Origin of the sequence: Streptomyces sp. NPDC101160, assembly GCF_044768205.1 — a bacterium.
In the GTDB taxonomy this organism is placed as follows: Bacteria; Actinomycetota; Actinomycetes; order Streptomycetales; family Streptomycetaceae; genus Streptomyces.
This window is the reverse complement of record NZ_JBIWPJ010000009.1, coordinates 283,555-396,739: the sequence shown is the minus strand read 5'-3', so window position 1 is coordinate 396,739 and position 113,185 is coordinate 283,555. Positions and strand designations below refer to the sequence as shown.

The window sequence follows — 113,185 nt, the reverse complement described above, 5'->3', positions numbered from 1 at the left end:
ATGCCGCTGCTGCCGGTCTACATGGCGAAGGCCGGAGGCTTCTTCTTCCTGGTCTTCGGTGTGATCGCGGTCGTCGCGGCCATCGCCTCGATCAACCCGATCTGGGCCATCGGCCCGTACCGCCCGGACCAGGTGTCCACCGGCGCCCAGCCCGACTGGTACATGGGCTTCGCCGAGGGTCTGATCCGTGTCATGCCGGGCTGGGAGATCAACCTGTGGGGCCACACGCTGGTCCTCGGCGTGATGATCCCGCTGGCGATCTTCCCGCTGGTCCTCGCGGCCATCGCGGTGTACCCGTTCATCGAGTCCTGGATCACCGGCGACAAGCGCGAGCACCACATCGCGCAGCGCCCGCGCAACGCTCCGACGCGCACCGCCTTCGGTGTCGCCTGGATCACCGCGTACATGATCATGCTGGTGGGTGGTGGAAACGACCTCTGGGCGACCCACTTCCACCTGTCGCTGAACTCGATCACCTGGTTCGTGCGGATCTTCTTCTTCGCCGGCCCGGTCATCGCGTTCATCGTCACCAAGCGGATCTGCCTCGGCCTGCAGCGCCGCGACAAGGACAAGGTGCTGCACGGCCGCGAGTCCGGCATCATCAAGCGCCTGCCGCACGGTGAGTTCGTCGAGGTCCACCAGCCGCTCAGCCAGGGCCAGCGCTACAAGCTCACGGCGCACGAGCAGTACGCGCCGGCCGAGCTGCCCCCGGCCGTGGACGAGAACGGTGTCGAGCGCAAGATCGGCCGCATGGAGAAGCTCCGGGTCAAGCTGAACCGGGGTTACTACGGCGGCGACAGCCAGGTCGCCAAGCCCACCGTCGAGGAGTACCGGGAGATCGAGAGCGGCCACGGCCACCACTGATCACCCCTGACCTCCTGACCCAGGTCGCCACGGCGAGAGCCCCGTCCATTCGATGGACGGGGCTCTTTGCCGTTGCCGGAGATCGATAGGGTGGGGTCATCACGCCATCGCGTGCCATACGTCGTAGACCAGGAGCTGTCATGAGCGCTGTGAACCCCGCTGGAGGCGACACCGCGGCGGGCCGCTCCTGGCCCGCCCTGCTGAACGGACTGCTCGAAGGCCGCGACCTGTCCGCCGACGACACCGCCTGGGCGATGGACCTGATCATGCGCGGCGAGGCGACCGACGTGCAGATCGCCGGCTTCATGGTGGCGCTGCGGGCCAAGGGCGAGACGGTCGAGGAGATCACCGGCCTCGTCCGGACCATGTACGAGCACGCCAACGTCATCGAGGTGCCCGGCCCGGCCGTGGACATCGTCGGCACCGGCGGCGACGGCGCCAAGACGGTGAACATCTCCACCATGGCCTCCATCGTGGTGGCCGGCACCGGCGTGAAGGTCGTCAAGCACGGCAACCGCGCCGCGTCCTCCGCCTCCGGCTCCTCCGACGTCCTGGAGAAGCTCGGCATCAACCTCGACATCCCCCCGCGCCGGGTCGCCGAGGTCGCCGAGGAGGCCGGCATCACCATCTGCTTCGCGGTGAGGTTCCACCCCTCGCTGCGGTACGTGGCCACGGCCCGCGGCCAGCTCGGCATCCGGACCACCTTCAACGTGCTCGGTCCGCTGACCAACCCGGCCAAGGTGCGGGCCCAGGCCGTCGGCGTCGCCGACCCGCGGATGGCGCCGATCGTGGCCGGAGTTCTCGCCGAGCGCGGCAACTCCGCCCTGGTGTTCCGCGGCGACGACGGCCTCGACGAGCTCACCACCACCGGCACCTCACGGGTGTGGGTGGTCAGGGACGGCGCCGTGCGCGAGGAGCGCTTCGACCCGCGCGACGTCGGCATCCAGCCGGTGACCCTGGACGCGCTGCGCGGCGGCGACCCGTCGTACAACGCCGACGTCGCCCGGCGGCTGCTCGCCGGCGAGACCGGGCCGGTGCGCGACGCGGTGCTGCTCAACGCGGCGGCGGCGCTCACCGCCCTGGAGCCGGGCGAGGGCACCCTGGCGGAGCAACTGGCCGCGGGCATCGCGAAGGCCGCCGAGTCCGTCGACTCCGGCGCCGCCCGGCGGGCCCTGGAACGGTGGATCGCCGCCAGCAACGCCTGACGCCTCTGGCGGAGGCATATGAACGGACTGTTGCGACCCCGTCCCGGATGCCGGGACGGGGTTGCGGCGTCGTGATCGTCTGGCATAGGTTTTTCGACAGGTCATGAGTGACAGCCACAAAGCCCCGGCTGGCTGTCCGGCAACCCTCCGTCCGTGGCGGGGTGCCCCGGGTGAAGACCAGGCCGCACGAGCAGAAGCCTGCGGCAAGCGCGGACCCCTGCGCACCACCCTGGGGTCCTTGGTCCTCTAGGGAGCGGTGTCTCGTGAGCAAGCGAATGCGTTAGGGCCCTCGGCCCCTCACCGAAATCAACACCCGTCCGCGGCAATCCCTTTTCGCGCCCTCCGCGCGCTGCCGCCTCACGGGCACTCGTACGCCTTTTCGCGCCCCTTTCATGCCGGGAGACACCGTTATGTCCGCACGCCCGAACGCCGTCGCCACCGCCGATTCCGCCGCCACCGAGTCCGACCCCTGCTGCGACGCCCCGCTGCCGGTCCTCGGCCGCGACGTCACCGTTCCGCTCGTGACCGGCGGTGAGGTCACCTACGCGGCGCTCGACTACGCCGCCAGCGCCCCGGCCCTCCAGCGCGTGTGGGACGACGTCGCCGCCTACGCCCCGTACTACGGCAGCGTCCACCGCGGCGCCGGCTACCTCTCCCAGCTCTCCACCGACCTTTTCGAGAACAGCCGCGCCACCGTCGCCGAGTTCCTCGACTGCCGCGAGGGCGACCAGGTCGTCTTCACCCGCTCCACCACCGACTCGCTCAACCTGCTCGCCCAGGTCGTCCCCGCCGACTGCCAGGTCTTCGTCTTCGAGACCGAGCACCACGCCTCGCTCCTCCCGTGGCGCGATGCTCAGGTGACCTACCTCAACGCGCCGCGCACCCCGCGGGAGGCCGTCGAGACCCTGGAGCGCGCGCTCGCCGACCGTGAGCCCCACGGCCCCGCGCTGGTCTGCGTGACCGGCGCCTCCAACGTCACCGGCGAGCTGTGGCCGGTGCGCGAACTCGCCGCCGCCGCGCACGCGCACGGCGCGCGGATCGTCCTCGACGCCGCCCAGCTGGCGCCCCACCACCCCGTCTCCGTACGGGAGTTGGACGTCGACTGGGTCGCGTTCTCCGGGCACAAGCTGTACGCCCCGTTCGGCTCCGGCGTGCTCGCCGGCCGCGCCGACTGGCTGCAGGACGCCGAGCCCTACCTCGCGGGCGGCGGCGCCTCCCGCAAGGTGGCCCGCCGGGCCGACGGTGGTGTGGACGTGGAGTGGCACACCACCGCGGCCCGGCACGAGGCCGGTTCGCCCAACGTCATCGGCGTCTACTCCATCGCCTCCGCCTGCAAGGCGCTCACCGAGGCCGGCTTCGACCGGCTCGTCGCCCGCGAGCGGCACCTCATCGCCAAGGTCAGGGAGGGCCTCGCCGACGTCCCCGAGGTGCGGGTGCTCTCCCTCTTCGGCGACGACGCCGACCGCGTCGGTGTCATCTCCTTCGTCGTCCAGGGCTGGAACAGCTCCCACTTCGCCGCCGCGCTCTCCGCCGAGTACGGCATCGGCGTCCGCGACGGCCTGTTCTGCGCCCACCCGCTGGTGCGCACCCTGCTCGGCAGCGACCCGCAGGACCCGGGCGAGTGCGGCGCCCCGGAGGCGGCGCCGGGGGAGAGGTCGCTCAACGCGATCCGGGTGAGCTTCGGCGCGGGCACGCCCGACGAGCACGTGGAGCGGTTCGTCGGCGCGGTGAAGGAGCTGGTCCGCGACGGCGCCCAGTGGAAGTACCGCACCGAGGACGGCCGCTGCGTCCCGGACCGCGGCTGATCAGTCGCTCGAACGGGTGAAGCCGGCCTCCCGCGGGGGAGAGGCCGGCTTCACCGCTGTGCGGACGTCCGTGCGGACGTCTCTACGACTCGTCTCTACGACTCCAGGCCGATGGCGAAGGCCGCGTCCAGGTCGTGCTGCGAGTAGGCGCGGAAGGCGACGTGCGTGTCGGTGCCCTCGACGCCCGGGATCTTGGAGATCTGGCCGGGGATGACATCGGCCAGGTCGTCGTGGCGGCCCACCCGGACCATGGCGATCAGGTCGTACGTTCCGGTCACCGAGAAGACCTCGCTGACGCAGTCGATCGCGGCGATCTCCTCGGCGATCTCGGGGATGCGGTCCACGCTGGTCTTGATGAGCACGATCGCGGTGATCACGGCTGGCTTTCTCCCTCGGTGGCCGCGGCTGGTGGCTTCACTCTAGCCCGCCCGTCACCCACCACCACCCTTCCAGCGAATCGCTTCGCGAGCCCCTCCCTTTCGCCGATATCGCGCCCACGCGTAGAGGAAGCCGAGCGCGAAGCCGATCACATGCGCCAGATACGCCACCCCCGGCCCCGCCCCCGCCGAGCGCGCCGCCAGCCACTGGAGCACGAACCAGAAGATCAGCACGATCCAGGCCGGGAAGCGCAGCGGCAGGAAGAAGAGGAACGGGAACAGGCTGGTCACCCGGGACCGCGGGAAGAGATAGAGGAACGCCCCGAGCACCCCTGAGATCGCCCCCGACGCCCCGACCAGCGTCTGCTCGCTGTCCGCGTGCGCGACCGCGTACCCGAGCAGCGCCAGATATCCGCAGCCCAGATAGAACAGGCCGTACTCGGCCGCGCCCATCCGCTCCTCGGCCATCGCCCCGAACACGTACAGGAACAGCATGTTCCCGAGCAGATGCAGCCAGCTGCCGTGCACGAAGAGCGCGGTCAGCGGGGTGAGCAGGGCGCTCGGCCGGCCGGCGGTGAGCTCGGCCGGGACCACTCCCCAGCGCTGGAAGTACGCGCCCTGCGCCGCGAGCAGGGTGTCGCCCGTGCCGTAGGCGGGGCTCAGGCCCGCCACCGGGCTCACCGCGAAGAGCAGCACGCAGGCGGCGATGATTCCGTACGTCACGGTCGGCCCGCTGCGGGCACCCCGCCACGCACCGAGGGCCGCGCCCCGCCAGTCGATCATGGACAGATCATGGCGTACCGGTGCCCACCTGGACAGAGTGCCTCGCCGTGACACGGGGTACCCGGGAGGCCGTAGGGTTACGGGCAGTACCCCCGCAGTCCGACGGCGCACCGCGGGCCCGTAATGCCTCGTATAAAGCCTCACACTGAGCCTCGTACGGAAAGAGGACGGCAACGATGACGACGGTTCCCCTGCCGACCGCCGAGACCCGCTGGCGCTGCACCCTGTGCGGCAATCTGACCCGCTTCGACGTGACGCGCTCGTCCAAGGTCGTCGAATACGTCCATCTGGACCTCGCCGGAGAGCCGACGGTCGAGGAGCGCGAGGTGGTCAGTGAGACCATCGAGTCGGTCCGCTGCCGGTGGTGCAACGCGGTGGACCAGATCGAACTGGTGGACAGGCCGGGCGCCGCTTCCTGAGAAGCGGCCCGGCGAGGGCTTCGGAGCCCCGGCGAGGGCGACGGACAGGGAGAGGGTGACGGATCGTGGAGCAGCCCGCGCGCGGTGATGAACCGGCGGGCGGCGGCCCGGCAGGCGAGGCTGCCGCCGAGGCGCTCGACCGACCGCTGCCCGAGGCCGTACGGCGCAAGGTCGTCGCGCTCGTCGCCGACGCCTTCGGCGGCCTGACCGTCGCCGAGCTGCCCGCCCCGCTGCGCCAGTACGCCCGCTTCACCGCCTCCCGGCGGGCCAAGTTCGCCGGGAACGCGATGGCCGCCGCCCTGGAGAGCGATCCGCTGTTCCGGCAGCGGATCGGCGAGCGCTTCAAGGAGGCCCACCCCGAACTCGCCGGCGCCGTCGAGTCCGGCGCCCCGCCCGCCGCCGCCGACCCGGTCGACGTGGCCGCGGCCGCCTATGTGCTGCGCCCGGCCGGCTGGGGCAAGCTCGTCGCCGCCGCCGGCGAGGAGGCCGAGCGCGCCGACGCCGAGCGCGCCGACGAACTGAGCCGGCGCGAGCTGGAGCGACTGCGCGAGGAGGTCGTGGCCGCCAAGGAGCGGGCCAGGTCCGAGACCGAGCAGCTGCGGCACGACCTGGAGGCCGCCCGGAAGGAAGCGGAATCGCTTCACCGCAAGCTGCGCAGCGCCCAGAGCGACGTCAAGCGCGGCGAGGCGGCGCTGCGCCGGGTGCAGGCCGAGATCGACGCCGCCCGCACCGAGGCCGCCGCCCGGGTGTCCGCCGCCGAGAGCGAGACCCGGCGGCTCAAGGCCCGGCTCGGCGAGGTCGAGGCCGCCCTGGAGGCGAGCCGGCGGGCCGCCCGCGAGGGGCGCTCGGTGGAGGACATGCGGCTGCGGCTGCTTCTGGACACGGTGCTGGACGCCGCCCAGGGTCTGCGCCGCGAACTCGCCCTGCCTCCGGTGTCGATGCATCCGGCGGACACCGTGGACGCGGTGGAGCCCGGCCGGATGTCGCCGAAGGACATCGCGGCCCGCGCGCTGTCCGAGACCGATCCGGCGCTCCTGGACCAGCTGCTCGAACTGCCGCAGGCGCACCTGGTGGTGGACGGCTACAACGTCACCAAGACCGGCTATCCGACGATGCCGCTGGAGAAGCAGCGGCTGCGGCTGCTCGGCGGTCTGTCCGCGCTCGCGGCCCGCTCGGGCGCCGAGATCACCTGTGTCTTCGACGGTGCGGAGCTGGCCGCGCCGGTGCTGCTCGCGCCGCCGCGCGGGGTGCGGGTGCTGTTCTCCAAGCCCGGCGTGACGGCGGACGAGTTGATCCGCCAGCTGGTCAGGGCGGAGCCGCCGGGCCGTCCGGTGGTCGTGGTGTCCACCGACCGCGAGGTGGCCGACGGGGTCGCCAAGTCCGGTGCGCGGCCGGTCGCGTCCGCCTTGTTGCTGAAGCGGCTTTCGCGTCTCTCGTAACGCCTTGCCCGGTCTGCCTGTTGCGTCCGTTTTCTGGTCCGCGCAGGGTCAACTGACCATTACTGCCCGTGCGGTGTCGGTAAATAAGTTGTGGCGTGAGGCAGTTTTTGACCCTTGGGATTTGAACTGATCACAAGATGGTCACTAGGGTCGGGGCTCGAACCTACGCGCGGTCGATCATCCATCGGGGATGTCAGCGTCGGTACCGCCTGCCTTGACCGGTCGGGCGGCTCGAGGAAGAAGGAGCTCGCCCGAGTGGCGTCCCACCGTCGTCCCAAGCAGCCGAGCCGCACCCGCGTGACCGTGCTCACCGCGACCGCCGCCGCGGCCGTCGCGCTCTCCGCCCAGTCCGGCGCCCAGGCGGCCCCGAAGCCGAAGATCGACGAGGTCAAGGCCAAGGTCCACACCCTCAACGAAGAGGCCGAGGTCGCCACCGAGCAGTACAACCAGGCCAACGAGCGCCGGGAGACGCTGCAGAAGGAGATCAGCGCCCTCCAGGACAAGGTGGCCCGCGGCCAGCAGGAGCTCAACACCCTGCGCGGTCAGATCGGTTCGGTCGCCACGGCGCAGTACCGCTCCGGCGGCATCGACCCGGCGCTCCAGCTCTTCCTCTCCGCCGACCCGGACACCTACCTCGACAAGGCGTCCGCGATCGACCAGATCGGCGCCAAGCAGGCCGACGTGCTGGCCACCATCCAGGCCAAGCAGCGCACCCTCGCCCAGGAGCGGGCCGAGGCGGCAGGCAAGCTCGCCGACCTCGAGGACGTCCGCAAGACCCTCGGCGAGAAGAAGCAGAAGTTCCAGGGCAAGCTCGCCGAGGCGCGCAAGCTCCTCAACACCCTGACCGCCGCCGAGCGCGCCAAGATGCAGGAGGACGAGCAGCGCGCCAGCCGCTCCGCCGGCGACCGCGTCAACCTGGGCAACGAGGTGCCGGCCTCGCAGCGCGGCGCCGCCGCCCTCAACGCCGCCGCCACGCAGCTCGGCAAGCCGTACGTCTCCGGCGCCGAGGGCCCCAACTCGTACGACTGCTCCGGCCTCACCATGTGGTCCTACCGCCAGGCCGGCGTCGGCATCAGCCGCACCACCTACACCCAGCAGAACGACGGCGTGAAGATCGGCCGCAGCCAGCTCCGGCCGGGCGACCTGGTCTTCTTCAACAACCTGGCGCACGTGGGCCTCTACGCCGGCAACAACACCGTCCTGCACGCCCCGCACTCCGGCGCGGTGGTCCGCTACGAGTCGATGGACACCATCGGCAGCTTCATGTTCGGCGTGCGCATCTGACGCACCGCCCCGGGCGGACTCCGCCCCGGTGACACACCCCTCCGAACGGGTGGTTTGCCGAAACCCTGACTGACGCGACGCCCCGCTGGTGACCTGTGGTCTCCGGCGGGGCGTCACTTTGCGTGCCCGACACCTTCGTTGGACGCAGGTTGATCACCGGCTACTGTCTGGCGCCTGCCAGTCCGCCGAGCAGTCCGCCGAGCCGAACGGAGCGCGATCCGTGGCGTCCCACCGACGACCCGCCAGGGTCACCGTCATCACCGCAGCCGCGGCCACCGCGGCCACGGCCCTCGGTGCCGTCCCCGCGCACGCCGACCCGGGCGGCCCGCTGCCGCAGACCACCCGCGCCACCCGGGCCACCGTCGACCGGCTCTTCGAGGAGGCCGAGCAGGCCACCGAGGGCTACAACCGGGCCGACGAGAAGGCCGACCAGCTGCGCCGCACGGTCTCCCAGGCGCAGGACCGGCTCGCCCGCGGCCAGGAGCGGATCAACCGGATGCGCGGCGCGCTCGGTTCGGTGGCCGGCGCCCAGTACCGCTCCGGCGGCATCGACCCGGCCCTCGCCCTGCTGCTCTCCGCCGACCCGGAGAACTACCTGGAGCGGGCCTCCGTGCTCGACCGGGTCACCGTTCGGCAGGGCGCCGCCCTCGACGAACTCCGCGGCGAACTGCGGAAACTGGCGCAGGAGCGCACCGAGGCCGGCCGGGCCCTCGCCGAACTGGAGCGCAGCCGCGCCGACGTGGCCCGCCACAAGCGCACCGTCGAACGCAAGCTCGCCGAGGCCCGCCGGGTGCTCGCCTCGCTCACCCCGGACGAGCGGGCCGGCTTCGACCGGGCCTCGCGCTCCGGCCGGGCCGCCCTCGACGAGGAGCTGCCGCCGCTCGCCGACCTCGGCCCCTCGCGCGCCGCCGCCGCGGTGATCGCCGCGCGCAGCGCCATCGGCAAGCCGTACGTGTGGGGCGCCGCCGGGCCGTCCGCCTTCGACTGCTCGGGCCTGATGGTCTGGTCGTACCGCCAGGCCGGCATCGCACTGCCCCGCACCTCCCAGGCGCAGCGCAACGCGGGCCGGCACATCCCGCTCTCCCAGGCCCAGCCCGGCGACCTCGTCACCTACCGCAGCGACGCCAGCCACGTGGCCATCTACGCCGGCAACGGCCAGGTCATCCACGCCCCCTACCCGGGCGCCAGGGTCCGCTACGACCCGGTGAACATGATGTCCCACGTGACGGTGACCCGGGTCTGAGCCCCGGACGGCTTGCCCTCTCCCCGTACGATCGAGGGCGTGGCAGGTCAGGGGAGGAGAGCGGCGCGCGGCGCGGGTGCATGGCTGCTCGGTGCCCTGCTCCTCGTGGCCGGGTGCACCGCCCCCGGGCCCACCGGGCCGCCCCGCGGCGAGATCCAGAAGCTGCTCGACCGGCACGCCGAGGCGCTGCTCGACCGCGACGAGTCCGGCTATCTCGCGGACCTCGACCCCGCCCTCGTGCCCGCCGCGCGCACCGAGTTCGAGCGGGTCGGGAAGATCCCGCTGGGCGGCTGGAGCTATCGCGTCACCCGCGTCGAACCGGCCGGCACCGGCAGGGCCACCGCGCGGGCCGAGCTGGGCTACCGCATCAAGGGCTACGACTCCGGGCCCGCGACCAGCGAGCGGATCGTGGACCTCACCGAGCGGCGCGGCCGCTGGTACGTCACCGGTGACCGCCCCGCCGACGGCGCCCCGCAGCAGCTCTGGCAGCAGGGCGAGGTGACGGCGGTGACCGGCCGCCGCAGCCTCGTCCTCGGGGTGGGGCAGCGCAGGGAGCGCCTGGCGGAGATCGCCGACGCGGCCGACCGGGCGGTGCCCGCCGTCGGCGACGCCTGGCCCTCGCCCTGGGCCGGCCGGATCGTGGTCCTCGTCCCCGCCTCGCTGGACGCCATGGGCCGGCTGCTCGGCGCGCCCGCGGCCTCGTACCGGGGCATCGCGGCCGTCACCACCGGCGAGATCGGCGGCGGCCCCAAGGCGCCCGCGGACCGGGTCATCGTCAACCCGGACGCGTATGCCGTCCTCGGCGGCTTCGGCAAGGGCTTCGTGCTGACCCACGAGACCACCCATGTCGCCACCCGCACCCAGACCACCGCGGCCACCCCGCTCTGGCTCTCCGAGGGCTTCGCCGACTGGGTCGCCTACCGCGGCACCGGTCGCACCGCCGTCCAGGCCGCCCCCGAACTCGCCCGCGCGGTGCGCGCCGGCACGACGCCGGCGACACTGCCGGACGACAAGGCGTTCGCCTTCGGCGGCGACGCGGAGGCGATGGCCCGCGCCTACGAGGGCGGCTGGCTGGCCTGCGCGATGATCGCCGACCGGTGGGGCGAGGCGAGGCTGACCGCGTTCTACCGGGCGGTCGGCGCGCATCCGCAGCGCGAGGGCGCGGTGGAGAAGGCGCTGGGCGACGTCCTGGACACGACGCCGGAGGAGTTCACGGCGCGGTGGCGGGCGTATCTGGCAGAGCGGCTCGGCTAACGCTCGGCGCTCTTCCGGTCCAGCTCGGCCAGGGTCTCGGCGAGCCACGCCTTCTCCTCCGTGCCCGTCGCCCGGGCGATCCGCAGCATCCCGCGCCGGAACGGGTCGGGCTCGTCCTCGGCGCGGACCGGCGCCCCGCCCTCGTAGAAGAAGCTGGCCGGGGCGTCGAGGAACGCCTGGCGGCGGCGGAGCACGGCGGCCTGCTCGGCCGGGTCGGGGAGCAGGCCCAGGAAGGCGAGCAGGGTGAAGAAGCGCTGGCCGTCGGTGATCTCGGCGTCCCTGGGTGAGCGCAGCCGGGCGAGCAGCTCGGCCCGGCCGTCCGGGGTGAGCGAGAGCGTCCGGCGCTGGGCCGCGCCGCTGCCCGGCTCCGTACGGCTGTCGACCAGGCCGTTCTTCACCAGGCGGGTGATGGCCGGATAGAGCGCGCCGTCGCTGACCGGGCGGACGTGGCCGCTCAGGCCGTGGATGCGCTCCTTGAGCTCGTAGCCGTGCAGCGGCCGCTCGTAGAGGAAGCCGAGGATCGACAGCTCCAGCACCGTGTTCTGCTCCTTCGTGCTCGACTTCGCGCTTGTCGGGGACCCGAACGGCATGCTACCTCTTTTCGCTGTACCTCGAATCGAGGTACAGCGAAAAGAGGGGGAGCGCGTTCATGAACCACCGCCGTACGCTCGTCCGGCTCGCCGGACCCGTCTACCTCGAACTCCTCGCCGGAGTCGCCGCCGGGATCATCAACATGGTCTGGGTCGCCCGGCTCGGCGGGGACGCCGTCGCCGCCGTCGCCGTGGCCACCAACGTCGAGAACCTGCTCCTCGGCGTCGTCCTCATGGCCGCCTCCGGCACCACCGTCCTCGTCGCCCGAGCCCGCGGCGCCGACGATCCGGGCGCCCTGCGCACCGCCGTACGCGGCGGCGCCGCACTCGGCGCGCTGCTCGTCCCGCCCGTCGCCGTCGGCGGCTGGCTGCTGCGCGACCCGCTCGCCGCACTGCTGCTCGGCGGCGCCGACCACCCGGCGCACGCCCTCGCCACCGCCTACTTCGCGATCTCGCTCCCCGGCATGGCGGTCTTCTTCGCCACCACCGTCCTCGACGGCGTCCTCAAGGGCACCGGCGACACCCGCACCCCGATGCGGCTCGCCTTCCTCGCCAACGGCCTGATCCTGCTCCTCGACCCGCTGCTCGTGCACGGGTACGGCGTCGAGGGCGCCGCCGTCTCCACGGTCATCGGCCGCACGGCAGCCCTGGCCGCCGGTCTCGTCGCGCTGCGCCGCAACGCCCTGCTGAAGGCCGCACGTGCGGCCCGCCCGTCCGCCGCGCCGCGCGGCACCGCGCCCCTGAAGGCGGCCCCCGAGGCCCGCCCGGCTGCCGCGCTGCGCCGTACCGCGCTCCCCAGGTCCGCGGGCTCCGCCCGCCGGGGCGGCACGCTGCGCGGCACCGCGCTCGTCAAGGCTGTCCGTGCGGCTCGCACGGCTGCTGCGCTGCGCCGTACCGCGCTCCCGAGGTCCGCGGGCTCCGCCCGCCCGGGCGGCGGTACGGTCGCCGCGCTGCGGCGTACCGCCGCCCTCGGACTGCCCATGTCCGTCGACTTCGTCGTCCGGATGGGCGGCGCGCTTGCCCTCGTGTCGGTCATCGCCCGCCTCGGCGTCACCGAGATCGCCGCCTACGGCATCGCCACCAAGGCCATGTACGTCGCCACCATGGCCTTCTACGCCGTCCGCCAGGCCGCCTCCATCCACACCGCCCATCTGCTCGGCGCCGGGCACGACGAGCGCGGGCCCGTCGGCCGGCAGGCCCTCGTGCTCGGCGGGGTGCTCGGCGCGGGCGCGGCCGGGTTGCTGCTCCTCGGTGCCGGGCCGGTGATGCGCGGCTTCGGCGCCGAGCCCGCGGTCGCCGCCGCAGGCGCCCTGTTCCTGCGCTGCCTCGGGCCGTATCTGCTGCTCATGGCCGGGTTCATCGCCCTGGCCGGGGTCTTCGAGGGCAGCGGCGACTCACCTCGGCTCGCGCGGATCACCGTCGTCGGCGTGCTGCTGCAGCTGCCGCTCGCGTACGTGCTGTCCGGGCCGCTCGGCCTCGGCCTCGCCGGGATCTGCCTGGCCATGGCGCTGGCGATGGCCGCCCAGTGCACCGCCCTCGGGCTGCTGCGCCGCCGGACGCACCGCCCGGCGGCGGCCGCCGGTCAGCGGGCGGAGGCGGAGACCCGGCTCCTGTCGGGCTCGGTCTGACGATCGCGGTCGGTGTGGCCGTTGCCGTTGCCGTCGCCGGCGCCGGCAACGGCACCGCCGGTCCGGCGGTCGCGGTCCGGCTGCGCCGGGATCCGCACCCGAGCCGCCGCCGCCAGCCGCGGCTCGGTGACCGTCTGCCGCCACAGGATCCGGCATGCCGACAGGGAAGCCGCGACGAGCAGACCGTTGCGCAGGAGCAGCAGCGCGATGCCCAGCAGGTCGCTGTGCGAGACGTGCGAGAACCACACCGGGAACTCGAACTGGGTCACCGCCGTCGCCCACAGCACCAGATGGGCGGGCCGGCGCATCCGGCTCGCCCGGTACACCAGGCACACCGCCGCGAGCCCCACCAGCCAGATCATGTACTGCGGGCTGATCACCCGGCTCGTCGTCACGAACAGCAGCACCGCCGTGAAGGCCGCGTCCGCCACCGTCGTCGACGTGCGGTGGCGGGCCCGCAGCCGCCACACGAGCAGCCAGGCGAAGGCGGCGCCGGTCAGCACCATGGCCGCCGCCGACACCACGTGCACACCCGGGCCCAGGAACTCGATCGAGCCGTAGTTCATCCGGGCCTCGCCCGGCCAGCCGAAGTTCCGGGCCACATGGAAGACCAGCGCGCCCAGCGACTCGACCTCCGTGCCCCGGTCCCGCTGGAAGCCCAGGAACGCGAGGGCGCCCGGCGCCGCGAGCACGCACAGCGTCACCACCCCGGCCGCCGCTCCGACGGCCGTCGCCCACGAACGGGCCGTGGCCCGGCCCCGCGGGCAGCCCGTGAGCAGCAGCACCGGCCACACCTTGAGCGTCGCGCCGAACCCGGCGAGCGCGCCGAGCACCGCCGGGCTGCGCACCGCCGCGAGCAGGCCCGCCACCGCGACGGCGGTCACCATCAGGTCGTAACGGGAGTACGCGGTCGGCCCGAGCAGCGGCACTGCGGCCAGCCACAGCCAGGCGCCGCGCATCGAACGGCCCGGGCGCCGGCCGGCGTACACGAGGAGACCGAAGACGAAGGCGTCGCAGAGCAGCGCGAGCACGAAGAAGGCGGCCGAGTAGCCGAGGAAGGGCAGGAGCGCGGGGGAGAGGATCGCGAGGGCGGCGGCCGGCGGGTACTGCCAGGTCACGTCGTCGAGGGGGTACGTGCCGGTCCGCAGGATCTCGTACCAGCCCTGGTAGATCTGCTCGACGTCGCTGGTGACGTCGGGGCCGGGTATGACGACGATCCGGAAGACGGTGAGGAGTATCAGAAGACGGGTGAGGCCCCAGTAGAAGAGGGGCTTGCGTATGCCGCCGGTGCTGCTGCTGCTGCCGTCGGCGCCGACGGCGCCGGCTGTGATGCCCGAGGTCGTGCCCGTGGCCGCGTCCGTAGCCGCAGCCGTGCCCGTCGCCGTACCCGCAGCCGTGCCCGTCGCCGTGACTGTGCGCGTGGCCGTACGCGCTCCGCCGCCCGTCATCCTGTCCTCGTCCTGTCCTGTCGGTCCGCCTGCTCCGGGCGGAGGGTGGTGGTGCCGGGCTCGGGGTGCGATCGCGGTACTGTCGGCCACGATGCACAAGACCCTGATCGTAACCAACGACTTTCCGCCGCGCCCCGGCGGAATCCAGGCATTCCTGCACAACATGGCGCTGCGTCTCGATCCGGAACAGATCGTGGTCTACGCCTCCACGTGGAAGCGCAGCCGCGAGGGGATCGAGGCGACCGCCGCGTTCGACGCGGACCAGCCTTTCACGGTGATCCGTGACCGCACCACCATGCTGCTGCCGACACCCCGGGTCACCGCACGGGCCACGGCGCTGCTGCGCGAGCACGGCTGCGAGTCGGTCTGGTTCGGCGCGGCCGCCCCGCTCGGCCTGATGGCGCCGGCGCTGCGGCGCGCGGGCGCGAAGCGGCTCGTCGTCACGACGCACGGGCACGAGGCGGGCTGGGCGCAGCTGCCGGCGGCCCGGCAGCTGCTGCGGCGCATCGGCGAGGGCACGGACACCCTCACGTACCTCGGCGAGTACACGCGCTCCCGGATCGGCGCCGCGCTGACACCGGCCGCGGCGGCGCGGATGACACAGCTGCCGCCGGGCGTCGACGAGAAGACCTTCCACCCCGACTCCGGCGGCGCCGAGGTGCGCGAACGGCTCGGCCTCAGCGACCGCCCGGTGGTCGTGTGCGTGTCGCGGCTCGTGCCGCGCAAGGGCCAGGACACGCTGATCCTCGCCATGCCGGAGATCCTGCGCCGGGTGCCGGACGCGGTCCTGCTGATCGTCGGCGGCGGTCCGTACGAGAAGGACCTGCGCGCCCTCGCGGCCCGCACCGGCGTCGCCGCCTCCGTCCGCTTCACCGGCGCCGTCCCGTGGTCCGAACTCCCCGCGCACTACGGCGCCGGCGACGTCTTCGCCATGCCCTGCCGCACCCGCCGCGGCGGCCTCGACGTCGAGGGCCTCGGCATCGTCTACCTCGAGGCCTCCGCCACCGGCCTCCCCGTCGTCGCCGGCGACTCCGGCGGCGCCCCCGACGCCGTCCTCGACGGCGAGACCGGCTGGGTCGTCCGCGGCGGAGTCCCCGAGGAGACCGCCGACCGCGTCGCCACCCTCCTCCTCGACCCCGAGCTGCGCGCCCGCATGGGCGAACGCGGCCGCCGCTGGGTGGAGGAGCGCTGGCGCTGGGACCTGCTGGCGGAGCGCCTGCGCGAGCTCCTGTAGGGGCGGGCACCGGACGCGCGGCGCTCTGCCGGGTCCCGAGCCGTCCGCTTCCGCGCTACGCCGGCAGGTAGTCCGTCAGCGCGCACCCCGTCACGAGCAGCTTCTCCTTGCGGTAGCCGTCCGGGACCTTGAAGTCCTTGTCGCAGGTGAAGAGCAGCAGGCCGGCCTTCACCAGGGCCTTGGCCGCTGCCGGGTCCGTCGTGGTCACGGCGAAGTCCTGGCCGAGAAGGAAGCGGGTGTCGTGGCCCGCCGCGGCGGCCTTCTTGTCGGCCTGCTGGAACTTCTCCATGTCGGACAGGGACAGCAGGGTGAGCGTGTCCTCGGCGTCGTTGCCACACACGCCGCGCTCCTTGACGGCCCAGGAGGGGTCCTTCGACTCCAGACCCATGGTGCCGCTGTCGCCGGTGCCGGTGCGCAGGTCGCTGCACATGGTGTGCGCGCTCACCAGCCTCTCGATGGCCGCCATGTCACCGGCCGCGGGCAGGCCGGCGTCCTCGCCCCAGGTGCTGCACCCGGTGAGCGTGACGAGGGCGGTGAGGGCCGTGCCCAGGACGGCGGCGGTGCGCTTGAGCCGCATGACTGCCTTTCATGTCGTGTGAGCGGAACGTCTGTACAGAACGGTCTGTACGGATCCGCCTGTACGGAACGGTCTGTACGGAACCGCCTGTACGGAACGGTCTGTGCGGAATGGTCCGTTCCGGCCGACGTGCGCGAAACGCCCCCGGCCGGCCCGTGACCCGGGCCCACCAGGGGCGTTTCGACGACCGTCAGGCCGGTCGGGACGCTCAGGCCGAGTAGATCGCCTCGATCTCGTCGGCGAAGTCCTTCGCCACCACATTCCGCTTCAGCTTCAGCGACGGGGTGATGTGCCCCGCCTCCTCCGTGAACTGCGCCGACAGGATACGGAACTTCCGCACCGACTCCGCCTTCGAGACCGCCGCGTTGCCGTCGTCGACCGCCCGCTGCACCTCGGCGAGCAGCTCCGGGTCCTCGCGCAGCGACGCCGCCGTCGAACCGGCCGGCTTGCCGTGCTCGGCCGCCCAGCGGCCCAGGAACTCCTCGTCCAGGGTGACGAGCGCGCCCACGAACGGACGCCCGTCGCCGACCACCATGCACTCCCCGACCAGCGCGTGCGCCCGGATCCGGTCCTCGATGACCGCCGGGGCGACGTTCTTGCCGCCCGCCGTCACCAGGATCTCCTTCTTCCGGCCGGTGATCGCGAGGTAGCCGTCCTCGTCGAGCGTGCCGATGTCACCGGTGTGGAACCAGCCGTCCGCCAGCGCCTCCGCCGTCGCGGCCTCGTTGTTCCAGTAGCCGGTGAAGACGTGCTCGCCGTGCAGCAGCACCTCGCCGTCGTCGGCGATCCGGACCACCGAACCCGGCAGCGGCTGCCCGACCGTGCCGATCTTCTGCCGGTCCCACGGGTTGAACGCGGTCGCCGCGCACGACTCCGTCAGGCCGTAGCCCTCCAGGACCGTGAAGCCGATGCCCCGGAAGAAGTGACCGAGCCGCTCGCCCAGCGGGGCGCCGCCGGAGATCGCGTACTCGCCGCGCCCGCCGAGGACCGCGCGCAGCTTGCCGTACACCAGCTTGTCGAAGATCTTGTGCTTCAGCCGCAGGCCGAAGGACGGGCCCTGCGGGGTGCTCAGCGCGCGGCTGTACGCGATCGCCGTGTGGGCGGCCTTGTCGAAGATCTTGCCCTTGCCGTCGGCCTGCGCCTTCGCCCGCGCCGAGTTGTAGACCTTCTCGAAGACGCGCGGCACGCCGAGGATCAGCGTGGGCTTGAACGACGCCAGCTCGTCCGTGAGGGTCTTGATGTCCGGCAGACAGCCCAGCTTGATCGGCGCCATCACACAGCCGACCTCGATCAGCCGGCCGAAGACGTGCGCGGCCGGCAGGAACAGCAGCGCCGAGGACTCGCCCGTCCGGAACAGCGGCTTCAGCCGCTCCACCACGTTGCCGCACTCGGCGAAGAAGGCACGGTGGGTCAGCACACAGCCCTTGGGGCGGCCGGTGGTGCCCGAGGTGTAGACGATCGTCGCCGGGTCGTCCGCATGCGCCGTGGACATCCGCTGGTCGAGCAGCTCGTCGGAGACGTCCGCGCCGGTGGCCGTGAGCTGCGCGACCGCGTCGCCCTCGATCTGCCAGATGCCCTTGAGGTCCGGCAGGTTCGCCCGCACGGACTCCACGGCGGCCTGGTGCGCCGGAGTCTCGACGAGCACCAGCGTCGCGCCCGAGTCACCGAGGATCCACTGGATCTGCTCCGGCGAGCTGGTCTCGTACACCGGCACGGTCACCGCGCCCGCGCTCCAGATCGCGAAGTCGAGCAGCACCCACTCGTAGCGGGTACGGGAGAGCAGCGCCACCCGGTCGCCCGGCTCGATCCCGGCCGCGATCAGCCCCTTCGCCGCGCCCCTGACCTCGGCGAGGAACTGCTTCGCGGTGACGTCGACCCAGGCGCCCGCGACCTTCTTCGCCATCACGGCGACATCTGGATGCTGGGAGGCGTTGCGGCGGATGAGATCCGTCAGGTTGCCGTCCGTGGGGACCTCGTACAGGGCCGGAAGGCTGAACTCGCGCAAGACTGCTGCTCCTCATCGGGCGCCGGGGCCACGGCTCTGTGTGATGCACCGGTGCGGTCCAAGATCGGGCAGGGTGCTCTGGGTGGGGGTGAGCACGACTGGACTGCCCGGACGTTACCCATCAGTACGTGGTTCCCGATAGGGGGCATGGCCAGATGTTCCATGCGTCACACATCTATGGCGTTCCTGGCCGCACAGTAGTCGACCGCTTTCCCGACTCCCAAGTAACCGCAGGTCGCAACCCCTAGGCTGACGTCATGAGGATCAACGTGGTGAGCGACGTGCACGGCAACACGGGAGCCCTCGCCCGGGCGGGGGACGGCGCCGACGCGCTCATATGCCTCGGCGACCTGGTGCTCTTCCTCGACTACGCCGACCACAGCCGCGGCATCTTCCCCGACCTCTTCGGCGTCGAGAACGCCGACCTCATCGTCGAGCTGCGCACCGCCCGCCGCTTCGACGAGGCCCGCGACCTCGGGCGCCGGCTCTGGGGTGAGCTCGGCGTCGACCGCGCCGCCGCCATCGAGTCCGCCGTACGCCGCCAGTACGCCGAGATGTTCGCCGCCTTCCCCACCCCGACGTACGCCACCTACGGCAACGTGGACATGCCCGGCCTCTGGCCCGAGTTCGCGGGCCCCGGCACCACCGTCCTCGACGGCCAGCGCGTCGAACTCGGCGGCCTCGTCTTCGGCTTCGTCGGCGGCGGCCTGCGCACGCCCATGCGCACCCCGTACGAGATCCCCGACGAGGAGTACGCCGAGAAGGTCGAGGCGCTCGGCGACGTCGACGTGCTCTGCTCCCACATCCCGCCGGACGTCCCCGAGCTCACCTACGACACCGTCGCCCGCCGCTTCGAACGCGGCAGCCGCGCCCTCCTCGACGCCATCCACCGCGTCCGCCCCCGCTACGCCCTCTTCGGCCACGTCCACCAGCCGCTCGTCCGCCGGATGCGGATCGGCGCGACCGAGTGCGTCAACGTCGGGCACTTCGCGGCGACGGGGCGGCCGTGGACGCTGGAGTGGTGACAGCGGAGTGGTGACGGGGGCCGGAGAGCGGCGCGATAGCCTGCACGCTGAAGACTGAAGACGAGTCGCGTCCATACGAGGAGCCCCCGCGATGGCGGAACACACCAGCTCGAGCATCACCATCGAGGCGGCCCCGGCCGAGGTCATGGGCGTCATCGCCGACTTCGCCCGCTACCCCGAGTGGACGGGCGAGGTGAAGGAGGCCGAGGTCCTGGAGACCGACCCGGCCGGCCGCGCACAGAAGGTCCGGCTCCTCCTCGACGCCGGCGCCATCAAGGACGACCACACCCTCGCCTACACCTGGACCGGCGACAACGAGGTCTCCTGGACCCTCGTCAAGTCCCAGATGCTCCGCGCCCTCGACGGCTCCTACCGCCTCGCCCCGGCGTCCGGCGGCACGGCCACCGAGGTCACGTACCAGCTGACGGTCGACGTCAAGATCCCGATGCTCGGCATGATCAAGCGCAAGGCGGAGAAGGTCATCATCGACCGCGCGCTGGCGGGCCTGAAGCAGCGCGTCGAGTCGGGGAAGTAACCCTCACCGGCGGGGGTCCGCGCACGGCGCCGGTACCGTCGGCGCATGCGGATCATTCTTGTCACCGGTACGGGCGGCGCCGGCCGGACCACCGTCGCGTCGGGCACCGCCCTCGCCGAGGCCCGGGCCGGCCGCCGGGTGCTCCTCGTCTCCGGCGAGGCGGACGGCACGTCCGGGCTCCCGGTGGGCGAGGCCCCGGCCGGGCGGCCGCGCCCGGTGCGGCTGACGGAGCCGGGCGAAACCGACGCAGGCCCCGCCGGCAGTCTCCACCTCCTCGTTCCCGACCCCGCCGGGGACTTCCGCCGTGAGTTCCTCGCCTTCCAGGCCCGCTCCACCGCCGCGCTCGATCTGCTCGGCGCCGCGCCCCTGGAAGAGGCCGAGCTGACCGAGCCGCCCGGCAGCGGGCAGGTCGCGCTGCTGCGGGCGCTCAGGGACGCGGCGGCCGGGGACTGGGACCTGGTCGTGGCCGAGCTGCCGCCGGTCCGCGAGGCGCTGACGCTGCTCGCGCTGCCCGAGCAGCTCCGCCGCTATCTGCGCCGCCTGCTCCCGCCCGAGCGGCAGGCCGCCCGCGCGCTGCGCCCGATGCTCGCCCAGCTCGCCGGCGTACCGCTGCCCGCGCAGTGGCTGTACGAGACCACCGGCCGCTGGGAGGCGGAGCTGGCCGCCGTCCAGGACGTCGTCGACTCCCCGCGCACCGCCGTCCGGCTCGTCGTCGAACCGGGCCCCGCCGCCACCGACGCCCTGCGCACCGCCCGCCTCGGGCTCGCGCTCCAGGGCCTCGCCCTCGACGGCGTCGTCGCCAACCGCGTACTGCCCGACGGCTCGGCCGACCCCTGGTTCGCCGGGCTCGCCGCCGAACAGCACCGCCACCTCGCCGCGCTGCGCGAGGACCACCCGGAGCTGCACGAGCTGCCGCACCTCGGGCGCGGGGTCCGCGGCCCCGAGGACCTGGCCCTGCTCGCCGTGCCCGTGGGGACGGCACCGGCCGCCGCCGAGTGGACCGTCGAGGACCGGCGCGCCACGGACGGCATCCTCGTCTGGCACGTCCCGCTGCCCGGCGCCGTCAAGGACGGGCTCTCCCTCGTCCGCCGCGGGGACGAACTCCTCCTCGCCGTCGGCCCGTTCCGCCGCGCCGTCCCGCTGCCCGCCGTACTGCGCCGCTGCACCGTCACCGGCGCCGGACTCGTCGACGGCGACCTGCGGATCCGGTTCACCCCCGACCCCGGACTCTGGCCGAGGACCGCTCCCTGAGCGGCTCCCGGACGTTGTACCGTCGACCGTAGAAGCCCGAAGGAGTACGCCATGAGCGACAGCGACCAGGACGCCTGGGCCAAGGCCTGCGCCGAGGACCTGGAGGCCGAGAAGGCCCGCCGCCGCGCCCGGCAGAGCGAGGAGCCGGGCACCCCGGCCGAGGAGTTCCGCAAGCTCTTCGAGGCCGTCGCCGACAAGCTCTCCGGGACCCTGGGCGGCACGCTCGGCGGCCCCGCCGCCGGTCAGGCCGCGGCCACCGTCCAGCAGGTCGTCCAGCAGGCGAAGGCCCTCGTCGAGCCCGTCATCGAGCGCAACCCGGAGGTCTTCGACCACCTCGCGGCCGCCGGGAACGAGCTGCTCGCCGCCTACCGGTCCGCCGTCCAGGGCCACGAGTCGCGCTGGACGCGCGGCGACACCCGGGAGGCGACGGGAGCCGGCGCCGACACCGGCACCGGTGCCCCGAAGGACCAGGGCAAGGACGACCGCAAGGACGAGGGCCCCGGCACCGGCCAGCACATCGACCTGGACTGATCCCGGACTGATCCCGGACTGATCCTGCACTGATCCAGGACTGATCCAGGACTGATCAGGAGGCGGGTCCTCCTCGGGTACGGTGGGCCTTAGCGGGGCTCGACCGAAACTGAGGGACACATGGGACTCACCATCGGCGTCGACATCGGCGGCACGAAGATCGCGGCCGGCGTGGTCGACGAGGAGGGCAACATCCTCGACACGCACACCGTGCCCACGCCGCCGACCCCCGAGGGCATCGTCGACGCCATCTGCGCCGCGGTCTCCGAGGCCGGCAAGGGGTACCAGATCGAGGCCGTCGGCATCGGCGCCGCGGGTTACGTCGACGACAAGCGCGCCACCGTCCTCTTCGCGCCGAACATCCACTGGCGGCACGAGCCGCTGAAGGACAAGGTCGAACAGCGCGTCGGCCTCCCCGTCGTCGTCGAGAACGACGCCAACGCCGCCGCCTGGGGCGAGTACCGCTTCGGCGCCGGCCAGGGCCACGAGGACGTCATCTGCATCACGCTGGGCACCGGCCTCGGCGGCGGCATCATCATCGGCAACAAGCTGCGCCGCGGCCGCTTCGGCGTGGCCGCCGAGTTCGGCCACATCCGGGTCGTCCCGGACGGCCTGCTGTGCGGCTGCGGCAGCCAGGGCTGCTGGGAGCAGTACGCCTCCGGCCGCGCCCTGGTCCGCTACGCGAAGCAGCGCGCCGCCGCCACCCCCGAGAACGCCACGGTGCTCCTCGGTCTCGGCGACGGCACCCCCGAGGGCATCGAGGGCAGGCACGTCAGCGAGGCCGCCCGCGCGGGCGACAAGGTCGCCATCGACTCCTTCCGCGAGCTCGCCCGCTGGGCCGGCGCCGGCCTCGCGGACCTGGCGTCGCTCTTCGACCCGTCGGCGTTCATCGTCGGCGGCGGCGTCTCCGACGAGGGCGAGCTGGTCCTCGACCCGATCCGCAAGTCCTTCCGGCGCTGGCTGATCGGCGGCCGGTACCGGCCGCACGCCCAGGTCCTCGCCGCGAAGCTCGGCAACAAGGCCGGACTCGTCGGCGCGGCCGACCTGGCCCGCCAGGGCTGAGCAGGCGCTTCACGCCGGTGCCCGCCGCGCCCTCTGGGGCTCGGCGGGCACCGGCGTCTATGTTGACCGCATGGCGATCAGCGAGCTGCCCAACTCCCGTACCGAACCCGACGGTTCGGCCGTCGTCCGGGTCCTCTCGTACAACGTGCGCTCGATGCGCGACGACGAGGACGCGCTCGCCCGGGTGATCCGGGCCTGCGCCCCCGACCTGGTCTTCGTCCAGGAGGCCCCGCGCTTCTTCCGCTGGCGCAAGCACGCGGCCCGGCTCGCCGCCGCGTGCGACCTCGTCATCCTGAGCGGCGGCGCGACCGCCGCCGGGCCGATGCTGCTGTGCTCGCTGCGGGCCACCGTCGAGCGCACCGAGGACGTGCTCCTGCCCCTCACCCCCGGCCGGCACCGGCGCGGCCTCGCCACCGCCGTGGTCCGCCTCGGCGGCGCGCGCGTCGGGCTCGTCAGCTGCCATCTGAGCCTGTACGCGGACGAGCGCCACGCCCAGGCCGGCCTGCTCCTGGACCGGGTGGCCGCGCTCGGGACGCCGTACGCGATCGTCGCCGGCGACCTCAACGAGCGCCCCGGCGGCCGCGCCTGGACCCGCCTGACCAAGGAACTCCAGGACGGCCGCGCGGCCGCTCCCTGGGGCGCCGAACCCACCTGGCCCGCCCGGGCCCCCGACCGCCGCATCGACGCGATCCTCGCCACCCCGGGCGTCGAGTTCCTCGCCTGCGGCGTCCCGACCGACCTCGACCCGGGAGACCTGGAAACGGCGACGGACCACCTCCCTGTCCTGGCGGTGGTCCGCATCCCGGCGAGCCCGCCCGGCCCGTCGGCCTGAGGGGGCGGGCCTCCGGTACGGCGAAGGCCGCCGTCCCCGCGGGTACGGCGGCCTTCGGACGACTACGCGCTCGGCGTCAGCCCGCGCCGCCGGCGGCGTGGAGGCGGCCGCGGCCCTGCGAAGCCCGAGCCCGTGCGGCGCTCCGGCGCCGAGCGGTGCGAACGGGGCCGCCAGAGAGGCCCGGGTGGTTACACCACCGCGCCCCGGCCCGGGTCGTCGAAGCCGTCGTCGTCCTCGTCGTCGCTCTTCATCCGGGCCACCAGGGTCACGAAGCCGCCCAGGAAGCCGCCCACGCACAGCGTGGTCAGCCACCAGGTCATGTCCCACTGGAGCAGCACGGCGAGCAGCATCAGGACCGGGCCGCCGACCACCGCCAGCCAGGCGAACTTGGTCGTGGTGTCGGCCTCCGGCAGCGGCGGGGGCTCCGGCGGGACGAAGTGGCCCTCGTCGGCCGCGCCGCCGCCGGCCTCGTCCGGGTCGGCCGGCGTGTAGTCGCGCGGGCCGCCCAGGCCCACGCCCGGCGCGAAGACGATCGACGAGCCGAGCGCCGGCCCGTCCGGCTCGGCGGGCGGCTCCGGCTTGCGGAACTTGTCCGGCTTCTCCGGCGACTCGGAGGCGGTGCCGCGCCCCGGCGCCACCGTCCCGCCGTCGTCCGGGGCGTCCGGCAGGTCCGGCAGCGCCAGGTCCTGCACCGGACGGTCCGGACGGAAGGGGCGCGCGCCCGGGGGGTCCGCGGGCTCCTCGCCGTACCCCGCGACGATCGCGGCCCAGGCCGCCTCCTCGTCGATGGGCTGCGGCTCGCGCTCCCCGTCCTGCTGATCAGCCACCGCTCGCGCTTCCCTTCTCGACGTCCTCGACCATGCCGATCTGCTCGGCCTTTCGGAGCTACTTGGCCTGCTCGGCCTTCGCACCGGAGAGCTCCGGAGCGAGCCGGGTCACGAACGCCCAGCTCTCCTCGAAGATCCGCTCCGCGTCATGGTCCAACGTCGCCACGTGGTAGCTCTGTTCCAGCAGGATCTCCTTGACGTCCGTCGACGACACCCGGCTGAGGATGCGCGCCGAGTCGGCCGGCGGCACCACATGGTCCTGCGGGCTGTGCAGCAGCACCATCGGCTGCGTGACCTGCGGCAGCTCGCCGTCGACGACTTGGAAGAAGCGCCGCAGCGAGTGCGCCGCGTGCAGCGGCACCCGCTCGTAGCCGATCTCGGCCGAGCCGGGCTTCGCGATGTCGCTGGCGATGCCCTTCGTGGACGGGACGAAGTGGCGGACGACCGGCAGCGCGCGCGCCGCGACCCCGTGCACCTTGTTGCCCGGGTTCACGAGCACGATGCCGCTGATCGCGTCGCCGTGCCGCGCGGCGAGCCGCAGCGTCAGGGCACCGCCCATCGACAGGCCCATCACGAAGACCCGCGCGCAGCGCGCGGTGAGCTCGCGCAGCTCGCGGTCCACCTCCGCGTACCAGTCGTGCCAGGTGGTGAGCTGCATGTCCTGCCAGCGGGTGCCGTGCCCGGGCAGCAGCGGCAGCGAGACCGTCAGCCCGCGCCCGGCCAGATACTCGGCCCACGGGCGCAGCGACTGCGGGGAACCGGTGAATCCGTGACAGAGGAGGACGCCGACCTCTCCGCCCTCGTGGCGGTACGGCTCGGCTCCAGGAAGGACCGACACGGGGTCTCCTGTTCGGGGTTCGACTACGGAAGGGGAAGGCTTTCACCGTACGCGACCGGACCGACACCGACCAGGTCCGTTCGCATCCGTTCGCATCCGTTCGCACGAAGCCGCGGCGCCCGTGGCGGTCCCGTCCCGCCCTCAAGGGATAAGGTCGTCGTGACGGCACACGGAAGGCATGACGAGTTGATCTACGGCGCTATGAAGTTCTCCCTCGGAGGGTCCCTGAAGATCGCCTTCAGGCCCTGGGTGGAGGGCCTCGAGAACATTCCCGCCGAGGGGCCGGCGATCCTCGCGAGCAACCACCTGTCCTTCTCGGACTCCTTCTTCCTGCCCGCCGTCCTCGACCGCAAGGTCACCTTCATCGCCAAGGCCGAGTACTTCACCAGCCCCGGCGTCAAGGGCAAGCTGACGGCCGCCTTCTTCAAGGGCGTCGGCCAGCTCCCGGTCGACCGTTCCGGTGCGCGCGGCGCGGGCGAGGCGGCGATCAGGGCCGGCATCGAGGTCATCGAGTCGGGCGGCCTGTTCGGTATCTACCCGGAGGGCACCCGCTCGCCCGACGGGCGGCTCTACCGCGGCAAGCCCGGCGGTCTCGCGCGCGTGGCGCTCGCCACCGGCGCGCCGGTGATCCCGGTCGCCATGATCGACACCGAGAAGATCCAGCCGCCCGGCAAGATCGTGCCCAAGCTGATGCGCCCGGGCATCCGGATCGGCAAGCCGCTCGACTTCAGCCGCTACCAGGGCATGGAGGGCGACCGCTTCATCCTGCGCTCGGTGACCGACCAGGTCATGTACGAGATCATGAAGCTGTCCGGCCAGGAGTACGTGGACATCTACGCGACCGCCGCCAAGCGGCAGATCGCGGAAGCGGAGAAGGCCGCCAAGGCGGCCGTCAAGGCCGAGATCGCGGCACGGGAAGAGTCCGGCGCCTGACCCTCCCGACGAGGAGGCGCCCGGGGGTGGTGGGGGAGATGGCCAGGCGCGAGCGTGTCGTGCGCATGTCGGTCGAGCAGCCGCTGTGGCGTGCCCTCACCGCGTACCGCGTCCTCACCATGGGGTACGCCGTGCTGCTGTGCGTCTTCGGCTGGCGGCACTACGAGCGGCACTGGGTCGCGGTCGCGTACCTCGCCGTGATGTGCGTGTGGACCCTCGCCACGCTTCCCCAGGTGGCGAACGCGGTCAGCTGCACCCGGCGCTTCCTGGCCGCCGACCTCACCATCGCCCTCACCGGCATCCTGCTCACCCCGCTCGCGGACGAGCAGGTGCGGTCGATGGACGGCTCCACCCTGCCGTCGATATGGACCGCCGGCGCCGTGCTCGCCTACGCCATCAAGGGCGGCTGGCGCTGGGCCGGCCTGGCGTCCTCGCTGGTCGCCGTCGCCAACGTCGTCGAGCGCGGCCACCCCACCCGCGACACCCTGCACAACGTGCTGCTCGTCTGGGTCGCCTCGATCGCCATCGGCTACGTGGTCGAGGTCGCCCGCGCCTCCGAGCGCACCCTCGCCCGCGCCCTGGAGATCGAGGCCGCGACCCGCGAACGGGAGCGGCTCGCCCGGGACATCCACGACAGCGTGCTCCAGGTCCTCGCCATGGTGCAGCGGCGCGGCACCGCCCTCGGCGGCGAGGCCGCCGAGCTGGGCCGGATGGCCGGCGAGCAGGAGGTCGCGCTGCGCACCCTGGTGGCCGGCGGGCTCATCCGTACCTCGTACGTCTCCGAGGACGAGTCCGAGGGCGCGGTGGTACGGCTGGTGGAGGAACCGGAGCAGCCGGAGTCCGCGTCGGACGACATCGACCTGCGCACCCTGCTCGCCCCGCGCGCCGGCGCCAGGGTCACCCTCGCCGACCCCGGCGCCCCGGTCCCGCTGCCCGCCCCGGCCGCCCGGGAACTGGCCGCGGCCGTCGGCGCCGCCCTGGACAACGTGCGGGTGCACGCGGGCGCGGCGGCCCGGGCCTGGATCCTGGTCGAGGACTGGGGCGACGAGGTGATCGTGACCGTACGGGACGACGGCCCCGGCATCCCCGAGGGCCGGCTCGCCCAGGCCGAGGGCGAGGGGCGGATGGGCGTGGCCCTGTCCATCCGGGGGCGGCTGCGCGACCTCGGCGGCACCGCCGAGCTGATCTCGGTCCCCGGGCAGGGCACCGAAGTGGAACTGAAGGTCCCGCGCGCGCCGCGTGCGCCGGGGGAACAGCGGGGGAAGGCAGGAGCGAAGTGAGCGAGCAGCAGGCAGTGGAACAGCAGCGGCCGATCCGGGTCATGGTGGTCGACGACCACCCCATGTGGCGGGACGCGGTCGCCCGCGACCTCGGCGAGGCCGGCCTCGACGTCGTCGCCACCGCGGGCGACGGCGAGCAGGCCGTCCGCCGCGCCGCCGCGGCCGGCCCCGACGTCCTCGTCCTCGACCTGAACCTGCCGCTCAAGCCGGGCGTCCAGGTCTGCAAGGAGCTCGTCGGCGCCAATCCGCGGCTGCGGGTCCTCGTGCTCTCGGCGAGCGGCGAGCACGCCGACGTCCTGGAGGCCGTGAAGTCCGGTGCCACCGGCTATCTGCTGAAGTCCGCCAGCACGGAGGAGCTGCTCGACGCGGTCCGCCGCACCGCCGTGGGTGACCCGGTCTTCACGCCGGGCCTGGCCGGCCTCGTCCTCGGCGAGTACCGCCGGCTCGCCTCCGAGCCCGCCCCGGCCACCGGCGCCGACGAGCCCAAGGCCCCGCGGCTCACCGAGCGCGAGACCGAGGTGCTGCGCCTGGTCGCCAAGGGCCTGAGCTACAAGCAGATCGCCGAACGGCTCGTCATCTCCCACCGCACCGTGCAGAACCACGTGCAGAACACCCTCGGCAAGCTCCAGCTGCACAACCGCGTGGAGCTCGTCCGGTACGCCATCGAGGTCGGCCTCGACGACGCCTGACCGGCGCCGGGATTCACTCAATTCGCCGTCTCGGGGCGGCCCGCGCCACCACTAGCGTGGGCCGCATCCCCTCAGGAGCCCCACGTACGGCGAAGGAGCGTGTCCATGCGCGTCGGTGTGCTGACCGGCGGAGGCGACTGCCCCGGACTCAACGCGGTGATCCGCGCCGTCGTCCGCAAGGGCGTCCAGGAACACGGCTGGAGCCTCACCGGCTTCCGCGACGGCTGGCGCGGGGTGGTCGAGGGCGACACCGTCCCGCTCGACGTCCGCGCCGTCCGCGGCCTCCTGCCGCGCGGCGGCACCGTGCTCGGTTCCTCCCGCACCGACCCCTTCGCCCTCCCCGACGGCGTCGGGCGGATCCGTGAGCAGCTGGCCAAGCACCGCACCGACGCCCTGGTCGTGGTCGGCGGCCGCGGCACCCTCGGCACCGCCGCCCGGCTGCACGCCGAGCACGGGCTGCCCTGCGTCGGCGTTCCCAAGACCATCGACAACGACCTGTCGGCCACCGACTGGACCTTCGGCTTCGACACCGCCGTCGGCATCGCCACCGAGGCCATCGACCGGCTCCACACCACCGCCGACTCGCACCGCCGCGTCCTCGTCGTCGAGGTGATGGGCCGCCACACCGGCTGGATCGCGCTGCACGCCGGGCTCGCCGGCGGCGCCAACGTCATCCTCGTGCCCGAGCAGCGCTTCGACCTCGACCAGGTGCTCGCCTGGGTCGCCTCCCGCTTCTCCGCCACCTACGCCCCGATCCTCGTCGTCGCCGAGGGCGCCCGGCCACGCGCCGGCGGACCCGGCGCGGGCCCGGTGGGCGCGTGGCTGGCCGCCGAGATCGAGCGGCGCACCGGCAAGGAGGCCCGCACCACGGTCCTCGGCCACGTCCAGCGCGGCGGCAGCCCGAGCGCCTTCGACCGCTGGCTGGCCACCCGGTTCGGACTGCACGCGGTGGACGCGGTGCGGGACGGGGCGTACGGGACGATGGTCGCCCTGCGCGGTACGGACGTGGTCCGGGTCCCGCTGGCGGCGGCGACCGGCCGGCTCAAGACGGTGGACCCGGGGCGGTACGCGGAGGCGGGGATCTTCTTCGGCTGAGCCGCCCGCGGATCATCGACACCACGGTCCAGGACGTCCTCGACCACCGCGCGGGGCGGCGCAGCGAGAACGTCCTGGTACCGCGGGCCTGACCGTCCCCGCCGGCGCGGGGAGCATGCGCTGCGCGGCCCTGCGTTCGCGGGAGTGCAGGGGCCGTCCCCGCTGCCGCGGGGAGCTCCGGATCAGCGACCGTCCGCGCCTTCGGCCACGGTCGCCGCGGCGCCGGCTGCCGCGAGCAGCTGCGTGACGACCGTCGATCCGTCCAGCGTGAGCACCGACTCGGGATGGAACTGCATCGACGCGAATCCGCGCCCTGCCAGCGCGTGGACCTCGCCCGTCGCCGTCTCCCGGCTCACCTCGATGCCGTGCGCGGCGAGCTCCCGCGCCTCGCCGTCGTCGCACCGCGCCGTGAAGCTGTTGTAGAAGCCGACCGTCTGCTCCTGACCGAACAGGTCGATCCGCACCTGCGCGCCCTGGAACGGCGTCCGCTTCCGCACGATCTCCAGGCCCAGCTCGGCCGCGATCAGCTCGTGGCCGAGGCACACCCCGAGCAGGCCGTGCCGGTGGTCGCGCAGCAGCTCCGCCGTGAGCCCGCGCAGGAAACGCATCTTCGGGTCGCCCGCGTCCTGCGGGTCACCCGGGCCGGGGCCGAGGACCACCGGGCCCTCGTGGGCGAGAGCCAGCTCGCGCAGGCCCGGCTCGTCGTAGCGGAGGACGGACACGTCCAGGCCGGACGAGCGCAGCAGATGCGCCAGCATCGCCGTGAAGGTGTCCTCGGCGTCGATGACCAGCGCGTGACCGGACAGCTCCGCCGAACGGACCTGCATCCGCAGCCAGAACGGCGCCAGGTCCGCCCGCCGCGCGTCGAGCGCCGCCCGCACCCGCCTGTCCTCGGCCAGCCGCGCCGGCACCGCGCCCTCCTCGCGCGGCCGCCCCTCGCGTACCCCGAGCGCGGCCAGCACGCCCGCCGCCTTCGCGTGCGTCTCGGCGACCTCGCCCGCCGGGTCCGAGTGCCGCACGAGCGTGGCGCCGACGGGGACCCGCAGCGTTCCTTCGGAGTCGATGTCGGCGGTACGGATGAGGATGGGGGAGTCCAGGGTCTGCGCCCCGTTCTCGTCGGTGCCGAGCAGCGCGAGCGCGCCCGCGTAGTAGCCGCGGCCCCCGGCCTCGTGGCGCTCGATGACCCGGCACGCGTTCTGCAGCGGTGAGCCGGTCACGGTCGCCGCGAACATCGTCTCGCGCAGCACCTCGCGCACGTCGAGCGAGGAGCGGCCGCGCAGCTCGTACTCCGTGTGGGCGAGATGCGCCATCTCCTTCAGCCGCGGTCCGATCACCACCCCGCCCCGGTCGCCGACCGTGCACATCATCTTCAGCTCCTCGTCGACCACCATCGACAGCTCCTCGGTCTCCTTGCGGTCGGCCAGGAACGCGAGCAGGTCCTCGGGCGTCGGCGCGGCGCCCGCCGGGTAGCGGTAGGTGCCGCTGATCGGGTTCATCACGACCGTGCCGCCGGACATCCGCACGTGTACCTCCGGGCTGGCCCCGACGAGCGTGCGGTCCCCGGTGTGGACGACGAAGGTCCAGTACGCGCCCCGCTCGCCCGCGAGCAGCCGCCGGAACAGCGCGAGCGCGTCGGCCCGCCCGAAGCCCGGGATCTCACCGGTGAAGGTGCGCCGGATGACGAAGTTCGCGCCCTCGCCGCGCCCGATCTCCTCGTCGATCACCCGCCGCACGATCCGCCCGTACTCCTCGTCGGACACGTCGAACCCGCCGCCCTCCACCCGTACGGCACGGTCCGGGAGCTGCGCGAGGGCGTCGGCGAGCGGCAGCTCGTACGCCTCCTCGGCGGCCAGCACGGCGAGCGGCGTGCCGTCGTCGCGCACGTCGAAGCCGCGCTCGCGGATCTGCCGGAACGGCACGAGCGCGAGCGTCGGCAGCTCACGGCGGACGGGCAGCTCGGCGAGCCGCTCGGCCTCGTGCACCGGGCCGATGAGCACCTCGACGGTGTCGTGGTCACGGCCGGGGGTGCGGCGGCGCAGCAGCGCGAACGGGGGGCAGGAGTCGTCGAGGAGACGGGAGAGATCCATGAGTGTTCCTTTCCGGTGGGGGAGAGGAACGGCCTCGCGGGTACGAGAAAGGCCGCCCCTCGGGCGGCCTTCGCGTGGTTTCGGTGTACGCGCAGTCAGTGGGCCGCCGGATGAGCGGTCCACCACCAGTTCTGGGTCGTCTGCGTGAACATGGCGCCGATCGTAGCCCACGCACCCCTGTCGGGTCCGTCTGTTTCGTCGCTTCCGTTGTATTCGTCTCATCAGGCGGTCACTGGCGTGGACGCGGGCCTCGGACCCGTACTGTGGTGACGTGACCGTGAACGCTGATACCCACGCCGTCGCCAAGGCGACCTGGCGAGACCTGCCCGCGGCGCAGCAGCCTGAGTACCCCGATGCCGAGGCTCTGCGCGACGTCGTCGCGGAGCTCGAGTCCTATCCTCCGCTCGTCTTCGCCGGCGAGTGCGACCAACTGCGCGCCCGGATGGGAGCCGTCGCCCGTGGCGAGGCGTTCCTCCTCCAGGGTGGCGACTGCGCCGAGGCCTTCGACGCCGTCTCCGCCGACCACATCCGCGCCAAGCTGAAGACGCTGCTCCAGATGAGCGCCGTCCTCACGTACGCGGCCTCCGTGCCCGTCGTGAAGGTCGGCCGCATCGCCGGGCAGTACTCCAAGCCGCGCTCGAAGGGGACCGAGACCCGCGACGGCGTGACGCTCCCGACCTACCGGGGCGACTCCGTCAACGGCTTCGACTTCACCGAGGCCGCCCGGGTCCCGGACCCGGAGCGCCTGAAGCGGATGTACCACGCGTCCTCGTCGACGCTGAACCTGGTCCGCGCCTTCACCACCGGTGGCTACGCCGACCTGCGCCAGGTGCACGCCTGGAACCAGGACTTCGTGAAGTCGTCCCCGTCGGGCCAGCGCTACGAGCAGCTGGCGCGCGAGATCGACAACGCGCTGAACTTCATGAAGGCGTGCGGCACCGACCCGGCCGAGTTCCGCGCGGTCGAGTTCTACGCCTCGCACGAGGCGCTGCTGCTCGACTACGAGGGCGCGCTGACCCGTACCGACTCGCGCACCGGCAAGCTGTACGACACCTCCGGCCACATGGTCTGGATCGGTGAGCGCACCCGTCAGCTGGACCACGCCCACGTCGAGTTCGCGGCGCAGATCGCCAACCCGATCGGCATCAAGCTGGGCCCGACGACCACCGCCGAAGAGGCGCTGACGTACATCGACCGCCTGGACCCGGACCGCGAGCCGGGCCGGCTGACCTTCATCGTCCGCATGGGCGCCGACAAGGTCCGCGACAAGCTCCCCGAGCTGGTCGAGAAGGTCACCGCCTCGGGCGCGACGGTCGCCTGGGTGACCGACCCGATGCACGGCAACACCTTCGAGGCGGCCTCCGGCCACAAGACGCGCCGCTTCGACGACGTGCTCGACGAGGTCAAGGGCTTCTTCGAGGTCCACAAGGAGCTGGGCACCCACCCGGGCGGCATCCACGTCGAGCTCACCGGTGACGACGTCACCGAGTGCGTGGGCGGCGGCGACGAGATCTTCGTCGACGACCTGCACCAGCGCTACGAGACGGCCTGCGACCCGCGGCTCAACCGCAGCCAGTCGCTGGACCTGGCCTTCCTGGTGGCGGAGATGTACCGCGACCAGTAGGCGGATGCGTACGACAGTGGGGCGCGGATCCTTGTGATCCGCGCCCCACTCTCGTGGGGAGGGCTTTTGCGCCACCCACCCGCCAGGTAAGGTTAGGTTAGCCTTATCGATCACTCGGCGGGAGGTGAACCGCGTGTACGTCTGCTCATGCTTCGCAGTCACGGAGAAGCAGGTCAAGGAGCACGCGGAGGCCGGCGCCTGCACGCCCCGCCAGATCGCCTCGGCCTGCAAGGCGGGCACGGACTGCGGCTCGTGCGTACGGCGTATTCAGGCCATTCTCGGGCGCGGCAACTGCCCGCGACGGGAACTGGTCGACCAGGGTCGCCCGGCCCTGACGGCCGAGGTCGCGGAGATCTCCGAGGTCACCGAGTTCTCCGAGGTTCCCAGGCTGTCAGAGGCCGCCTAGCCGGAGGGTCAGCTCGGCTGCTCGATGAGCGTCGAGCAGTACAGTGCCTCGCCCAGCTGCTCGATCAGCTCCAGCTGCGTGTCGAGGTAGTCGATGTGGTGCTCCTCGTCCGCCAGGATCTCCTCGAAGAGGTTCGCCGAGGTGACGTCGCCCTTGGCCCGCATGACCTCGATCCCGCGCCTGAGGCGGTCGATCGCCTCCACCTCGACCTGCCGGTCGGCCTCGAACATCTCCTTGACGGTCTGACCCACCCGGACGTGGAAGAGGCGCTGGTAGTTGGGCAGCCCGTCCAGCATGAGGATGCGCTCGGTCAGCTTGTCCGCGTGCTTCATCTCGTCGATGGACTCTTCGCGGGTGTACTTCGCGAGCCTCGTCCAGCCCTTGTTGTCCTGGATGCGGTAGTGCAGCCAGTACTGGTTGATCGCGGTCAGCTCGCCGGTCAGCTGCTCGTTGAGGAACTCGAGGACCTCGGGGTCGCCCTGCATCGCTTCGGAATCCTTCCACGCCATGTCGGTGCCGCCACTGGGCAGGATGGCCGCATCCTTGCAGTGGTCATGGATCGCGTCCAGTAAGTGCAGGCTTACCGACAGTTGTCCTAATAGTCAGAATATCCCCGGGATGTCGGTGCATGGCTGGTCATGACCACCCCTCGCGGTCTGTCACCATGGATGGCATGGGTCAGCCGGAGGGCGGAGATCGCCGGGAGGAAGCAGCGGTGGCGGCGGTGACGGATCTGCCGCCGGGGCAGCGGCTCCAGCGCGGCTGGCCGGTCACCCACTACGGCCCCGTACCCCGCTTCAAGCCGGAGCGCTGGGAGTTCCGGGTCTTCGGGGCGACCGCGGACGGCGACAAGCGCTGCTGGAACCACGAGGAGTTCTCGGCGCTGCCCTTCGCCACCGTCGTGGCGGACCTGCACTGCGTGACGAAGTTCAGCATGCTGGGGGCCGAATGGGGCGGCGTCGCCGCCCGGACGATCCTGGAGCTGGCCCCGCCCGCGCCGCACGTCACGCACGTGATGGTCTGGGCTGAGTACGGCTACAGCGCCAACATGCGCCTCTCCGACTTCGCCGACGAGCGCACGATCTTCGCCACCCACAAGGACGGCGAGCTGCTCACCGCGGAGCACGGCTTCCCGCTGCGACTCGTGGTGCCGCACCTGTACGCCTGGAAGGGCCCGAAGTGGGTGCGGGGCGTGGAGTACATGGCCGCCGACCGGCGTGGCTTCTGGGAAGAGCGCGGCTATCACAACATCGGTGATCCGTGGACGGAGCAGCGCTACTCGTACCAGGAGGAGCCGGGCGACGGCCCCGAGCTCTAGCTCGTCAGACGCGCGAGGCGCGTGAGCGTCAGTGGTACTGGTGGACGACGGCGTGGCCCTTGCCGCGGCCGATCATCCACTTGTTGACCGGGGTGGTCAGGACGAAGGCGACGAGCAGCGAGATCGCCAGGGTGATCCAGAACAGCGCGTCGGACAGGTGCGCGTCCATGGCGCCCGGCCACAGCGCGATCACGCCGTTGTCGATGATCTCCATGACGGCGATGGACAGGGTGTCGGCGGCGAGCGCGACCTTGAAGGCGGTCTTGAAGTCGACGCCGGCCTTCAGGATGCCGCGCAGGGTGAGGGTGTAGCCGAAGAAGAACGCCAGGACGATCGCGAGCACCATCGTCGGCGCGTTGCCCCAGCCGAACGCGGTGCCGACGATCATGCCGAGCACCTCGCCGATGGCGCAGCCGGTGAGGCAGTGCAGCGTCGCCTGGGCGGCCATGGACCAGCTGACCCGGCCGTCGCCGTGGTCGTGACCGTGATGGGCGTGATGCCCCTCGTGGCCTACGTGGCCTGCGTGCCCTTCGTGGCCCGCGTGGTGACCCTCGTGTCCTTCGTGGCCCTGGTGGTGGGCGTGGTGCTCGTGGTGGGCGTGCGCTTCGTGTTGCATGGGTGCCCCCAAGGTCGGGTAACCGTTCCTGCTTACTCAGGAACGGTATACCCCCCTGGGGTATTCCTCAACGAGTTTCTTTAGTAGTTCGACATCCGCCCTGTGGCCCTGCGTCCCGCCCGGCGTCTCGATGATCAACGGCACGCCGTCCGTGGCCGGGTGGCTCAGGAGGTTACGGAAGCCGTCCTCGCCGATGTGACCGACGCCGATGTTCGCGTGCCGGTCCTTGTGCGCGCCCACGACGTCCTTGGAGTCGTTGGCGTGGATCAGTTTCAGCCTTCCCTCGCCGACCACCGCCATCAGCTCGTCGAGCGTGCGCGTGGCGCCGTCCGGGCCGGTCAGGTCGTGGCCCGCGGCGAAGATGTGGCAGGTGTCGAGGCAGATGCCGAGCTTCGGGTGGCGGTCCAGCGCATCGAAGTACGGTCCGAAGTCCTCCGCCCGCGAGCAGAGCGACGAGCCCTGCCCGGCCGTCGACTCCAGGAGCAGGAACGGGTCGTCGTCGTGCGTCAGCTCGTCGAGCAGCGGCAGCACCCGCTCCCGTACCTGCGCGAGCGCCTCAGCGCGCGGCCGCCCGCCGGTCGCCGAGCCGGTGTGCACGACGACGCCCTGCGCGCCGATCTGCCGGCCGCGGCGCAGCGAGTGCCGCATCGACTCCACCGACTTCTCCACGGTGGCCTCGGTGTGCGAGCCGAAGTTGATCAGATACGGGGCGTGCACCCAGGCCGACAGGCCCTCGGCCTCGCAGCCGGCCCGGAACAGCTCGTCCTGGGCGGGGTTGCCGGGCGGGGTGGCCCAGCCGCGCGGGTTGGCGACGAAGACCTGCACGGTCTCGGCGCCCAGCTCGCGCGCGTAGCCGAGACCGGTGGTGGCGAGGCCGCCGGCCACGGGGACGTGGCCGCCGACGGGGTTGCGCATGAGTTCTTACAGTCCCTTGATCGTGATGGTGACGGTGGAGCCCTCGGCGGCGGTCGAGCCGCCCTCGACGGACTGGCCCGAGACCGTGTCCCCGAGGAACGGGAAGGTCTTCTCGACCTTGACCACGAATCCGGCGTCCTCCAGCTCCTGCTTGGCCTCCGCCGTCTTCTTGTCGACGACGTCCGGGACCTCGACCATCTTCGGGCCCTTGGAGACGGTGAGGGTGATCGCGTCGCCCTCGGCGGCCCGGCTGCCCTGGGCGAGGGACTGCGCGGCGACGGTGCCGGCGTCCTCGGGCGAGTTGACCCGCTCCGGCGCGACCGTGACCTTCAGGCCGGCGTCCTGGAGCGTGGCCGTGGCGTCCTCCACCGACTCGCCGGTGACGTCCGGGACCTCGACCGGCGCGCCCTTGCTGACGACGAGGGCGACGGCCGAGTCCGGGCCGCGCTCGGTGCCGGGCTCCGGGTCGGAGCCGATGACCGCGCCCTGGGCGACGGACTGGCTGAAGTCGTACGTGATCACGCCGGGCGCCAGGCCCTCGTCGGCGAGCCGCTTCTTCGCCTCGGCGAGCGGGACGCCCTTGAGCTTGGGGACCTTCACGACCCTCGGGCCGCGGGACAGGGTGAGCGTCACCCGGCCGTTGCCGCGGATCCGCTCGCCGGGCGCGGGGTCGACGGCCATGACCGTGCCGCGCTCGTACACGTCGCTGAAGTCGCGCTTCGTCGTGCTCACGTCCAGACCGGCGGCGGTGAGGCGCTTGGTGGCCTGGGCCTCGGTCTGGCCGAGGACGGCGGGGACGCGGGTGAACTGACCGGCGTTGATGTACCAGACGCCGCTCCCGATGCCGAGGGCGAGCAGGACGGCGGCGACGACGAGGAGCGGGCCGCGGGGACGGCGGCGGCGCGCCGCGGGTGCCGGTTCGGGCGCCGGCAGGAAACTGGTGTGCTCCACCGGCAGCGGCTGGATCCGCGGGATGACGCTGGTCCGCTCCTCGGGGCCGCTCGGTTCCTGGGCCGCCCGCTCCTGCGGCGGTACGGCGTCCAGCTGCTCCTCGGTGAGCCCGGCGCGGGCGTCGCGGACCTGCGCGAGCAGCGCGACCGCGTCGTAGGGCCGCAGCTCGGGGTCGCGGGCGGTGGCGCTCGCCACCACGGCGTCCAGCTCCCCGGCGAGGCCCGGGACGGCGGCGGACGGTGCGGGCACGTCGGTGTTCAGGTGCTGGTAGAGCACCTGCGCCGGGGTGTCGCCGGTGTGCGGCTTGGCGCCGGTCAGCATCTCGTACAGGACGACTCCGCAGGCGTACACGTCCGCGCGGGTGTCGGCGGTGCCGTGCTCGATCTGCTCCGGCGCGAGGTACGACACGGTGCCGAGGACCGCGCCGGTGGTGTCGGTGGCGGTGCCCACGGCCCGTACGAGCCCGAAGTCCGCGACCTTCACCCGGCCGTCGTCCCCTATCAGGACGTTCTCCGGCTTCATGTCCCGGTGCACGAACCCCGCCCGGTGCGCGGCGCCCAGCGCGGCGAGCACCGGCTCCAGGACGTCGAGGGCCGCGCGGGGCCGCAGCGCGCCCCGCTCCCGCAGCACGTCCCGGAGCGTGCAGCCCGCGACGTACTCCATCGCCAGGTACACGTACGCCCCGTCCGCGCCCTGGTCGAACACGCCGACCACATTCGGGTGCGCGAGCCGCGCGACGGACTTCGCCTCCCGCATGAACCGCTCCACGAAGGCGGCGTCCGTCGCCAGCTCCGGGTGCATCACCTTGAGCGCGAGCACCCGGTCGAGCCGGATGTCCACGGCCCGGTAGACCGTGGCCATCCCGCCGCCGGCGATGCGCGCCTCGACGCGGTAGCGGCCGTCGAGCAGCCGCCCGACGAGGGGGTCCTGAAGGGTCGTGTCCACGGCGTCGAGTCTACGAGGGCCGTACGACACCCCCGGCCGCGCGGCCGGGACTGCAGCGCAGCTGTGACGCGGCGCCGGCGGCGGCGGCCCCGCACCCCGCCGGGGCGGGGGCCGCGGACCGTCAGAACGCCGGGCGCTCCGGGTCCAGGCGGGCGCGGCCGTCCGTCGGGGACGACGCCTCCGCGAAGTGGCGGCGCGGGATGCGGCCCGCGCGGTGGGCCAGGCGGCCGGCCTCCACCGCGTGACGCATGGCGTCGGCCATGAGGACGGGCTCCTGGGCCCGGGTGACGGCGGAGGCGAGCATGACGGCGGCGCAGCCGAGCTCCATGGCGAGGGCCGCGTCGGACGCGGTGCCGGCCCCCGCGTCGAGGATCACCGGCACGCCCGCCCGCTCCACGATCAGCTCGAAGTTGTGCGGGTTGCGGATGCCGAGGCCGGACCCGATGGGCGAGCCGAGCGGCATGATCGCGGCGCAGCCGACGTCCTCCAGCTTGCGCGCGAGGACCGGGTCGTCGTTCGTGTAGGGGAGGACGACGAAGCCGTCGTCGACGAGGGTCTCCGCCGCGGCGAGCAGCTCCTCGCCGTCCGGCAGCAGCGTGCGCTCGTCGGCGATGACCTCCAGCTTGATCCACTCCGTGCCGAGCGCCTCCCGCGCGAGCCGCGCGGTCAGCACGGCCTCGCCGGCCGTGTAACAGCCGGCCGTGTTCGGCAGCACCTGGATGCCGAGCCGGTCGAGGACCGAGAGGACGGACCCCCGCACCGTCGGGTCGAGGCGGCGCATGGCGACGGTGGTCAGCTGCGTGCCGCTCGTCACCAGCGCGCGTTCGAGGATGTCGAGGCTGGGCGCCCCGCCCGTCCCCATGATGAGGCGGGAGGAGAACTCCGTACCGCCGAGCAGGAAGACGTCGTCGGACATCGCGCTCAACCTCCCTGTACCGCGGTGAGGACCTCGACCCGGTCGCCGTCGCCGAGCACGGTCGTGGCCCACTGGCTGCGCGGGACGACGGTCTCGTTGACGGCGGCGGCCACTCCGGCCGGAGCGGCGGTGAGCGTCGCGACGAGGGCGTCGAGGGACACGGGGCCGTCCAGGACCCGGCCCTCGCCGTTCACGGACAGGTTCATGCGTGCTCCAGGTGTGCGGGGGAGCCCAGGTGGGCGGGGGAGAAACGGCGGGCGGTGAAGGCGCGCACCTCCTCCGGCAGGGCGCCGGTCGTGAGGGCCTCCGCCATGGCGTCGCCGGTGACCGGGGTGAGCAGCACCCCGTTGCGGTAGTGGCCGGTCGCCAGGTGCAGCCCGGGCAGTGTGCTGGGGCCGAGCAGCGGCGCGTTGTCGGGGGACCCGGGGCGCAGCCCGGCCAGGGTCTCGGTGAGGGGTAGTTCGGTGATGCCGGGGACGAGCTCGTGCGCGTCGCGCAGCAGCTCGTACACCCCGCCGGCGGTGACCGTGGTGTCCCAGCCCAGCTCCTCGCTGGTGGCGCCGACCACCAGCTCGCCGTTCTCGCGCGGCACGAGGTAGACGTGGCTCCCGCGGACGACCGCGCGGACGGTCCGGGAGAGGAACGGCGCGTACGCGGGCGGCACCCGCAGCCGCAGCACCTGCCCCTTCACGGGCCGCACGGGCGGCAGCACCTCCGCCGGTACGCCGTCGAGCCGCCCGCTCAGGCTGCCCGCGGCGAGCACGACCTGGTCGGCGGTCACCTCGGCGCCCCCGGCCAGGACGGCGCCGCGGGCCCGGTCCCGTACCACCGTGAGCCGCTCGGCCACGGCGCGGTGGAAGACCACCCCGGCCCGTTCGCACGCGGCCAGCAGCGCGTGGGCGAGCCGCCGCGGGTCGACCTGGTGGTCGCCGTCGACCCGGAGTCCGCCGCGGACGCCGGGCGCCAGCATCGGCTCCAGGCGCCGGCAGTCGCGGCCGCTCAGCCACTCCGAGGCGAGCCCGCAGCGGGTCTGCAGGGCGTGCAGTTCGCGGAGGTGGGCGCGGTCGTCGGCGTCGAGGGCGACGGCGAGTGTGCCGCAGGCGCGGTAGCCGGTGTCCAGGCCGCCGGAGGCCTCGGTGAGTTCGGCGACGAAGTCGGGGTAGCGGCGGGCGGATTCGAGGTTGAGGCCGAGGAGGGTCTCCTCGCCGTAGTGGAGTTCGGTGACGGCGGCGAGCATGCCGGCCGCCACCCGGGCGGCCCCGCCGCCCGGTTCGGGGTCGGCCACGGCGGTCCGCAGTCCGCGCTGCGCGGCCCGCCAGGCCGTGACCAGGCCGATGATTCCGCCCCCGACGACAAGGACGTCGAAAGCGGTGGATGTGCCGGATGTTCCGGATGTACCGGTTCGACCGGTGGTACGCGACATGGGCGTCCAGCCCCTCCCTTCGCCGGCATGACCCGGATCAGGTTCGTACGGTCGGAGGCCGGTCAGCCTCCCTCTCAGCCCGGTGCGTCCGGGCTCCCGCGAGTGCTCTACGCCGGTCAGACTAACCGCAGGCGGCCCGGTCCCGCAGGACCCTCTCTTCTTGACGATCCGTCAGATGCGTAAGGTGGTCGGGTGAGCGAGCAGAAGCAGGTTCCCCACCGTGTAGTGATCGCCGGCGCCGGAATGGCCGGTGTGCAGACCGCCGTCGCCCTGCGCGAACAGGGCTTCACCGGCCCCGTCACCCTCATCGGCGCCGAGCCCCACCAGCCCTACGACCGGCCGCCGCTCTCCAAGGCGGTCCTCCTCGGCAAGGCCGAGGACTCCGCCTTCGACGTCGATTTCGAGTCACTCGGCGTCGAGCTCCGCCTCGGCGTCGAGGTCACCGGGCTCCGCCCCGACGCCCACGAGGTCGACACCGAGGCCGGCCCGGTCCCGTACGACACCCTCGTCGTCGCCACCGGCGCCCACCCGCTCACCCTGCCCGGCAGCGAGGGCGTCCCCGGCGTGCACCTGCTGCGCACCCTCGACGACGCCGCCCGGCTCGGCACCGTCCTGGCGCGCCGCCACGACATCGTGGTGGTCGGCGCCGGCTGGATCGGCGCCGAGTTCGCCACCGCCGCCCGCGAGGCCGGCTGCGCCGTCACCGTCGTCGAGGCCGCCGACCGGCCGCTGGCCGGCGCGCTGCCCGCCGAGGTCACCGCCCCGATGGCCGGCTGGTACGCCGACAGCGGCGCCGAACTCCGGCTCGCCGCCCGCGTGGACCGCGTCGAAGAAGGCCGGGTGGTCCTCACCGACGCGGACGGCCGGACCGTCGAACTCGCCGCCGACGCCGTCGTCGTCGGCATCGGCGCCCGCCCCGCCACCGCCTGGCTGGCCGGTTCCGGTGCCTCCCTCGACCCGAGCGGTGCGCTCAGCGCCGACGACCGGCTGCGCACCTCGCTGCCCGACGTGTACGCCGTCGGCGACTGCGCCTCCTTCCCCTCCGCGCGCTACGGCGAACGGCTCCTCGTCCACCACTGGGACAACGCCCTCCAGGGCCCGCGCACGGTCGCCGCCGCCATCGTCGCCGAGGTCGCCGGGGCGCCCGCCTCGACCGTCCCCGCCTACGACCCGGTGCCGTACTTCTGGTCCGAGCAGTTCGGCCGTTTCGTCCAGTACGCCGGCCACCACGGTGCCGCCGACACCCTGCTGTGGCGCGGCCACCCGGCCGAACCGGCGTGGACCGTCCTCTGGCTGCGCGACGACGTCCCGGTGGCCCTGCTCGCGGTCGGCCGGCCGCGCGACCTGGCCCAGGGACGGCGGCTGGTCGAGCAGCGCGCCGCCGTCGACCCGGCACGGGCCGCGGACCCGTCCGTCCCCCTGAAGGCCGCAGTCCGGTAGGGCCCGACTACCGACTGTCAGTCCGGGATGGCAGGCTTGTCCCGTGACCGAGATTGACGCAAAGACCGATGCTCTCGTCCCCGCCTGGCTCTTCCTCCCCGACATCGCGGAGATGCTGGACGTCGAGGTGACGCGCGTGCGGCAGCTGGTCAAGGAGGGCCAGCTGATCGCCGTGCGCCGCGAGGTGCGCCCCGGCGAGAAGATCCTCCAGGTGCCGGCCGCCTTCATCCAGGACGGCAAGGTCGTCAAGGGCCTCTCCGGGACCCTGACGCTCCTGCGGGACGACGGCTTCAGTGACGAAGAGATGCTGGAGTGGCTCTTCACTCCGGATCCGACCCTGCCGGGCACGCCCGCGCAGGCCCTCGGCGAGAATCGCGGCACGGAGGTGAAGCGCCGGGCCCAGGCGCTCGCCGTCTGACGCAACGCTCGCCGAGCAGTTCCACAACACCCGCGGGTGCCGGGCCGGTCGTTTCCGGCCGGCCCGGCACCGGCACCACCCACCAGGGGGGAATCACCATGTCCACGCCTCGCGCGCAGCTCGCCGACGCCCGGCTCTACCTGTGCACCGACGCCCGGAAGCGCCAGGGCGACCTGCCCGACTTCCTCGACGCCGTGCTCTCCTCCGGCGTCGACATCGTGCAGCTCCGCGACAAGGGCATGGAGGCGGGGGAGGAGCTGGAGCACCTGGCCGTCCTCGCCGACGCCTGCCGCCGCCACGGCAAGCTCCTGGCCGTCAACGACCGGGCCGACGTCGCCCACGCCATCGGCTCCGACGTGCTCCACCTCGGCCAGGGCGACCTGCCCGTGGCCGCCGCCCGCGTCATCCTCGGCGACGAGGTGCTGATCGGCCGTTCCTGCCACGCCGAGACGGAGGTGGCCGCGGCCGCCGCCGAGCCGGGCGTGGACTACTTCTGCACCGGGCCCTGCTGGCCCACCCCCACCAAGCCGGGACGGTACGCCCCGGGCCTCGACCTCGTGCGGTACGCGGCCGGGCTCGCCCAGGACCGCCCCTGGTTCGCCATCGGCGGCATCGACGAGACCAACCTGGACGAGGTCCTCGACGCCGGCGCCCGCCGGATCGTGGTCGTCCGCGCCCTCACCGAGGCCGACGACCCGGCCTCCGCCGCGGCCTCCCTCGCCAAGCGGGTCCGCGAGCGCCTCGCCTGACAGCGCCGCCGGCGGCGCCCGGAGCCCGGCACGGCGCCCCGGCACGGCGCCCGGTACGCCCCCGGTCCGGCGCCCCGTCCGGCGCGCGGCACGCCCCCAGGTCCGGCGCCTCGTCCGGCGCGCGGTCCGGCGCGCGGAATCCGGGCGTCCGGATGCTGGGACGGGTGGCCGGGATGACCGGAAAGGTGTCCAACACGCGGACTCGGCTTCACCCCGACCTTGGACCGCGTCTAACCTGCCCGTATGGCCCTTGGTACCGCTTCCGTCCGCTCGGACCGTGCACGCACGGTCCGCGAGATCCTCGCGTCCGGCGACACCACGTACTCCTTCGAGTTCTTCGCCCCCCGGACCGAGAAGAGCGAGCAGAGCCTCTGGAACGCCATGCGCCGCATCGAGGCGGTCGCGCCGAGCTTCGTCTCCGTGACCTACGGCGCCGGCGGCTCCACGCGCGGCGGCACGGTCAAGGCCACCCAGAAGATCGCCTCCGACACCACCCTCACCCCGGTCGCGCACCTCACCGCCGTCGACCACTCCGTCGCCGAGCTGCGCAACATCCTCGGCCAGTACGCCGACGCCGGCATCCGGAACATGCTCGCCGTCCGCGGCGACCCGCCGGGCGACCCGCTCGGCGAGTGGGTCGCCCACCCCGAGGGCGTCCACTACGCGGCCGACCTGGTCCGGCTGATCAAGGAGTCCGGCGACTTCTGCGTGGGCGTCGCCGCCTTCCCCGAGATGCACCCGCGGTCGCTGGACTGGGACACCGACGTCCGCCACTTCGTGGACAAGTGCCGGGCCGGCGCCGACTACGCGATCACCCAGATGTTCTTCGACCCGGAGGCGTATCTGCGACTGCGCGACAGCGTCGAGAAGGCCGGCTGCGAGACCCCGATCATCCCCGAGGTCATGCCCGTCGTCAGCCTCAAGACACTGGAACGGCTGCCCACCCTGAGCAACGCCGCCTTCCCCGCGCACGTGAAAGAGCGCATCCTCGCCGTCAAGGACGATCCGGCCGCTGTACGCTCCATGGGCATCGAGTTCGCGACGGAGTTCTGTGCGCGGCTGCTCTCCGAGGGTGTCCCCGGACTGCACTTCATCACGCTCAACAACTCCAGGGCGACGCTCGAGATCTACGAGAATCTCGGACTGCACGTGCAGTCCTGACCGGCCGTACCCGCCCCTACCCGCGGCGGAGGCCGTAGGAGAGGGGCGGGCATGGGGTGGACGGTCCTCTACATCGCGTTCGGTGTCGTGGCGCTGTGGCTTCTCGGTGAGGTGCTGCTGCAGTACAAGGCGCGGCTGCGCTGGCGGCTGCTCGCCTTCGGCGGCTTCCTCGGCGTGGTGCTCGGCGTGCTGCTGCCGTCCGTGGTCGTCATCGTCCTCGGCGCCGTCGCCTTCGCCGTCGGCCAGACCTATGTGACCCTCTCCTTCCGGCGCGGCTTCTCCACCGGCTGGGCCCTCGGCGGCCGCCCGGGCGCCAGCCGGCGCCGCCGCTCCAGGCCGTCCGCGGACCGGACCGGTCCGACGCTGGAGGTCACCGACCTCTCGTACGAGCCGGCGGACTCCGCCGACCCGGCCGACTCCGCCGCCGCTGAGGAAGGCCTGGCCGCCGCCGAGACCACGGCCGTGTACGAGCCGCAGCCGATCCCCGAGGACACCGGCCAGTACGCCGTCTACGGCACCTCGTACGAGCAGCAGCCGCAGTACGCCGACCCCTACGCCACCGGGTACGAGCAGCAGCCCGCGTACGACTACGGCGCCGAGGCCCAGCAGCAGTACGCGGCCTACTCGGACCCGTACATCGGCCAGCAGTACGCGGACGCCGGGCAGCAGTACGCGGACCCCGGCCAGCAGTACGGCGTCTACCAGCAGCCGTACGCCGACCCGTACGCCCCCTCGTACACCTACGACACCCCGCCCGGCGGCATCTGGGTGCCGCAGCAGCGCGACACCGACCAGCAGCACCCGGACCCGCACCAGCACCAGCACCAGCAGCCGTACGGATACGGCGAGGACCAGCAGTACCGCTACTGACCCCCGGCCGCGACGGGCCGGGCGGTCACTGCGAGCCGCGGAAGTCCGCGCCCTCCACGATCAGACCGGCCACCAGCGCGCCCGACATGCCGGCGTGCGCCAGCCCGCCTCCCGGGTGCGACCAGCCGCCGACGAAATAGAGCCCGGGGACCGGCGACACGTTCGCCGCCGGCAGCCAGCGGCCGCGGTCCCCGGCCAGGGCCGGCCCCGGCACCTCGGCCGCGCCCGTCTCCAGGAGCGTGTCGTCCGGGGTGCGGACCTCCCGCCACAGCAGCCGCTCGCGCAGGTCGGGCACCACCATCTCGGCCTGCACCAGCATGTGCTCCGCGAACTCGTCCCAGGACGACAGGACGCCCTCCGTCGCCGTGACCGTCACCGACTCGTGCGCGTCGTCCGGCCGCAGCGCCGGGTCGTCGGGCCGCAGCACCGTCACGGTCGGCAGGGCGCCGGTCGCGTGCACCACCGTGCGGTGGACGGCGCCGGACTCCCGGGCGCCGCGCAGCGCCAGACAGACCGTCACCCGGCCCGTCCGCACCGGCTGGAAGTGCGGCCACTCGTCCTGCCGCTCCCAGCCGACCAGCTGCTCCTGATAGAGCATCGGCACGGGCGCGCCCGCGACGACGTGATCCGCGAGCACGGTCTCGCCGCCCGCCAGCTTCAGCCCGACCGCCCGGCCGTGCTCCCGCAGCACGTCGGTGACCTCGGTGTCGAAGACGAACTCCACCCGCCGCTCCAGGCACCGCTCGTACACCGCGTCCGCGAGCGCCCGGATGCCACCGGCCACGTACCAGCTGCCGAAGGTCTGCTCCATGTACGGCAGCACGGCCGCCGAGGCGGGGGCGGTGGCCGGGTCGAAGCCGTACCCCCACGCGTACGAGTCGAGGAGCGCGGCGAGCCGCGGGTCGCGCAGCTCGCGGGCGCCGATCTGGGCGAGCGTGGTCGTCGGGCGGCGCAGCAGGCCCGCCTTGACCGCCGGATACGGCTCCCGGCCGAGCGCCGAGGTGTCCGCGGCCTGCGGCTCCTCCAGGAGCGGGCGCCGGGTGCGGTCCCACGCCTCGCGGGCCCGCACCAGGAACTCGCCCCAGCGCTCGCCCGCGCCCGCGCCGAGCGCCGCGTCCAGGGCGGCGACGGTGCCCGCCCGCGAGGCGTTCGGCAGATCGACCGTCGTGCCGTCGGCGAAGACATGACGGCTCGCCGGATCGACCTGGGTGAGCGTCACGCACTCCTCGAGCGGCCGCTTGCCGGTCTTCACGAACAGATCGCGGTACACGGCCGGCAGATGGAGCAGCCCCGGGCCGGTGTCGAAGCCGAAGCCGTCGCGCTCCAGCCGGCGCACCCCGCCGCCGTACGTCGAGTTGATCTCGTACACCGTCACCCGATGGCCCGCCACCGCGAGCCGGGCGGCGGCCGCCATGGCGCCGAGTCCCGCGCCGATCACCACAATCCGTGCCATGCAAGGGACCTTATCGGCCGCCACTGACACCTCACCCGGAAGGTGGCCGGACCGCCTGTGCCCCGAGCCGCTTCTCCGCCCGGCGCTGGGCCCGGCGGCGCCGGAAGCGGCGGATCCGGTGGACGAGGAAGCCCACCGTCGCCAGGCCGAGGACGAGCAGGGCGGCGGCGACGCTCGCCGCCGCGACCGGATGGAAGAGCGCCAGCGCGACCAGACCGGCCACGCCGAGGTCCTCCGCCGTGGACAGGACGATGTTGGAGAACGGCTCCGGCGAGGTGTTGACCGCCATCCGCGTCCCCGCCTTCACGGCGTGGCTCAGCAGCGCCGTCGAGCCGCCGACCGCGCCCGCCGCCAGCTCGGGCAGCGAACCCGACTGCCCGGCGAGCAGCGCGGCCACCACCGCCCCGCCGACCGGCCGGATCACCGTGTGGACGGAGTCCCAGACGGAGTCGACGTACGGGATCTTGTCCGCGACCGCCTCGCACAGGAACAGCAGCCCGGCGGCGATCAGCACGTCGGGCCGCTGCAGCGCCTCGGGCACCTCGTCGGTGAGCCCGGTCGCGCCGAGCACGCCGAGCAGCAGGACCACGGCGTAGGCGTTGATCCCGCTCGCCCAGCCGCTGGTGAAGACCAGGGGAAGTACGGACACGTCCGCGATCGTAGCCAGCCCTGAGTACGCGTACCTAGAGGCCGAGATGAGTAGGTGCGCGGATGGGCTGTGACCTGCGCGGAAGGGAGAGTGGACCGCACGGAAGGGGCGCGGCTCCGGCACCGCCGACACGGGGCGGCGGAACGGCGCCGCGCGCCTGCCGCTGTGAAACGACGCCGGTCCGGCGAGGCTCGGGGGGATCGAGCCTCGCCGGACCGGCGTCTCCTGCGTTCGCGGGCCGCCCGGCTCGGCGGGCCGCCGGGCTCAGCAGCCGTGCACGCGCCCGTGCAGCAGCCGCGAGAGCGCGGAGTGCACGTCGTCCAGAGAGCGTTCGCTCTGGAAGGCCTGCCAGTCGAGTGCGGCCACCAGGACCATGCCGACCAGCGCGGACGCCGTCAGCTGCACGTCGATCTCGTCGCTGAACTCACCCGCCGCCACGCCCTCGCGCAGCACGTTCTCGACGACGGCGACGGCCTCCTGACGGACCACCAGGAGGGTCGAGTTCCAGGCCCGTCCGGTGCGCCACAGCTCCGCCACGTACAGCTGGGTGAAGGCCGGGTAGCGCTGGATGAAGACCAGGCCGGCCCGGATCATCGCGTCCAGCGCCTCGATCCGGGTGCCGCCCCGCGCGGCGGTCTCCTCGGCCGCCGTCCGCAGGGAGGCGGCGAGGAGGGACACGCCGTGCCGCAGCAGCTCCTCGAAGAGCTCCGTCTTGCTCTTGAAGTTGTAGTAGACGGTGCCCTTGGCCACCCCGGCCCGCTCGGCGATCTCGTCGACCGTGGTCGCCGAGAAGCCCTGCTCCGCGATGAGGGTGACGGCCGCTTCGTAGAGCTTGGCGCGGGTGGCCTGCCGTCTGGTGCTGCTGCTGTCCATGGGCTCGATTCTCACAGAGACCGGTCTTCTCACAGAGACTGTCCTCTTACAGGGACAGTTCGGGGTGGAGCCGGTCGAAGGTCCATACCTGCTTGCGCCGGGCGGAGACCGCGGTCAGCGCGAGCGCGCCGAGCGTGAAGGCGGTGAGCACGGCGACCGCCTGCCAGACCGGGCCGAGGGGGCCGCCGGTGATGAGCCGGCGCAGCGCCTCGATCACGTACGTCATCGGCAGGTAGGGGTGGATGGCGTTGAAGAAGCCCGGGCTGGTCTGGACGGGGTAGGTGCCGCCCGCCGAGGTGAGCTGGAGCATCAGGACCGCGAGCACCAGGATGCGGCCGGCCGCGCCGAAGCGGGCGTTGAGCCACTGGATGATGGCGGCGAAGCAGCAGGTCACCAGGGCGAGGAAGCCGACGGTGCCGGCGGCCCTGGCCATCTGCAGGCCGAGGCCCCAGTGCAGCACGGACATCAGGGCGGCCACCTGGAGCACGCCGATCGCGGCGACCGGCAGCCAGCCCGCGAGCGCGATCCGCCAGGCGGAGGCGCCGGCGGCCAGAGCGCGCCTGTTGAGCGGCTGGATCAGCATGTACGCGACCATCGCGCCGACCCAGAGGGAGAGCGGGATGAAGTACGGCGCGAAGCCGGTGCCGTAGTTCGGCGCCTTGTGCATCGACTGGGCGGCCAGCTTGACCGGGTCGGCCATCACCTCGGTGCGGCGGTCGCGGTCCTGCTTGTCGTAGTCGGGGATCTTGTCGACGCCGTCCTTGAGGCCGGTGGCCAGCTGGCCCGAGCCGTCCGCCAGCTTGAACAGACCGCCGTCGAGCTGACCGGCGCCCTTCTTCAGCTTGCCGACGCCGGTGTCGAGGCCGGCCGAGCCGGAACGGGCGCTGGTGAGGCCGGTGTGCAGCCGGTCGGCGCCGTCGGCGACCTTGTGGGCGCCCGCGTTCAGCTCGTTGATCTTCTTGATGGCGCCCTCGACGTCCTGGTCCAGGTGCGGGGCGCGCCGGGCCAGCTCGTCGGCGTCCTTCTTCAGCTTGGCGAGCCGGGCGTCGAGGGTCTTCAGGTCGCCGTTGCTGTCCTTGGTCAGCTCGTTCAGGTCGTCGGCGATCTTCGAGACGTCGCCGGCGGTGACCGACGCCTTCTTGAGCAGCTCGCAGCCCTTGGCGTCGGCGAGCAGGTTGCCCACGCACTGCTTCCGGTAGTACGCGGACAGGTCCGCGTCGGCCTTGTGGGCGGCGCTGCGGGCGATCGGGGCCCGACGGACCAGGTCGTCCAGGTTGTGCCGGACGGCGGTCGCCGAGTCGGACACGAGGCGGGCGGTGTCGCGGATCGACTTGCCGTTGTTCGCGAGGTAGGGGCGGACCTTGTCGGCGGTGCCGTTCACCTTGTCGGCGAGCTGCTGGGTGCCGTTGGCGACCTGGCGGGAACCGCTCTCCAGGTCCTTGGCGCCCTTGTCGAGCTTCCGGATGCCGCCGGCCAGCTGGCCGCTGCCCTTCTTGGCGTCCTTCAGGCCGTCGGCCAGGCTCTTGGAGCCGGCCTTCGCCTTGTCGACGCCCTCCTTGAGGTCACCGGCGCCCTTGGCCGCGTCGGCGGTGGCGTCGTGCAGGTCGGAGAAGGAGATGAAGATCTTGTCGAGGAACTTGCGCGAGGAGTTGGTGGAGGCGGCGGCGCGCACCTCGGAGAAGACCGTGCGGGAGATCGAGCCGACGATGTAGTTGTTGGCGTCGTTCGTACGGACCTTCAGGGCGCCGGTCTCGGGGGAGTCGCCGGAGCTGGAGGCGATCCGCTCGCTGAAGTCGGCGGGCATCGTCAGGGACAGGTAGTACGTGCCGTCCTCGACGCCCGCGCGGGCCTCGGCGTCGCTCACCTCGTGCCACTCGAAGACGGCGCTGTCGCGCAGCTTCTTGGTGATGTCGGCGCCCGCGGTGATCTTCTGGCCGCCGGCGGTGGCGCCCCTGTCCTCGTTGACGAGGGCCACGGGGATCTTGTCGAGCCTGCTGTACGGGTCCCAGAACGACCACAGGTACAGCGCGCCGTACAGCAGCGGCAGCAGCAGGATGGCGACGAGCGCGGCCCGCGGCAGCTTCCCCCTGCCGAACCGCTTCAGCTCAAGCGCGGCGAGCTTGTGCGAGCGCACCGGACTCCCCCTTCTCGGACTTCGTGTCGTTTTCGGTGGCGGCGTCGGCCGGTTCGGTCTTCGTGGCCTCGGCCGTCGCGGGCTCGGTCTTCGTGGGCTCGGCCGTCGTGGGCTCGGTCTTCGCGGGCCCGGCCGGCTCCGCCGGCTTGGTGCGCCTCGGGGCGGGGGCCGTGGAGACCTTCAGGGCGTCCTCGGGGGCCTCGCTGCAGACGGCGAGGACGGTGGTGCCGGCCGCGGCGAGGGACCGCAGCAGGTCCCAGGCCTCGGCGCGGTCGGCGTCCGAGAGCTTGAGGTCGGCGTCGTCCAGGGCGAGCAGCCGGGGCTCGCCGATGAGGGCGAGCGCGATCGACAGACGCAGCGCCTCCAGGCGTTCCAGATCGCGTACGGAGGTGCGGTCGCCCTTCGGCAGGGTCGCGAGATCGAGTCCGGCGGCGGCCAGGGCCCCGTCGATCCGGGCCTTCGCGGCGGCGCGGCGCTCGGCCGGCGGGCGCAGCAGGGCCTTGAGGGAACCGTCGAAGCGGCGCTGGAGCAGGGCCCGCTCGCGCAGGTGCTCGGCGACGGTCAGGGCCGGGTCCAGGTCGCTGACTCCGGGGACGGGGCCGAGCGCGCTGATCCGGCGCACGGCCGCCATCTTGCGGGGCAGCGGCAGCCCGGCCACCTCGGCACGGCCCTCCTGGGCCTTCATCCGGCCGGTGAGCGCGAGCAACAGGCAGGTGCGGCCCGAGCCGGAGGGGCCCTCGATGGCGACGAGGCTGCCGGGGGCGGCCTCGAAGCCGATCCCCTGGAACGCCCAGCCGCGCGGGCCCTTCAGTCCGAATCCGTCCGCGACGACGGCGGCGCCGTGGTTCGCTTCCACCATCCCCCCTCTTTTGAACTGACCAGTCAGTTCAAAAGTTACCGCCGAGTTGGCCTCCTGGCAAAACCCCAGGTCAGCGCGATTGTCAGTGGTGCCGTGCACGATGAGCACATACGGCCACAGCGCCGTCACCCGACGACAGGAGGCTCGTCATGGCCGGCAACCCCGCCGCAGCCACGCCCCGGCGCCACACCGGAAGTCGCCCTGCCCCCGCCCAGCTCGGACCCGCGTCCGACATCCACCCCGTCCCGCGCCGCGCCTCGGCCCCGCCCGCCGCCCTCGACCTGCTCGCCAAGGCCAGGGCCGGACTCGACGAGGCCGCCGCGCTCGACGTGCCCAACGAGCGGTACGCCACCGCGCACCTCGCCGCCCTGCGCACCGCCGCCGCCGTGCTCGCCGCCCGTGGCCGGCCCGAGCGGGACCCGCGCAGGCGGGCCCGTATCCGCAGCGCCTGGGAGGTGCTCCCGGAGATAGCGCCCGAGCTCACCGAATGGAGCGCCCTCTTCGCCTCCGGCGCCGAGCGCCGGGCCCGCGCCGAGGCGGGCATCACCGGCGCCGCCAGCCGCCGCGACGCCGACGACCTGCTCCGCGACGCCGCCCTCTTCCTCCGCCTGGTGGAGCGACTGCTCGCGCTCCAGCCGGTGCTGCCGAGGCAGCCCGGCGCCGAGGAGGCCACGGGATGATCGGCGCAGCACGCCTCAGGCCATAGGGTGGGGGAGTAAGCCACCGTCACCGAGGAGTCAACAGCCGTGTCGGACCCTTCCGCTGTCTCCGGTCGAGAGGCGACCTCGCGCCCGTCGCGTGCCTCCCTGCGCACCGCCGTCGTCTGGGACGTCCTCAAAGACGCCCTCGACCGCCGGGTCAAGGCCACCGGGCAGGACGGCCTCGATGTCCTCGACACGGGCGGCGGCTCCGGCAACTTCGCGGTCCCGGTGGCCCGCCTCGGCCACCGGGTCACCGTCGTCGACCCCAGCCCCAACGCGCTCTTCGCCCTGGAGCGGCGCGCCGCCGAGGCCGGGGTCGCCGACCGGGTCACCGGCGTCCAGGGCGACATCCGCGGGCTCTTCGACGTCGTCGACCGCGAGGGCTTCGACACCGTCCTGTGCCACGGCGTCCTGGAGTACGTGGACGACCCGGCCGAGGGCGTGCGCAACGCGGCCGCCGCGCTGCGGCCCGGCGGCAGCCTCAGCCTGCTCGCCGCCGGCCTCGGCGGCGCCGTCCTGGCCCGCGCGCTCGCCGGCCACTTCACCGAGGCGCGGAACGCGCTGAGCGACCCGGACGGGCGCTGGGGCGCCGGCGACCCGGTGCCGCGGCGCTTCACCGCCGACCAGCTCACCGGCCTCGCCGCCGACGCCGGCCTCGACGTCGGCGCCGTGCACGGCGTACGGGTCTTCGCCGACCTCGTGCCCGGCGTCCTCGTCGACACCGAGCCCGGCGCCGCCGAGGCCCTGCTCCGCCTGGAGGCCGCGGCCGCCGAGCTGCCGTCCTTCCAGGCGATCGCCACCCAGCTCCACGTCCTGGGCACGAAGCACGCCTGACCCCACCGGTCACGCGCGCGACGAGCGCCACTCGCACGGCCGTGCACCGGGGCCCCGGCCCCGGTGCACCGGAGTACCCGCTGATCAGCGGCGCAGCGGCGGATGGAGTACGCCACAGCCCCGCCGAACGGGGACTTGTCCCCGTATGATCGGAAGACACCATCCGGCATGACGGACTGGGGGCCGGGGAATCAACGCCTCAGCATCCGATCCGCATGGCGGCCCGGATTGGCGATTTGGCATTGAGGGCGGGTTTCACGGGGGCGATTCCCTGCCTATCCTGAAAGGGCCGCAAACCGGTCGCCCCCGCGACCGACGACTAGGAGGACTCCGTGCCGCTCTCGGAGCACGAGCAGCGAATGCTCGAGCAGATGGAGCGAGCGCTGTACGCCGAAGATCCCAAGTTCGCGACAGCGCTCGAGGGAAGCGGACTGCGTACGTACACCCGGCGACGGGTCTACCAGGCAGTCGTCGGCTTCCTGGTGGGTATCGCGCTCCTCATGGCCGGAATGGTCGCCCAGCAGATCTGGATCAGCGTGGTGGGTTTCCTCGTCATGCTGGGCTGTGCGGTCCTGGCGGTCACCGGCTGGCGCAAGGCCCCCAAGCCGGGCGAACACCTGCGCGGAGCCGCCGCGGGCGGCCCTCGCGCCCGGCAGCGCCGCTCGATGATGACCCGTATCGAAGAACGCTGGCAGCGCCGGCGCGACGAGCAGCAGGGCGGCCATCACTGAGGCGGTCCGAGCCTCGCTGAGACGTCGACACGAGTGGGCCCGCACCAACCGGTGCGGGCCCACTCGTGTTTCCGGGGCCGGGCCCAGCCCCGCCCCCGGTGGGCGGGGGCGGCGGCTCACACAGGCCGGGCTCTTGGGCGTCGCCCGGTGACGCCCTCTACGACGGCCTCCGCACCAGCGTTCTCACGCGCAGCGACCACGCTCCTGCGACCCGCGTCCACCATTCCCGTGTCGCCCAGACCACCCGCGAGCCCGACCTCGGCAGCAGGACCGCTCGGAGGCGGGTGCGGCGGGAGGCCGCGGTGTGGAGGGCGCGGCGTACGGTGACCGCCTCGGGGGAGAGGGCGGGACCGGTCCGGGGGCGGGGGGCGTAGAGGGTTTCCTCCACCGCGCGGGCCGCGCGGTGGAGGGCGTCGGCCGCGTCGGCGGGGAGTTCGCCCAGGGTGACGATGCGCGCCGCGGTCCTGCGCGGGGTGCGGGAGTCGTCCGGGGCGATCCCGTAGTCCCAGGCGGTGTCGTTGATCTCGCGCCAGACGGCGAGGACGTCGCCCGGGGGGCCGAGCCGGCGGGCCCGGACGCGGGTGCGCCACAGGAGCGGCAGCAGCAGGAGGCCGAGGACCAGGAGCACGCCCAGGGTCACCAGGAGCAGCCGCGCCCAGGGGAAGCCGTCGTCGGCCGGGAGCGCCGCGCCCGCCGCCTTGTCCGGGCCGCACTCGCCGAGCCGCCTGGACTGCGGCGGGCAGCTCTCCTGGGCGCTGGGCGCCGCGGAGGGCTGGGCGGTCTGTCCGGCCGAGGGCTGGGCGGACGGGGTGGCCGCGCCGCCGGAGGACTGCTCACGGGTGTACTCGGGGATCGAACCGCGCGACGGCGTCGGCTCGAAGCGCGTCCAGCCGGCCCCCTCGAAGTACAGCTCGGGCCACGCGTGCGCGTCCCGGATGCCGACCGAGACCGAGCCGTCGCTCTGCGGGGTGCCCGGCATGAAGCCGACGGCGACCCGGGCCGGGATGCCCAGGGAGCGGGCCATCGCCGCCATCGAGAAGGAGAAGTGGACGCAGAATCCCTCCTTGTCCTTCAGGAAGCGGGAGATCGCCTCGACACCGGTGCCGGACTTGACGTCCACGTCGTAGCGGAAGCCGCCGTCCCGGGCGAACCAGTCCTGCAGCCGCACCGCCCGCTCGTAGTCGTTGCGCGCCCCGCGGGTGACCTTCTCGGCCGTGGCGCGGACGTCCGCCGGCAGCGAGGCCGGGACCCGGGTGTACTCACGGCGCAGCGCGTCCGGCGCGGCCGGGGCCGTCGCCAGCTGCTCGGCCGAGGGCCGCACGTCCAGGCTGGTCACGGTGTACCGGGCGCCCTTGGTGTTCTGCCCGTTGTCGCCGACGAGCATCCGGCCGGCCGGCTCGTACCGCCAGCCGCCGCTGATGGAGACCCGCGCCGCCGGATACGGCATCGGCAGCCACTTCTGCTCGTACGCCGTGGAGGCGACCAGGTTGGTGGTGACCTCCGAGACGGGGACCTGCTGGGAGAGGCCGTCGGGCCAGGGCAGGTTCTCCGGCACGTCCTGGATCGGGCGGACCGAGGACTTCCAGGCGGTGCCGTCGAACTGGTCGAGGGCGACGAGTCGCAGATAGAGGCCGCTGGTGTCGAGAGCGTTGGTGCGGTAGCGCAGGACCTCGCGGTTCTCGGGCTGGCGCAGGTTGTTCTGGAGCGAGACCAGCGGGTTCACCGCCGAGATCGTGCCCCCCTTGCCCTTGCCGGAGCCCTCGCCCTCGCCGCCGCCGAGGAAGCCGCCGCTGAGTCCGGGCAGCGCGAACGGCACCACGAGCGCGACGCCCAGGGCGACCGCGCCGATCCGCCGCCCGGTGCGGACCGGCGCGAACGCCGGCCCGCCCTTGCCGGAGCCCTCGCCCCGGCCGCCGCCGAAGACCCGGCCCCACTGGGAGAGCCGGTCCCGGCCCTCGGCCAGGAGCAGCAGCAGATAACCGGCCGCGGCGAGCAGGAAGAGCAGTCCGCCCGCGCCGCCGCCGGAGAGTCCCGCCGCCACCGAGTACAGGGCGAGCAGCGGCAGTCCCGCCGGGGCCGCGCTGCGGAAGGTCACCGCGAGCGTGTCCACGAGCAGGCCGATCACCGCGACGCCGGTGACCAGGAGCAGCCGGATGCCGGCCGTGTTCGGCGCCGGGATCGCGTACGTGCCGACGTCGTTCACGCCGGCCTGGAAGAGGCTCCCGAAGGAGGCGAGGACGTCCGGGCCCGGCACGATGCCGAGGATCGCCTGCTCGTGGGCGAAGGCCACGGTGAGCGCGAGCAGGGTGACGAGCGCCTGGGCGGCGATCGTCAGCGGTCGCGCCAGCGGCACCCGCCGGGTCAGCAGGCCGACGGCGCTCTGCAGGCCGACCACGACGACCGCCGTGAGGATCCAGTCCGCCGGCTTCACCAGCGGCAGCAGCGCGGCGGACGCGGCCAGCGTCGCGCCGAAGGCCGCAAGCGTCAGCCGCCCGCGCCCGCTCATGACCAGCCTCCGTACGTCTCGCCCGCGGGCGTCTGGGCCGAGGCCCCGCCGGCGAGCTGCCACAGTTCGGCGAGCCGGGCGCCGGGCGCCACGGCGAACGCCTGCCAGCCGGCCTCCCGCAGCCGGCGCACCCGGTCCTCGACCGCGCCGGCGACGGCGCCGCCGGTCAGCCAGGTCCCGGAGTCGAGCACGAACGCCACGGCGGTGCCGTGCCGCTGCCGCATCCGGGCGGTGAGCGCGGCCTGCTCCTCGTCGAGGTCGCCGAGGAAGGCCACGAGCAGTCCCTCGTGGCCGCCGCGCAGCACGTCGTACGCCCGGGAGAGGCCGGCGCCGTCGGAGTGGTCGACGACCGCGAGGGTGTCCAGGAGCAGCCCGCCGGCCTCGGCGCCGCCTTCGACGGAGCGCCCGCCGCCGGCGAAGCCCTCGGCCCCCTCGCCGGGCACCGTGCTGCCGGTGTCGGTGAGCAGCCGCACCGAGAAGCCGCGCTCCAGCATGTGCGTGAGCACGGAGGCGGCGCCGGAGACGGCCCATTCGAAGGCCGAGTCGGGTCCGCCGCCCTCGTAGGCCACGTCCCGGGTGTCGAGCAGCACCGTGCAGCGGGCGCGCTGCGGCTGCTCCTCGCGGCGCACCATCAGCTCGCCGTAGCGGGCGGTGGAGCGCCAGTGGACCCGGCGCAGGTCGTCGCCGTGCCGGTAGGCGCGCGGAATGATGTCGTCGTCCCCGGCGAGCGCGAGGGCCCGGTGCTGTCCGTCGCCGTATCCGGAGGACTCGCCGCCGAGCTTGACCGGCGGCAGCGGTTCGGTGCGGGGGATGACCGTGAGGTTGTCGTGGGTACTGAAGGAGCGGGTCAGCTCGCACATCCCGAAGGGGTCGCTGAGCCGCAGCTGGAGCGGGCCGAGCGGGAAGCGGCCGCGCAGGTCGGAGCGGACCCGGTAGGACACCTCGCGGCGGCCGCCCGCCTCGACCCGGTCGAGCACGAAGCGGGGCCGCGGGCCCAGCATGTAGGGCACGTGGTCCTGGAGCATGAGCAGGCCGGTGGGCACCCGGGACACGTTGTCGACGCGCAGGTGCACGCGGGCCTCGGTGCCGGTCTCGACCCGCTGCGGGGCGAGCCGGCGGCTGCCCGCCACCCGGTAGCGGGTGCGGTGCAGCACGAGGACGCAGAGCAGCGGGAGCACGGCGAGCAGCAGTCCGACGCGCAGCAGGTCGGACTGGCCGAGTACGTAGGCGCAGGCGGCGGCGGCGATCCCGGCGGCCAGGAAGGACCGGCCGCGGGTGGTGAGCCCGGCCAGGGCGGCCCGCAGGCCGCCCCGGTCGCCGTCCTCCCGCTGCCCCTCGCCGCCCTGGGGCGGATACCCCTGCGGGGCCTGCGGAGCGGCGGTGTCCATCACAGCCGCCGGGCGCCGGGCTGGTGCTGGCCGTAGAGCGGTGCGGCGTGCGGCGCGGGCGGCGCGGCGGCCGGGACGGGGGTGCGCTGGAGGATGTCGAGCACGACCTGCTCGGCGGTGCGGCGGCTGAGCTGCGCCTGCGCGGTGGGCAGCAGGCGGTGGGCGAGCACCGGGGCGGCGAGCGCCTGGAGGTCGTCGGGCAGCACGTACTCCCGGCCGCTGAGCGCGGCGGACGCCTTCGCGGCCCGCAGCAGGTGCAGCGTGGCGCGCGGGGAGGCGCCGAGCCGCAGCTCGGGGTGGGTGCGGGTGGCGGCGACCAGGTCCACCGCGTACCGCCGGACGGCGTCGGCGACGTGCACCGCGCGCACGGCCTCGACCAGCTTGAGCACGTCATGGGCGTGCGCGACCGGCTGGAGGTCGTCGAGCGGGGAGACGGCGCCGTGCACGTCGAGCATCTTCAGCTCGGCCTCGGGGCTCGGGTAGCCCATGGAGACCTTGGCCATGAATCGGTCGCGCTGGGCCTCGGGCAGCGGGTAGGTGCCCTCCATCTCCACCGGGTTCTGGGTGGCGACCACCATGAAGGGGCTGGGCAGCTCGTAGGTCTGGCCGTCGACCGTGACCTGGCGCTCCTCCATGGACTCCAGGAGCGCGGACTGGGTCTTGGGGGAGGCCCGGTTGATCTCGTCGCCGATGACGATCTGGGCGAAGATCGCGCCCGGCTTGAACTCGAACTCGTGCCGCTGCTGGTCGAAGATCGACACACCGGTGACGTCCGACGGCAGCAGGTCGGGCGTGAACTGGATGCGGCGGACCGAGCAGTCGATGGACCGGGCCAGCGTCTTGGCCAGCATGGTCTTGCCCACGCCGGGGACGTCCTCGATCAGGAGGTGTCCCTCGGCGAGCAGTACGGTCAGCGCAAGACGTACGACCTCGGGCTTGCCCTCGATCACACCCTCCACCGACCGGCGGATCCGCTCCGCTGTGGTGGTCAGATCAGCGAGGCTCGCTCGATCGTCATAGGTCGTCACCCGGCCCTCCTCGGCCCTTTCGCAGCACAGACACCTGCCCCCGGCGCGTCGGCCGGGGGGTGTCACGCGTGCATTCTTGTTGCCGCGAGCGGGTCGTGTCACTCGCCCCCGGCCCACCTGTGGATAACTGCGGGCGAATTGCCGGGGTTTGAGGGCTTGTGGCGGAGTGAATCGTCTGCTCGGCTCCGTCAGTTGCAGCCCTTGCGCTACGCCTGCTCGACCGGGTCGATCTCGCGCAGCAGACCCGACGTCACGTCGAAGACGAAACCGCGGACGTCGGAGGTGTGCGGCAGGAACGGGGAGGTGCGCACCCGCTGCATGGACTGGCGGACGTCCTGGTCGACGTCCCGGAACGCCTCCACGGCCCAGGCCGGGCGCTGACCGACCTCGTCCTCCAGCTCGTGCCGGAAGTCCTCGGTGAGCGATTCGAGGCCGCAGTTGGTGTGGTGCACCAGCATCACGCTGCGGGTGCCGAGCGCCCGCTGGCTGATGGTGAGGGAGCGGATCACGTCGTCGGTGACGACACCGCCCGCGTTGCGGATGGTGTGACAGTCGCCGAGCTCGAGGCCGAGGGCGGCGTGCAGGTCGAGACGGGCGTCCATGCAGGCGACCACGGCCACCCGGCGCACGGGCCGGGCGTCCATTCCGGGGTCGGCGAAGTCGGCGGCGTAACGCGCATTGGCCTGGACGAAGCGGTCGATGACCGAGTCCTCGGTGTGTATCGCGTCGGCAGAGGGGTGCGCAGAGGTCGACATGTCTCCGAAGGTAATGGTCATCGAGCGGTCAGGCCTGCTGTGAGGTCGGACAAAGACAGTCATAGAACCTTGTTGTGAGCGAACCCACAGGAGGCGGGAAACGGGGCCGTCCGGGTGAATCCCGCGAAACGAACCTCCCCGCGCGCCGGAGCGCGCGACGCGCCAGCCGGTTGGTTGACCGGGGGGTCCGGTGGACTAAAGTGGCGCGAAGTTCACGGAGACATCGAGCGATTTCCGCCGTTTCTCCCCGTAAGTGCGGCGGTACCTACGGCTCGGCCCCCTTCCGCTCGCCGGTGGTACCTGTCTCCGCCGGATCTGAGAGGGCGCTTTGAGCAACGACCGACATGTCCCGGTGATGCTCCAGCGGTGCCTGGACATGTTGGCCCCCGCCCTGGAACGCCCCGGCGCCGTCGTCGTCGACTGCACCCTCGGCCTCGGCGGGCACAGCGAGGCGCTGCTCCAGCGGTTCCCGGAGGCGCGGCTCGTCGCGCTCGACCGCGACAAGGAGGCGCTGCGCCTCTCCGGCGAGCGGCTCGCCCCGTACGGGGAGCGCGCCACCCTCGTGCACGCCGTCTACGACGAGCTGCCCGAGGTCCTGGCCCGGCTCGGCATCCCGCGCGTCGACGGCGTCCTCTTCGACCTGGGCGTCTCCTCCATGCAGCTGGACGAGGCCGACCGCGGCTTCGCCTACGCGCAGGACGCCCCGCTCGACATGCGCATGGACCAGACGACCGGCATGAGCGCGGCCGAGGTCCTCAACACCTACCCGGCCGGCGAGCTGGTCCGCATCCTGCGCGCCTACGGCGAGGAGAAGCAGGCCAAGCGGATCGTCTCGGCGATCGTGCGCGAGCGCGAGAAGGAGCCCTTCACCAACAGCGCCCGACTGGTCGAACTGATTCGCGACGCGCTGCCGCAGGCCGCCAAGCGCACCGGCGGCAACCCGGCCAAGCGCACCTTCCAGGCGCTGCGGATCGAGGTCAACGGTGAGCTGTCGGTCCTGGAGCGGGCGATCCCGGCGGCCGTGAAGGCGCTCGCCGTGGGCGGGCGGATCGCGGTCCTCTCGTACCACTCCCTGGAGGACCGGCTGGTCAAGCAGGTCTTCGCGGCGGGCGCCGCGACCACCGCGCCGCCCGGCCTCCCCGTCGTGCCCGAGCAGTACCAGCCCCGCCTGAAGCTCCTCACCCGCGGCGCCGAGCTCCCCACCGAGCAGGAGATCGCCGAGAACCGCCGCGCGGCCCCCGCTCGTCTCAGGGGTGCGGAGCGGATCAGGGAGGACGTGGAGCAGTGAGCCAGAAGGGGCCTTTGAAGGGGCGGGCCGCAAGGCTCGGCAGGCTCATGCCGTCCGGGCCGAGCACCGCGGCCCGCACCCCCTTCGTCCTGCTCGTCGTGCTGCTGCTCGGCGGCGGTCTGATCACGCTCCTGATGCTCAACTCCGCCCTCAACCAGGGCTCGTTCAAGCTCAGCGAGCTGAAGAAGAAGACCACCGAGCTCACCGACGAGGAACAGGCCCTGCAGCGGGACGTCGACGACAGCGCCGCCCCCGACGCCCTGGAGCGGCGCGCCCGCGAGCTCGGCATGGTGCCCGGCGGCAGCCCCGTCTTCCTGGACCCCGACGGCCGGGTACGGGGCGTGCCCACGGTGGCCGTCTCCCCGAAGCCCTCGCCGCGGCCGACCCCGCCGCCCGCCCCGCCCGCCACGCAGGCCCCGGCCACGGGGGCGACCGGCACGCCGAAGCCGTCCGCGACCGGCGCCCGGACCGGCACTCCGACCGGGACCCAGGCCACCCCCGCCGGCACCCCGACCGCCCCGACGACCTCCGGCAGGTGACCCGTGCCCTTCCAGGAGCCTCCGCGCCGCCGTGTCCCCGGCCCCGCCCGGCCCGCACAGCCGCGCCGTCCGGACCGCCGCCCCGCCCAGCGGTCCGCCCCGCCCCGCCGGCCCGCCGCCCGGCCCGCCGCGAAGGCGCGCACGATCCGGCTCGGCAGCCCCAAGCCCCGGCTGCGGCTGATCTCCCTGGGCCTGACCCTGGTCATGCTGGTCTTCGTGGTGCGGCTGCTCCAGGTGCAGGCGGTGGACGCCGCCGCCTACGCCGCCAAGGCGGAGAAGCACCGCTACCTCGAATACACCCTCACCGCCGACCGCGGTGAGATCACCGACCGGGCCGGCATCGCGCTGGCCGCCAGCGTCGACGCGTACGACATCACCGCCGACCCCAAGCTCTTCACCCCCGAGGAGTCCAGGCTCGCCGACGCCCCGGAGCAGGCGGCGGCGCTGCTCGCGCCGATCCTCGGCAAGGAGCCGGCCGAGCTCGCGAAGAAGCTGCGCACCCCCAAGTCCCGCTACACGGTGCTCGCCCGCAAGCAGACCCCGCAGGTCTGGAACCAGATCAAGGACCTGAAGAAGGTCTACGAGCAGAAGGCCGCGCCCGCCCACGGCGGCAACGGCGTCAATCTCCTCGGCGGCATCCTCAGCGAGCCGGTCACCAAGCGGGTGTACCCGAACAGGGAGCTGGCCGCCGGGATACTGGGCTACGTCAACGCCGAGGGCCGCGGCGCCGGCGGCCTCGAGTCCATGCTCGACAAGGAGCTGGCCGGCCAGGACGGCAAGATCCGCTTCGCCCAGTCCGGCGGGCGCCGGGTGCCCACGGTGGGCTCCCAGGGCACCCCGGCCGTCCCCGGCTCGACCATCGAGCTGACCATCGACCGGGACATCCAGTGGGCCGCCCAGCAGGCCATCACCGACCAGGTCCGCAAGTCGAAGGCCGACCGCGGCTACGTCATCGTCCAGGACACCCGCACCGGCGAGGTCCTGGCCATGGCCAACGCCCCCGGCTTCGACCCCAACGACCTCTCCCAGGCCAACGCCACCGCCATGGGCAACGCGGCCCTCCAGGACGCCTACGAGCCCGGCTCCACCAGCAAGGTCATGTCCATGGCCGCCGTCCTGGAGGAGGGCGTCGCCGCCCCCGACACCCACGTCACCGTGCCCAACCGGCTGCACCGCGGCGACCGCCTGTTCAGCGACGACGTCGACCACATCACCTGGTACCTGACCCTCAACGGCGTCCTGGCCAGGTCCAGCAACATCGGCACCATCCTCGCCACCGGCCAGCTCGGCAAGACGCAGGCCGAGTCGAACCAGGTGCTCTACGACTACCTGCGCAAGTTCGGCATCGGCAGCCCCACCGGGCTCGACTACCCGGGCGAGACCCCCGGCATCCTCGCCAAGCCGCAGGACTGGTCGACCTCGCAGCAGTACACGATCCCGTTCGGCCAGGGCCTGTCGATCAACGCCATGCAGGCCGCCTCCGTCTACTCGACCATCGCCAACGGAGGCGTACGGATCGAGCCGACTCTGGTCCGCGGCACCAGGGGCCCGGACGGGCGCTTCACCCCGGCGCCCGCGCCCAAGGAGAGCCGGGTCGTCAGCGAGAAGACCGCCAAGACCCTGGCGCAGATGCTGGAGTCGGTCGTCGACGACGAGGAGGGCACCGGCACCAAGGCGGCCATCCCCGGCTACCGGGTGGCCGGCAAGACCGGCACCGCCAACCGCGTCGACCCCGAACTCGGCCGCTACAAGGGCTACACCGCGTCCTTCGCCGGCTTCGCGCCGGCCGACCAGCCCCGTGTCGCCGTCTACTGCGCCATCCAGAACCCCACCAAGGGCAGCTACTTCGGCGGCCAGATCTGCGGACCCATCTACAAGAAGGTGATGGAGTTCGCCCTCAAGACCCTGCACATCCCGCCGACCGGCAGCCAGCCCGCCCGGCTCCCGGTGACGTTCCAGCCATGACGTTCCGACCGTGAAAGCCGTAACACCGCGTGAAACACCGCGTGAAACTCCGGGAGCACCAGTGAGAACGATCACCCAAGATTCCGGGAACCGGAAATCGAACTCCGGCGACGCAACGGCTCGATTTAGCCCTGCGCAGGGTGCGCCCGGTACGCTCACCGCCGTGCCACACGCTGATCAGTACCGAACCACCCCGCCCCGCCCGGAGCGGGTCCGCCCCACACCCCTGGGCGAGCTCGCCGCGCGGCTCGGCACCGAGACCTCCGGCGGCTCCGGCCGTTCCGACAGCGACGTCGAGGTCTCGGGCATCACGCACGACTCGCGGGCGGTCCGCCCCGGCGACGTCTACGCGGCCCTGCCCGGCGCCCGCGCGCACGGGGCCGACTTCGTCGCCCAGGCCGCGGGGCTCGGCGCCGCCGCCGTCCTGACCGACCCGGCCGGGGCCGAACGCGCCGCCGCGACCGGCCTGCCGGTCCTGGTCGTCGAGGACCCGCGCGGCCGGATGGGCGAGCTGGCCGCCGAGATCTACGGCCGCCCCGGCGCGGACCTGCTGCAGATCGGCATCACCGGCACCTCGGGCAAGACCACCACCGCCTACCTCGTCGAAGGCGGGCTGCGCGGCGCGGGCAAGGCCACCGGCCTGGTCGGCACCGTCGAGATGCGCATCGGCGACGAGCGCATCAAGTCCGAGCGCACCACCCCCGAAGCCACCGACCTCCAGGCCCTGTTCGCCGTCATGCGCGAACGCGGCGTCGAGGCCGTCGCCATGGAGGTCTCCAGCCACGCGCTCGTGCTCGGCCGGGTCGACGGCTGCGTCTTCGACGTCGCCGTCTTCAACAACCTGAGCCCGGAGCACATGGAGTTCCACTCCGACATGGAGGACTACTTCCAGGCCAAGGCCCGCCTGTTCACCCCCGAGCGCAGCAGGCGCGGCGTGGTGAACCTCGACGACGAGTACGGCCGCCGGCTCGCCAAGGAGGCGTCCGTCCCGGTCGTCACCTTCTCCGCCGCCGGGGACCCGAACGCCGACTGGCGCGCCGAGGACGTCGTCACCGGCGCCGCCGACTCCGCCTTCACGGTCGTCGGCCCGGACGGCGAGCGGTTCCCCGCGACCGCGCCGCTGCCCGGCCCGTTCAACGTCGCCAACACCCTCGCCGCGATCGTCACCCTCGCCGCCGCCGGGATCGACCCGCGGACCGCCGCCGACGGCGTCGCCGCCGTCCCCGGCGTGCCCGGGCGCCTGGAGAAGGTCGACGCGGGCCAGCCGTACCTCGCCGTCGTGGACTACGCGCACAAGACGGACGCCGTCGAATCGGTCCTCCGCTCGCTGCGCGAGGTCACCCGCGGCAAGCTGCACGTCGTCATCGGCTGCGGCGGCGACCGCGACACCACCAAACGCGGCCCGATGGGCGCCGCCGCGGCCCGGCTCGCCGACACCGCCGTCCTCACCTCGGACAACCCGCGCTCCGAGGACCCGCTCGCGATCCTCACCGCGATGCTCGAAGGCGCCGCCGAGGTGCCGGCGTACCAGCGCGGCGAGGTCCTGGTCGACGCCGACCGCGCGGCCGCCATCGCCGCCGCCGTGGCCCGCGCCGAGCCGGGCGACACCGTCCTGGTCGCCGGCAAGGGCCACGAACAGGGCCAGGAGACCGCAGGCGTGGTGCGCCCCTTCGACGACCGTCAGGTCCTGCGCGAGGCGATTCTCAACCGCCAGAGCCGGCAGGACGCACACCGTCACCAGAACAGTCAGGGATGAAGCAGTGATCGCCCTCTCCCTCGCCGAGATCGCCGAAATCGTCGGCGGGCAGCAGCACGACATACCGGATCCGACCCTCCAGGTCACCGGTTCCGTCGTCATCGACTCCCGTGCGGTCGAGCCCGGCAGTCTCTTCGCCGCCTTCGCCGGCGAGAACGTCGACGGCCACGACTACGCGGAGCGCGCCGTCCAGGCCGGCGCGGTCGCCGTGCTCGCCACCCGCCCCGTCGGCGTGCCCGCCATCGTCGTCGCCGACGTCCAGACGGCGCTCGGCGCCCTCGCCCGTACCGTGGTCGAACGCCTCGGCACCGATGTCGTCGCGCTCACCGGCTCGGCCGGCAAGACCTCCACCAAGGACCTGATCGCCCAGGTCCTGCAGCACCACGCGCCCACCGTGTGGACCCCCGGCTCCCTCAACAACGAGATCGGCCTGCCGCTCACCGCGCTCACCGCCGACGCCGGCACCCGCCACCTCGTCCTGGAGATGGGCGCGCGCGGAATCGGCCACATCCGCTACCTCACCGGACTCACCCCGCCGCGCATCGGCCTCGTCCTCAACGTGGGCACCGCGCACATCGGCGAGTTCGGCGGCCGCGAGCAGATCGCCCAGGCCAAGGGCGAGCTGGTCGAGGCGCTGCCGGCCGCCGAGGACGGCGGCGTCGCCGTCCTCAACGCCGACGACCCCCTCGTACGCGCCATGGCCGCACGCACCAAGGCCAAGGTGACCCTGTTCGGAGAAGCGGACGAAGCGGCCGTACGTGCCGAGAATGTCCGGCTCACAGAGAACGGACAGCCCTCTTTCAGGCTTCACACACCCACCGGGTGCAGTGACGTGACCTTGCGCCTGTACGGTGAGCACCACGTGTCGAACGCGCTCGCCGCGGCCGCCGTCGCCCATGAGCTGGGCATGGCCGCCGAGGAGATCGCCACCGCGCTCTCCGAGGCAGGCACCCTGTCGCGCTGGCGCATGGAGGTCACCGAGCGTCCGGACGGCGTGACGATCGTCAACGACGCCTACAACGCGAACCCCGAGTCCATGCGAGCCGCTCTGCGCGCGCTCGCGGCCATGGGCAGGTCTGCACAGGCCAGGGGCTCCCGTACGTGGGCGGTGCTCGGCAAGATGGCCGAGCTCGGCGACGAGTCGCTCGCCGAGCACGACGCGGTCGGACGGCTCGCCGTCCGGCTCAACGTCAGCAAGCTCGTCGCGGTCGGGGACAGGGAAGCGTCCTGGCTGCAACTGGGCGCCTATAACGAGGGTTCGTGGGGTGAGGAGTCGGTGCACGTGTCCGACGCGCAGGCGGCGGTCGACCTGCTGCGCAGTGAGCTGCGGCCGGGGGACATCGTCCTGGTGAAGGCATCCAGGTCGGTCGGTCTGGAGCGGGTCGCCCTGGCACTGCTCGAGAACACCGGCGAGGGTGAGGTCGCCGGCCGATGAGGCAGATCCTCTTCGCGGGGGCCATCGGGCTCTTCCTGACCCTCATCGGCACCCCGCTGCTCATCAAGCTGCTCGCCCGCAAGGGATACGGCCAGTTCATCCGCGACGACGGCCCGCGCGGCCACCTCGGGAAGAAGGGCACGCCCACCATGGGCGGCATCTCCTTCATCCTGGCCACCCTCATCGCGTACGCCCTGGCCAAGGTCATCACCGGCGAGGACCCGACGTACTCGGGCGTCCTGGTGCTGTTCCTGATGGCCGGCATGGGCCTGGTCGGCTTCCTCGACGACTACATCAAGATCGTCAAGCAGCGCTCGCTCGGCCTGCGGGCCAAGGCGAAGATGGCCGGCCAGCTGATTGTCGGCATCGCCTTCGCCGTGCTCTCGCTGCAGTTCGCCGACCTGCGCGGCCTGACTCCGGCCTCCACCCGGCTGTCCTTCATCGCCGACTTCGGCTGGTCCATCGGCCCGGTGCTCTTCGTGGTCTGGGCGCTCTTCATGATCCTGGCCATGTCCAACGGCGTGAACCTGACGGACGGTCTGGACGGCCTGGCCACCGGCGCGTCGGTGATGGTCTTCGGCGCCTACACGTTCATCGGTCTGTGGCAGTTCCAGGAGTCGTGCGCCAACGCCATGACCCTGACGAACCCGAACGCCTGCTTCGAGGTGCGCGACCCGCTCGACCTCGCGGTCGTCGCCTCCGCGCTGATGGGCGCCTGCTTCGGCTTCCTGTGGTGGAACACCTCACCCGCCAAGATCTTCATGGGCGACACCGGCTCGCTGGCCCTCGGCGGCGCGCTCGCCGGCCTCGCCATCTGCTCCCGTACGGAGCTGCTGCTCGCCCTCCTGGGCGGCCTGTTCGTGATGATCACGATGTCCGTGGTCATCCAGGTCGGCTCCTTCAAGATGACGGGCAAGCGCGTCTTCCGGATGGCACCCCTCCAGCACCACTTCGAACTCAAGGGGTGGTCCGAGGTCCTGGTCGTCGTCCGGTTCTGGATCATCCAGGGCATCTACGTCATCGTCGGCCTGGGCCTCTTCTACGCGGGATGGGCATCCGAAAAGTGAGCGAACAGCTGGACTGGCAGGGCAAGAAGGTCACCGTCGCCGGACTGGGCGTGAGCGGCATCCCGGCCGCCCGCGCGCTGCACGGCCTGGGCGCGGTCGTCACGGTCGTCAACGACGGCGACGACGAGCGCTCCCGGGCCCAGGCGGCCGAGCTGGAGGCGGAAGGCATCACCGTCCGCCTCGGCGACGGGGCGACCCTGCCGCCCGGCACCGAGCTCGTCGTGACCGCGCCGGGCTGGCAGCCCGACAAGCCGCTCTTCCGGGCCGCCGCCGAGGCGGGCGTGGAGATCTGGGGCGACGTCGAGCTGGCCTGGCGCCTGCGGGGCCCGGACGCGGCCCCGTGGCTCGCGGTCACCGGCACCAACGGCAAGACCACGACCGTACGGATGCTCGCCTCCATCCTGGAGGCGGCCGGCCTGAAGACGGCCGCCGTCGGCAACATCGGGGTCTCCCTGCTCGACGCCGTCCTCGGCGAGGAGCGGTACGACGTCCTCGCGGTCGAGCTGTCCAGCTACCAGCTGCACTGGGCGCCGTCCCTGCGCGCCCACTCGGCCGCCGTGCTCAACCTGGCGCCCGACCACCTCGACTGGCACGGCTCCATGGAGGCGTACGCCGCCGACAAGGGCCGCATCTACGAGGGCAACCGGGTCGCCTGCGTCTACAACGTGGCCGACCAGGTCACCGAGGACCTGGTCCGCGAGGCCGACGTCGAGGAGGGCTGCCGCGCCATCGGCTTCACCCTCGGCACCCCCGGCCCGTCGCAGCTCGGCGTGGTGGAGGGCATCCTCGTCGACCGGGCCTTCGTCGAGAACCGGCAGAAGAACGCGCAGGAGCTCGCCGAGGTCTCCGACGTCCAGCCGCCGGCCCCGCACAACATCGCCAACGCGCTCGCCGCGGCCGCCCTCGCCCGCGCCTTCGGCGTCGAGCCGAAGGCCGTACGGGACGGGCTGCGGGCCTTCCGGCCCGACCCGCACCGCATCGAACTCGTCGAGGAGATCGAGGGCGTCGCGTACGTCGACGACTCCAAGGCCACCAACACCCATGCCGCGGAAGCCTCGTTGGCGGCCTACGACCCGATCGTCTGGATCGCCGGCGGCCTCGCCAAGGGCGCGACCTTCGACGAGCTGGTGCAGAAGTCGGCGAAGCGGCTCCGTGGCGTCGTCCTGATCGGCCAGGACCGCGCGCTGATCCGCGAAGCCCTGACGCGACACGCCCCGGAAGTCCCGGTGGTGGACCTCGACCGGACCGACACTGGGGCGATGTCCGCGGCGGTGCAGGAGGCGGCTGCGCTCGCCCAGCCCGGGGACACGGTCCTGCTGGCCCCGGCCTGCGCGTCGATGGACATGTTCACCAACTACAACAAGCGGGGCGACGCCTTCGCGGACGCCGTCCGCACGCTCGCCGCCACCGGGCGCGCCTGACCTGACCAGCGGAAGGGTCCCGGCCGCGGGCCGGGCACGACTGGAGGGGACAGCGACCATGCCGAGCAGAACCGCCGGGACGCGAAAGGCCGCCGCCGCGCGCGGGGGCGGCCGGCCCGCCGCCGCCGCGCCGCGCGGCCGGCGCCCGGGCGGGCCGCGGGGGCTGTACGAACGGGCCCGCCGGGCCTGGGACCGGCCGCTCACCGCGTACTACGTGATCGTCGGCGCCGGACTGCTCATCACAGCGCTCGGCCTGGTGATGGTCTACTCCGCCTCGATGATCACGGCGCTCCGCTACGACCTGGTGCCCTCGTACTTCTTCCGCAAGCAGTTCTTCGCGGCCCTGATCGGCGGCGGGCTGCTCCTGGCGGCCTCCCGGATCCCGGTGAAGCTGCACCGGGCGCTGGCCTACCCGATCCTGGTCGGGGCGATCTTCCTGATGGTGCTGGTCCAGATCCCCGGGATAGGGGTCTCGGTCGGCGGCAACCAGAACTGGATCTCGCTGGGCGGCCCCTTCATGCTCCAGCCCAGTGAGTTCGGCAAGCTGGCGCTGATCCTGTGGGGCGCCGACCTGCTGGCCCGCAAACAGGACATGAAGCTGCTGACGCAGTGGAAGCACATGCTGGTCCCGCTGGTGCCCGGAACGTTTCTGCTGCTCGGTCTGATCATGCTGGGCGGTGACATGGGCACGGCGATCATCCTCACGGCGATCCTCTTCGGCCTGCTGTGGACCGCCGGCGCGCCCACCCGGCTCTTCGTCGGCGTGCTCGGCGTCGCCGCCGCGATCGGCGCGCTCCTGATCAAGACCAGCCCGCACCGGATGGAACGCTTCGGCTGCCTCGGCGCCAGCGACCCCGGCGGCGCGGGCGACCCGTGCTGGCAGGCCGCGCACGGAATCTATGCTCTGGCCTCGGGCGGATGGTTCGGTTCCGGTCTCGGGGCGAGTGTGGAAAAATGGGGTCAACTCCCCGAAGCGCACACCGACTTCATCTTCGCCGTCACCGGGGAGGAACTGGGTCTGGCGGGGACGCTGTCGGTGCTGGTCCTGTTCGCGGCTCTAGGCTATGCGGGTATCCGCGTGGCCGGAGGCACGGAGGACCCCTTCGTCAGGTATGCCGCGGGAGGCGTGACCACCTGGATCACGGCCCAGGCCGTGATCAACATCGGTGCGGTGCTCGGTCTGCTGCCGATCGCCGGAGTCCCGCTCCCGCTGTTCTCCTACGGGGGGTCGGCCCTGCTGCCGACCATGTTCGCCGTCGGACTCCTCATCGCCTTCGCGCGACAGGAGCCCGCCGCGAAAGCGGCCCTGGCCATGCGCCGCCCCGGCTGGGGCAAGCGGGCCGGGGGGAGATGGAAGTCGATGCGACGGCGCGTCAAGAAGCGTCCGTCCGGAGAGCGGTGAATTTCGGTGCATGTCGTACTCGCCGGCGGAGGTACCGCCGGTCACATCGAGCCCGCGCTCGCGCTCGCGGATGCCCTGCGCAGGCAGGACCCCACCGTGGGCATCACGGCGCTGGGCACGGAGAAGGGCCTGGAGACCCGGCTGGTCCCCGAGCGGGGCTACGAGCTGGCGCTCATCCCCGCCGTGCCGCTGCCCCGCAAGCCCACGCCCGAGCTGATCACCGTCCCCGGGCGGCTGCGCGGCACCATCAAGGCGGCCGAGCAGGTCCTGGAGCGCACCAAGGCGGACTGCGTGGTCGGCTTCGGCGGCTACGTGGCGCTGCCGGGCTATCTGGCCGCCAAGCGGCTCGGCGTGCCGATCGTGGTCCACGAGGCCAACGCCCGGCCCGGCCTGGCCAACAAGATCGGCTCGCGGTACGCGGCCGGGGTCGCCGTCGCCACCCCGGACTCCAAGCTCCGCAACGCCCGTTACATCGGCATCCCGCTGCGGCACTCCATCGCGACCCTCGACCGGGCCCGGGTCCGCCCGGAGGCGCGCGCCGCCTTCGGTCTCGACCCGAACCTGCCGACCCTGCTGGTCTCCGGCGGCTCCCAGGGCGCACGCCGGCTCAACGAGGTGATCCAGCAGATCGCCCCGGTGCTCCAGCGCTCCGGCATCCAGATCCTGCACGCGGTCGGCCCGAAGAACGAACTGCCGCGTGTCGACAACATGCCCGGAATGCCGCCGTACGTGCCGGTACCGTACGTGGACCGGATGGACCTCGCGTACGCTGCCGCCGACATGATGCTCTGCCGCGCGGGCGCGATGACCGTCGCCGAGCTCTCCGCCGTCGGCCTCCCCGCCGCCTACGTCCCGCTGCCCATCGGCAACGGCGAACAGCGGCTCAACGCCCAGCCGGTGGTCAAGGCCGGCGGTGGCCTCCTCGTCGACGACGCGGAGCTGTCGCCGCAGTGGGTGCAGTCCAACGTCCTGCCCGTGCTCGCCGACCCGCACCGGCTGTACGAGATGTCCCGCGCCGCCGCCGAGTTCGGCCGCCGGGACGCCGACGACCTGCTCGTCGGCATGGTGTACGAGGCGATCGCGGCGCGCGGACGCTAGCCGAGTCCTCAGCGAAGGAGACACGCGGTGGCAGCGAAGAGCGGGAGCAGCAGGTCCGAGGGCTCCTCGCGGCAGCCGTCCCGACCGGGCGCCCGGAACCTCCGGGTGCCCGGCCCGCGTGCTCTCCTGCTCGGCCTCGCCGGTCTCGCTCTGCTCGCCGGCGGCATCTGGGCGCTGTACGGCTCCACCTGGTTCCGGGTCGAGAAGGTGAGCACCTCCGGTACGGCGGTGCTCACCCCGGAACAGGTCGAGCGTGTCGCGGCCGTACCCCTCGGCGCGCCGCTCGTCTCCGTCGACACCGACGGCATCGAGGCGCGGCTGCGCCGGGAGCTGCCGCGGATCGACAGGGTGGACGTCGTACGGTCGTGGCCGCATGGAATCGGTCTGAAAGTGACGGAACGTCGGCCGGTCCTTCTCCTCGAAAACGGCGGAAAGTTCGTCGAAGTGGACTCCGGCGGTGTGCGGTTCGCCACCGTCGCCACCCCGCTCCGCGGCGTACCCCGGCTCCGCCTCGACGTGGCCGGCTCCCCGAGCCTGCGCCGCTTCGACGCGCAGCGGCTCCTCACCGTCGCGGTAGGCGTGACGGGCGAACTCCCGGAGAAAATCGCCCAAGACGTCCGTGTCGTCCGGATCATCTCGTTCGACTCCATCACTCTGGAGCTCGGCAAGGACCGCACCGTCTTCTGGGGCAGCGGCGAGGACGGGCCGGTCAAGGCCCGTGTTCTCACCGCGCTGATGAAAGCGACTCCCAAAGCGGGGCACTTCGATGTAAGTGCCCCCACCGCGCCCGCTTCGTCCCGGAGTTGACGCCCATCCGCCCAGGCCAGGGCCCTGGTTGGCCATGGCTACGGGTGATCACATAGGGTGAAAAGAAAAACGGGAGGTTCGGCGTGTTCGTTGAACGTGCGCCACTTGTCGACTTAGTGTCCTGTTCGGAAGAGTCCAAGGAACAGGGACACTGGTAACCCTAAACTTCAACGTTAGGGTTTGGGTCGGCGTTTCGGACCGTCCCCATCGGCATCCGTCGCCGCGACGCGCTACCACCGCGAAGCGGCGACACGTAACTCGAGGCGAGAGGCCTTCGACGTGGCAGCACCGCAGAACTACCTCGCAGTCATCAAGGTCATCGGTGTCGGCGGCGGTGGTGTCAATGCCATCAACCGAATGATCGAGGTCGGTCTCAAGGGCGTCGAGTTCATCGCCATCAACACCGACGCGCAGGCGCTGTTGATGAGCGACGCCGACGTCAAGCTCGACGTCGGCCGTGAACTCACCCGTGGCCTCGGGGCCGGGGCCAACCCGGCAGTCGGCCGCAAGGCGGCAGAGGACCACCGCGAGGAGATCGAGGAGGTCCTCAAGGGGGCCGACATGGTCTTCGTCACCGCCGGCGAGGGCGGCGGCACCGGCACCGGCGGCGCGCCCGTCGTCGCCAACATCGCGCGCTCGCTCGGCGCCCTGACGATCGGTGTGGTCACCCGCCCGTTCACCTTCGAGGGCCGCCGGCGCGCCAACCAGGCGGAGGACGGCATCGCCGAGCTCCGCGAAGAGGTCGACACCCTCATCGTCATCCCGAACGACCGACTGCTCTCGATCTCGGACCGTCAGGTCTCGGTGCTCGACGCCTTCAAGTCGGCCGACCAGGTGCTCCTCAGCGGTGTCCAGGGCATCACCGACCTCATCACCACCCCCGGCCTGATCAACCTCGACTTCGCCGACGTCAAGTCGGTCATGTCCGAGGCCGGTTCGGCCCTCATGGGCATCGGCTCCGCCCGCGGCGACGACCGCGCGGTGGCCGCCGCCGAGATGGCGATCTCCTCGCCGCTCCTGGAGGCGTCCATCGACGGCGCCCGCGGTGTGCTGCTCTCCATCTCCGGCGGCAGCGACCTCGGTCTCTTCGAGATCAACGAGGCCGCGCAGCTGGTGAGCGAGGCCGCCCACCCGGAGGCCAACATCATCTTCGGCGCCGTCATCGACGACGCCCTCGGCGACGAGGTGCGGGTCACCGTCATCGCGGCCGGCTTCGACGGCGGTCAGCCGCCGGCCCGCCGCGACAACATCATCGGCTCGGCCTCCGCCAAGCGCGAGGAGCCTGCCCCAGCCCCGCGCCTCGCCGACACCTCCCGCCCGCTTGGCGGCCTGGGCACGGTGACCCCGCGCGAGGAGCCGGCCGCCCCGGTCGAGCCGGCGCCGGTCAGCGAGACCCCGCTGGCGCCCGTCACCCCGCCGGTGGTCCCGCCGGCCCGCCCGTACCCGGACACCCAGGCCGAAGAGCTGGATGTCCCGGACTTCCTGAAGTGACGCCTTGATAGGGCAGCGTTACGACACGAGCGGCGCGCACTTCGCCTTCACCGACCGGTGGGGCGGAGTGAGCGCCGTTCCGTACGAGGAGCTCAACCTCGGCGGCGCCGTGGGCGACGCCCCCGAGGCCGTCCGCGCCAACCGGGCGCGGGCCGCCGCCGAACTCGGGCTCGACCCGGCGCACGTCGTCTGGATGAACCAGGTGCACGGCGCCGACGTCGCCGAGGTCGACGGACCCTGGTCCGGCACCGGCGACGCCATCCCGTCCGTGGACGCGGTCGTCACCGCCCGCCGGGGCCTCGCGCTCGCCGTGCTCACCGCGGACTGTGTGCCCGTCCTGCTCGCCGACCCCGTCGCCGGGGTCGTCGCCGCCGCCCACGCCGGGCGGCCCGGGATGGTCGCCGGGGTCGTCCCGGCGGCGGTGAAGCGGATGACCGAACTCGGCGCCGACCCCGCCCGGATCACCGCCCGCACCGGTCCCGCCGTCTGCGGGCGCTGCTACGAGGTGCCCGAGGCGATGCGCGCCGAGGTCGCCGCGGTCGAGCCGGCCGCGTACGCCGAGACGAGCTGGGGCACCCCCGCCGTCGACGTCGCCGCCGGCGTGCACGCCCAGTTGGCGCGGCTCGGGGTGACGGACGTCGCGGACGCCGGGGTCTGCACCCTGGAGTCCGGCGACCACTACTCGTACCGCCGCGACCGCACCACGGGGCGACTCGCGGGATATGTCTGGCTTGAGCTGAGCTGAGAAGAGATATGACGGACCGCAAGTCGGAACTCGCCGCGAACCTCGCCCAGGTGGAGGAGCGCATCGCCGCCGCGTGCGCCGCCGCCGGGCGGGCGCGGGAGGACGTGACCCTGATCGTGGTCACCAAGACCTACCCGGCGAGCGATGTGAGACTCCTGCACGAACTCGGTGTGCGGCACGTGGCGGAGAACCGCGACCAGGACGCCGCCCCGAAGGCCGCCGCGTGCGCGGACCTCGATCTGACCTGGCACTTCGTCGGCCAGTTGCAGACGAACAAGGTGCGTTCCGTGGTGGGTTATGCCGATGTGGTGCAGTCCGTCGACCGTTTGAAGCTCGTTTCCGCCCTCTCCGTCGCCGCGGAGAAGACGGAGCGCGAGCTCGGCTGCCTGGTCCAGGTCGCCCTCGACGCCGAGTCCGGCCACCGCGGCGACCGCGGCGGGGTGGCGCCGGACGGCATCGAGGAGTTGGCCGCGGCGATCGACGCCGCTCCCGGACTGAGGTGCGACGGGCTGATGACCGTCGCCCCGCTGGCCGGTCCGTTCGCGGGCCGGCAACAGGCCGCCTTCGAGCGGCTGATGGATTTGTCGACTCACCTGCGCACGACCCGTCCTGCTGCGAACATGGTGTCAGCAGGGATGAGTGCGGACCTCGAAGAGGCCGTGGCGGCCGGAGCGACACACGTGCGCATCGGTACGGCGGTACTCGGAGTCCGCCCGAAGCTCGGGTAACGTCGCGAAGCAGGTCGGACCACAGCAGAAAATATGGTCATTCCGCCGAGGGGCGGAGGGACCCGTGGATCGCGGGCACTTGGTGACACTGCGACATTCGGTAAGGGCGATCCACCACAGAGCGGAGGATGCGGAGATATGGCCGGCGCGATGCGCAAGATGGCGGTCTACCTCGGCCTCGTGGAGGACGATGGCTACGACGGCCGGGGGTTCGACCCCGACGACGACTTCGAACCCGAGCTGGAGCCGGAGCCCGAGCGGGACCGGCGCCACCACCAGCCGCCGCGGCAGGTGGAGCGGGAGGAGCCGGTGCGCGTGGTGACGCCGCCGGCGCCCCGTGAACCGGTGTCCCATTCTGTACCGGTACCCGCCGAGAGCGGGCGTCCGGCCCGAATTGCCCCCGTGGCATCCATCACACCCGAACGTCCGAACCTGGAGAAGAACGCACCGGTGATCATGCCCAAGGTCGTGTCCGAGCGGGAGCCCTACCGCATCACCACGCTGCACCCCCGGACCTACAACGAGGCCCGTACCATCGGGGAACACTTCCGCGAGGGCACCCCGGTGATCATGAACCTCACGGAGATGGACGACACCGACGCGAAGCGACTTGTCGACTTTGCCGCCGGACTCGTCTTCGGTCTCCATGGCAGCATTGAGCGCGTGACGCAGAAGGTGTTCCTGTTGTCGCCTGCTAACGTCGATGTCACGGCGGAGGACAAGGCCCGCATCGCTGAGGGCGGATTCTTCAACCAGAGCTGAGAGAACGAGACCGAGAAGGCCCGGCCGCAGAGGGCGGCCGGACAGCACGAGAGCCAGGGGAGAGGGAACCGCGGGATGGGCGTCGCACTGCAGGTGGTCTACATCGCGCTGATGTGCTTCCTCGTCCTCCTGATCTTCCGGCTGGTCATGGACTACGTCTTCCAGTTCGCCCGGTCATGGCAACCCGGGAAGGCGATGGTGGTCGTCCTTGAGGCCACCTACACTGTCACCGATCCACCGCTCAAGCTGCTGCGGCGGCTCATCCCGCCGCTGCGTCTCGGGGGCGTGGCACTCGACCTGTCCTTCTTCGTTCTGATGATCATCGTCTACATCCTGATCTCCGTCGTGCGCGGTTTGGCGGGGTGAGTGAGGTGAATGTGGACGATACGGTCTTGCCGACTGCCGACGACTACGTAGAGGTGAAGAAGAGATGCCGCTGACCCCCGAGGACGTGCGGAACAAGCAGTTCACGACCGTCCGCCTTCGAGAAGGCTATGACGAGGACGAGGTCGATGCCTTCCTCGACGAGGTCGAAGCCGAACTGACCCGACTGCTCCGCGAGAACGAGGACCTGCGCGCCAAGCTGGCCGCGGCGACCCGTGCCGCCGCGCAGAACCAGCAGCAGGGCATGCGCAAGCCGCCGGAGCCGCAGGACCGTCCCGTCGGACCCGGCGCTCCCGTGCCCGCCGCCATATCCGGACCGCCGGCCCAGCAGCAGCCGCAGATGGGGCCGCCGCAGCTGCCGTCCGGTGCCCCCGCGCTTCCCGCCGGCCCGATGCAGGGTGGCCCCATGCAGGGCGGCCCCATGGGCCCCGGCCCGATGCAGGGCGGCCCGATGGGTCCCGGCCCGATGCAGGGCGGCCCCATGCAGGGCGGCCCCATGGGTCACCCGCAGCAGCAGCCGATGCAGCCGCAGGCCCCACAGGGCCCCGGCGGCGACAGCGCCGCGCGCGTCCTCTCGCTCGCGCAGCAGACCGCCGACCAGGCGATCGCGGAGGCCCGTTCCGAGGCCAACAAGATCGTCGGCGAGGCGCGCTCGCGCGCCGAGGGCCTGGAGCGGGACGCCCGCGCCAAGGCCGACGCGCTGGAGCGGGACGCGCAGGAGAAGCACCGCGTCGCGATGGGCTCGCTCGAGTCCGCTCGCGCCACCCTCGAGCGCAAGGTCGAGGACCTGCGGGGCTTCGAGCGTGAGTACCGGACCCGCCTGAAGTCCTACCTGGAGTCCCAGCTGCGTCAGCTGGACTCCCAGTCGGACGACTCGCTGGCCCCGCCGCGCACCCCGGCGACCGCGTCCCTGCCGCCGTCCCCGTCGATGGCCCCGGCCGGCGCCGGCGCCCCGTCCTACGGTGGCAACGCGACGATGGGCGGCGCCCCGTCCTACGGCGGCCAGCAGCAGATGACCCCGGCCATGACCCAGCCCATGGCCCCGGTCCGTCCCCAGGCCCCGCAGCCGATGCAGCAGGCGCCGGCGCCGATGCGCGGGTTCCTGATCGACGAGGACGACAACTGAGGGGGCGGGTCTACGCGTGGTGAGCGCGTGAGCCGTCGTCGGCAGTCCTGAAGGGCCGGGCCCCGGGTTTCCCCGGGGCCCGGCCCTTCGGCGTGCGCTGGGGGCGTCGCCGCCGGGCCCGGGCGTGCTGCGCCTGCGGCGAGCTTTCTCCCCCGCCCCGCCCCTTCCCGAAACCGGGGCTCCGCCCCAGACCCCGAGGGATGGCAACGGGGGCGCCGCCCCCGAGCCCCCAAGGGCGGCAGCTTCGCGCTGCGGGCCGTGGGGCGTTGAGCTCTCGGCGGCCGGGGCTTGTCGCACTGTTGTGGGCATCTGTCCCGCTGGGGGTCCCCCCAGGGCGAAGCCCTAGGGGGAGGGACGGGTGGGCACAACCCGCGAGGAACGTGTCCGGTGCGTGGGGCGGTGCGGTGCGGGCCTCGCTCTGTGGGTACGGCGAAGGGCCCGGCCCCCTACGCGGGGGGCCGGGCCCTTCGTCGTAGCCGTTACGCCTTGCGGAGGCGGAAGGTGAGGGCCAGGCCCTCGTCCTCGAACGGAGCGCCGTACGTGTCGTCGGCCGGGCCCTGCGCGTGGTCCGTTGCCAGGACCTCGTCGGCGATGAGGGCCGCGTGGGCCGTGAGGGCCTCCACCGTCTCGTCGGACGTGGACGTCCAGCGCAGCGCGATGCGGTCCGCGACGTCGAGGCCGCTGTTCTTGCGGGCCTCCTGGATCAGACGGATCGCGTCACGGGCCAGGCCGGCCTTGCGGAGCTCCGGGGTGATCTCCAGGTCGAGGGCGACCGTGGCGCCGGAGTCGGAGGCGACCGACCAGCCCTCGCGCGGGGTCTCGGTGATGATGACCTCCTCGGGGGTGAGGACGATCGTCTCGCCGTTCACCTCCAGGGACGCCTCGCCGGAGCGCAGGGCGAGGGAGAGGGCCGCGGCGTCGGCCGCCGCCACCGCCTTCGCCACGTCCTGGACGCCCTTGCCGAAACGCTTGCCCAGGGCGCGGAAGTTCGCCTTGGCCGTCGTGTCGACGAGCGAGCCGCCGACCTCCGACAGGGACGCCAGCGAGGAGACGTTGAGCTCCTCGGTGATCTGCGCCTGGAGCTCCTCGTTCAGGTCCGCGAAGCCCGTCGCCGCCACCAGCGCGCGCGACAGCGGCTGGCGGGTCTTCACGCCGGACTCGGCGCGGGTCGCGCGGCCGAGCTCGACCAGGCGGCGGACCAGGATCATCTGCTCGGAGAGGACCGGGTCGACGAGCGCGGCGTCCGGCTCGGGCCAGGTCGCCAGGTGCACCGACTCCGGGGCGCCCGGCGTCACCGGGACCACCAGGTCCTGCCACACCCGCTCGGTGATGAACGGGGTCAGCGGGGCCATCAGCCGCGTGACGGTCTCGACGACGTCGTGCAGCGTGCGGAGCGCGGAGGCGTCGCCCTGCCAGAAGCGGCGGCGCGAGCGGCGCACGTACCAGTTGGAGAGGTCGTCGACGAACGCGGAGAGCAGCTTGCCGGCGCGCTGGGTGTCGTACGCCTCCATCGCCTCGGTGACGCCGGCGACGAGCGTGTTCAGCTCGGAGAGCAGCCACTTGTCCAGGACGCTGCGGTCGGCCGGCGCCGGGTCGGCGGCGGACGGCGCCCAGCCGGACGTACGGGCGTAGAGCGCCTGGAAGGCGACCGTGTTCCAGTACGTCAGGAGCGTCTTGCGGACGACCTCCTGGATCGTGCCGTGGCCCACCCGGCGCGCCGCCCACGGCGAGCCGCCGGCCGCCATGAACCAGCGGACCGCGTCGGCGCCGTGCTGGTCCATCAGCGGGATCGGCTGCAGGATGTTGCCGAGGTGCTTGGACATCTTGCGGCCGTCCTCGGCGAGGATGTGGCCCAGGCAGACCACGTTCTCGTACGAGGACTTGTCGAAGACCAGCGTGCCGACGGCCATCAGCGTGTAGAACCAGCCGCGGGTCTGGTCGATGGCCTCGGAGATGAACTGCGCCGGGTAGCGCTGCTCGAACAGCTCCTTGTTCTGGTACGGGTAGCCGTACTGCGCGAACGGCATCGAGCCCGAGTCGTACCAGGCGTCGATGACCTCCGGGACGCGGACGGCCTCCAGGGAGCAGCCCTCGGCGGAGCACGTGAAGGTGACGTCGTCGATGAACGGGCGGTGCGGGTCGAGGCCCGACTGGTCCGTGCCGGTCAGCTCGGTGAGTTCGGCGCGCGAGCCCACGCAGGTCAGGTGGTCGTCCGCGCAGCGCCAGATCGGCAGCGGGGTGCCCCAGTAGCGGTTGCGGGAGAGCGCCCAGTCGATGTTGTTGTTCAGCCAGTCGCCGAAGCGCCCGTGCTTGACCGAGTCCGGGAACCAGTTCGTCTTCTCGTTCTCTTCGAGGAGACGGTCCTTCACGGCGGTCGTGCGGATGTACCAGGACGGCTGCGCGTAGTAGAGCAGCGCGGTGTGGCAGCGCCAGCAGTGCGGGTAGCTGTGCTCGTACGCGATGTGCTTGAAGAGCAGGCCGCGCGCGTCCAGGTCGGCGGTGAGCGCCTCGTCGGCCTTCTTGAAGAAGACGCCGCCGACCAGCGGCACGTCCTCCTCGAAGGTGCCGTCGGGGCGCACCGGGTTCACGACCGGCAGGCCGTAGGCGCGGCAGACCTTGAGGTCGTCCTCACCGAAGGCGGGGGACTGGTGGACCAGACCCGTACCGTCCTCGGTGGTCACGTACTCGGCGTTGACGACGTAGTGGGCGGTGTCGGGGAACTCGACGAGCTCGAACGGGCGCTGGTACGTCCAGCGCTCCATGTCCTTGCCGGTGAAGGACTCGCCCGTGGTCACCCAGCCCTCGCCGAGCGCCTTGTCGAGCAGCGGCTCGGCGACGACCAGCCGCTCGTCGCCGTCCGTGGCGACGACATAGGTCACCTCGGGGTGGGCGGCGACGGCCGTGTTGGACACCAGGGTCCACGGGGTGGTCGTCCAGACCAGGAGCGCGGCCTTGCCGGCGAGCGGGCCGGAGGTCAGCGGGAAGCGGACGAAGACGGACGGGTCGACGACCGTCTCGTAGCCCTGCGCCAGCTCGTGGTCCGACAGGCCGGTGCCGCAGCGCGGGCACCAGGGGGCGACGCGGTGGTCCTGGACGAGCAGGCCCTTGTCGAAGATCTGCTTGAGCGACCACCAGACCGACTCGATGTACGAGGGGTCCATGGTGCGGTACGCGTCGTCCATGTCGACCCAGTAGCCCATGCGGGTCGTCAGCTCGGCGAAGGCGTCGGTGTGGCGGGTCACCGACTCACGGCACTTGGCGTTGAACTCGGCGATGCCGTACGCCTCGATGTCCTTCTTGCCGGAGAAGCCGAGCTCCTTCTCGACGGCGAGCTCGACCGGCAGGCCGTGGCAGTCCCAGCCGGCCTTGCGGGCCACGTGGTAGCCGCGCATGGTGCGGAACCGCGGGAAGACGTCCTTGAAGACGCGGGCCTCGATGTGGTGCGCGCCCGGCATGCCGTTGGCCGTCGGCGGGCCCTCGTAGAACACCCACTCGGGGCGTCCCTCGGACTGCTCGAGGCTCTTGGCGAAGACCTTGTTCTCGCGCCAGAAGTCGAGCACGGCGTGCTCGAGCGCGGACAGGTCTACCTGGGCGGGTACCTGGCGGTACTGCGAAGACATCGATCTTCCTCCGGCGGATGTGCCACGTTTCCGTCCGGAGGGACGAGAGCCGTGCTCCCGCGGTACCACCCTCCTTGGCCCCGGGCGCGGACGCCCTGAGCCCCCTCATTGGGGTCGCGACGCCGGGTCTAGTCGCCGCACGGTCCTCACGGTCCGGCGGCTTTCTTCCGGCAGCTCCGGGGTGATGCTTCACATCGGGCACGCCCCCGGGCTCGCACCGTCCCCGGGTCGCTCATGGCTGCGTACGACGCTACTCGTCCCCATCCAAGCCTTTCGCTCAGCCCAGTGTACGGGGCGGAGCGGACACCGGCCGACCGTATTTCGCGCGACTCCCCGTGACCCGAATGGGCAGACGGCCCGGCGCGGACTTGCGCTGCGGCCAAGTGGGGGAGCGGTGGCGCGGATAACCCGCCGTGGAGCTGGGCACAACCGAGTCAGACCCGACCGGCACGGCGCCGGGTCGGGCGGAATGGGCGGCGTGCCCCGTTGCCGCGGACCTTGGGCCGATTTATCGTCCCAGCACGATTCGCGCGCAAGATCACAAAATGTGAAGGGGCCGCGACATGGTGGCGAAGAAGACCGCCGCGAAGAAGACGGCGGCCACGAAAACGGCGGCCGAGAAGACGACGAAGACGGCGCACACGGCGAATACGGCGAAGGTGACGGAGAAGGCGGTCAAGACGGCGGTAAGGACGGCGGCGAAGAAGGCTCCGGCGGCGAAGAGGGCCCCCGCCGCGAAGAAGGCGACGGCGAAGAAGGCGACGGCGTCGAAGGCGACGGCGAAGAAAGCGGTGGCGAAGAAGGCCGCCGCGAGTCGGGCCGTCGTCGACGACACTCCGGCCGCCGCGCTCACGGCCCCCGCGAAGACCTCGGCGAAGACGACCTCCGCCAAGAAGACCCCGGCGAAGAAGGCCCCGGCCGGGAAGGCCGCGACCGAGAAGACAGGAGCCAGGACGGTGGCAGCGAAGAAGACCGCGGGTGGCGTCACGACGGCCGGCGACGACGCCGCGGTGCCCCAGGCCAGGGCCGGCGAGCTCGCCGTACGCCCCGGCGAGGAGCCGTGGACCCCCGAGGAGGTCGCCGAGGCCCGCAGCGTGCTGCAGGCCGAGGCGCTGCGGCTGCGCAACGAGCTCGTGCACTCCAAGGAGGAGCTGACCGGTCTGATGCGCGACTCCGGCGACGGGGCCGGCGACGACCAGGCCGACACCGGTACGAAGAACATCACGCGCGAGCACGAGCTGGCCCTGGCCGCGAACGCCCGCGAGATGCTGGAGCAGACCGAGCACGCCCTGGAGCGGCTCGACGCGGGCACGTACGGCCTGTGCGAGGTCTGCGGCAAGCCCATCGGCAAGGCGAGGATGCAGGCCTTCCCGCGGGCCACGCTGTGCGTGGAGGACAAGCAGAAGCAGGAGCGGCGCGGCTGACGCCGGCGGAGGTGCGTGTCGTACCCTCGTGGGCATGGCAGAGGCGGACAGCGTCATCGGGGAGAGCGTCATCGGTACTCCGGATTCGGCAGGCGCCGGCGAGACCACGGCTCCCGAGGCCGAGGAGCGGCCGAAGGGCAGGCGGAAGATCGCCGCGCTCTTCGTGGTGGCCGTCCTCGCCTATCTGCTCGACCTCGGCAGCAAGATGCTCGTGGTCGAGAGGCTGGAGGGGCACGAGCCGATCAAGGTGATCGGTGACCTGCTGCGCCTGGAGGCCATCCGCAACCCCGGTGCCGCCTTCGGCATGGGCGAGGCGTTCACGATCATCTTCACGGTGATCGCGGCCGTCGTGATCGTGGTGATCGTCCGGCTGGCGCGCAAGCTCTACAGCCTGCCCTGGGCCATCGCCCTCGGCCTGCTGCTCGGCGGCGCGCTCGGCAACCTCACCGACCGGATCTTCCGCTCGCCCGGCGTCTTCGAGGGCGCGGTCGTCGACTTCATCGCGCCCGCGCACTTCGCCGTCTTCAACCTCGCCGACTCGGCGATCGTGTGCGGCGGCATCCTGATCGTCCTGCTGTCGTTCCGCGGCCTGGACCCGGACGGCACCGTCCACAAGGACTGAGTGCCGGGCCATGTCCCGGGGCAAGGCATACTCGACAGGGTGAGCATGAGTCCCGAGATCCGCACGCTGCCCGTACCCGACGGCCTGGAGGGCGAGCGCGTCGACGCCGCCATCGCCCGTATGTTCGGGTTCTCCCGTACGAAGGCGGCGGAGCTGGCCGCCGCCGGCAAGGTCCTCGTCGACGGCAGCGTCGTCGGCAAGTCCGAGCGGGTCAGCGGCGGCGCGTGGCTCGAGGTCGAGATGCCCGGCGCGCCCGCTCCGGTGCAGATCGTCGCCGAGCCCGTCGAGGGCATGGAGATCGTCCACGACGACGACGACATCGTCGTGATCATGAAGCCGGTCGGCGTGGCCGCGCACCCCAGCCCCGGCTGGACCGGCACCACCGTGATCGGCGGCCTGGCCGCCGCCGGCTACCGGATCTCCACCTCCGGCGCCGCCGAGCGCCAGGGCATCGTGCACCGCCTCGACGTCGGCACCTCCGGTCTGATGGTGGTGGCCAAGTCGGAGTACGCGTACACCTCGCTGAAGCGCCAGTTCAAGGAGCGCGTGGTCGACAAGCGCTACCACGCCCTGGTGCAGGGCCACCCGGACCCGCTGAGCGGCACCATCGACGCGCCCATCGGCCGGCACCCGAACCACGACTACAAGTGGGCCGTGACCGCCGACGGCAAGGCGTCCGTGACGCACTACGACCTGATCGAGGCGTACCGGGCCGCCTCGCTGCTCGACATCAAGCTGGAGACGGGCCGCACCCACCAGATCCGGGTGCACATGTCCGCCCACCGCCACCCCTGCGTCGGCGACCTCACCTACGGCGCCGACCCGACCATGGCCAAGCGCCTCGGCCTGACCCGGCAGTGGCTGCACGCCGTCCGGCTCGGCTTCGAGCACCCCGGCGACGGGCAGTGGGTCGAGTTCGAGAGCACCTACCCGGCCGACCTGCAGACCGCCCTCGACCGGATCGCGTCGGAGAGCCGGTGACCGCCGAGCCGGTGACCGCCGCCGAGGTCCGGCCGGAGGAGCCCGTCGCGTACGCGGTCCGCGAGGCCGTGCGGCACGACGACCGTGACGCCTGCTTCGCCGTACGCCGCGAGGTCTTCGTCGAGGAGCAGGGCGTGCCGCAGGAGATCGAGTACGACACGTACGACGAGACCGCCGTGCACGTCCTCGCGATCCGTGCGGACGGCGTGCCGCTGGGCACCGGACGGCTGCTCTTCGGCGCGGACGCGGTCGGCAAGACCGGCGCGGACCCCTCGGTGGGCTCCCTCGGGCGGCTCGCGGTGTCGAAGGCGGCGCGCGGCCTCGGAGTCGGCGCGGCCCTGGTACGGGCCATCGAGGACGCGGCACGCGAGCGCGGGCTCGCCGCCGTCGACCTGCACGCGCAGACGCAGGCGCTGGGCTTCTACGAGCGCCTGGGCTACGCGGCGTACGGACCGGAGTTCCCGGACGCGGGTATGCCGCACCGCGCCATGCGCCGCGTGCTCTGACGCCCTGACACCCTGACGCCGTACCCGTAAAGGCGCCCCATGGGGGGCGATCGTGGGCGAAACGGACGTACGTGACAGGGTAGGGCCGTGGATCAATTGGCCCTGCTGTTCCTGCTGCTGCTCGGCGCCGTGCTGACCGTGCCCCTCGGAGACCGGCTCGGACTGCCCGCACCCGTCCTGATGACCCTCGTCGGGATCGTCCTCGCGTACCTGCCCTTCGTGCCGAACGTGGACATCCCGCCCGAGTTCATCCTGCCGCTGGTGCTGCCGCCGCTGCTCTACGCCTCCGTGCAGCGCACATCCTGGCGCCAGTTCGCGGCCAACAGACGCCCGATCTTCCTGCTCGCGGTGGCCCTGGTCTTCGTGACCACGGCCGCCGTCGGCGCGGTCGCGGACGCGCTGGTGCCCGGCATCCCGCTGGCCGCCGCACTCGCCCTCGGCGCCCTGGTGGCGCCGCCCGACCCGGTCGCGGCCACGGCCGTGGCCGGTTCGCTCGGGCTGCCCCGGCGGCTCGTGTCGATCCTGGAGGGCGAGGGGCTCTTCAACGACGTCACCGCGATCGTGCTCTACCACGTGGCGATCACCGCGGTCGTCACCGGCAGCTTCTCCTGGCCGCGGGCGCTCGCCGAACTCGTCCTGTCGGCCGTCGTCGCCGTCGTGGTCGGCATCGCGCTCGGCTGGATCACCAACAAGCTGATCGGCGTCCTCGGCGACGCCACCCTGCAGACCGGGCTCACCCTCCTCGTGCCGTTCGTGTCGTACGTGCTCGCCGAGGAGCTGCACGGCTCCGGGGTCCTCGCCGTCCTGGTCACCGCGCTCTTCCTGGCCGAGTACGCGAGCGACGCCGACGACGTGATGGGGCGGCTCGCCGGGCAGACCTTCTGGGAGGTCGTCGACACGCTCGTCACCGGCATCGCCTTCGGCCTGATCGGCCTGGAGCTGGTGCACGTCTTCGGGGTCGCCGAGGGCCGCGGCCGGCAGATGCTCGGCTGGGGCGCGGCCGTCGTCGGCACGGTGGTCGTGGTGCGGCTGCTCTGGCTGCTGCCGGCGGCCTGGGTGGCGAAGAAGCTGCACGACCGGCGGGACTACGCCGAGGACATCCCGATGAGCTGGCGGGAGAGCGTCGTCATGTGGTGGGCCGGGATGCGCGGGGTGGCCTCGGTCGCGCTCGCGCTCGCCATCCCTCTGCGGACCGACGACGGCGCGCCCTTCCCCGGCCGGGACGAGCTGATCTTCATCGCCTTCTGTGTGATCATCGCGACCCTGGTGGTGCAGGGCCTCACGCTGCCCAGGCTGGTGAAGCGGCTCGGCGTGAAGGCCGACGCGGACGCCGAGCGGGCCTTCGAGCGGGACCTGGCGATCCGGGCGGCGAAGGCGGCCAAGGCGCGGCTCAAGGAGATCGAGGAGGTCGAGGAGCTGCCCGAGGAGGTGGCGGAGCGGCTGCTCCGCGGCGCCTTCGACATCGGGGCGCGGATCAGCGTGGACATGGTGGACGAGGAGCGGCGGGCCGCGTTCGCCCAGCGCGTGGACCGGCTGAAGTCGATCCACCGGATCCAGAAGGAGATGATGTCGGCCGCCCGGCACGCGGTGCTCTCGGCCCGCAGCGAGCCGGGCGCCGACCCGGAGGTGGTGGACCGGGTGCTGCGGCAGCTGGACGTGCGCAGCCTGCGCTAGGGGGGTGTCTCGACGGTCAAGCGGGGCTCGCGACGTCCGGCTCCTGGCGTGGCGGGCGGTGCGGGGGGCGGGTGGCAGGATGGGGCGCATGGACATCATGCTCTTCCACTCCGTCCACGGACTCGACGCTGCCGTGGAGGCCGCCGCCGAACGGCTCCGGACCGCCGGACACCAGGTCTGGACGCCGGACCTCTTCGACGGGCGGACGGCCGGGACCGCCGACGAGGGCATGGCGCTGCGGGACGAGATCGGCAAGGACGAGCTGCTGAAGCGCGCGGTCCTGGCGGCGGCCCCGTACTCGGAGCGCGGCCTGGTCTACATGGGCCTGGACTTCGGCGCCTCGGTGGCGCAGACGCTCGCGCTCGGGGACGAGAGGGCGCGCGGGCTGCTGCTCCTCCACGGCACCTCGGACATCGCCGAGTCGGCCTCGGTGGACGACCTCCCGGTGCAGCTGCACGTGGCCGAGCCGGACCCGTTCGAGACGGACGACTGGCTGTCGGCCTGGTACCTGCAGATGCGCAGGGCGGGCGCGGACGTGGAGGTCTACCGCTACCGGGGCGCCGGGCACCTCTACACCGATGCGGAGTCGCAGGACTGGGACGCGGAGGCGGCCGAGCAGACCTGGAGGGTGGCGCTGTCCTTCCTGGACAGCCTGTAGGGCTTCCCGCGCGGAACGGGCGGTGGCCCCGGGGATCTCCCCGGGGCCACCGTCGTGTGGACGGACCGTCAGGCGCGGTACGCGGTCCACGAGTCGTTCATGCGGGCCACCTGGCCGGCGGTGAACTGGTACATGCAGGAGTCGTACGTGTAGTCCATGAAGTTGTGGATCGGGTCCACGCCCGGCTTCGAGGTGCAGGTGTCACGGCCGGTCGGGCACTGGTACGCGGCGCTCTTCTCGGCCGGGGTGTCCGAGACGTAGTCGCCGTTGCCCGTGCAGCCGCCCTGGAAGGTGTGGTACAGGCCCATCCAGTGGCCGACCTCGTGGGTGGCGGTGTCGCCCTCGTTGTAGTTGGCCGCCGAGCCGCCCGGGAGCGAGGCGTCGAGGATGACGACGCCGTCCATGTTCGGGGCGGACTTGTACGAGGACGGGAAGGTCGCCCAGCCGAGCAGGCCGCCGCCGAGGTTGGCGGTGTAGATGTTCAGCGCGTTGGCGCCGCCCTTGCGCAGGGCGGTCTTCATGTCCTTCTCGGCCTGGGTGCCGTCGGTGAGGTTGTACCAGGTGGCGTTGTCCGTGTAGTCGGTGCCGGCCAGCGAGAACTGGAAGCCGGAGTCGACGTTGCCGGTGCCCTGGCCCGCGTAGGCGGCGTTGAGGACGGCGATCTGGTTGCTGATGGCCGTGGCGCTGAGCTTGCCCGTCGTACCGCTGTGGATGACGTGGAAGTAGACCGGGATGGTGGTGGCCGCGGCGAGGCCGGCGGCGGAGGACACCCGGCCCTCGGCGCGGGCGGCGGAGACCTTCTTCTGCAGGTCGGCGTCCATGGCCTTGGCCTGGGCGGCGGTGAGCTCGTTGGGCTCGGCCTGGGTGGCGCTGCCCTTGGCCTTGCGGGCGCCGGACAGGGCGGCGGCACCGTCGGCGCACTTCTCGGCCGAGGCCAGGGTGGTGGTGCCGCCGGCCGGGGCGGCCGCCGGGGCGGAGAGCGGCGCCAGGGCCAGCGTTCCGGCCATGATGGCGGTGCCGAGCAGACGACGCGACATACGCGGCGATATACGGGCAAGAGCGCGCACGGGGGGACTCCTCGCGGGGGGTTGTGGAGAGGTACTTCCTCGCCACGGCGGGGAGATTACGCGGCCATGTCATATGTCGTTGAGGGTTGATCAAGCCCAATCATTCTTCGGGCAAATGAGGGCATCGGGAAGAAAAACTTGCGCCGCTTCCGGAGTTTGAGACGCGGACGTAACAGAAGAAGCGCCAAAGGCGGGCGATGTGTCCGGGTTCGAAACTCCGGACTCACCACCCGCCGTAGCCATGTGATCCCCCGTTAACAAAGCGGATCATGGCTGAAAATGATCGGTCAACGTACTGGCTGGTACACCCGCTCGACACGCTGCGTTCCGCTGAGCGTGCGGTACGAACGCGCCCACGAGGCCGTCGCGTCGGGGTCCGCCTTGTCGGACACCGTGTAGTAGTCCATCTGCGAGCGGTCGGCCGTCACGTCGAGCACGCCGTAGCCGTGGTGGTCCATGTCCACCCACTTCACATGCCGGTTGGCGGTCTTCACCGCGGCCGCCGCCACCAGCGACACCGTGCCCGGCGCCACGTGCAGGATGTCGTCCAGGTTGTCCGAGGTCACCGAGGTCACCACGAACTCCGTCGCCGCCGAAGCCGACAGCGGATACGTCGCGGCCTTCAGCGGCACGTCGTTGGCCCACGCCATGTGGATGTCGCCGGTCAGGAAGACCGTGTTGCGGATCGAGCGGTCCACCAGGTGCTGCAGCAGCTCCTTGCGGTCGTCCGTGTAGCCGTCCCACTGGTCGACGTTGACCGCGATGCCCTCCTTGGGCAGCCCGAGCAGCTCGGCGAGCGGGCCGAGCAGATCGGCCGGCAGCGCGCCGAAGGCGACCGGCGAGATCATCACCGAGGTGCCCACCAGCTGCCAGGCCGCGTCCGAGGCCACCAGGCCTGACTTCAGCCAGTCCAGCTGCGCCCGGCCGGTGATGGTGCGCTCCGGGTCGTCCACCTTGCCGCTGCCCACACTCGCCTGCTGCGAACGGAACGAGCGCAGGTCGAGCAGGTGCAGATCGGCGAGCCGGCCGAAGCGCAGCCGGCGGTAGACCGTGCCCTCGGTGGAGGTGCGCACCGGCATCCACTCGAAGTACGCCCGCTTGGCCGCCGCCACCCGGTCCGCCCAGACACCCTCGGCGCCCGGCGTGTGGTTCTCGGCCCCGCCCGACCAGGCGTCGTTGGCGAATTCGTGGTCGTCCCAGATCGCCACGATCGGGTGCGCCGCGTGCAGCGCCTGGAGGTCGGCGTCCGTCTTGTAGGTGGCGTGCCGGACGCGGTAGTCGGCGAGCGAGAGGATCTCGTGCGCCGGCCGGTGCTGCCGTACGACGTACTTCGCCTCCGGGTAGGCGCCGGTCGCGTACTCGTAGATGTAGTCGCCGAGATGGAGGACGGCGTCCAGGTCGGTCCGGGCGGCCAGGTGCCGGTACGGCGAGAAGTAGCCGGACTCCCAGTTGGCGCAGGACACCACGCCGAAGCGGATGCCGTCGGCCGCGTCGGCGGTCGGCGCGGTGCGGGTGCGGCCCGTGGGGGAGACGGTCCCGCCCGCGGTGAAGCGGTAGAAGTACGCGGTGGCCGGCCGCAGTCCGCGGACGTCGGCCTTCACCGTGTGGTCGGAGCCGGCGGACGCGACGGTGCTGCCCTCGGCCACGATCCGGGTGAAGCCGCGGTCCTCGGCCAGCTGCCAGCCGACCGGGACATCGGGGCCCTGGCCCGAGCCGGGCACGGCGTCGGGAGTGGGCGTGACGCGCGTCCAGAGCAGGACGCCGTCGGGCAGCGGGTCGCCGGAGGCGACGCCGTGCAGGAACGCGGGAGCCCCGGAGTCCGCGAGTGCGGTCGAGGCGGCGCCCACCAGGGCCGGCGCGACGGCGGCGGTGACGGCGGCGGCCTTCACCACGGTGCGGCGGCTGGGGGCGGATATGAGGTTACGACTGGTCACGGCCCGTCAGATTACCGCCGGGTAGGCGGAACGGGCAGGGGTCTGTACGAATGTTCGTCCGGCATTCGCCGGACCTTCCCCTTCCTCTTCCTCGCTCCGGCGCTTCCGGCGCTTCCGGCGAGGAAGAGGAAGAGGGAGAGGAAGGGGGACGGCGGGAAGGGCGTCAGCCCTTGAGGGCCTTCGTCAGGGCCGTGTTGAACTGGTCCACCGTCAGCGGCGGGTTCTTGCTGCCCTCGACGGTCAGGGCCTTGCCGTCCATCTTCAGCGTCGGCGTGCCGGTGACCCCGCTCTTGTCGAAGGTCTTCGACATCTTCATCGCCCAGGCGTCGAAGGTGCCTTCCTCGACGTTCCGCTGGAAGTCGGCGTTGCCCTTCAGGGCCGGCACCGAGTCCGCCACCTTCAGCAGGTAGGAGTCCTTGGCGAACTTGTCGTCGCGCTCGTCCGGGTGGAACTGGGTCGAGTAGAGCGCCGCCTTGTACTTCAGGAACGCCTCGGGGCTCACGTCGAGCGCCGCGCCCAGCGCCGACAGGGCGTTCTTGGAGCCCTGGCCCTGGTCGGAGTTGTCGATGAAGGTGGCGCCGATGTACTTGATCTTGTACTTGCCGTCGGCGACGTCCTTCTCGACGGTGGCGCCCACGCCCTGCTCGAAGGTCGCGCAGACCGGGCAGCGCGAGTCCTCGTACAGCTCCAGGGTCTTCTTCGCCTCGGGCTTGCCGATGACGACCGTGGTGCCGTCGGTGCCCTCGGTGTTCTTCGGTGCCGTGACGCTCTTCGCGTCCGCGGCCGCCTCCCACTGGGACGGCTTGTTGGCCTGGACGACGGCGAAACCGATGCCGCCGGCGACGGCGAGGACGGCGACCGCCGACCCGGCGACGATCAGCTGCCGGCGGGCCTTGTCCTTCTTGGCCTGCTTCTCGCGCTCGGCGCGCAGCCGCTCGCGGGCGGCGGCCTTGTTCTCCTGGCTGTTGCGCTTGCTCATGGTGGGGCACTCCGTGAAAGGGGGGGGGAGGAACGGGGAATCGCGTGCTGTGTCCGCGCGCCGACTCGGGGAGTCAGGCGAGGACGAGGCACGGCGGTCCCCGCCGCCCCACGGAGTGCGCCCAGAGCCGGGTGCGGGAGCGGCGCGGCCGCTCCACCGGGCGCCCGGCGCGCCGCCGGCCGGTCCCGGCCGTGCGGGCGAAGGCCACCACGAGCAGCAGCGGCCGGAAGGCGCAGGCCACGGCCGCGCGCAGCAGCCGGGCCAGGGCCCGCTCCCCGCCGCGCAGCCAGGAGGCCGCGGTCAGCCCGACCACCACATGGGCGGCGAGCAGCAGCCAGGGCACGGCCGGGTCGGGGGAGGACAGCAGGGCGGTCACGCCCTCGGAGCCGGGCGCCGCGACCCCGGGCAGCGGGGTGCCGACGGCGCCGCCGCACAGCGCGTCCACGTCGAGGCCGACCGAGCGCAGCGACCCCGCGACCGGGCCGCCGGCGGGCCCGTAACAGGCCACCTGGCCGCTGGTGAACAGGGTGTCGGCGGCCAGCTCCAGCGGGACGAGCAGCCCCGCGATCGGGCCGAAGCCGCGCTCGCGGCCGGCCAGCGCGAACGCCACGCCGAAGACCGCCACCGCGACCGGGACGACCGAGCCGAGCGGCAGCGGCACCCCCGACAACAGGACGTGCGAGGCCACGGACAGCGTCACGACCAGTGCCGTGAAGAACGCCGCCCGGAGGGCTCTCAGCTGGATTCCTGCCATGTCCATCGCGAGGGAAGTGTCCCATGCCCGGCCGTAAGAGGTCCCTAAGGCCGGGCTGTGAGCCTTCGCGCAGGGCCCGCTTACAGGCCGGGGATCCGGCCGTTGCGGAACAGGTCGACGAAGATCTGGTGGTCGGCCCGCGCCCGGGCGCCGTACGCGTGGGCGAAGTCCACCAGGAGCGCCGTGAAGCCCTCCTCGTCGGCCGCGATGGCCGCGTCGATGGCCCGCTCCGTCGAGAACGGCACCAGCGAGTGGCCGCTGGAGTCGTCCGCCGCCGCGTGCATCGCCGCGGTCGCCCGGCCGAGGTCGGCGACGGTCGCCGCGATCTCCTCCGGGTCGTCGATGTCCGACCAGTCCAGGTCGACGGCGTACGGCGACACCTCCGCGACCAGCTGCCCGGCCCCGTCCAGCTCCGTCCAGCCGAGCCACGGGTCCGCGTGCGCCTGGAGCGCCCGCTGCGAGATGACGGTGCGGTGGCCCTCGTGGTGGAAGTAGCCCCGTACCGCCGCGTCCTTCACATGCCGGGAGACCGCCGGGGTCTGCGCCTGCTTCATGTAGATGACGACGTCGTTCTCCAGGGCGTCGCTGTTGCCCTCCAGGAGGATGTTGTACGAGGGCAGGCCGGCCGAGCCGATGCCGATGCCGCGGCGGCCCACGACGTCCTTCACCCGGTACGAGTCGGGGCGGGCCAGGCTGGACTCGGGCAGCGTCTCCAGATAGCCGTCGAAGGCGGCGAGCACCTTGTACCGGGTCGCCGCGTCCAGCTCGATGGAGCCGCCGCCGGAGGTGAAGCGGCGCTCGAACTCGCGGATCTCGGTCATCGAGTCGAGCAGCCCGAAGCGGGTCAGCGCGCGGGCCTCGCGCAGCGCGTCGAGCAGCGGGCCCTCGGCCGTGTCCAGCGTGAAGGGCGGGATCTCGTCGTTCTTGGCGCCGGTCGCGAGCGCGTGGATGCGCTCCCGGTAGGCGGCCGCGTACACCGTCACCAGCTCGGTGATCTGCTCGTCGCTGAGCGCCTTCGCGTAGCCGATCAGGGCCAGCGAGGCGGCGAGCCGCTTGAGGTCCCAGGTGAAGGGGCCGACGTACGCCTCGTCGAAGTCGTTGACGTTGAAGATCAGGCGCCCGTTGGCGTCCATGTAGGTGCCGAAGTTCTCGGCGTGCAGATCGCCGTGGATCCACACCCGGCCGGTCCGCTCGTCCAGGAACGGTCCGCCGTGCGCCTCCCGCTCCAGGTCCTTGTAGAAGAGGCAGGCGGTGCCCCGGTAGAAGGCGAAGGCGGAGCCGGCCATCTTCCGGAACTTGACCTTGAAGGCGGCGGGGTCGGCGGCGAGCAGCTCGCCGAAGGCGGTGTCGAAGACGGCGAGGATCTGCTCACCGCGCTCGGCGGCGGTGGGCTGCGGGACCGACATCGAAGGTGCCTCCTGGTGGGCGATCCGGCACGAAGCGTGGCCGAAAATGGTGCGTGACAAATGGGGACAGGTGTTCCCTGTCTCCCAACGCGTGACCGTACCGCCGAGTGCCCGGCCGGTGTCAGTCGGCCGACGTAGACTTCCACGCTGTCCCCCCAGAAATTCGTATGGAGGCATCCCCACCGTGACCAGGCCGCCCTTCACGCACCTCCACGTCCACACCCAGTACTCCCTGCTGGACGGTGCCGCGCGGCTGAAGGACATGTTCAACGCGTGCAACGAGATGGGCATGACCCACATCGCCATGTCCGACCACGGCAACCTGCACGGGGCCTACGACTTCTTCCACTCGGCCAAGAAGGCCGGCGTGACCCCGATCATCGGCATCGAGGCGTACGTGGCGCCCGAGTCCCGCCGCAACAAGCGCAAGATCCAGTGGGGCCAGCCGCACCAGAAGAAGGACGACGTCTCCGGCTCGGGCGGTTACACCCACAAGACGATCTGGGCGGCCAACGCCACCGGTCTGCACAACCTCTTCAAGCTCTCCTCCGACGCCTACGCCGAGGGCTGGCTGCAGAAGTGGCCCCGGATGGACAAGGAGACCATCTCCCAGTGGTCGGAGGGCCTGATCGCCTCCACCGGCTGCCCCTCCGGCGAGCTGCAGACCCGGCTGCGCCTCGGCCAGTTCGACGAGGCCCTGAAGTCCGCCTCCGAGTACCAGGACATCTTCGGCAAGGACCGTTACTTCCTGGAGCTGATGGACCACGGCATCGAGATCGAGCGCCGGGTCCGCGACGGGCTCCTGGAGATCGGCAAGAAGCTCGGCATCCCGCCGCTGGTCACCAACGACTCGCACTACACCTACGCGCACGAGGCCAGCGCCCACGACGCCCTGCTGTGCATCCAGACCGGCAAGAACCTCTCGGACCCCGACCGCTTCAAGTTCGACGGCACCGGCTACTACCTGAAGTCCACGGACGAGATGTACGCCATCGACTCCTCGGACGCCTGGCAGCAGGGCTGCGCCAACACCCTGCTGGTCGCCGAGCAGGTCGACACCACCGGCATGTTCGAGGCCAAGAACCTCATGCCGAAGTTCGACATCCCGGAGGGCTACACCGAGGTCACCTGGTTCCGCGAGGAGACCATGCGGGGCATGCACCGCCGTTTCCCGAACGGCATCCCCGAGGACCGCATGAAGCAGGTCGAGTACGAGATGGACACCATCATCTCGATGGGCTTCCCGGGCTACTTCCTCGTCGTCGCCGACTTCATCATGTGGGCCAAGAAGCAGGGCATCGCGGTCGGCCCCGGCCGAGGCTCCGCGGCCGGTTCGATCGTCGCGTACGCCATGGGCATCACCGACCTCGACCCCATCCCGCACGGCCTGATCTTCGAGCGCTTCCTCAACCCCGAGCGCATCTCGATGCCCGATGTCGACATCGACTTCGACGAGCGCCGGCGCGTCGAGGTGATCCGGTACGTGACCGAGAAGTACGGCGCCGACAAGGTCGCCATGATCGGCACGTACGGCAAGATCAAGGCCAAGAACGCGATCAAGGACTCCGCCCGCGTCCTCGGCTACCCGTACGCGATGGGCGACCGCCTCACCAAGGCCATGCCCGCCGACGTCCTCGGCAAGGGCATCGACCTCGACGGCATCACCAACCCGAGCCACCCGCGCTACAGCGAGGCGGGCGAGATCCGGGCGATGTACGAGAACGAGCCGGACGTGAAGAAGGTCATCGACACCGCCAAGGGCGTCGAGGGCCTGGTCCGGCAGATGGGCGTGCACGCCGCCGGCGTGATCATGTCCAGCGAGCCGATCGTCGACCACGCCCCGATCTGGGTGCGGCACACCGACGGCGTCACCATCACGCAGTGGGACTACCCGCAGTGCGAGTCGCTCGGCCTGCTGAAGATGGACTTCCTCGGCCTGCGCAACCTCACCATCATGGACGACGCCGTCAAGATGGTGAAGGCGAACAAGGGCATCGACCTCGACCTGCTCGCCCTCCCGCTCGACGACCCCAAGACCTTCGAACTGCTCCAGCGCGGTGACACGCTCGGCGTCTTCCAGTTCGACGGCGGCCCCATGCGCTCCCTGCTCCGGCTGATGAAGCCGGACAACTTCGAAGACATCTCCGCCGTGTCCGCGCTCTACCGCCCGGGCCCGATGGGCATGAACTCGCACACGAACTACGCCCTGCGCAAGAACAAGCAGCAGGAGATCACTCCGATCCACCCGGAGCTGGAGGAGCCCCTCAAGGAGGTCCTCGACGTCACCTACGGCCTGATCGTGTACCAGGAGCAGGTGCAGAAGGCCGCCCAGATCATCGCCGGCTACTCGCTCGGCGAGGCCGACATCCTCCGCCGCGTCATGGGCAAGAAGAAGCCCGACGAGCTGGCGAAGAACTTCACCATCTTCCAGGCCGGCGCCAAGAAGAACGGCTACAGCGACGAGGCCATCCAGGCCCTGTGGGACGTCCTGGTCCCCTTCGCCGGCTACGCCTTCAACAAGGCGCACTCCGCCGCGTACGGCCTGGTCTCCTACTGGACCGCCTACCTCAAGGCCAACCACCCGGCCGAGTACATGGCCGGACTGCTCACCTCGGTCAAGGACGACAAGGACAAGTCCGCCGTCTACCTGAACGAGTGCCGCCGCATGGGCATCAAGGTGCTCCCGCCGAACGTCAACGAGTCCGAGGCGAACTTCGCCGCCCAGGGCGACGACGTGATCCTCTTCGGCCTCACCGCCGTCCGCAACGTCGGCTCCAACGTCGTCGAGTCGATCATCAAGACGCGCAAGAGCAAGGGGAAGTACAGCTCCTTCCCCGACTTCCTCGACAAGGTCGAGGCCGTCGTCTGCAACAAGCGCACGATCGAGTCGCTGATCAAGGCCGGCGCCTTCGACACCATGGGCCACACCCGTAAGGGCCTGGTCGCCCAGCACGAGCCGATGATCGACACCGTGGTGGCGGTCAAGCGCAAGGAGGCCGAGGGACAGTTCGACCTCTTCGGCGGCATGGGCGACGAGGACAGCAGCGAGCCGGGCTTCGGCCTCGACGTCGAGTTCTCCGACGTCGAGTGGGAGAAGTCGTACCTGCTCGCCCAGGAGCGGGAGATGCTCGGTCTGTACGTCTCCGACCACCCGCTCTTCGGTCTGGAGCACGTCCTGTCGGACAAGACCGACGCCGGCATCTCCCAGCTCACCGGAGGCGAGCACGCGGACGGCGCGGTCGTCACCATCGGCGGCATCATCTCCGGCCTCCAGCGGAAGATGACCAAGCAGGGCAACGCCTGGGCCATCGCCACCGTCGAGGACCTGGCCGGCTCCATCGAGTGCATGTTCTTCCCGGCCACCTACCAGCTGGTCTCCACCCAGCTGGTCGAGGACGCGGTCGTCTTCGTCAAGGGCCGCCTCGACAAGCGCGAGGACGTCCCGCGGCTGGTCGCGATGGAGCTGATGGTCCCCGACCTGTCGAACGCCGGCACCAACGCGCCGGTCGTCCTCACCATCCCCACGGTGAAGGTGACCCCGCCGATGATCAGCCGCCTCGGCGAGATCCTGGGGCACCACAAGGGCAACACCGAGGTCCGGATCAAGCTCCAGGGTCCCCGCAAGACCACGGTGCTGCGGCTCGACCGGCACCGGGTGCAGCCCGACCCGGCGCTCTTCGGTGACCTGAAGGTGCTGCTCGGCCCGTCCTGCCTGGCCGGCTAGCCCGGCTCCGTACGAAGCGCGACGGCCGGATCCCGCCGGACCGGCCCCGGAGACGCTCCGGTCCGCACACGCGCGAGGGGCGCGCCCGTCGTCACGGGCGCGCCCCTCGCGTGCGGCTACACGTCAGTTGTGGCCGAAACGCTTCTGCCGACCCTTGCGTGCCATGTCGCCGGGCGTGACCTGCGATGCGCGCGACTCGGACACGGACTCCATCGACGAGCGCTCGGCCTGCTGCTGGCCGCGCTCGGCCTGCGAGCCGCGCTGCGGCGACTGCTGACTGCGATCCTGCTTGCGGTTCTTGGCCATGGTGATGATGCCTCCTCAAGGGGGTGTGGGGGCCAGGGCCGCTGCCAGACTCACACATGGCGGAAAGCGTCGCATTTTGGATCATTACGGACAGTAGGCGTCGTTCCCGAGTGGATTCCGAGTGAGATCCGCCACGCCGATGATCCAGTTCCGGACGTCAACGCCACCCCGGTCGGGCAGACTCGAAGGAACCCGGAGCACTTCCGATCCCGAGGTTCCCGAGCAGGTTCGGCGAAAGAGGGTGGAACACGTGGACCGATGCGTCGTCCTGGTGGACGCCGGCTATCTGCTGGGGGCCGCCGCCAGCCTGCTCGCCGGGGAACCGGCCCGCTCACGGATCACCGTCGACCACGCCGCGCTCATCCAGCAGCTGCGCGAGCGCGCCGAGGCCGACACCCAGCAGCCCCTGCTGCGCATCTACTGGTTCGACGGAGCGCCCGACCGGGTGCCCCAGCCCGAACACCGCCGGCTGCGCGTGCTGCCCCGGGTCACCGTCCGGCTCGGCGCCCTGACCCGCAGCGACGGGCGCTGGGCCCAGAAGGGCGTCGACGCGGCCATGCACACCGAGCTCACCGAGCTCTCCCGCAACCGCGCCTGCTCCGACATCGTCCTCGTCACCGGCGACGGCGACCTGCTGCCCGGCCTGATGTCCGCCAAGGAACACGGCGTCGCCGTCCACCTGTGGGCCGTCCAGGCCGCCGACGGCGACTACAACCAGTCCGAGGACCTGGTCGCCGAGGCCGACGAACGCCGGGTCCTCGACCGGACCTGGATCACCCGCGCCATCCGCGCCAAGGACCTCAACGGAGTGTGCGCCCCGCCGCCGGTGCCCCGCCCCGAGATCGCCGCGATCCTCTCCGCGCCGCTGCCCGAGTCCGCGCTCGCCGCCTCCGCCGAACGGGCCGCCGCGGCGGCCGCGGCGGCCGCCTCGCACGACGGACCCGCCACCGGGCGCCGGGACGACACGCGGACCGACCTGGCCGCCGGCCCCGGCGACCGCGTGAACGGATCCGTGAACGGCTCCGTCAACGGCTCCGGCGTCCCCGCGCCCGCCACCGGCCGCAGCGTGCCCACCCCCAAGGACCTCGCCGGCCTGCGCGGCCCCACCCCGCCGGCCGCCCCGCACCCCGCCGGCGCCACCCTCCGCTGGTCCTCCGACAAGGGCTGGATCGACCGCCCCGCCCCCTCGCTCGGCGAACCCGCCGAGACCGCCTCCCTGCCCACCCTCGCCCAGCTCACCAGCGCCGAGCAGCGCTGGGCCGACCGCGAGGAGGACATCACCACCGTGGGCGGCGACCCCTACGAGGTCGGCCAGGTCTTCGCGCGCCGCTGGCTCGACCGGCTGCCCGAGCCCGGCCACGTACCGAAACTCGCCACCATGTACCCGCGCATCCCGCACCGCATCGACGGCGAACTGCTCCGCTACGCCGCCCGCTTCGGACTGCTCGCCCACAAGGACGACCAGATCGACGAACACGACCGCTACGCGATCCGGGCCGGATTCTGGCGCGAGATCGATATGCACGCCGCCGCCCAACACGCCCCCGCGCCCGAGGAGAGCCGCGGCACCCCTTAGGCTCATCCCTCGTGAGTACGGTGTGCGTGGTGCGGGATCTGGTCAGGACGTACCCCGCCACACGCGGCAGACGCGGCGTGCCCGCGACCCCCGAGGTGCGGGCCACCGACGGGATCAGCCTCGATGTGCGCGGCGGTGAGATCTTCGGCCTGCTCGGACCCAACGGCGCCGGCAAGTCCACCCTCGTCCGCCAGCTCACCGGCCTGATGCGCCCCGACTCCGGCACCATCCGGATCCTCGGCCACGACATCGTGCGCCACCCCGAGCGCGCCGCCCGCCTCCTCGCCTACCTCGGCCAGGAGTCCACCGCCCTCGACGAGCTGACCGTCGCCCTCGCCGCCGAGACCACCGGCCGGCTGCGCGGCCTCGGCGCCCGTGAGGCCCGTGCCGCCCGCGACGCCGTCCTCGACGAACTCGGCCTCGGCGAGATCGCCGGCCGCCCCCTCAAGAAGCTCTCCGGCGGCCAGCGCCGGCTCGCCTGCTTCGCCGCCGCCCTCGTCGGCGAGCGCCCCCTGCTCGTCCTCGACGAGCCCACCACCGGCATGGACCCGGTCGCCCGCCGCGCCGTCTGGGCCGCCGTCGACCGGCGCCGCGCCGAACACGGCGCCACCGTGCTGCTCGTCACCCACAACGTGATCGAGGCCGAGACCGTCCTCGACCGGGTCGCCGTCATAGACCGCGGCCGGGTCATCGCCTGCGACACCCCCGCCGGTCTCAAGGAACGCGTCGCGGGCGAGGTGCGGGTCGAGCTCGTCTGGCGCGAGCGCGCCCCGCTCGACGTCCCCGAGGTCGCCGCGCTGCGCGTCTCCGCGCAGGAGTCCGGCCGCCGCTGGGTGCTGCGGCTCGGCCCCGACGAGGCGCGGGCCGCGGTCGCCGCGGTGACCGGCGGAGCGGCGTTCGCGGCCCTCGACGACTTCACCCTGGCGACGCCGAGCCTGGAGGACGTGTACCTGGCGCTCGGCGGCGAGACGCGGGGGCTGGTGAAGGCGTGACGTACCACCCGTCGACCGTCAGGAGCTGGACGACTTGAGCACCCTGCCCGCCGAGGCCCTGACGGCCGCCGCCGTTCCCGTCGACGTGGTCCGCGACGCCCCCGAGGCGCCCGCCGCGCCGCTCGCCCCGCGCGCCCGGCTGCTGCCCGCGCTCGGCGCCGTCTACCGGGCACAGCTCAGCCGCGCCCGGGTCGCCCGCATCCCGCTGCTCTTCGTGGCGACCTTCCAGTCCATCGGCATCATGATCCTGATGCGCGGGGTCGTCGACGGCGGCTCGGAGGCCCGGTCCGTGGTGGCCGGCTCCGCCGTGCTCGTCGTCGCCTTCGTCGCGCTCAACCTGCTCGCCCAGTACTTCGGGCAGCTGCGGGCCGGCGGCGGCCTCGACCACTACGCCACGCTGCCCGTGCCGCCCGCGTCCGTGGTGCTCGGCGCGGCCGGTGCGTACGCCTCCTTCACCGTGCCCGGCACGGTGGTGACCGCGGTCGTCGGATCGGTGCTCTTCGGGCTCCCGCTCGGCCACCTGTGGATCCTGGCGGCGGTCGTCCCGCTGTCCGGCGCGGCCCTCGCCGGCCTCGGCGCGGCCCTCGGCCTGCTCGCCCCCCGGCAGGAGCTCGCCACCCTCCTCGGCCAGCTCGGCATGTCCGCGGCCCTGCTCCTGGGCGTGCTGCCCGCCGACCGCATGCCCGCGCCGATCGCCTGGGCCCGCGACCTGCTGCCCTCCACGTACGGTGTCGAGGCCCTCGCCCGCACCTTCGACGCGCACCCGGACTGGACGGCGGTCTGCCTGGACCTCGGGGTGTGCGCGGCGGTGGGCGTGGGCTCGCTGGCGGTGGCGACCTGGGCGTACCGCCGAGCCGCGGTGCGCTGACCCCCCTTCTGAGGCACGGTTCGCCTCCGGGGCGCTTGAGCCGGGCTCACAGTCCCGACCGTGCTCGGGACTGTTCCCCCGTCGCGCCCCTTCGGCTCACTCGCCTTGCGGTGGACGATCAGATGATCCGCTGAGGCGACTCACAGCCGTACCTGGCACGATGGCGTGGTGACCGCACCTCTGACTCCGCCGCACCAGCCGCCGCACGACTCAGCCTGGCCGCCGCCCTCACCCGTGCCGCCCACCGAGGACGGGCCCGGGACGGCGACCGAGATCCGGCAGGCCGCCGTGGTGGCGGCCGTGTCCGGGGCCCTCGGCGCGCTGCTCGGGCTGCTGTGGCTGTGGCTCGCGCCGCGGGTCTCGCTGATCTCCGACGGCAAGGCGGTCTTCCTGCGCAACAGCGAGGCGGAGTCCGCGATCGGCGCCGACGGAACGTTTGTCCTGCTCGCGCTCGGCTTCGGGGCCGTCGCCGCGGCCCTCGTCTTCCTGGTGCACCGGCGCGGCGGCGTCGCCCTGGTGCTCGGCCTCGCGCTCGGCGGCATCCTCGGCTCGCTGCTCGCGTGGGGCGTGGGCGTCTGGTTCGGCGGGGAGCGCGATGTCGTCGCCCACGCCAAGGCCGTCGGCCCCAAGGTCCCCTTCGACGCGCCGCTCGAACTCGGCATGGGCTTCGCGGCGATGCTGGCCTGGCCGATCGCCGCGATGATCATCCACCTCGCGCTCACCGCCCTCTTCGGCCCGCGCGACCCGGAGCCCGAGGAGGACGGCGCCTGGCCGCCGCTGCCGAACCCGCAGGCACCTCAGACACCCCAGGCACCGCAGGAGCCGCAGAGCTGACGGCTGCCGGGCTCGCGGCCGGGCTCAGCAGTCGCGGGCTCAGCCCCGGCCGATGGGCGCCAGGACCGCGCCGGTGAGGGCCGCCAGGTCCTGGGGAGCGAGCTCGACCTCCAGGCCGCGGCGGCCGGCCGAGATGCAGATCGTGGCGTGGTCCGACGCCGACGCGTCCAGGACCGTACGCAGCCGCTTGCGCTGGCCCAGCGGGGAGATGCCGCCGCGGACGTACCCCGTGGTGCGCTCGGCCGCCGCCGGGTCGGCCATCGCCGCGCGCTTGCCGCCGACCGCCGAGGCGAGGGCCTTCAGGTCGAGCTGGCCGGCCACCGGGACGACCGCGACGGTCAGCTCGCCGTCGACGTCCGCGACCAGCGTCTTGAACACCCGGTCCGGAGTGACGCCGAGCGCCTCCGCCGCCTCCTCGCCGTACGAGGGGGCCGCCGGGTCGTGGTCGTAGGCGTGCAGGGTGTACGCCGTGCCGGCCGCCGCGAGGGCCACCGTCGCCGGGGTGCCCCCGGCGTTCTTCTTCTGCTTCTTCGCCACGCCGGGCTCTCCTCGCAGGACTGGGGTGTCGGGCTCAGTTCGGGCTGGTCGGCGCGCGGGTCAGTTCCACGGCCGGCAGCGACGGAAGGTGGCGCAGCACCGCCGTCTCCTTGCGCAGCAGCGCCAGCTCCTCGCGCAGCCGCGTCGCCGTGTCCGGCGCCTGGAGCAGCCGCTGCTTCGCCGGGGTGTCGAGCACGGTCGCGGCGGCCACCAGATACGACACCACCGACGGGTCGTCCGGCAGCTCGCTGGTGGTCAGCGAGCGCTCCCGGGCGCCCGCCAGCCGCTTCTGGTACGCGCGGAAGGCGCGCAGCACGCCCTCCGCGAGCTCCTCGGCCTCCTCGCCCTGCTCCTCCGGGATCTCCTCGACCTCGGCGGTCAGGAACGGGCCGCTCGCGTCGACCGACAGCAGCTTCACCCGGCTGGTGCCGGTGCACATCACCTCGAAGCCGCCGTCCGCGCGCTCCCGGATCGACGCCGCGTCGGCGACGCAGCCGACCCGGTGGAACGCCTGGGCGGGATCGGGACCGAAGCCGGCCGCCGGGCCCTTCTCCGGCAGCGCCGTCTGGTCCGGCAGGCCGGGCGCGGTCGGCGCGACCTCGCGGCCGTCGCGGATGGCGACGACGGCGAAGCGCCGCGGCTCGGACTCGTCCGTCTTGAGCAGCTCGCGCATCATGGCGCGATAGCGCTCCTCGAAGACGTTCAGGGGCAGCACGAGGCCCGGGAACAGCACCGCGTTGAGCGGGAAGAGAGGCAGACGAGCGGTGGTCACAGCGGTCAAGCGTAATGGCCGCCGGACCCGCCCCGACCGGGCCGTCCCGCATCCTGTCCGTCCCACGCGGGGAACGTCCCGCTCCGCTGCCCGCCGCCGTCCCCGGCCCGGGCGCCCGCCGCCGTCCCCGGCCCTGTTTCCGCGCGCGTCCCCGTGGTCGCTCCCGCCGTCGTCCCGGGCCCCGTCCCTGGTCCCGTTTCAGCGCGCGTCCCCGCCGTCGTCCCCGCCGTCGTGCCCGGCCGTGTGCCCGCGCGCAGCGGAGTGCGCCGCGCCACCTCCCGTACGGCGCCGGTCCGGGTGTCCAGGAAGCCGCGCAGCGGGTCGTCGGCGACCAGGGTCCAGGGGAACGAGGTCGCCTGCGGCCCGATCCGCCCGAACTCGGCGAGCGCGTCGTGCCAGCGGCCCCGCTCCACCAGGACGTGCACGAGCAGGTTGCGCACCTCGGCCGGCCACAGATCGCCCGCCGGATACTCCGCCGACAGCGCGAGCGCCCGGTCGGCCGCCGCGTCGATCCGGTCGCCCGCCACCCCGTGCCCCACGTCGGACCCGGCGATCAGCTGCGCGAACGCCGCCCGCACCGGCAGCGCCTGGACGAGCGAGCCGGGCAGCGCGTCCTCCGCGGCGTCCTCGGCGAAGTCGAAGCACTCGCGGTGCGAGCCGTACCACTGTGCCGACAGGTACTTCAGCGCGGCGACATGGCTGCCGTAGTGGCGCGGGGCGCGGCGCAGCGCCTGCTCCCACAGCGCCTCGAAGGCCGCGTGCCCCGCGTGCGCGCCGCGCGCGTGGTCCAGGGCCAGCCGCCACGGCACCGGATCGCGCGGCGCCGCCTCGGCCGCCGCCTCGATCAGCGGCCCGAGCTCGCGCAGCCGCTCCGCCCGGGCGGGGGAGTCCCAGGCCCGGCGCACCGCGAGCTGCGCCTTGACGAGCAGCGCGTCCGGATCCTGCGGGGCGGCCGCCAGCCAGTGCTCCAGCCAGCCGTCCCGGCGGTAGGCGAAGGCGCTCAGCCGGGCCACGTAGCGGTCCCGGTCCTCCCACTCCTCGGCGTCCCGGGTGGTGGCGAGGAGCTTGGCCGCCGGCTCCGGGTCGGCGAGCGCGGCGGCGACCAGGGCCGGCCCGAGCCGCCCGTCCGGCGCGTCGAGCAGCACGTCGTCGTCCGGCGGGAGCCCGGCGGCGAGCCGCGGGGAGTGCCGGACCAGTCGGGAGGTGCCGATCAGGGCGCGGAGCAAGGACATCGTGCCAAACATTGAAAACCGCAGGTGAGGGCGGCGCCAGTGGCGGCCTGTGAAGCTTTGGTGGCGGCGGGAAGGTTGTGCTGACAGGAGTCAAGACAGCGTAAAGATCGGGGCGAACCGGTGCTCATGCGACCCCCTCGGTTTGCCCGCCGCGCCCCCTGGGCACCGCCCTCCACCGCCCCCTGGCACCGCCCCCTGGCACCGCCCCCCACCGCGCCCTGCCCACCGTCCCGCCGCGCCCCCTGCGTGCCGCCGCGCCGCGCCCTGGCCCCGCCCCGCCGCGCCGCTGCGTACCGCCCCGGCGTCACCCTCTCCTGAGCAGCCGCGAGGCCCCCGCCGCCACCGTCGTCGCGAGCACCCAGCCGGCCAGGACCAGCGCCGTCGACGCCCACTGCCAGAAGCCTTCGAGGCGCCAGGCGCCGACCTCGCCCAGATCGATCACCGGCAGCAGCAGATCCAGCGCGTACAGCGCCGCGCTCCAGTGCGGGGCCTCGTCCGCCTTCAGCGGCACGGGCGTGTAGTGCGCGAAGGCGAACGTGCCCGCCGCCCACAGCACCGCCATCCACAGCGCCGCCCGCCCCGGCCGGTAGCCGTAGGCCACCGCCAGGTCCTGCACATAGCCCCACAGCTTCGCCCCCACCGGCAGCGTCTCCCGGCGCCGCCGCTGCTTGGCGAGCAGCACCTCGCGCGCGTCCGCGTCCTCGCCGCTGCTGCGCAGCACGGTCGCCAGGCGCTCGTACGGCTCCGGCGCGTACTCCGGGGTGGCCGCCGCGACCCACTCCAGGCGCCGGGCCAGCGGGAAGTGCCCGTACGGCACCAGCGTCTCGTAGACGAAACCGCCCATCGCGAGCCCGCCCGGGCCCGGCCAGCTGCTGGACAGGTCGATCAGCGTCACCACCTTCGCCCCGTTGAGCACCACCCGGCCCTCCTCGGGGCGCTCTCCGTTGAACCGCAGCTCCGGTGTCACTATCCGGCGCAGCGACAGCTCCTCGCGGCGCGAGCCGTCGAGCAGGAAGCGGGCGTAGTGCAGGTCGACCGAGTCGCCGAAGCGGCCGTCGTCGAGCCGCACCCCGCCGTGGCACTCGACCGGTTTGCGCCGGGCGCCCTGGGCCGGCGTCACCCCGTACGGCGGCGTGGCCGTCGCGTTCCCCGAGCTCTCGTACACCCACGCCGCGTTCAGATAGAGCGTGCGCTCCACCGTCAGCTGCGGCGCGTTCAGCGCGCGGCGCTGCTGGGCACCGCGCAGCACGCTGCCGCGCAGGCTCAGCGACACGCCGACCCGCGCCCCGCGCAGGCTCAGCTCCCCGTACGTCTCGATCAGCTCGGCCTGGAAGTCCTGGGCGACCACCATGCCGTCCGCCGTGATGGCCCGGCCGCGCCGGTCCGGCCACACCCGGATCTGGTTGATCAGCAGGTCCGTGCCGATCTGGGCGTCGGTCAGCCGGATGCCCCGCTCCACCCGGCAGCGCGGCAGATGCAGATCGCCCGCGGTGTGCAGCCGGGCCGCCTCCAGCCGGGGTATCGCGCACTCGACCATCCGCAGCGTGCCGAACTTGGCCTCCGGCAGCACCACCTCGTGGTCGAACCGGCAGCCGTTCAGCTCCACGTACGGCCCTATCTCGCCGCCCGCCAGATTGAGCACCCCGGTGATCCGCACCCCGCGCAGCTTCAGCGCGGCGACCCGCCCGGCCCGCGCCGGCGGGCCGTCGAGCAGCAGCAGCGCCACCACGTCCGCCCGCACGCTGCGCTCCTCGCCCCACACCTCCCGCACCGCGAACGGATCGTCCCGCTCCGCGACCCCCTCCCGCAGATCGCACGTCCTGCCCACCCGGAACGCGCTCCACATCACCCGCTCGGGCCCGGTCAGGCCCTCCGGCATCCCGTCGTCCTCGCGCGGCTCGGTCACTGCCGCCCCCTCGCTTTCCACGATTCCGCTTTCCCGGATTCGTACAGCCGTTCTTCCCGCTGTGTGACGGACTGAACGCTAACGGTCAGGTGTGGCGACAAGACGCCAGTGGTGCGTATCAGACGGCAGAGCGGTCCGTATCAGCCAGTGATACGGGAGTCCGGCCCTGAGGGGCGTCTGAGAGAATTGACCCGTGATCTCTCGAATCGATCTGCGTGGCGAGGCCCTCCCCGAGGGTTCCGCCCTGCGCGACCTGCTGCCCCGTGCCGAGTTCGACGTGGAAGCCGCCCTGGAGAAGGTGCGGCCCATCTGCGAGGACGTACGGCATCATGGCGCGGCCGCGGTGATCGACTACGGGGAGAAATTCGACGGCGTCCGCGTCGAGAGCCTGCGCGTTCCGGCCGAGGCCATCGCCCGCGCCCTCGACGAGCTCGACCCGGCCGTCCGAGCCGCCCTCGAGGAGTCCATCCGGCGCGCCCGCATGGTCCACCGCGACCAGCGCCGCACCACCCACACCACCCAGGTCGTGCCCGGCGGCACGGTCACCGAGAAGTGGATCCCGGTCGAGCGCGTCGGCCTGTACGTGCCGGGCGGCCGCTCCGTCTACCCGTCCTCCGTCGTCATGAACGTCGTCCCGGCCCAGGAGGCCGGCGTCGAGGGCATCGCCGTCTCTTCGCCGCCGCAGCGTGAGTTCGGCGGCCTGCCCCACCCGACGATCCTCGCCGCCTGCGCCCTCCTCGGCGTCGACGAGGTCTACGCCGCCGGCGGCGCCCAGGCCGTCGCCATGTTCGCGTACGGCACCGAAGGCACCGCCGACGAGCCCGGCTGCGCCCCGGTCAACCTGGTCACCGGACCCGGCAACATCTACGTCGCCGCCGCCAAGCGCCTCCTCAAGGGCCGCATCGGCATCGACGCCGAGGCCGGCCCGACGGAGATCGCGGTCCTCGCGGACGCCACCGCCGATCCGGTGCACATCGCCGCCGACCTGATCAGCCAGGCCGAGCACGACCCGATGGCCGCCTCCGTCCTCGTCACCGACTCCGAGGAGCTCGCCGAGGCCACCGAGGCCGAGCTGAAGACCCAGGTCGCCGCCTCCAAGCACGTCGACGACCGGATCGTCCCGGCCCTGGCCGGCCGGCAGTCCGCGATCGTCCTCGTCCGCGACCTGGCGGACGGACTCAAGGTCGTCGACGCCTACGGCGCGGAGCACCTGGAGATCCAGACCGCCGACGCCGCCGCCGTCGCCGACCGGGTCCGCAACGCGGGCGCGATCTTCGTCGGCCCCTGGACGCCGGTCTCCCTCGGCGACTACTGCGCGGGCTCCAACCACGTGCTGCCCACCGGCGGCTGCGCCTGCCACTCCTCGGGCCTGTCCGTGCAGTCCTTCCTCCGCGGCGTCCACATCGTGGACTACACCCGTGACGCCCTCGCCGAGGTCGCCCACCACGTGGTGACCCTCGCCGAGGCGGAGGACCTGCCCGCGCACGGCGCCGCGATCAAGGCGCGGTTCGGATGGAAGGTTCCCGAGAGCAAGTGACCCAGCGCAACACCCACACCATCGGGATCGACGACCTGCCGATCCGCGACGAGCTCCGGGGCAAGTCCCCGTACGGCGCGCCGCAGCTCGACGTGCCCGTCCAGCTGAACACCAACGAGAACCCCTACCCGCTGCCCGAGCCGCTCGTGGCCCGGATCGCGGAGCGGGTCGCCGAGGCCGCCCGCGGCCTCAACCGCTACCCCGACCGGGACGCCGTCGAGCTCCGCACCGAGCTGGCCCGCTACCTCACCCGTACCGGCAAGCACCCGGTCGCCCTGGAGAACGTCTGGGCGGCCAACGGCTCCAACGAGGTCCTCCAGCAGCTGCTGCAGACCTTCGGCGGCCCCGGTCGCACCGCGATCGGCTTCGAGCCCTCGTACTCGATGCACGCCCTGATCGCCCGCGGCACCGGCACCGGCTGGATCTCCGGCCCGCGCAACGAGGACTTCACCATCGACGTGGCGGCCGCTGTCAGCGCGATCGCCGAGAACGCGCCGGACGTCGTCTTCGTCACCTCGCCCAACAACCCCACGGGGACGGCGGTCGAGGCGGCGACGGTTCTCGCTCTCTACGAGGCCGCCCAGGCCGCCAGGCCCGGCGCGGGAGCGCTCGTCGTCGTCGACGAGGCCTATGTGGAGTTCAGCCACCGGGACTCGCTGCTGCCCCTCCTCGAGGGCCGCCCGAACCTGGTGGTCTCCCGGACCATGTCCAAGGCGTTCGGCGCCGCGGGCCTGCGCCTCGGCTATCTCGCCGCCCACCCCGCCGTGGTCGACGCCGTCCAGCTGGTCCGCCTGCCGTACCACCTCTCCGCCGTCACCCAGGCCACCGCGCTCGCCGCCCTGGAGCACACCGACACCCTCCTCGGGTACGTCGAGCAGCTCAAGGCCGAGCGCGACCGGCTGGTCGCCGAGCTGCGCGCGATCGGCTACGAGGTCACCGAGTCCGACGCCAACTTCGTCCAGTTCGGCCGCTTCGACGGAGCCGAGGGCTCCCACGCGGCCTGGCAGAAGATCCTCGACCGGGGCGTCCTGGTCCGGGACAACGGCGTACCGGGCTGGCTGCGGGTCACCGCCGGCACCCCCGAAGAGAACGACGCGTTCCTCGACGCGGTTCGTGAGCTGAAGAAGGAGCAGAACGCATGAGCCGCGTAGGCCGCGTTGAGCGCACCACCAAGGAGACCTCCGTCGTCGTCGAGATCGACCTCGACGGCACCGGCAAGGTCGACGTGTCGACCGGGGTCGGCTTCTACGACCACATGCTCGACCAGCTCGGCCGGCACGGTCTGTTCGACCTGACCGTGAAGACCGACGGCGACCTGCACATCGACACGCACCACACCATCGAGGACACCGCCCTCGCCCTCGGCGCCGCCTTCAAGCAGGCCCTCGGCGACAAGGTCGGCATCTACCGCTTCGGCAACTGCACCGTCCCGCTGGACGAGTCGCTCGCCCAGGTCACCGTCGACCTCTCCGGCCGCCCCTACCTGGTGCACACCGAGCCCGAGAACATGGCGCCGATGATCGGCTCCTACGACACGACGATGACCCGGCACATCCTGGAGTCCTTCGTCGCGCAGGCGCAGATCGCCCTGCACGTCCACGTCCCGTACGGTCGCAACGCGCACCACATCGTCGAGTGCCAGTTCAAGGCGCTCGCCCGGGCGCTCCGCTACGCCTCCGAGCGCGACCCGCGCGCCGCCGGCATCCTCCCCTCCACGAAGGGCGCGCTGTAACCGTGAACGGCCTCTCCACCGTCCTCATCGTCGTCGGCCTCTTCCTCCTCGGCGGCGTCTACTCCTTCGTCAAGCAGAAGCAGTCCAAGAGCCTCGTCGGCGTACTCGCCTTCGGTGCCGCGATGTGCCTCGCGGCCGGTCTCCTGCGCCTGGACGTGTGGTCATGACGACGACCGGAACCTCCAAGAAGGTCGTGGTCTTCGACTACGGCTTCGGCAACGTCCGCTCCGCCGAGCGGGCCCTGGCCCGGGTCGGCGCCGACGTCGAGATCACCCGCGACTACGACACGGCCATGAACGCCGACGGGCTCCTCGTCCCCGGTGTGGGCGCCTTCTCCGCCTGCATGCAGGGCCTCAAGGAGGCCCGCGGCGACTGGATCGTGGGCCGCCGGCTCTCCGGCGGACGGCCCGTCATGGGCATCTGTGTCGGCATGCAGATCCTCTTCGCCCGCGGCATCGAGCACGGCGTCGAGACCGAGGGCCTCGACGAGTGGCCCGGCACGGTCGAGCCGCTGAACGCGCCGGTCGTGCCCCACATGGGCTGGAACACCGTGGACGCGCCCGCCGGCAGCGAGCTGTTCGCCGGCCTGGACGCCGACGCCCGGTTCTACTTCGTGCACTCCTACGCGGTCCGCGACTGGACCCTGGAGATCGGCAACACCACCATGCGCCCTCCGAAGGTCACCTGGGCCACCCACGGCGAGCCGTTCGTCGCCGCGGTGGAGAACGGCGCCCTCTGGGCGACCCAGTTCCACCCCGAGAAGTCCGGCGACGCCGGCGCCCAGCTCCTCACCAACTGGATCGGAACCCTGTGACCGTGTCGCCTGCAAGCCTGCTCGAACTCCTCCCCGCCGTCGACGTCCGCGACGGCCAGGCGGTCCGGCTCGTCCACGGCGAGTCCGGCACCGAGACCTCCTACGGCTCCCCGCTGGAGGCCGCCCTCGCGTGGCAGCGCGCCGGCGCCGAGTGGCTGCACCTGGTCGACCTGGACGCCGCGTTCGGCACCGGCGACAACCGGGACCTGGTCCGCCAGGTCACCGAGGCCATGGACATCAAGGTGGAGCTCTCCGGCGGCATCCGCGACGACGCCTCGCTCGCCGCGGCCCTCGCCACCGGCTGCACCCGCGTCAACCTGGGCACCGCCGCCCTGGAGACCCCCGAGTGGGTCGCCAAGGTCATCGCCGAGCACGGCGACAAGATCGCCGTCGGGCTCGACGTGCGCGGCACCACGCTGAAGGGCCGCGGCTGGACCCGCGACGGCGGCGACCTCTACGAGACGCTGGCCCGCCTCGACTCCGAGGGCTGCGCCCGCTACGTCGTCACCGACATCGCGAAGGACGGCACCCTCCAGGGCCCCAACCTGGAGCTGCTGCGCAACGTCTGCGCCGCCACCGACAAGCCCGTCGTCGCCTCCGGCGGCGTCTCCTCCCTGGACGACCTGCGCGCGCTCGCCGGTCTCGTGCCGCTGGGTGTCGAGGGCGCGATCGTCGGCAAGGCGCTGTACGCGAAGGCGTTCACCCTCGAGGAGGCGCTGGAGGCGGTGGCTTCCGCATGAGCGACGCGCTGAGGAAGGTGGTGACGGGCGCTCCCTGGGAGGAGCAGTTCGGCTACTCCCGCGCGGTGGAGCTGCCGAACGGCACCGTGCTCGTTTCCGGCTGCACGTCGGTCGTCGACGGCGCCATCGCCGACGGCGGCCCGTACGAGCAGGCGATCAACTCCTTCAACGTGGCCTTCGGCGCCCTGAAGCAGCTGGACCTGGGCCCCGAGCACGTCGTGCGGACCCGGATGTACATCACCCACGCCCGGGACGTGGAGGAGGTCGGCCGCGCCCACAAGGAGCTGTTCGACGCCGTCCGCCCCGCCGCGTCGATGATCATCGTCTCCGGCTTCGTCGACCCGCGCCTCGTCGTCGAGGTCGAGGTCGAGGCGTACCGACCGGACTTCACCGAGGGAGGTGCGGCATGAGCCTCGCCGTACGCGTGATCCCCTGCCTGGACGTGGACAACGGCCGGGTCGTCAAGGGAGTCAACTTCCAGAACCTGCGGGACGCCGGCGATCCCGTCGAGATGGCCAAGCTGTACGACGCCGAGGGCGCCGACGAGCTGACCTTCCTCGACATCACCGCCTCCTCCGGCAACCGGGAGACCACCTACGACGTGGTGCGCCGCACCGCCGAGCAGGTCTTCATCCCGCTCACGGTGGGCGGCGGCGTCCGCTCCGCCGAGGACGTCGACAAGCTGCTGCGGGCCGGCGCCGACAAGGTGGGCGTCAACACGGCCGCCATCGCGCGTCCCGAGCTGATCCGTGAGATCGCCGAGCGCTTCGGCCGCCAGGTCCTCGTGCTGTCCGTCGACGCCCGCCGTACGGCCTCCGGCTCGTTCGAGGTGACGACGCACGGCGGCCGCAAGGGCACCGGCATCGACGCCGTCGAGTGGGCGCACCGGGCCGCCGACCTGGGTGCGGGCGAGATCCTGCTCAACTCGATGGACGCGGACGGCACCAAGGACGGCTACGACATCGAGATGATCGCGGCCGTGCGCAAGCACGTCACCGTGCCGGTGATCGCCTCCGGCGGCGCCGGCAAGCTGTCCGACTTCCCGCCGGCCATCGACGCGGGCGCGGACGCGGTGCTCGCGGCCTCCGTCTTCCACTTCGGCGATCTGCGGATCGGCGAGGTCAAGCAGACGCTGCGGGAGACGGGCCACGAGGTCCGCTGACCGTCGTTCCGCTTTTCCGCAGTCTCCAAGAAGGGCCCCCTCGGGGGCCCTTCTTCTTGCGCCTTCATGCGCGAGACGCACAGGATTATTTGTGCAATTTCTGTTGCGCAAGTTTTCTTTCGTATCTACGGTCATGGACATGACCTCGCCGGAGAACCGCCGCATCGACGACCTGGGCACCCTCAAGGCCATCGCGCACCCGCTGCGCCTGCGCCTCTACCGCGCCCTCTTCGTCGCCCGTACCGCCACCGCCTCGCAGCTCGCCGAACAGGTCGATGAGGCCGTGTCGCTGGTCAGCTACCACCTGCGCAAGCTCGCCGAGCACGGGCTGATCGAGGAGGCCGAGGCGCAGTCGGCGGACGGGCGGGAGCGGTGGTGGCAGCCCAGCTCCTACGGCTTCAGCGTCCACGAGGAGGACATGAACGGCGCCCCCGAACTCGCCGCCGCGAGCGCCGCCTTCGGCCGCACCGTCAACGAGCAGCGCACCGAGATGTACCGCCGCTTCCTCGACGAGCGGCTCACCTGGCCCGACGAGTGGCGCTCCGCCGCCATCAGCTCCGAGTGGCTGCCGCGCCTCACCGCCGCCGAACTCGCCGCCCTCGGCAAGGAGCTCGACGCGCTGCTCAGGAAGTACGACCAGGCGGCCCGCGCCGCCGAGGCCGCCGGCGACACCGAGGGCCGCGAGAACGTCGCCGTCCACCTCCACGGCTTCCCCTACCGGGGCTGAGCACCGTGACCACGACCGCCGCCGCCCCCGTCATCGCCGCCCGCCCCGCCCACCGCGACCCCCAGGTCCTGCGCTGGCTCGGCGCCTTCACCGCCTCCACCCTCGGCGACAGCGTCTACTACCTCGCCCTGTCCTGGGCCGCCGTCAGCAGCGGCACCCCCGCCCAGGCCGGCCTCGTCATGACCGTCTCCGCCGTCCCGCGCGCCCTGCTCATGCTGTTCGGGGGAGTGGTCGCCGACCGGCTCGGCCCGCGCCGGGTCGTCATCGGCTCCGACACCGTCCGCTGCCTGGTCGCCCTCGGACTCGCCGCGACCCTGTTCCTCGCCTCGCCCGGCCTGTGGATCCTGGCCGCCGTCGCCCTCGTCTTCGGCGCCGTCGACGCCCTCTTCCTGCCGGCCGTCGGCGCCCTGCCACCCCGGATCGCCCCGCGCGACCAGCTCGCCCGCGTCCAGGGCATGCGCGGGATCGCGTACCGCATGGGCTCCGTCCTCGGCGCCCCGCTCGGCGGCCTCGCCGTCGCCGTCGGCGGCTCCGCCACCGCCTTCACGGTCGCCGGCGTGCTCTTCGCCCTCTCCCTGCCGCTGCTGTGCGCGCTGAAGCTGCACGCACTGCCCTCCGAGGGCGCGGAGGCCGACGGCACCGCCCTGCGCGACCTCACCGACGGGCTCCGCTACCTGCGCGGCCACCGCGTCCTCGGCCACATGATGATCGTCGTGCTCCTCAGCGACCTCGGCTTCGTCGGCCCGCTCAACGTCGGCCTCGCCGTCCTCGCCGAACAGCGCGGCTGGGGCGCCTCCGGCATCGGCTGGGTGCTCTTCGGCTTCGGTACGGGCGCGGGCGCCGCCTCGCTGCTCCTGACCGTGTGGGGGCGCGTCCCGCGCGCCGGAGCCGTCAGCGGCTGGACCATGGTGCTCGGCGCCGTCTCGATCGGCGCCCTCGCCTACGTACCCCTGCTGCCCGTGGCCGTCGGCGTCGCCCTCTCCATCGGCCTGCTCGCCGGACTCTCCGGGGCGCTGTGCAACGCCCTCGTCCAGACCGAGTGCGACCCCGCGTACCTCGGCCGGGTCTCCGCCGTCTCCAGCCTCTGCTCGCTCGGTCTCGCCCCGCTGAGCTTCCCGGTCACCGGCGCCGCCATCGGCCTCTGGGGCCCCGGCCCGGTCTTCGCCGTCAGCGCCGCGGTCTGCGCGCTGAGCGGCGTGTACGCCCTGCTGGTCCCGGCCCTGCGCAAGGCCGAACTGCCCGGGGCGTAGCTCAGATCCCCAGCTGCTTCGTCGAGTGCAGCCG

105 protein-coding genes, 1 pseudogene and 2 riboswitches (2 of these 108 running past the window's edge) are annotated in these 113,185 nt (G+C 72.6%); of the genes and pseudogenes, 68 read left to right on the top strand and 38 right to left on the bottom strand.

Going from position 1 to position 113,185, the window contains the following annotated elements; genetic code table 11:
• The 3 genes from ACIRSU_RS29660 to ACIRSU_RS29650 all read left to right on the top strand — a co-directional run.
• On the top strand, positions 1-864 hold the 3' portion of the coding sequence (locus tag ACIRSU_RS29660) for a cytochrome bc complex cytochrome b subunit (RefSeq protein ID WP_403798444.1). Its footprint begins 762 nt before the window's first position; only the last 864 of its 1,626 coding nucleotides appear in the window; its start codon lies off the left edge, out of view; it ends in the stop codon at positions 862-864.
• A gap of 140 nt (positions 865-1,004) precedes the next feature.
• On the top strand, positions 1,005-2,069 hold the full coding sequence (trpD, locus tag ACIRSU_RS29655; RefSeq protein ID WP_403798442.1) for an anthranilate phosphoribosyltransferase: 1,065 nt from the start codon (positions 1,005-1,007) through the stop codon (positions 2,067-2,069).
• A 99-nt stretch (positions 2,070-2,168) separates the two neighbouring features.
• A riboswitch (SAM riboswitch) is annotated at positions 2,169-2,285 on the top strand.
• Positions 2,286-2,479: 194 nt separating this feature from the next.
• Positions 2,480-3,874, top strand: a complete 1,395-nt coding sequence (locus tag ACIRSU_RS29650) for an aminotransferase class V-fold PLP-dependent enzyme (protein ID WP_403798440.1) — start codon at positions 2,480-2,482, stop codon at positions 3,872-3,874.
• A gap of 95 nt (positions 3,875-3,969) precedes the next feature.
• Here the strand turns inward: ACIRSU_RS29650 and ACIRSU_RS29645 are convergent, their stop codons facing one another.
• Positions 3,970-4,251, bottom strand: coding sequence for an Lrp/AsnC family transcriptional regulator (locus tag ACIRSU_RS29645; protein WP_403798437.1), 282 nt, complete (start codon positions 4,249-4,251; stop codon positions 3,970-3,972).
• A 54-nt stretch (positions 4,252-4,305) separates the two neighbouring features.
• A complete protein-coding gene (locus ACIRSU_RS29640) occupies positions 4,306-5,034 on the bottom strand; it encodes a rhomboid family intramembrane serine protease (RefSeq protein ID WP_403798434.1) in 729 nt (242 codons plus the stop codon).
• Between the two features lie 176 nt (positions 5,035-5,210).
• On the opposite strand from ACIRSU_RS29640, the gene ACIRSU_RS29635 reads away from it, so the two are divergent.
• The 5 genes from ACIRSU_RS29635 to ACIRSU_RS29615 all read left to right on the top strand — a co-directional run bounded on the left by ACIRSU_RS29635 (position 5,211) and on the right by ACIRSU_RS29615 (position 10,673).
• Positions 5,211-5,453 (top strand): hypothetical protein, encoded by a 243-nt coding sequence (locus ACIRSU_RS29635; protein ID WP_403798432.1) that lies wholly within the window; start codon positions 5,211-5,213, stop codon positions 5,451-5,453.
• Positions 5,454-5,518: 65 nt separating this feature from the next.
• Entirely contained in the window at positions 5,519-6,892 is a 1,374-nt protein-coding gene (locus ACIRSU_RS29630) for an NYN domain-containing protein (RefSeq protein WP_403798430.1), read from the top strand.
• Between the two features lie 255 nt (positions 6,893-7,147).
• A complete protein-coding gene (locus tag ACIRSU_RS29625; protein ID WP_403798428.1) occupies positions 7,148-8,176 on the top strand; it encodes an NlpC/P60 family protein in 1,029 nt (342 codons plus the stop codon).
• A gap of 220 nt (positions 8,177-8,396) precedes the next feature.
• Entirely contained in the window at positions 8,397-9,419 is a 1,023-nt protein-coding gene (locus tag ACIRSU_RS29620) for an NlpC/P60 family protein (RefSeq protein WP_403798425.1), read from the top strand.
• A 39-nt stretch (positions 9,420-9,458) separates the two neighbouring features.
• Positions 9,459-10,673: a hypothetical protein gene (locus ACIRSU_RS29615; RefSeq protein WP_403798423.1), complete on the top strand. Its 1,215-nt coding sequence runs from the start codon at positions 9,459-9,461 to the stop codon at positions 10,671-10,673.
• Here ACIRSU_RS29615 and ACIRSU_RS29610 read toward each other — a convergent pair.
• Positions 10,670-11,209 carry a PadR family transcriptional regulator gene (locus ACIRSU_RS29610; protein WP_403798615.1) on the bottom strand — a complete coding sequence of 180 codons (540 nt, stop codon included), beginning with the start codon at positions 11,207-11,209 and terminating at the stop codon, positions 10,670-10,672. The two genes, ACIRSU_RS29615 and ACIRSU_RS29610, sit on opposite strands and share 4 nt — an antisense overlap.
• Before the next feature lie 113 nt (positions 11,210-11,322).
• Between ACIRSU_RS29610 and ACIRSU_RS29605 the strand changes: the two genes are divergently transcribed.
• On the top strand, positions 11,323-12,891 hold the full coding sequence (locus tag ACIRSU_RS29605; RefSeq protein WP_403798420.1) for an MATE family efflux transporter: 1,569 nt from the start codon (positions 11,323-11,325) through the stop codon (positions 12,889-12,891).
• Here ACIRSU_RS29605 and ACIRSU_RS29600 read toward each other — a convergent pair.
• Positions 12,846-14,339, bottom strand: a complete 1,494-nt coding sequence (locus ACIRSU_RS29600) for a glycosyltransferase 87 family protein (protein ID WP_403798417.1) — start codon at positions 14,337-14,339, stop codon at positions 12,846-12,848. The two genes, ACIRSU_RS29605 and ACIRSU_RS29600, sit on opposite strands and share 46 nt — an antisense overlap.
• A 91-nt stretch (positions 14,340-14,430) precedes the next feature.
• On the opposite strand from ACIRSU_RS29600, the gene ACIRSU_RS29595 reads away from it, so the two are divergent.
• Entirely contained in the window at positions 14,431-15,573 is a 1,143-nt protein-coding gene (locus tag ACIRSU_RS29595) for a glycosyltransferase family 4 protein (protein ID WP_403798414.1), read from the top strand.
• A 55-nt stretch (positions 15,574-15,628) separates the two neighbouring features.
• Here ACIRSU_RS29595 and ACIRSU_RS29590 read toward each other — a convergent pair whose 3' ends face one another.
• Together ACIRSU_RS29590 and ACIRSU_RS29585 are read right to left on the bottom strand one after the other, a co-directional pair.
• Entirely contained in the window at positions 15,629-16,150 is a 522-nt protein-coding gene (locus ACIRSU_RS29590) for a hypothetical protein (protein ID WP_403798412.1), read from the bottom strand.
• 208 nt (positions 16,151-16,358) lie between these two features.
• Positions 16,359-18,155 carry an AMP-dependent synthetase/ligase gene (locus tag ACIRSU_RS29585; RefSeq protein ID WP_403798409.1) on the bottom strand — a complete coding sequence of 599 codons (1,797 nt, stop codon included), beginning with the start codon at positions 18,153-18,155 and terminating at the stop codon, positions 16,359-16,361.
• A 269-nt stretch (positions 18,156-18,424) separates the two neighbouring features.
• Between ACIRSU_RS29585 and ACIRSU_RS29580 the strand changes: the two genes are divergently transcribed.
• From ACIRSU_RS29580 to ACIRSU_RS29555, 6 genes are all read left to right on the top strand, one after another.
• On the top strand, positions 18,425-19,180 hold the full coding sequence (locus ACIRSU_RS29580) for a metallophosphoesterase (protein ID WP_403798612.1): 756 nt from the start codon (positions 18,425-18,427) through the stop codon (positions 19,178-19,180).
• A 91-nt stretch (positions 19,181-19,271) separates the two neighbouring features.
• Positions 19,272-19,715, top strand: coding sequence for an SRPBCC family protein (locus ACIRSU_RS29575; protein WP_403798406.1), 444 nt, complete (start codon positions 19,272-19,274; stop codon positions 19,713-19,715).
• A 45-nt stretch (positions 19,716-19,760) separates the two neighbouring features.
• Complete coding sequence (locus ACIRSU_RS29570) at positions 19,761-20,966, top strand: ArsA family ATPase (RefSeq protein ID WP_403798403.1); 1,206 nt, start codon at positions 19,761-19,763, stop codon at positions 20,964-20,966.
• A 51-nt stretch (positions 20,967-21,017) separates the two neighbouring features.
• Positions 21,018-21,497, top strand: coding sequence for a DUF5304 domain-containing protein (locus tag ACIRSU_RS29565; RefSeq protein WP_403798400.1), 480 nt, complete (start codon positions 21,018-21,020; stop codon positions 21,495-21,497).
• A gap of 120 nt (positions 21,498-21,617) precedes the next feature.
• Positions 21,618-22,559, top strand: coding sequence for an ROK family glucokinase (locus ACIRSU_RS29560; protein WP_403798398.1), 942 nt, complete (start codon positions 21,618-21,620; stop codon positions 22,557-22,559).
• A 70-nt stretch (positions 22,560-22,629) separates the two neighbouring features.
• A complete protein-coding gene (locus ACIRSU_RS29555; RefSeq protein ID WP_403798395.1) occupies positions 22,630-23,391 on the top strand; it encodes an endonuclease/exonuclease/phosphatase family protein in 762 nt (253 codons plus the stop codon).
• A gap of 188 nt (positions 23,392-23,579) precedes the next feature.
• On the opposite strand, the gene ACIRSU_RS29550 is transcribed toward ACIRSU_RS29555, so the two are convergent.
• Together ACIRSU_RS29550 and ACIRSU_RS29545 are read right to left on the bottom strand one after the other, a co-directional pair.
• Positions 23,580-24,218 carry a hypothetical protein gene (locus ACIRSU_RS29550; RefSeq protein WP_403798392.1) on the bottom strand — a complete coding sequence of 213 codons (639 nt, stop codon included), beginning with the start codon at positions 24,216-24,218 and terminating at the stop codon, positions 23,580-23,582.
• A gap of 58 nt (positions 24,219-24,276) precedes the next feature.
• A complete protein-coding gene (locus tag ACIRSU_RS29545) occupies positions 24,277-25,056 on the bottom strand; it encodes an alpha/beta hydrolase (RefSeq protein ID WP_403798389.1) in 780 nt (259 codons plus the stop codon).
• 186 nt (positions 25,057-25,242) lie between these two features.
• Here ACIRSU_RS29545 and ACIRSU_RS29540 point away from each other — a divergent pair, with 186 nt between their 5' ends.
• The 4 genes from ACIRSU_RS29540 (at position 25,243) to ACIRSU_RS29525 (ending at position 29,053) form a co-directional block, all read left to right on the top strand.
• Entirely contained in the window at positions 25,243-25,989 is a 747-nt protein-coding gene (locus tag ACIRSU_RS29540) for a lysophospholipid acyltransferase family protein (protein WP_403798610.1), read from the top strand.
• Positions 25,990-26,027: 38 nt separating this feature from the next.
• The gene (macS, locus tag ACIRSU_RS29535) at positions 26,028-27,269 is read left to right on the top strand and encodes a MacS family sensor histidine kinase (protein WP_403798386.1); all 1,242 of its coding nucleotides are present in this window, start codon (positions 26,028-26,030) and stop codon (positions 27,267-27,269) included.
• A 41-nt stretch (positions 27,270-27,310) separates the two neighbouring features.
• Positions 27,311-27,958 (top strand): response regulator, encoded by a 648-nt coding sequence (locus ACIRSU_RS29530; RefSeq protein ID WP_403798608.1) that lies wholly within the window; start codon positions 27,311-27,313, stop codon positions 27,956-27,958.
• 105 nt (positions 27,959-28,063) lie between these two features.
• Positions 28,064-29,053: an ATP-dependent 6-phosphofructokinase gene (locus tag ACIRSU_RS29525; RefSeq protein WP_403798384.1), complete on the top strand. Its 990-nt coding sequence runs from the start codon at positions 28,064-28,066 to the stop codon at positions 29,051-29,053.
• A gap of 182 nt (positions 29,054-29,235) precedes the next feature.
• On the opposite strand, the gene ACIRSU_RS29520 is transcribed toward ACIRSU_RS29525, so the two are convergent.
• A complete protein-coding gene (locus ACIRSU_RS29520; RefSeq protein ID WP_403798381.1) occupies positions 29,236-31,140 on the bottom strand; it encodes an anthranilate synthase family protein in 1,905 nt (634 codons plus the stop codon).
• Positions 31,141-31,235: 95 nt separating this feature from the next.
• A complete protein-coding gene (locus ACIRSU_RS29515) occupies positions 31,236-31,292 on the bottom strand; it encodes a trp operon leader peptide (RefSeq protein WP_123954659.1) in 57 nt (18 codons plus the stop codon).
• 119 nt (positions 31,293-31,411) lie between these two features.
• Here ACIRSU_RS29515 and ACIRSU_RS29510 point away from each other — a divergent pair, with 119 nt between their 5' ends.
• Complete coding sequence (locus ACIRSU_RS29510; RefSeq protein WP_403798378.1) at positions 31,412-32,764, top strand: class II 3-deoxy-7-phosphoheptulonate synthase; 1,353 nt, start codon at positions 31,412-31,414, stop codon at positions 32,762-32,764.
• A gap of 124 nt (positions 32,765-32,888) precedes the next feature.
• Positions 32,889-33,170 carry a bacterioferritin-associated ferredoxin gene (locus ACIRSU_RS29505; RefSeq protein WP_403798376.1) on the top strand — a complete coding sequence of 94 codons (282 nt, stop codon included), beginning with the start codon at positions 32,889-32,891 and terminating at the stop codon, positions 33,168-33,170.
• An 8-nt stretch (positions 33,171-33,178) separates the two neighbouring features.
• On the opposite strand, the gene bfr is transcribed toward ACIRSU_RS29505, so the two are convergent.
• Positions 33,179-33,655 (bottom strand): bacterioferritin, encoded by a 477-nt coding sequence (gene bfr, locus ACIRSU_RS29500; protein WP_403798373.1) that lies wholly within the window; start codon positions 33,653-33,655, stop codon positions 33,179-33,181.
• 188 nt (positions 33,656-33,843) lie between these two features.
• On the opposite strand from bfr, the gene ACIRSU_RS29495 reads away from it, so the two are divergent.
• Complete coding sequence (locus ACIRSU_RS29495; protein ID WP_403798371.1) at positions 33,844-34,488, top strand: sulfite oxidase-like oxidoreductase; 645 nt, start codon at positions 33,844-33,846, stop codon at positions 34,486-34,488.
• Between the two features lie 28 nt (positions 34,489-34,516).
• On the opposite strand, the gene ACIRSU_RS29490 is transcribed toward ACIRSU_RS29495, so the two are convergent.
• From ACIRSU_RS29490 to thiO, 6 genes are all read right to left on the bottom strand, one after another.
• The gene (locus tag ACIRSU_RS29490; protein ID WP_403798368.1) at positions 34,517-35,104 is read right to left on the bottom strand and encodes a DUF4396 domain-containing protein; all 588 of its coding nucleotides are present in this window, start codon (positions 35,102-35,104) and stop codon (positions 34,517-34,519) included.
• 36 nt (positions 35,105-35,140) lie between these two features.
• On the bottom strand, positions 35,141-36,019 hold the full coding sequence (locus ACIRSU_RS29485; protein ID WP_403798365.1) for a deoxyribonuclease IV: 879 nt from the start codon (positions 36,017-36,019) through the stop codon (positions 35,141-35,143).
• Between the two features lie 6 nt (positions 36,020-36,025).
• On the bottom strand, positions 36,026-37,915 hold the full coding sequence (gene pknB, locus ACIRSU_RS29480; protein ID WP_403798362.1) for a Stk1 family PASTA domain-containing Ser/Thr kinase: 1,890 nt from the start codon (positions 37,913-37,915) through the stop codon (positions 36,026-36,028).
• Positions 37,916-38,036: 121 nt separating this feature from the next.
• Positions 38,037-38,831, bottom strand: coding sequence for a thiazole synthase (locus tag ACIRSU_RS29475; RefSeq protein WP_403798359.1), 795 nt, complete (start codon positions 38,829-38,831; stop codon positions 38,037-38,039).
• A 5-nt stretch (positions 38,832-38,836) separates the two neighbouring features.
• Positions 38,837-39,037 (bottom strand): sulfur carrier protein ThiS, encoded by a 201-nt coding sequence (thiS, locus tag ACIRSU_RS29470; protein WP_403798357.1) that lies wholly within the window; start codon positions 39,035-39,037, stop codon positions 38,837-38,839.
• A complete protein-coding gene (thiO, locus tag ACIRSU_RS29465; RefSeq protein ID WP_403798354.1) occupies positions 39,034-40,254 on the bottom strand; it encodes a glycine oxidase ThiO in 1,221 nt (406 codons plus the stop codon). Before thiO ends, thiS begins: the two co-directional genes overlap by 4 nt.
• Positions 40,252-40,364: riboswitch (TPP riboswitch) on the bottom strand. (Overlaps the previous gene by 3 nt.)
• A gap of 82 nt (positions 40,365-40,446) precedes the next feature.
• On the opposite strand from thiO, the gene ACIRSU_RS29460 reads away from it, so the two are divergent.
• The 5 genes from ACIRSU_RS29460 to ACIRSU_RS29440 all read left to right on the top strand — a co-directional run bounded on the left by ACIRSU_RS29460 (position 40,447) and on the right by ACIRSU_RS29440 (position 44,892).
• Entirely contained in the window at positions 40,447-41,694 is a 1,248-nt protein-coding gene (locus tag ACIRSU_RS29460) for an NAD(P)/FAD-dependent oxidoreductase (RefSeq protein ID WP_403798351.1), read from the top strand.
• A gap of 43 nt (positions 41,695-41,737) precedes the next feature.
• A complete protein-coding gene (locus ACIRSU_RS29455; RefSeq protein ID WP_403798348.1) occupies positions 41,738-42,112 on the top strand; it encodes an Rv2175c family DNA-binding protein in 375 nt (124 codons plus the stop codon).
• Between the two features lie 98 nt (positions 42,113-42,210).
• On the top strand, positions 42,211-42,861 hold the full coding sequence (gene thiE, locus ACIRSU_RS29450) for a thiamine phosphate synthase (RefSeq protein ID WP_403798346.1): 651 nt from the start codon (positions 42,211-42,213) through the stop codon (positions 42,859-42,861).
• Positions 42,862-43,104: 243 nt separating this feature from the next.
• Complete coding sequence (gene metF / locus ACIRSU_RS29445; protein ID WP_403798343.1) at positions 43,105-44,022, top strand: methylenetetrahydrofolate reductase [NAD(P)H]; 918 nt, start codon at positions 43,105-43,107, stop codon at positions 44,020-44,022.
• A gap of 51 nt (positions 44,023-44,073) precedes the next feature.
• The gene (locus tag ACIRSU_RS29440) at positions 44,074-44,892 is read left to right on the top strand and encodes a hypothetical protein (RefSeq protein ID WP_403798340.1); all 819 of its coding nucleotides are present in this window, start codon (positions 44,074-44,076) and stop codon (positions 44,890-44,892) included.
• 25 nt (positions 44,893-44,917) lie between these two features.
• Here ACIRSU_RS29440 and ACIRSU_RS29435 read toward each other — a convergent pair whose 3' ends face one another.
• From ACIRSU_RS29435 to ACIRSU_RS29415, 5 genes are all read right to left on the bottom strand, one after another.
• Positions 44,918-46,345, bottom strand: a complete 1,428-nt coding sequence (locus tag ACIRSU_RS29435) for a phytoene desaturase family protein (protein ID WP_403798337.1) — start codon at positions 46,343-46,345, stop codon at positions 44,918-44,920.
• 31 nt (positions 46,346-46,376) lie between these two features.
• A complete protein-coding gene (locus ACIRSU_RS29430) occupies positions 46,377-46,994 on the bottom strand; it encodes a DUF4126 domain-containing protein (RefSeq protein WP_403798334.1) in 618 nt (205 codons plus the stop codon).
• Positions 46,995-47,258: 264 nt separating this feature from the next.
• Positions 47,259-47,867, bottom strand: coding sequence for a TetR/AcrR family transcriptional regulator (locus ACIRSU_RS29425; protein WP_403798332.1), 609 nt, complete (start codon positions 47,865-47,867; stop codon positions 47,259-47,261).
• Positions 47,868-47,913: 46 nt separating this feature from the next.
• Complete coding sequence (locus ACIRSU_RS29420; protein ID WP_403798329.1) at positions 47,914-50,001, bottom strand: YhgE/Pip family protein; 2,088 nt, start codon at positions 49,999-50,001, stop codon at positions 47,914-47,916.
• Positions 49,973-50,860, bottom strand: coding sequence for an ATP-binding cassette domain-containing protein (locus ACIRSU_RS29415; RefSeq protein ID WP_403798327.1), 888 nt, complete (start codon positions 50,858-50,860; stop codon positions 49,973-49,975). The genes ACIRSU_RS29420 and ACIRSU_RS29415 overlap by 29 nt, the downstream gene beginning before the upstream one ends.
• Before the next feature lie 149 nt (positions 50,861-51,009).
• On the opposite strand from ACIRSU_RS29415, the gene ACIRSU_RS29410 reads away from it, so the two are divergent.
• From ACIRSU_RS29410 to ACIRSU_RS29400, 3 genes are all read left to right on the top strand, one after another.
• Positions 51,010-51,540, top strand: coding sequence for an SAV_6107 family HEPN domain-containing protein (locus ACIRSU_RS29410; RefSeq protein WP_403798324.1), 531 nt, complete (start codon positions 51,010-51,012; stop codon positions 51,538-51,540).
• 66 nt (positions 51,541-51,606) lie between these two features.
• Complete coding sequence (locus ACIRSU_RS29405; protein WP_403798321.1) at positions 51,607-52,395, top strand: class I SAM-dependent methyltransferase; 789 nt, start codon at positions 51,607-51,609, stop codon at positions 52,393-52,395.
• A gap of 332 nt (positions 52,396-52,727) precedes the next feature.
• Positions 52,728-53,126 carry a DUF3040 domain-containing protein gene (locus tag ACIRSU_RS29400; RefSeq protein WP_403798318.1) on the top strand — a complete coding sequence of 133 codons (399 nt, stop codon included), beginning with the start codon at positions 52,728-52,730 and terminating at the stop codon, positions 53,124-53,126.
• A gap of 157 nt (positions 53,127-53,283) precedes the next feature.
• Here the strand turns inward: ACIRSU_RS29400 and ACIRSU_RS29395 are convergent, their stop codons facing one another.
• From ACIRSU_RS29395 to ACIRSU_RS29380, 4 genes are all read right to left on the bottom strand, one after another.
• Positions 53,284-55,632: a transglutaminaseTgpA domain-containing protein gene (locus tag ACIRSU_RS29395; protein WP_403798316.1), complete on the bottom strand. Its 2,349-nt coding sequence runs from the start codon at positions 55,630-55,632 to the stop codon at positions 53,284-53,286.
• A complete protein-coding gene (locus tag ACIRSU_RS29390; RefSeq protein WP_403798313.1) occupies positions 55,629-57,020 on the bottom strand; it encodes a DUF58 domain-containing protein in 1,392 nt (463 codons plus the stop codon). The genes ACIRSU_RS29395 and ACIRSU_RS29390 overlap by 4 nt, the downstream gene beginning before the upstream one ends.
• Positions 57,020-58,048 (bottom strand): AAA family ATPase, encoded by a 1,029-nt coding sequence (locus tag ACIRSU_RS29385; RefSeq protein WP_403798310.1) that lies wholly within the window; start codon positions 58,046-58,048, stop codon positions 57,020-57,022. Before ACIRSU_RS29385 ends, ACIRSU_RS29390 begins: the two co-directional genes overlap by 1 nt.
• Before the next feature lie 206 nt (positions 58,049-58,254).
• Positions 58,255-58,803: a beta-class carbonic anhydrase gene (locus tag ACIRSU_RS29380; RefSeq protein ID WP_403798307.1), complete on the bottom strand. Its 549-nt coding sequence runs from the start codon at positions 58,801-58,803 to the stop codon at positions 58,255-58,257.
• Positions 58,804-59,131: 328 nt separating this feature from the next.
• Between ACIRSU_RS29380 and rsmH the strand changes: the two genes are divergently transcribed.
• From rsmH to ACIRSU_RS29300, 16 genes are all read left to right on the top strand, one after another.
• Positions 59,132-60,091 carry a 16S rRNA (cytosine(1402)-N(4))-methyltransferase RsmH gene (gene rsmH, locus ACIRSU_RS29375; protein WP_403798304.1) on the top strand — a complete coding sequence of 320 codons (960 nt, stop codon included), beginning with the start codon at positions 59,132-59,134 and terminating at the stop codon, positions 60,089-60,091.
• Positions 60,092-60,138: 47 nt separating this feature from the next.
• Positions 60,139-60,630 carry a septum formation initiator family protein gene (locus ACIRSU_RS29370; protein WP_403798301.1) on the top strand — a complete coding sequence of 164 codons (492 nt, stop codon included), beginning with the start codon at positions 60,139-60,141 and terminating at the stop codon, positions 60,628-60,630.
• A gap of 3 nt (positions 60,631-60,633) precedes the next feature.
• On the top strand, positions 60,634-62,595 hold the full coding sequence (locus ACIRSU_RS29365) for a peptidoglycan D,D-transpeptidase FtsI family protein (RefSeq protein ID WP_403798298.1): 1,962 nt from the start codon (positions 60,634-60,636) through the stop codon (positions 62,593-62,595).
• A 61-nt stretch (positions 62,596-62,656) separates the two neighbouring features.
• Positions 62,657-64,351 (top strand): UDP-N-acetylmuramoyl-L-alanyl-D-glutamate--2,6-diaminopimelate ligase, encoded by a 1,695-nt coding sequence (locus ACIRSU_RS29360; RefSeq protein WP_403798295.1) that lies wholly within the window; start codon positions 62,657-62,659, stop codon positions 64,349-64,351.
• 4 nt (positions 64,352-64,355) lie between these two features.
• Positions 64,356-65,786, top strand: coding sequence for a UDP-N-acetylmuramoyl-tripeptide--D-alanyl-D-alanine ligase (gene murF, locus ACIRSU_RS29355; protein WP_403798292.1), 1,431 nt, complete (start codon positions 64,356-64,358; stop codon positions 65,784-65,786).
• Positions 65,783-66,853, top strand: a complete 1,071-nt coding sequence (mraY, locus tag ACIRSU_RS29350; protein WP_403798289.1) for a phospho-N-acetylmuramoyl-pentapeptide-transferase — start codon at positions 65,783-65,785, stop codon at positions 66,851-66,853. Before murF ends, mraY begins: the two co-directional genes overlap by 4 nt.
• Entirely contained in the window at positions 66,835-68,274 is a 1,440-nt protein-coding gene (murD, locus tag ACIRSU_RS29345) for a UDP-N-acetylmuramoyl-L-alanine--D-glutamate ligase (RefSeq protein WP_403798287.1), read from the top strand. The genes mraY and murD overlap by 19 nt, the downstream gene beginning before the upstream one ends.
• 58 nt (positions 68,275-68,332) lie before the next feature.
• Positions 68,333-69,676 carry a putative lipid II flippase FtsW gene (gene ftsW, locus ACIRSU_RS29340; RefSeq protein WP_403798284.1) on the top strand — a complete coding sequence of 448 codons (1,344 nt, stop codon included), beginning with the start codon at positions 68,333-68,335 and terminating at the stop codon, positions 69,674-69,676.
• Positions 69,677-69,682: 6 nt separating this feature from the next.
• The gene (gene murG, locus ACIRSU_RS29335; protein ID WP_403798281.1) at positions 69,683-70,774 is read left to right on the top strand and encodes an undecaprenyldiphospho-muramoylpentapeptide beta-N-acetylglucosaminyltransferase; all 1,092 of its coding nucleotides are present in this window, start codon (positions 69,683-69,685) and stop codon (positions 70,772-70,774) included.
• Between the two features lie 27 nt (positions 70,775-70,801).
• On the top strand, positions 70,802-71,581 hold the full coding sequence (locus ACIRSU_RS29330; RefSeq protein WP_403798278.1) for a cell division protein FtsQ/DivIB: 780 nt from the start codon (positions 70,802-70,804) through the stop codon (positions 71,579-71,581).
• A gap of 279 nt (positions 71,582-71,860) precedes the next feature.
• A complete protein-coding gene (ftsZ, locus tag ACIRSU_RS29325; RefSeq protein ID WP_403798275.1) occupies positions 71,861-73,072 on the top strand; it encodes a cell division protein FtsZ in 1,212 nt (403 codons plus the stop codon).
• Positions 73,073-73,076: 4 nt separating this feature from the next.
• Positions 73,077-73,817, top strand: a complete 741-nt coding sequence (gene pgeF, locus ACIRSU_RS29320; RefSeq protein ID WP_403798272.1) for a peptidoglycan editing factor PgeF — start codon at positions 73,077-73,079, stop codon at positions 73,815-73,817.
• Positions 73,818-73,825: 8 nt separating this feature from the next.
• Positions 73,826-74,545 (top strand): YggS family pyridoxal phosphate-dependent enzyme, encoded by a 720-nt coding sequence (locus tag ACIRSU_RS29315; protein ID WP_403798269.1) that lies wholly within the window; start codon positions 73,826-73,828, stop codon positions 74,543-74,545.
• A gap of 138 nt (positions 74,546-74,683) precedes the next feature.
• The gene (sepF, locus tag ACIRSU_RS29310) at positions 74,684-75,307 is read left to right on the top strand and encodes a cell division protein SepF (RefSeq protein WP_389216178.1); all 624 of its coding nucleotides are present in this window, start codon (positions 74,684-74,686) and stop codon (positions 75,305-75,307) included.
• 75 nt (positions 75,308-75,382) lie between these two features.
• Positions 75,383-75,673 carry a YggT family protein gene (locus ACIRSU_RS29305; protein WP_403798266.1) on the top strand — a complete coding sequence of 97 codons (291 nt, stop codon included), beginning with the start codon at positions 75,383-75,385 and terminating at the stop codon, positions 75,671-75,673.
• 64 nt (positions 75,674-75,737) lie between these two features.
• Complete coding sequence (locus ACIRSU_RS29300) at positions 75,738-76,817, top strand: DivIVA domain-containing protein (protein WP_403798263.1); 1,080 nt, start codon at positions 75,738-75,740, stop codon at positions 76,815-76,817.
• A gap of 479 nt (positions 76,818-77,296) precedes the next feature.
• Here ACIRSU_RS29300 and ileS read toward each other — a convergent pair whose 3' ends face one another.
• Positions 77,297-80,437 carry an isoleucine--tRNA ligase gene (ileS, locus tag ACIRSU_RS29295; protein ID WP_403798260.1) on the bottom strand — a complete coding sequence of 1,047 codons (3,141 nt, stop codon included), beginning with the start codon at positions 80,435-80,437 and terminating at the stop codon, positions 77,297-77,299.
• 563 nt (positions 80,438-81,000) lie between these two features.
• On the opposite strand from ileS, the gene ACIRSU_RS29290 reads away from it, so the two are divergent.
• The 6 genes from ACIRSU_RS29290 to ACIRSU_RS29265 all read left to right on the top strand — a co-directional run bounded on the left by ACIRSU_RS29290 (position 81,001) and on the right by ACIRSU_RS29265 (position 86,302).
• Positions 81,001-81,861 carry a TraR/DksA family transcriptional regulator gene (locus tag ACIRSU_RS29290; RefSeq protein ID WP_403798257.1) on the top strand — a complete coding sequence of 287 codons (861 nt, stop codon included), beginning with the start codon at positions 81,001-81,003 and terminating at the stop codon, positions 81,859-81,861.
• A gap of 34 nt (positions 81,862-81,895) precedes the next feature.
• Positions 81,896-82,483: a signal peptidase II gene (gene lspA / locus ACIRSU_RS29285; RefSeq protein WP_403798254.1), complete on the top strand. Its 588-nt coding sequence runs from the start codon at positions 81,896-81,898 to the stop codon at positions 82,481-82,483.
• A gap of 39 nt (positions 82,484-82,522) precedes the next feature.
• The gene (locus ACIRSU_RS29280; RefSeq protein WP_403798251.1) at positions 82,523-83,464 is read left to right on the top strand and encodes an RluA family pseudouridine synthase; all 942 of its coding nucleotides are present in this window, start codon (positions 82,523-82,525) and stop codon (positions 83,462-83,464) included.
• Positions 83,461-83,970 (top strand): GNAT family N-acetyltransferase, encoded by a 510-nt coding sequence (locus ACIRSU_RS29275; protein WP_403798248.1) that lies wholly within the window; start codon positions 83,461-83,463, stop codon positions 83,968-83,970. Before ACIRSU_RS29280 ends, ACIRSU_RS29275 begins: the two co-directional genes overlap by 4 nt.
• An 87-nt stretch (positions 83,971-84,057) precedes the next feature.
• The gene (locus tag ACIRSU_RS29270) at positions 84,058-85,644 is read left to right on the top strand and encodes a Na+/H+ antiporter (protein WP_403798245.1); all 1,587 of its coding nucleotides are present in this window, start codon (positions 84,058-84,060) and stop codon (positions 85,642-85,644) included.
• Between the two features lie 88 nt (positions 85,645-85,732).
• Complete coding sequence (locus tag ACIRSU_RS29265) at positions 85,733-86,302, top strand: dienelactone hydrolase family protein (RefSeq protein ID WP_403798242.1); 570 nt, start codon at positions 85,733-85,735, stop codon at positions 86,300-86,302.
• A 68-nt stretch (positions 86,303-86,370) separates the two neighbouring features.
• Here the strand turns inward: ACIRSU_RS29265 and ACIRSU_RS29260 are convergent, their stop codons facing one another.
• The 5 genes from ACIRSU_RS29260 to ACIRSU_RS29240 form a co-directional block, all read right to left on the bottom strand.
• Entirely contained in the window at positions 86,371-87,339 is a 969-nt protein-coding gene (locus ACIRSU_RS29260; protein ID WP_403798240.1) for a zinc metalloprotease, read from the bottom strand.
• 317 nt (positions 87,340-87,656) lie between these two features.
• Complete coding sequence (locus ACIRSU_RS29255) at positions 87,657-89,303, bottom strand: alkaline phosphatase D family protein (RefSeq protein WP_403798237.1); 1,647 nt, start codon at positions 89,301-89,303, stop codon at positions 87,657-87,659.
• Between the two features lie 163 nt (positions 89,304-89,466).
• Positions 89,467-90,282: a DsbA family protein gene (locus ACIRSU_RS29250; protein WP_403798236.1), complete on the bottom strand. Its 816-nt coding sequence runs from the start codon at positions 90,280-90,282 to the stop codon at positions 89,467-89,469.
• A gap of 73 nt (positions 90,283-90,355) precedes the next feature.
• A complete protein-coding gene (locus ACIRSU_RS29245; protein ID WP_403798234.1) occupies positions 90,356-91,042 on the bottom strand; it encodes a hypothetical protein in 687 nt (228 codons plus the stop codon).
• Between the two features lie 74 nt (positions 91,043-91,116).
• A complete protein-coding gene (locus ACIRSU_RS29240; RefSeq protein ID WP_403798231.1) occupies positions 91,117-92,442 on the bottom strand; it encodes a DUF2252 domain-containing protein in 1,326 nt (441 codons plus the stop codon).
• 184 nt (positions 92,443-92,626) lie between these two features.
• On the opposite strand from ACIRSU_RS29240, the gene dnaE reads away from it, so the two are divergent.
• On the top strand, positions 92,627-96,166 hold the full coding sequence (gene dnaE / locus ACIRSU_RS29235; RefSeq protein ID WP_403798229.1) for a DNA polymerase III subunit alpha: 3,540 nt from the start codon (positions 92,627-92,629) through the stop codon (positions 96,164-96,166).
• Between the two features lie 123 nt (positions 96,167-96,289).
• On the opposite strand, the gene ACIRSU_RS29230 is transcribed toward dnaE, so the two are convergent.
• A complete protein-coding gene (locus ACIRSU_RS29230) occupies positions 96,290-96,472 on the bottom strand; it encodes a hypothetical protein (protein WP_403798226.1) in 183 nt (60 codons plus the stop codon).
• Positions 96,473-96,713: 241 nt separating this feature from the next.
• On the opposite strand from ACIRSU_RS29230, the gene ACIRSU_RS29225 reads away from it, so the two are divergent.
• The 4 genes from ACIRSU_RS29225 (at position 96,714) to ACIRSU_RS29210 (ending at position 100,742) form a co-directional block, all read left to right on the top strand.
• On the top strand, positions 96,714-98,048 hold the full coding sequence (locus tag ACIRSU_RS29225; protein ID WP_403798224.1) for an NYN domain-containing protein: 1,335 nt from the start codon (positions 96,714-96,716) through the stop codon (positions 98,046-98,048).
• A gap of 20 nt (positions 98,049-98,068) precedes the next feature.
• Positions 98,069-99,040, top strand: coding sequence for an ABC transporter ATP-binding protein (locus ACIRSU_RS29220; protein WP_403798604.1), 972 nt, complete (start codon positions 98,069-98,071; stop codon positions 99,038-99,040).
• A 34-nt stretch (positions 99,041-99,074) separates the two neighbouring features.
• The gene (locus ACIRSU_RS29215; protein ID WP_403798222.1) at positions 99,075-99,908 is read left to right on the top strand and encodes an ABC transporter permease; all 834 of its coding nucleotides are present in this window, start codon (positions 99,075-99,077) and stop codon (positions 99,906-99,908) included.
• A gap of 168 nt (positions 99,909-100,076) precedes the next feature.
• Positions 100,077-100,742, top strand: a complete 666-nt coding sequence (locus ACIRSU_RS29210; protein WP_403798219.1) for a DUF2567 domain-containing protein — start codon at positions 100,077-100,079, stop codon at positions 100,740-100,742.
• Between the two features lie 39 nt (positions 100,743-100,781).
• Here the strand turns inward: ACIRSU_RS29210 and ybaK are convergent, their stop codons facing one another.
• From ybaK to ACIRSU_RS29190, 4 genes and pseudogenes are all read right to left on the bottom strand, one after another.
• Positions 100,782-101,279 (bottom strand): Cys-tRNA(Pro) deacylase, encoded by a 498-nt coding sequence (gene ybaK, locus ACIRSU_RS29205; protein WP_389216237.1) that lies wholly within the window; start codon positions 101,277-101,279, stop codon positions 100,782-100,784.
• 34 nt (positions 101,280-101,313) lie between these two features.
• A complete protein-coding gene (locus ACIRSU_RS29200) occupies positions 101,314-102,051 on the bottom strand; it encodes an LON peptidase substrate-binding domain-containing protein (protein WP_403798215.1) in 738 nt (245 codons plus the stop codon).
• A gap of 221 nt (positions 102,052-102,272) precedes the next feature.
• Positions 102,273-103,295, bottom strand: a pseudogene (locus tag ACIRSU_RS29195) (hypothetical protein); the annotation flags it as partial.
• Between the two features lie 292 nt (positions 103,296-103,587).
• Positions 103,588-105,189, bottom strand: coding sequence for an oxidoreductase (locus ACIRSU_RS29190; RefSeq protein WP_403798212.1), 1,602 nt, complete (start codon positions 105,187-105,189; stop codon positions 103,588-103,590).
• 193 nt (positions 105,190-105,382) lie between these two features.
• Between ACIRSU_RS29190 and hisD the strand changes: the two genes are divergently transcribed.
• The 10 genes from hisD (at position 105,383) to ACIRSU_RS29140 (ending at position 113,151) form a co-directional block, all read left to right on the top strand.
• A complete protein-coding gene (gene hisD, locus ACIRSU_RS29185; RefSeq protein ID WP_403798209.1) occupies positions 105,383-106,726 on the top strand; it encodes a histidinol dehydrogenase in 1,344 nt (447 codons plus the stop codon).
• Entirely contained in the window at positions 106,723-107,868 is a 1,146-nt protein-coding gene (locus ACIRSU_RS29180; protein WP_403798206.1) for a histidinol-phosphate transaminase, read from the top strand. Before hisD ends, ACIRSU_RS29180 begins: the two co-directional genes overlap by 4 nt.
• Positions 107,865-108,458, top strand: a complete 594-nt coding sequence (gene hisB, locus ACIRSU_RS29175) for an imidazoleglycerol-phosphate dehydratase HisB (protein ID WP_389216254.1) — start codon at positions 107,865-107,867, stop codon at positions 108,456-108,458. Before ACIRSU_RS29180 ends, hisB begins: the two co-directional genes overlap by 4 nt.
• A gap of 2 nt (positions 108,459-108,460) precedes the next feature.
• Positions 108,461-108,625: a hypothetical protein gene (locus ACIRSU_RS29170; protein WP_389216257.1), complete on the top strand. Its 165-nt coding sequence runs from the start codon at positions 108,461-108,463 to the stop codon at positions 108,623-108,625.
• Positions 108,622-109,272 carry an imidazole glycerol phosphate synthase subunit HisH gene (gene hisH / locus ACIRSU_RS29165; protein ID WP_403798203.1) on the top strand — a complete coding sequence of 217 codons (651 nt, stop codon included), beginning with the start codon at positions 108,622-108,624 and terminating at the stop codon, positions 109,270-109,272. Before ACIRSU_RS29170 ends, hisH begins: the two co-directional genes overlap by 4 nt.
• A gap of 2 nt (positions 109,273-109,274) precedes the next feature.
• Positions 109,275-110,012, top strand: coding sequence for a bifunctional 1-(5-phosphoribosyl)-5-((5-phosphoribosylamino)methylideneamino)imidazole-4-carboxamide isomerase/phosphoribosylanthranilate isomerase PriA (gene priA / locus ACIRSU_RS29160; protein ID WP_403798200.1), 738 nt, complete (start codon positions 109,275-109,277; stop codon positions 110,010-110,012).
• Positions 110,009-110,422 carry a RidA family protein gene (locus ACIRSU_RS29155; RefSeq protein WP_403798197.1) on the top strand — a complete coding sequence of 138 codons (414 nt, stop codon included), beginning with the start codon at positions 110,009-110,011 and terminating at the stop codon, positions 110,420-110,422. The genes priA and ACIRSU_RS29155 overlap by 4 nt, the downstream gene beginning before the upstream one ends.
• Positions 110,419-111,174 carry an imidazole glycerol phosphate synthase subunit HisF gene (gene hisF, locus ACIRSU_RS29150; protein WP_403798194.1) on the top strand — a complete coding sequence of 252 codons (756 nt, stop codon included), beginning with the start codon at positions 110,419-110,421 and terminating at the stop codon, positions 111,172-111,174. Before ACIRSU_RS29155 ends, hisF begins: the two co-directional genes overlap by 4 nt.
• Positions 111,175-111,313: 139 nt before the next feature.
• A complete protein-coding gene (locus tag ACIRSU_RS29145) occupies positions 111,314-111,901 on the top strand; it encodes an ArsR/SmtB family transcription factor (protein ID WP_403798191.1) in 588 nt (195 codons plus the stop codon).
• Between the two features lie 5 nt (positions 111,902-111,906).
• On the top strand, positions 111,907-113,151 hold the full coding sequence (locus ACIRSU_RS29140) for an MFS transporter (RefSeq protein WP_403798188.1): 1,245 nt from the start codon (positions 111,907-111,909) through the stop codon (positions 113,149-113,151).
• Position 113,152: 1 nt separating this feature from the next.
• On the opposite strand, the gene ACIRSU_RS29135 is transcribed toward ACIRSU_RS29140, so the two are convergent.
• On the bottom strand, positions 113,153-113,185 hold the final stretch of the coding sequence (locus ACIRSU_RS29135) for a TIGR03085 family metal-binding protein (protein ID WP_403798186.1). Its footprint extends 609 nt past the window's final position; the window shows 33 of its 642 coding nt (coding positions 610-642); its start codon lies off the right edge, out of view — the gene reads right to left on this strand; the stop codon is at positions 113,153-113,155.

What these genes read in the sequence shown, in the direction of transcription:
- trpD (WP_403798442.1), top strand. Translation starts at nt 1,005, where the DNA reads ATGAGCGCTGTGAACCCCGCTGGAGGCGACACCGCGGCGGGCCGCTCC.
- ACIRSU_RS29650 (WP_403798440.1), top strand. Translation starts at nt 2,480, where the DNA reads ATGTCCGCACGCCCGAACGCCGTCGCCACCGCCGATTCCGCCGCCACC.
- ACIRSU_RS29640 (WP_403798434.1), bottom strand. Translation starts at nt 5,034, where the DNA reads ATGATCGACTGGCGGGGCGCGGCCCTCGGTGCGTGGCGGGGTGCCCGC.
- ACIRSU_RS29635 (WP_403798432.1), top strand. Translation starts at nt 5,211, where the DNA reads ATGACGACGGTTCCCCTGCCGACCGCCGAGACCCGCTGGCGCTGCACC.
- ACIRSU_RS29605 (WP_403798420.1), top strand. Translation starts at nt 11,323, where the DNA reads ATGAACCACCGCCGTACGCTCGTCCGGCTCGCCGGACCCGTCTACCTC.
- ACIRSU_RS29600 (WP_403798417.1), bottom strand. Translation starts at nt 14,339, where the DNA reads ATGACGGGCGGCGGAGCGCGTACGGCCACGCGCACAGTCACGGCGACG.
- ACIRSU_RS29595 (WP_403798414.1), top strand. Translation starts at nt 14,431, where the DNA reads ATGCACAAGACCCTGATCGTAACCAACGACTTTCCGCCGCGCCCCGGC.
- ACIRSU_RS29590 (WP_403798412.1), bottom strand. Translation starts at nt 16,150, where the DNA reads ATGCGGCTCAAGCGCACCGCCGCCGTCCTGGGCACGGCCCTCACCGCC.
- ACIRSU_RS29575 (WP_403798406.1), top strand. Translation starts at nt 19,272, where the DNA reads ATGGCGGAACACACCAGCTCGAGCATCACCATCGAGGCGGCCCCGGCC.
- ACIRSU_RS29570 (WP_403798403.1), top strand. Translation starts at nt 19,761, where the DNA reads ATGCGGATCATTCTTGTCACCGGTACGGGCGGCGCCGGCCGGACCACC.
- ACIRSU_RS29565 (WP_403798400.1), top strand. Translation starts at nt 21,018, where the DNA reads ATGAGCGACAGCGACCAGGACGCCTGGGCCAAGGCCTGCGCCGAGGAC.
- ACIRSU_RS29560 (WP_403798398.1), top strand. Translation starts at nt 21,618, where the DNA reads ATGGGACTCACCATCGGCGTCGACATCGGCGGCACGAAGATCGCGGCC.
- ACIRSU_RS29555 (WP_403798395.1), top strand. Translation starts at nt 22,630, where the DNA reads ATGGCGATCAGCGAGCTGCCCAACTCCCGTACCGAACCCGACGGTTCG.
- macS (WP_403798386.1), top strand. Translation starts at nt 26,028, where the DNA reads ATGGCCAGGCGCGAGCGTGTCGTGCGCATGTCGGTCGAGCAGCCGCTG.
- ACIRSU_RS29530 (WP_403798608.1), top strand. Translation starts at nt 27,311, where the DNA reads ATGGTGGTCGACGACCACCCCATGTGGCGGGACGCGGTCGCCCGCGAC.
- ACIRSU_RS29525 (WP_403798384.1), top strand. Translation starts at nt 28,064, where the DNA reads ATGCGCGTCGGTGTGCTGACCGGCGGAGGCGACTGCCCCGGACTCAAC.
- ACIRSU_RS29520 (WP_403798381.1), bottom strand. Translation starts at nt 31,140, where the DNA reads ATGGATCTCTCCCGTCTCCTCGACGACTCCTGCCCCCCGTTCGCGCTG.
- bfr (WP_403798373.1), bottom strand. Translation starts at nt 33,655, where the DNA reads ATGCAGGGCGACCCCGAGGTCCTCGAGTTCCTCAACGAGCAGCTGACC.
- ACIRSU_RS29495 (WP_403798371.1), top strand. Translation starts at nt 33,844, where the DNA reads ATGGGTCAGCCGGAGGGCGGAGATCGCCGGGAGGAAGCAGCGGTGGCG.
- ACIRSU_RS29490 (WP_403798368.1), bottom strand. Translation starts at nt 35,104, where the DNA reads ATGCAACACGAAGCGCACGCCCACCACGAGCACCACGCCCACCACCAG.
- ACIRSU_RS29485 (WP_403798365.1), bottom strand. Translation starts at nt 36,019, where the DNA reads ATGCGCAACCCCGTCGGCGGCCACGTCCCCGTGGCCGGCGGCCTCGCC.
- ACIRSU_RS29475 (WP_403798359.1), bottom strand. Translation starts at nt 38,831, where the DNA reads ATGTCCGACGACGTCTTCCTGCTCGGCGGTACGGAGTTCTCCTCCCGC.
- thiS (WP_403798357.1), bottom strand. Translation starts at nt 39,037, where the DNA reads ATGAACCTGTCCGTGAACGGCGAGGGCCGGGTCCTGGACGGCCCCGTG.
- thiO (WP_403798354.1), bottom strand. Translation starts at nt 40,254, where the DNA reads ATGTCGCGTACCACCGGTCGAACCGGTACATCCGGAACATCCGGCACA.
- thiE (WP_403798346.1), top strand. Translation starts at nt 42,211, where the DNA reads ATGTCCACGCCTCGCGCGCAGCTCGCCGACGCCCGGCTCTACCTGTGC.
- metF (WP_403798343.1), top strand. Translation starts at nt 43,105, where the DNA reads ATGGCCCTTGGTACCGCTTCCGTCCGCTCGGACCGTGCACGCACGGTC.
- ACIRSU_RS29440 (WP_403798340.1), top strand. Translation starts at nt 44,074, where the DNA reads ATGGGGTGGACGGTCCTCTACATCGCGTTCGGTGTCGTGGCGCTGTGG.
- ACIRSU_RS29435 (WP_403798337.1), bottom strand. Translation starts at nt 46,345, where the DNA reads ATGGCACGGATTGTGGTGATCGGCGCGGGACTCGGCGCCATGGCGGCC.
- ACIRSU_RS29425 (WP_403798332.1), bottom strand. Translation starts at nt 47,867, where the DNA reads ATGGACAGCAGCAGCACCAGACGGCAGGCCACCCGCGCCAAGCTCTAC.
- ACIRSU_RS29415 (WP_403798327.1), bottom strand. Translation starts at nt 50,860, where the DNA reads ATGGTGGAAGCGAACCACGGCGCCGCCGTCGTCGCGGACGGATTCGGA.
- ACIRSU_RS29410 (WP_403798324.1), top strand. Translation starts at nt 51,010, where the DNA reads ATGGCCGGCAACCCCGCCGCAGCCACGCCCCGGCGCCACACCGGAAGT.
- ACIRSU_RS29395 (WP_403798316.1), bottom strand. Translation starts at nt 55,632, where the DNA reads ATGAGCGGGCGCGGGCGGCTGACGCTTGCGGCCTTCGGCGCGACGCTG.
- ACIRSU_RS29390 (WP_403798313.1), bottom strand. Translation starts at nt 57,020, where the DNA reads ATGGACACCGCCGCTCCGCAGGCCCCGCAGGGGTATCCGCCCCAGGGC.
- ACIRSU_RS29380 (WP_403798307.1), bottom strand. Translation starts at nt 58,803, where the DNA reads ATGTCGACCTCTGCGCACCCCTCTGCCGACGCGATACACACCGAGGAC.
- ACIRSU_RS29370 (WP_403798301.1), top strand. Translation starts at nt 60,139, where the DNA reads ATGCCGTCCGGGCCGAGCACCGCGGCCCGCACCCCCTTCGTCCTGCTC.
- mraY (WP_403798289.1), top strand. Translation starts at nt 65,783, where the DNA reads ATGAGGCAGATCCTCTTCGCGGGGGCCATCGGGCTCTTCCTGACCCTC.
- murD (WP_403798287.1), top strand. Translation starts at nt 66,835, where the DNA reads ATGGGCATCCGAAAAGTGAGCGAACAGCTGGACTGGCAGGGCAAGAAG.
- ftsW (WP_403798284.1), top strand. Translation starts at nt 68,333, where the DNA reads ATGCCGAGCAGAACCGCCGGGACGCGAAAGGCCGCCGCCGCGCGCGGG.
- ACIRSU_RS29315 (WP_403798269.1), top strand. Translation starts at nt 73,826, where the DNA reads ATGACGGACCGCAAGTCGGAACTCGCCGCGAACCTCGCCCAGGTGGAG.
- sepF (WP_389216178.1), top strand. Translation starts at nt 74,684, where the DNA reads ATGGCCGGCGCGATGCGCAAGATGGCGGTCTACCTCGGCCTCGTGGAG.
- ACIRSU_RS29305 (WP_403798266.1), top strand. Translation starts at nt 75,383, where the DNA reads ATGGGCGTCGCACTGCAGGTGGTCTACATCGCGCTGATGTGCTTCCTC.
- ACIRSU_RS29300 (WP_403798263.1), top strand. Translation starts at nt 75,738, where the DNA reads ATGCCGCTGACCCCCGAGGACGTGCGGAACAAGCAGTTCACGACCGTC.
- ileS (WP_403798260.1), bottom strand. Translation starts at nt 80,437, where the DNA reads ATGTCTTCGCAGTACCGCCAGGTACCCGCCCAGGTAGACCTGTCCGCG.
- ACIRSU_RS29290 (WP_403798257.1), top strand. Translation starts at nt 81,001, where the DNA reads ATGGTGGCGAAGAAGACCGCCGCGAAGAAGACGGCGGCCACGAAAACG.
- lspA (WP_403798254.1), top strand. Translation starts at nt 81,896, where the DNA reads ATGGCAGAGGCGGACAGCGTCATCGGGGAGAGCGTCATCGGTACTCCG.
- ACIRSU_RS29265 (WP_403798242.1), top strand. Translation starts at nt 85,733, where the DNA reads ATGGACATCATGCTCTTCCACTCCGTCCACGGACTCGACGCTGCCGTG.
- ACIRSU_RS29260 (WP_403798240.1), bottom strand. Translation starts at nt 87,339, where the DNA reads ATGTCGCGTCGTCTGCTCGGCACCGCCATCATGGCCGGAACGCTGGCC.
- ACIRSU_RS29250 (WP_403798236.1), bottom strand. Translation starts at nt 90,282, where the DNA reads ATGAGCAAGCGCAACAGCCAGGAGAACAAGGCCGCCGCCCGCGAGCGG.
- ACIRSU_RS29245 (WP_403798234.1), bottom strand. Translation starts at nt 91,042, where the DNA reads ATGGACATGGCAGGAATCCAGCTGAGAGCCCTCCGGGCGGCGTTCTTC.
- ACIRSU_RS29240 (WP_403798231.1), bottom strand. Translation starts at nt 92,442, where the DNA reads ATGTCGGTCCCGCAGCCCACCGCCGCCGAGCGCGGTGAGCAGATCCTC.
- ACIRSU_RS29230 (WP_403798226.1), bottom strand. Translation starts at nt 96,472, where the DNA reads ATGGCCAAGAACCGCAAGCAGGATCGCAGTCAGCAGTCGCCGCAGCGC.
- hisB (WP_389216254.1), top strand. Translation starts at nt 107,865, where the DNA reads ATGAGCCGCGTAGGCCGCGTTGAGCGCACCACCAAGGAGACCTCCGTC.
- hisH (WP_403798203.1), top strand. Translation starts at nt 108,622, where the DNA reads ATGACGACGACCGGAACCTCCAAGAAGGTCGTGGTCTTCGACTACGGC.
- ACIRSU_RS29155 (WP_403798197.1), top strand. Translation starts at nt 110,009, where the DNA reads ATGAGCGACGCGCTGAGGAAGGTGGTGACGGGCGCTCCCTGGGAGGAG.
- hisF (WP_403798194.1), top strand. Translation starts at nt 110,419, where the DNA reads ATGAGCCTCGCCGTACGCGTGATCCCCTGCCTGGACGTGGACAACGGC.
- ACIRSU_RS29145 (WP_403798191.1), top strand. Translation starts at nt 111,314, where the DNA reads ATGACCTCGCCGGAGAACCGCCGCATCGACGACCTGGGCACCCTCAAG.